Source organism: Vibrio gelatinilyticus, from assembly GCF_022836845.1.
In the GTDB taxonomy this organism is placed as follows: Bacteria; Pseudomonadota; Gammaproteobacteria; order Enterobacterales; family Vibrionaceae; genus Vibrio; species Vibrio gelatinilyticus.
In genome coordinates this window covers 1-115,343 of the sequence record NZ_JAJNNZ010000005.1, presented here as the reverse complement: position 1 = coordinate 115,343, position 115,343 = coordinate 1, and the positions used below count along the sequence as shown (strand labels likewise).

Sequence of the window (115,343 nt, the reverse complement as noted above, 5' to 3'; positions counted from 1 at the left end):
CAAAGACCAAAGCTGCGGTGAGACTTTGATGGCTTGTTGCTGTTTCGACACAGTAAGCATCTTACTCAATGGCTTTGATTGCCAATCATCGAAAACGGTGTGTGGTTTGTATGGCCCAAGCAATAACCAGTCAGGGTTTATCTTCAGTAGTTGTTCAAAGCTAACTTCAAGATAGGCTTTGTCGTGTTTTGGTAACGCAGGGCCATTGAGGCCTAAGGTTGTCAGTACACCACCGGCGTAGGAGTTAGGGCCATGTAGCCACATTCCCTTGTCAGTCACTACTGCAAATTGGACGGTATCCGTTTGCTTGAATGACTTGCTGTGAGCAGCCATGATTTCCTTATGTTGTTGAATTCGTGCTGCCATAGCTTCAGACCTATTGACAGCAACACCAATTTTCTGGCTAGACTCGAGGTTTTCCTGGTAGCTTTCTCCACGGCTCATAAGTAGCAAGGTTGGTGCAATACTGCTGAGATCTTGATAAACCGTTGCGTGTCTCTCAGCATCGGCAATAATAAGATCAGGCTTGAGCTCGGCGATAGCTTCTAAACTAGGTTGAGAGCGCATTCCGACAGACTGCCACGGTTTGATAAGAGCTCGAACTTGGGGAATAACCCTTTCAATATCTTTGTCGTCTGCCACGCCCACGGGCGAAACACCCACCGCGGCGAGGGCGTCAACAAATGAATATTCTAAGGCAACAATGCGTTTTGGTGTTGTATCAATATGAAAAAGCCCCTGCTCATCTTTGATAACACGAGTCTGAGATGCTTGAGCAAAACTGTAGGTGGAAAGAAGTACCGAAAAACACGTCACTGTTAGGGTGATAGCGCGAGTGAAACTTTGTAATGACATCATTCTGATCAGATTTATAATTGGCATTTTTCGCATGATAAGTTAATTGCGAATGGTTATCAATAAGATTTGGTATGAGTGTTTTGTATGGTAATCTGTGACAAATTGATGGCTTCAATGGGAAAAATCAACGCTGATCTTAATCGTGTGATGCATCTTCTCGTTTGTTTTTAGCATTGTTGCTGTGTTGTACCCCTTGATATCGCTCACACTCTTTCTGGAGTTGGCTTGCACTCTCGGTGAATGCATCAAGCGTCTCTTTTGTAGCAGATTTGGGAAGCCATTGATTAAGCAATACCGTTGCGACGGTTCCCGTTGTGATCCCCGAATGGAAAAAGTTCGCAAGCTCATGCGGTAGGTGTTGTAATAATGCGGGCTCAAAGGTTACTGCCAGTCCTAGACCAAGGCCAACACAAACGATTAGCGCATTGCGCTTTGTATCGGCAGCTTTAATTAACATTCGAACACCGGTATAGGCAATCATACCGAACATTACAATGCCCACCCCACCCAATACTGGTTTCGGAATAGTGACTGCTAGGGCAGCAAGCTTTGGAAAGGACCCTCCCAAAATCAACAAGCCTCCCGTAACAGCAACAACATATCGACTGGCGACACCGGTAATTCCGACGATACCGACGTTTTGACTGAACGAGGCCAAGGGCATGGCGGTCATGCAAGCCGCAAATGTGCTGCCAAGACCATCTGCAAGCAATCCTTTTTGAAGATCTTTTCCAGAAACGGACTTGTGACAATTTTCACCGAGCGCCATAAAGTCGCCCGTTGCTTCTGCGATGACAACGATATAAACCAGACTCATGCTGATGATGGCACCAGGGGAGAATGAAAACCCGTATTTGAAGGGCTCGGGCCCACTAAGCCAACTGGCGCTAGTGAGTTGACTGAGGTCAACACTGCCCATAAGAAGGGCCAACGCATAACCACCAATGAGTCCAATAACGATTGCAGATGCGGCGATCGCGCCTCGACAAAAAACACTCACAACAATGACGATGGCTAACGAGCTGAGGGCGAGAAATAATTTCGGTAAGCTGGCAAACTGCTCACTGCCAGCAGGAGCACCGCCAATCCAATGAAAGGCGACAGGTAAAATGGTTAATCCTATGAGGGTAACCACCACACCACTGACAAGAGGTGGAAACAGTTTACGGACTCGATCCATGAAAAAACTGGCGAACACGACAACAAATGAACTGACAAGTGACGCACCCAATATAGTGGCCATCCCCCCTTGCTTGCCAAAAGCGATGGCAATGCCAATAAATGCGAAGCTTGATCCCATTACGACGGGAAGCCGGATACCGACGGGGCCAAAACCAATGCATTGCACAATGGTCACCACACCGGATACGAAAAGTGCAGCATTAATAAGACCAACGATATCTTGAGCTGGAAGCCCGATTGAAGAGCCGACAATCAAAGGGACGGCGACGATTCCGCTAATGGAGGCAAGCATATGTTGTAGCGCGAGGAAAAAAGTGATGCTGGTTGATGGTAACTCGTTCAGTGTGTATAGCAGTTTCATCGGCTTATCCTATGATATTAATCACGGCGTCCTGTACCCCACTGTGAAAACCGATGAATCGAACCACTAGCAAATCGAGGAGTTAATAGTGCAGATTTGCTAGTGGATATCACTACTAAATATAAATCAGTTTGCCCACAAAGATGGCGGTTAGAACGTACATTGACAAGGAGACATCTTTTGACTTGCCTGTGCATACTTTGAGTACAGTATAGGTGATGAACCCAAGGGCTATTCCGTTTGCGATTGAAAATGTGAGTGGCATCATTAGCGCGGTTATGGCCGCAGGTGCAGCGTTAGTAAAGTCTTTCCAATCAACATGCTGCATACTACTCATCATGACAAAAGCAACGTAAATGAGAGCACCTGCTGTGGCATAAGCTGGGATCATTCCAGCAAGAGGTGAGAGGAAAATAGCCGCTAAAAACAGCAAGGCGACGACAATGGCAGAAAGTCCGGTTCTGGCACCAGCTGCCACACCTGCTGCACTTTCAACGTAACTGGTGACTGGTGGACAACCGATACAAGCGCCAGCAACACTAGAAATACTGTCAGCCTTGAGTGCTTTGCTAAGGCCTTCGATGCGGCCGGTGTCTTTATTAATGAGGTGCGCTCGTTCGGCAACCCCCATGAGCGTTCCTGCGGTATCGAACATGTTCACAAACAGGAATGCGAGAATAACGCTTACCATCGAGATGTTAAAAGCACCAGCGATATCCATAGCGAGGAAGGTTGGGGCGATGCTAGGTGGTGGGGCAAAAAAGCCGTTGTATTGCACTAAACCAAGCATCATACCGATCACCGTTACGCTTAGGATGCCAATTAAGACCGCACCAAACACGCGCCTTTCACTCAGCACAGCAATAATTAAAAACGCGACGGCAGCAAGTAATGCATCTGGTTTAGTGAAATCACCAAGTGACACCAATGTTGCTGGGTTTTCGACGACGATACCCGCGGTTTTGAGACCAATAAGACCAAGAAAAAGCCCGACACCAGCGGTCATCGCAAAACGTAAACTTTCGGGAATGCTTTCAATGATCCACTGTCGGATTTTGTAAAAACTCATTCCAACAAACAGGACACCAGAAATAAACACAGCACCAAGGGCGACTTCCCAGCTGTAACCCATCTCGCTGACAACAGTAAACGAGAAAAACGCGTTCAACCCCATGCCCGGTGCCAACCCGACAGGCCAGTTTGCGAACAGTCCCATCAACAAACACCCAATGGCCGCCCCAATACAGGTCGCGACAAAAACCGCTCCCGCATCCATGCCTGATGCTGCCATGATGTTTGGGTTGACGAAGATAATGTACGCCATTGTTGCAAAGGTGGTAACACCACCTAGCATTTCATTTTTGATACTGCTGCCATGGGCCTTAATTTTAAAAAGGCGTTCAAGGAATGAGTCATTTTGCGCTTCATTGAGCACTTCTGTTTTACTTTCATTCATGTTGAGCAAGTCCTTACCTGTCTGTGTGTCCTTGTGAGTAATCTATGGCTTCACGGTCTGTAAAGTAGATTGCATTGGTATAAACAGCTTTCAAAGAATACAAAAATAAACACTGTTGTGTTTTTGTTTTTGTATACAATTAATAGTGAGTTAAAAAAATAGCGCAACGGCAATTTGCCTGTAAACGCTAACGGTTAGAGCCTATGGGGCTCTTTTTGTGTATTAACTTCCTCTGTAGGTCGAGAAACTGTAGGGCGATACCAGTAGTGGTACGTGGTAGTGTTCGCGAGCTTCGGAAAGACCAAAGCGGATCACCACGTCATCCAGGAACGGCGTGTCATCAAGTTGTACATTATGTGCTTTAAAATACTCAGCAGTATGGAATACCAGTTGGTACTTCCCGGATTCAAATTCTTCGTCATTAAGAATGGGTGAGTCTGTTCTGCCATCGTGATTGGTCGTCACCGTTTTTATCAAGGTTTCGCCCGTATCATTAATGCGATAGAGCTCTACCCTGATATTTTTTCCCGGTGTGCCCCGTACAGTGTCGAGCACGTGTGTTGTTAGTTTGCCCATAGATTATTGGTGTAACACACCCCTCCTAAACCTTTTTTGAATATCTGTTCTCTATCATATGTACACAATATAGCCAAATAGTAAAGCAAGTTGTTACGCTTTTGTTATCTAAGGTTGTGCTAAATTGCTTGTGAGTTGACCGATTTTAAGTGAGCGCTATCGCTAGTGGGTGTTGCAACTAATTGTTTTAATAGTAAAAAATATTTTGTCAGTTTTTTGAAAACAAACTATTTACATTGCTCACAATGATTGTATACAATAATTTTAACAAAATAAGTGGTAGGTAATGAGTCAGCTATACTTGAAAGAGAAATGAGTGGCGTCCTGGCTATTAACTGCTGTTGCCGCGACTCAAAGTACCAAGAGCGAATTATAAAATAGTATTGTAAAGGAGTGTGGTAATGCGTAAGGAATATGCTAGGAACTTAGTCGGTTATGGCAGCCAGCCTCCTCATGCTAAGTGGCCGAAAAATGCGAGGATTGCCGTCTCTTTTGTCCTCAACTATGAAGAGGGTGGTGAGCGCTGCCTGTTGCATGGTGATGGCGAATCAGAGGCTTTCCTGTCTGAAATACCAGCGGCGCAACCCATACAAGGTGAGCGGCACATGAGTATGGAGTCCATTTACGAATATGGAAGTCGCGCTGGCGTTTGGCGTATTCTGAGATTGTTTGAGAAGTATGACATTCCATTGACTGTTTTCGCTGTTGCGATGGCTGTAGAGCGCTACCCTGAAGTGGCTCTGGCGATGAAAGAAGCGGGACATGAAATCTGCAGTCACGGTTATCGATGGATTGATTATCAGTATATGGATGAATCGCAAGAACGAGATCATATGATCAAAGCGATTGAGATCATCGAAGAGATAACCGGTGAGCGGCCTTTAGGTTGGTACACTGGGCGAACTGGACCAAACACTCGCCGATTAGTCGCACAAGAGGGGGGCTTTCTCTATGACTCCGATGCTTACGATGATGATCTGCCTTATTGGCACACGGAAGCGGGCAAGCCGCAGTTGGTGATCCCCTATACCCTGGACGTAAACGATATGCGCTTTTCTACTGCTCAGGGGTTCAACAGTGGAGAGCAATTCTACCAGTACCTAAAAGATACATTCGATACGCTCTACGAAGAAGGGCAACAGGCACCTAAGATGATGTCAGTTGGCTTACATTGTCGCCTGATAGGTCGCCCTGGCCGTATCGCATCACTGAAACGGTTTTTAGAATACATTAATCAGTTTGATGATGTTTGGTGTTGCCGACGAATTGATATCGCAAAACACTGGCATGAGCACCACCCGTATAAAGACCCAAGCGATAATCAAAATACATAGAAAGGAATCATAATGACAACGTTCAAATCTTGTACTCCCTTAAATATGACGAAACGTGATTTTGTTGCGACGTTTGCTGATGTTTATGAGCACAGTCCTTGGGTAGCAGAGCGGACGTACGAATTAGGGTTAGATGAACAAGACAATCAAGTTGAGCATCTACATCATAAGATGCAGACGGTCTTGTTAAAGGCTTCGAAAGAGCAGCAGTTGGCTCTGATCAATGCTCACCCGGATTTAGCCGGAAGAGCAGCAGTAAACGGCGAACTCACGGCAGCATCGACTGCTGAGCAAGCAGGTGCGGGGATTGACCAGTGCACCAGTGAAGAGTTCGAAACATTCACCAACTATAATAATAGCTACAAAAGTCGCTTCAATTTCCCTTTTATTATGGCGGTAAAAGGGGCCAATCGTTTTCAAATTCTCGAGTCCTTCGAGATGCGATTAGGCAATGATAGTGAGACTGAGTTTGCTACAGCGATCGAGGAGATCAACAAGATCGCCTTGTTTCGCTTAAGAGACATGTAAGTCACGAAATGACAACTGTTTCTTGGGTGTTTAGTACACCACTCATTCTTTTATTAATTGACTAATTGGAAGTAAATCAACATGTCCTTAGATTTTGAACAATACATTAACCTAGCGGATGAAAAACTTGGAGCAGAGGCAATATATGCCACCGATGACTTTTTTGCAGACAAGAGCCGCTTGTTACGTCGTGAAGATCCAGTATGGAAAGACGATTTGTACGACGACAATGGTAAGTGGATGGATGGCTGGGAAAGCCGACGTAAACGAGGAGAAGGCTACGACTATTGCGTGGTGCGATTGGCTTATCCCGGTACTATTTATGGTGTCGATATTGATACGTCCTTTTTTACTGGCAATTTTCCGCCTTCAGCTTCAATCGATGCTTGTTACTCTCCAGATGGTGAACCTGGTAGCGACACAGCGTGGCAAGAAATAGTGCCATCTATGGCGTTGGGTGGAGACCAGCATCATAAGGTCAGTGTCGCTTTTGGTGCAGTTTATACCCATGTTCGTCTCAATATTTACCCTGACGGCGGCGTCGCCAGGCTGCGTATTTATGGCAGACCGGAAGTTGACTGGGACAGCGTCGCCGCGAATCAGCCGCTGGACTTTGCTGCCGTTGAATTTGGTGGTCGCGCGTTAGCCTGCAGTGATGAACACTACGGAAAAATGGCCAATATTCTTGGTCCCGGCCGAGGGGAAAACATGGGCGATGGCTGGGAAACCGCTCGACGTCGAACCCCAGGAAACGATTGGGTTATTGTCGCGCTAGGCAACGCAGCTGAGATTGAAAAAATCATCATAGACACCGCCCATTTTAAAGGGAACTATCCCGATAGCTGCTCAGTACAAGCGGCTTTCGTTAAAGGTGGCACCGACAACCAGGTTGCGACGCAAAGTTTATACTGGCGTGAGCTTCTTCCATCACAAAAACTACAAGCTCATGCCCTTCATGAGTTTACTCGTGAGGTCGAGCAGCTGGGTGCCATTACTCATGTTCGTCTAAACATCTTTCCTGATGGCGGGGTTAGTCGCCTTCGCGTGATCGGTACGAAAGCGTAAATCAGGGAGTAACGGAACATGAAGCATTTGAAAATTGAACCCCTGACAAAAGATTCGTTCGCACCATTTGGTGATGTAATCGAAGTAGAGGATAGTGACTACTTCATGATCAACAATGGATCGACGCGCCGCTACCACCAGTTGGCTCAAACTGATGTTGCACAGCAAGGTGGCCAGGCAATCATCAGTATCTTTCAAGCAACGCCTTTAGTTTATCCACTGATGATTACCATGCTTGAACGTCATCCTTTGGGTTCACAAGCGTTTGTTCCGCTGCTCGGAAATCCGTATTTAGTGGTTGTAGCACCGATTGGGGATAGCCCCGATAGCGCTCAAATCAGAGTGTTCTACGCCACTGGTAAGCAAGGCGTTAATTATCACAAAGGCGTTTGGCATCACCCCGTTTTAGCTCTAACGGATCAAGACAGGTTTCTGGTCGTGGACAGAGCTGGTGAAGGCCAAAATTGTGACGAGTACTTTTTTAACGATCAACAGATGATGCTATCTCTTGAGACGTTACCAGAGGCGATATTACAGCTTTGCTAAAAAGTAGTGCGTGTATTACATGCATTTGAAAGGAGTTTATTATGGATCCACATATGACGGAATGGTTGAACTTGGTAATTCGCTGGGTTCACATGATTGTGGGTATCGCATGGATTGGTGCGTCATTCTATTTTGTTTGGTTAGAGAATAACTTAAATCGTGTCAATCCCAAAACGGGCCTGTCGGGCGATCTATGGGCTATACACGGTGGTGGTATTTACCATTTGGAGAAATACACACTAGCGCCACCACAGATGCCCGAAAACTTACACTGGTTTAAGTGGGAAGCGTACTTTACGTGGATAACAGGGGTGTGCTTACTGGCCGTCGTTTATTACCTAAACGCAGAAATCTATTTGATCGCACCTGGTTCGGGTATCAGCGCAGAAGCGGCGATTGGAATCGGTATTGCCTCACTGATCGCTGGTTGGTTTATTTATGATCTATTGTGCGACTCGCCGTTAGGCAAAGCACCTTTACTGCTTGGGGTGGTGCTGTTTGCAGCATTAGTGGCAGCGGCGTATGGGCTATCGCAGGTGTTTAGTGGACGTGGCGCTTATATCCATGTCGGGGCCATTATTGGCACCATCATGGTTGGTAATGTCTTTAGGGTGATCATGCCTGCTCAGCGTAATCTGGTAAAGGCCATCGAGGAGAATCGAGAGCCCGATCCAAGCTTGCCAGCAAAAGGACTTTTGCGTTCAAGACACAATAACTACCTGACCCTTCCCGTTCTGTTCATCATGATCAGTAATCACTTTCCTAGCACTTACGGCTCAGAGTACAACTGGTTAATATTGGCGGGATTAGCCATCTTTAGCATATTGGTCAGACACTACTTTAATACCCGTCATGGCAGTCAGAAGTTTGCCTGGACAATTCCTATTGCAGCATTGGGTATGATGACATTGGCATTTGTGACATCGCCATACGCTACTTCAAGGTCTACGGCCAGTCCAGCAACACAAGCCAATACAACCAATGTTTCTATTGCTCCCGATGATTTAGTGGCGCAAGTGGAGTCGGTACATTCTGAAAAAGCAACTAACACCGGGGTTGCATTTGAAGCGGTAAACGCCGTTATTAAAGAGCGCTGTGTTGTTTGTCACTCGGCTACACCAACTCACGCGGCTTTTCAGACCGCTCCGGGTGGTGTGGTGCTTGATACGCCACAAGAGATCAAGATAAATGCTCCTCGCATCGTAGCACAAACGGTGACTACTAAGGTGATGCCTTTAGGGAACCTTACCCAGATGACCGATGATGAAAGGGTATTGATTGGAGATTGGGTTAAACAAGGCGCGAGTATAGATTGACCTCTGCCAGTGTTTACTAAAAGCCCCAGTTAAACTTTGCGTTTTCTGGAGCTTTCTTATAATAAAAGGCACTATGGGAAAATCGAGTGCCTTTATTACATGTAAAGCTTGTTGCTGAGTGGTTCACTGAATGCGTAGGAATACTTAAAAAATACAATGTTTGGCGTAATCGCTCGCTTCGTTTGCCGTCCAATCGCCTTTAGGCGTTTCTTCCATGTTTTTGCACCATTTCTCGCTACCCACTTCAGCACATGCCATCAATTGGGTGGCTAAAAATACTACTAATGCAATTCTCTTCATACGGTCCTCTGTAGTTACTCGTGTCTCTGGCCAGCATGGTTAGTTCTATATCGAATACTAACCGGTCGAAGATATGTTACATAATTTTACACTGAAATGTTATCTCTACATGTGTGAATAATTGCCCAAAGTGAACTGTTTCCCATAAACCTAACAACGATAGAGTTTTCATCGCAACTTTAGCCATTTTCTGACTGTTAAGTTGGTGTCAGTTCGCAGGCTTCGACTTGACACAGCAAGCTTTTGAGACTTTGCTCATAGTAAATGTCGGTATGTGTTTTAAGCTTGCGAAGCGGATTGAGAAGGATATGTTCGATCATCTCTAACTGTCTGACTTTGCGAAAAATAAACGGAAGACAGGCGATGGAAATGTTGATAAGAGCTGCAAATATTCTGATGGTTATTACTGTTGCTTCGCTATTTTCAGGATGCGCAAGTTATAGCATTACAGAGAAAGACATGACGGATTATCTGCAAGAAACGGTTGAACTTGATCAGTCTGTTGGCATTGAAGACGTGATGTATGCAAGAGTGTCTGTTGACGATCTCAGTGTAAAAATAGGGCGTACAGAGCAAGACAGAGTGTCGGTGTTTGCCAATACACAAGCTGAGGTTAAAGTCGCTACGCTTGATAAGATGGGCGTCGAGCTCGATCTGGAGTTTAGTGCTATTCCCTCTTATGATCCGGAAAGTGGAGAGATATTTCTAAAATCACTAAGATTAGAGCGATTTGATGAACAGGGTTATCAACTAACGCCCGAAGTTAAGCAGCTCATCAAGCCTGCCGTGTCCATGATAGGTTATGCGCTATCACAGCAACCCGTCTATAAGCTAGACAGTGCCAAGGTTCAACAAGCCTTGTTAAAATCGGCGGAGCCTAATCTGGTTATCAAAGACAACAAACTGGTGATCGAACTGTTTGACTAGGCGCTGTTGACCTTTCGCGACAACATCGAATCTATTCACCCAGCCAACAACATGTGGTGACTGGGTGATTTTGAGCGAATCACATTTTTAACTAGCTGACGAGCTGAGCTTTGAGGTGCGCTTGATGGCTATCGTACTGTTTTTCGCCCATGATGAAGGTCTGGGTGACGGTTCTATCATCTCCTAAACTCATCAAAACAAACAGCTTTTCTTCAAGCGTTCTGGCTTGGTTCATTCTAAACCGCATTAGCTGTGTTGCGTGCAAGTCGATCACAACAAAATCGGCTTCTTTTCCTACTTCCAAGTTTCCTATTTTGTCATCGAGATCCAGTGCTTTGGCGCCACCTAGTGTGGCTAAGTACAAAGATTTGAGAGGATGCAGTTTTAGTTGCTGTAACTGCTGAACTTTGTAGGCTTCGCTCATGGTCTGTAAGATGGAAAAGCTTGTGCCCGCACCGACATCGGTGCCCATTCCCACTTTGACCCCAAAACTCTCAAGGCGAGGAAGGTTGAACAATCCGGAGCCTAAAAACAGATTGGATGTCGGGCAAAATGCGATGGAGGAGTTCGTATCTGACAAGCGCTGGCATTCACAGTCAGAAAGATGGATCCCGTGTGCAAACACCGAACGTTTATGCAGCAAGCCATAGTGGTCATATACATCTAAATAACTGGCGCGCTCGGGAAAGAGGTCGAGCACCCATTCAATTTCTTTTTTATTTTCTGACAGGTGCGTATGCAGGTAAACATCTGGGTATTCCTCTAGAAGCTTTCCAACCATAGCGAGTTGCTCAGGTGTACTAGTAGGTGCAAATCTGGGGGTTACGGCATAAAGCAGTCGATCTTTCCCATGCCAGCGTTCAATGAGTTCTTTCGATGCGGAGTACCCTGATTGCGGAGTGTCAGTGAGATAGTCTGGCGCATTCCTATCCATTAATACTTTGCCCGCGATCATGCGCAAATTCCGTTTCTCCGCTTCCGAGAAAAATACATCTACAGACTCTTTATGAACGGTACCGAATACCAGAGCCGTCGTCGTACCGTTACTGGCTAATTCATCGAGAAAGAGTTTGGCAACTTGAAGCGCGTAGGTAGGGTTCTTGAATCTTAGCTCTTCGGGGAATGTATAATTTTCGAGCCAATCGAGCAGTTGTTCACCGTAGGAGGCAATCATGCCGGTTTGTGGGTAGTGAATGTGAGTGTCAATAAAGCCCGCCGTGATGAGCTTGTCCTTGTAAACGGTAACGGGCAGCCCCTTAGGTTGACGGGCAAAGACCTCTTTTGCTGCACCAATATCTTGAACCAAGCCATTTTCGATGACCAAAAGGCCATCTTCATAATATTGATAAGAGTCTTCGAGGCTGACATCTTTTGGATCTGCAATACTGTGTAAGATTGAAGCACGAAATGCTTTTCGTTGAGCAGTCATAATGTAAGTCTTCCTTTTACTAAGCCATTTTATGTTCAATACCGCTTAGTGTTGTGTTGCTTTCATCCAAAGGCCTCTTTTGTTCTAGTGGGTGGCCTTGGTAAAGAGAAATCAATTCTCCCGCAACTGAAACAGCGATTTCAGCAGGGTGCTTACCTGTTACACAGGCAAGCCCTATTGGGCAGATCATGGTGTTGATTTGAGTCTGAGAAAAGCCTCTTTGTTCGAGCCTACGGTCGAATTTTTTTCGCTTAGTCAGAGAGCCAATTAAGCCAAAATAGCGACTGTCGCCACGCTTTATGATGGCTTTTGCGAGTTCAAAATCCAACTGATGATTGTGTGTCATGACCAAAATATAGCTATTTGGTGGCAAAGATCGCACTTCACCTAACGGATCATCGCTGACTAACTTGGTGACGCCAGCGGGTAAGTGATCGGGAAATTCGTTTTCACGTTCATCGATCCATGTTATGCGAAACGGAAGCGTTGCCACGATGTTGACTAAGGCCTTTGCGACATGGCCTGCGCCAAATAGCACCAAGTGGTTTTGTGCTGCGCCAATGGGTTCGAAACTTAGCGTCGCCATACCGCCACAACACTGGCCCAGGCGCGGGCCAAGATTGAAGCGTTCAACTTTCAATTGTTGCTCTCCGGCGAGTAGCATTTCTCTGGCCATTTTGGCCGCAATATGTTCCAGATGGCCGCCGCCAATCGTGGCGACTAATCGCTCACGAGTGACGAGCATTTTGGTGCCGGCATCGCGGGGCACGGAGCCCCTATCTTCAAGCACCGTCACCATCACGCAAGGCTCACCCGTTTGTTCCAGCCTGGCAAGTTCATGTATCCAGTTATCTTTAAACATGTTTGCTCCTTAGCGCTATGGCCTAGTTGGCCTGCTGCTTACCTGCATCGGTTGGCGTTTTATGAGTGGTGCTCGGCGCTGTGACACGCTCAATCTCTTTGAGTACTCGCTCTGGCGTAGCTGGAGTGTCGAGTTTTGGAATTGCTCCCTTGATGGCGACATAGGAAATCGCGTCTTTAAGGGCGCTCCACACCGACATGCCGAGCATAAATGGCGGCTCACCAACGGCCTTGGAATTAAACACCGTATCTTCAGGGTTGCTACGGTTTTGAAGCAATTCAACCCGAAAATCGATAGGCATATCCGCAATGGCAGGGATCTTGTAACTGGCTGGGCCATTGGTTAGTAAGCGGCCTTGTTCGTTCCATACCAGTTCTTCGGTGGTGAGCCAGCCAGCGCCCTGTACAAAACCACCTTCAATCTGGCCAATATCGATGGCTGGGTTAAGAGATGCACCAACGTCATGGAGAATATCCACGCGAAGGATCTTGTATTCCCCGGTGAGTGTGTCGATGATGACTTCCGAGCAGGAAGCACCGTAAGCGTAATAATAAAACGGTCGACCTCTTGCTTTTTCGTGATCGTAAAAGATCTTCGGAGTGCGGTAAAAACCCGTGCTCGAAAGAGAGATTTGGTTGACGTACGCCAATTGAATGAACTCATCAAAGCACATCAATTGTTCTCGGATCTGTACCACGCCGTTTTTGAAAACCACTTCTTCTGGAGAGACCTTAAAATGGGCCACCGCAAATTCGATTAAGCGCTGCTTTATTGTGATGGCGGCGTTTTGCGCGGCTTTACCATTGAGGTCGGCCCCCGATGAGGCTGCCGTTGGTGATGTATTCGGCACCTTGTCTGTGTTGGTTGCGGTGATTTGTATACGCTCGACATCGACTTGAAACTCCTCTGCTACAATCTGGGCAACCTTGATATTGAGCCCTTGTCCCATTTCGGTACCACCGTGATTTAGGTGAATACTACCGTCGGTATAAATATGAACCAAAGCACCCGCTTGATTCAAAAAGGTCGCTGTAAACGATATGCCAAACTTAACTGGAGTAATGGCGATGCCTTTTTTCAGAATAGGGCTCTTTTCATTAAACGCGGTGATTTCGGCTTGGCGCTGGTGATAGTTACTACTTTGTTCAAGCCTCTCTGTTATCTCAGGAAGGAAATTATCTTCAACGGTCTGGTAGTAATGAGTGACATTGCGACCCTCCTCTCCGTAGTAATTTGCTTTACGCACTTCGAGTGGATCTTTATTTAGGTAACGCGCAATTTCGTCGACAATATGTTCAATAGTCATCATGCCCTGTGGGCCACCAAAGCCTCGATAGGCGGTGTTTGACGCGGTGTTGGTTTTGCATCGGTGACCGGTAACGGTAGCGTCGCCAAGGTAATATGCGTTGTCAGAGTGGAACATCGCTCTGTCGACGATGGAGCTGGACAAGTCTGGAGAGTAACCGCAATTGCCCGCTACCGTAATGTCGATTCCCTGAATGACCCCGTTATCGTCGAATCCGACTTTATACTGGTTATAAAAAGGGTGCCTTTTGCCCGTCGTACACATATCCTCATTTCGATATAGACGCATTTTGGTCGGGCGCTTAGTCAGGTGTGCAATCACTGCAGCCATACATGCAGGCCCAGCCGCCTGAGTTTCTTTACCGCCGAATCCTCCGCCCATGCGTCGCATATCTATAACGACCTTGTGCATGGCAACGCCGAGAACTTCAGACACCAGCTTTTGAACTTCCGTTGGGTTTTGAGTTGAGGTGTAGACAATCATGCCACCATCTTCAGTTGGCATGACGCTGCTAACTTGTGTTTCAAGGTAAAAGTGCTCTTGCCCGCCGATTTCTAGCTCACCCTCAAGAATGTGCGTGGCGGCCTGTAGCGCTTTGTTTGAATCACCACGTTTTTGCCGATGGCTTTCGGTCACGAAATGTTTTTTTCGTAATGCTTCTTTGACATCTAACACTGGTGTCAGTGCTTCGTACTCTATGATTGCGGCCATTGCGGCCTTACGAGCGGTTTCGAGATCATCCGCAGCAACAGCGATGACGGGCTGGCCATGATATTCAACGACACCATCAGCAAGTAGAGGATCACCAGGTAAGATCGCCCCAATGTCGAGCTGACCTGGCACATCTTCACTGGTAATTGCAATGGCTACACCCTCGAATTCATAGCAAGGCGTCACATCTATCTTCGTGATTTTTGCATGGGCGTGGGTGCTCAGGCGAGCATAGACGTGCAGCTGATTTGGAAACTCCAGGCGATCATCAATGTAGATCGCTTCTCCGGTGACTTGCTTTGCCGCACTGTCATGTTTGACGCTTTTGCCAACGCCTGTAGTAAGATCGTGCTTAACGATGGCCACCATCTCCTCGTGACTTTTCGTATTGTGGTGGCTTGCGTTAGACATAGCTGGTCACCCTCGTTTCGATTTTATTTGATTGATTCTGTTGTTCGATAAAAAAACGGCGAAGCATATTGGTAGCGATTGATGAGCGGTACTCCTTACTCGCTCTGAAGTCACTCAGGGGCTCAAAGTCCTCTTCTAGGGCAATCATGGCTTGTTCTATAGTGTTTAAGTTCCATTCCTGGCCAAGTAAAGCGTGTTCACAGGTGCTTGCCCGCTTAGGCACAGCAGCCATACCGCCAAACGCGATTTTTGCATCACTCACATGATTGTTGTTTAAAGTAATGCTGAACGCGCCGCACACGGCAGAGATATCGTCATCCAAGCGTTTTGACACTTTGTAGGCTTTAAAAGTCTGCTCAGGCTTAAGCTTTGGAATAATGATTTGTTCAATAAATTCCGCGTCCTTTTGAGCCGTGACTTTGTAGCTAATGAAGTAATCTTTTAGTGCAATGATTCGTGATTGCTTGCCCTGACGTAGCTTTATTTGAGCACCTAGGGCAATTAAAAGTGGAGGCGTATCGCCAATGGGAGACGCGTTGGCAATGTTGCCGCCGATAGTGCCTTGGTTGCGAACCTGAAGTGAAGCGAAGCGATGAAGTAGCTCACCAAAATCAGCATAGTTTTCAGCAAGGATGGAATACGCATCGCTAAGTACAACGTTTGCCCCAATGGTGATGTGATGCTTTGTTTCCACAATGCTCTTCATATCATCGACGAGATTAACACTAATGAGTGTGTCGACTTCTCTGTGAAGTTGAGTGACTTCCAAGGCTAAGTCTGTGCCACCGGCGACCAGTTTTGCTTGGGGATTTGACTCAAAGATAGAGGCGAGCTCCTCAATGGTGCGTGGTGAGTGAGCGGTTAAATGCCCGTGTGTCAAAGAGGCCGGCAGGTGTTCAATTTGGCGTAACGTCTCAATCGTTTTTGATTCTAATTGACTGAATTGATCGAGTATTGGCTGTGAAGCTGCAATTGAAAGTGCGGCATCTATAATGGGGCGATAGCCTGTACAGCGACACAGATTTCCGGCCAAAGATTCAAGGATCTGTTGTTTATTCGCCTGTGGTTCATTTTTGCTTAGGGAGAACATCGACATGATAAACCCAGGTGTGCAATACCCGCATTGAGAGCCATGAAAATCAACGATGGCTTGCTGCACTGGGTGCAGGCTTTGATCTTTTGCTTGTAAATCTTCAACAGTTATCAGCTGTTTGCCGTGCAGTGATGACAAAAATGTAAGGCAAGAATTCACCGAGCGGTACTGAAGTTGCCCTTTGTTTAACTCCCCCAAAACCACGGTACACGCACCGCAGTCACCGGAGCCACAGCCTTCTTTAGTTCCGGTTTTATGAGTATGGTTACGTAGATACTGCAACACCGTGGTGTTCGGTGAAACATTATCGACTTGCATCACTTTCTGATTGAGTAGAAACGTAATCAAGCGCTCCCTCCTTGTCTCTATATCCTTGTCGGTAGTACTGCACAGCTACCAAATTGTGTATGTGGTCGCCCAAAAGCTGACCTGAGGGTCAATAATTAGCGATCTTGACCAAATGGTCAACTTGTTTTTCACAATTTCGCAACCTTTTTTGTCGTTGGAAGAGACCTCTTTTAAGTTTAGTACGTTGTTTTGAGATGTGACTAAACGGCTTTGCTGGGGATTAATGAGATAATCACTGCTCTTACTAATAGATGGGTGAATGAGCATGACAGACAAGCAGGCATTGATTGATGATCTTTTTGCACTCGGGATCGAGCCAACAGGGACTTTGTTGGTGCATTCATCAATGAAAGCGATAGGGGATGTTGAAGGTCGGGCTGACACTGTACTTGACGCATTGTCTGACGTTATGCAGGACGGTTTGCTGCTTTTACCGACCCATAGTTGGGCTGATGACAACCTTACTAGCGGCGTCTTTGATCCCGATAAGGAACCTTCGTGTGTTGGTGTCCTCACTAATTTGTTTCGTCAAAGAACTGGTGTTGTCAGATCGCTGCACCCAACACATTCGGTAGCGGCTTTAGGGCGCAATGCTGCAGAGTTTATTGAAGGGGAAGAGACTTGCACAACACCATGCCCCCGAGATGGTGTCTGGGGAAGATTATATGACGTGGATGCTCAAATTTTACTTTTGGGGTGCGATCTAACAAGCAATACGTTTATACACGGGGTGGAGGAGTGGCACCCTGTAAAGAATCGTATTGCACGTAAATCACAAGTTATTCGAATTAAGAAAGGCCATCAGATTATTGAAAGCGAGCTACATCGTCACCAAAGCCCAAACCGTAGTATTCACAAAAACTATGATAAGTTGGAACAGCCGTTTTTGAAAACGGGAGTAGGCCATTGGGGAATGGTCGCTCAGGCGCCTTCCTTTATTGCCAGTGCAAAAGGAATGGCCGACCTGACCGAGTCTTTTTTAAAGAGAAACCCAGATATTTTTCTCGATCGAACGCCCATCCCATCTCAATGGTATGAGAAACGGATTTAAGCGAGAAAATGACGATCAGTTTGCCGAGCGCTTTTTTATAATATCCGAAAAAACAACATGAAGATCCTGAGACACCCCGTCTTCCGTTAGGTTGAGTTTGGCACGAATGTGCTGCAAGTGCTCTTTCATGAGTTGCAACGCTTGCTCCTTGTTCTGCGCTTCAAGGGCATCGAGTAGCGCGCTATGTTCATCTAAAGAACAGTTGGACTGGCCGCGAGTTTCATATTGAGCAATAAGCAATGAGGTTTGCGACACTAAGCTACGTTGAAACGCAAGTAGCGGAGCATTGTTGGCCATTTCGGCAAGCTTAATATGGAATTCGCCAGAGAGTCTCAATCCACTACCGTAATCGCCTTGGTCAAAGGCTGTATTCTCTTTTGATACCATCTCACGGCATTGGGCGATTTGCTCGGCGCTGGCGTTTTCTACAGCCAGTTCGGTAATTGCAAGCTCTAACACCTCACGAGCTTTGAAAATCTGTTGAGCTTCTTCAACGGTCGGTGCTGCGACGACGGCGCCTCGATTCGGCCTAATGACAACGACTTGCTCTAAAGATAGGCGGAGCAAAGCGCGTCGGATGATGGTTCGGCTTACATCAAAAATGTCAGCCAGCGCTTCTTCACTGAGCTTGGTTGCTGGTGGCAGGCGCTGCTCCAATATCGCGTCAAAGATATGGCAATAGACCTGTTCGTCCTGGGTTTGACCTGTTGACTTCGCTTTATTGGCCTTACCTACAGAGTGTTTTAAATTGGTCATATCAGGCTACTGCTCCTTATCTATATGGCTTATTTTTTGTGCATGCATGCTACCGATGGCCTCAGTTTACTTTATGCCCATGCAATAAAGCTATCTTTTGTATACAAAAACCGTAACTTTTGTCTGCATTTTTAGCGAAACTTTGGTGTAAACGAGTGAAGAGCGGGCTAGACATGATTCTTATTGGAAATTAAGACAAAAAAAAGCCCCGCTTAGTAAGCGGGGCTCTATCGATTCAGTTAGCTGTGATTATTGTGGAACAACGTTCGCAGCTTGAAGACCTTTTTGACCTTCTTCAACGTTGTAAGAAACCTTTTGGCCTTCTTTCAGCGTTTTGAAACCGTCACCAGAGATCGCACGGAAGTGTACGAATACGTCTGCTTGGCCGTTGTCTTGAGAAATGAAGCCGAAGCCTTTCTCTTCGTTAAACCATTTTACTGTACCAGTATTTGTGTTAGACATAGTATGTCCCTTAATATCAATTGGTTAAAATTTATTACCCTAAGGCAACTTGCTGAGCAGTTCGATTATTTAATCAAGTGGTAAACAGGGAAAAACTATTGGCAAATACTCGCACACGAGATAATTGTCAATTTTACTCTTACTCTTTACGTTAAATAACTCTGAACAACAGAGCGAAAAGAAGTCTAGCATAGTTACAGCCTTTGTAAACGAATACCTGTAACTTTTAGGTTATTTTTTAACCGGTCGGATGTGTGTGGAATCTTTCTGTTAGTTAGATGACTAGAAATTTATAAATAAAAAAGAGTTAGTTATGTATCTTCGCTCATTATTATTTGAAGAGCTTGCTTAGCGTTTGAAACTCCCACTATCGACGCAATCCGATCTCATTTGCGTGCTTTTTCTGAGTTTTGGTAGCTCAATATGAGTAACAAATTGAGCTGCGCATATTCTGTGAACTGAAAGGTATGCAACCCGATGTAAAAAACTTGCAACATACTGGCTGTGATTAAAGCTACCAAGCGTCGAATACGTCATCATCAAACCCCTTTGTTAGTCTCACAATTGGCACTAGTAGATCTTGAGCCTTTGGGTAACAAAAACAGCAAGAAGATAATGATAGCGTAAAGCATGGACCACTTTAGAAATAGAAGGACAATAACGCACAACATTAATGAGACAATCGCAAGTCCTTTACTTAGCCCGTCGAGTAAGTGACATCCTGCCCACATGGCAAGTAAGTAGACCAGTACAAATACGCCATTGGCAAGTTTCAAAAACTCTTCAAGATCGATACCCGATAGTTCGCCAATCACAGAAGAGATAACTAGAACAACCCCAATGAGAAGAGTCGCATAAGCAGGAACACCACGAGCAGATAAAGTGGCTAGTTTACCATTTGGATAATATTGCTGCGCTTGCGCCCATAACATCCGTGATAATCCTTGGGTGTATAAATTGATACTGGCAAAACAGGCGAGCAATCCCATTAAGCTGATCAGCCAATTGACACTACTTCCAAATAACGCAGTTGTAATGTACGGGACAGATGATTTATCCATCGCGGGCGTTCCGTAGGCGCCTAACTTAAGTACGACAATCGAAAATGCCCAATAGACCATCCCTGCAATGATGCAACCCACAATGATGGCGATAGGGAAATCACGCTGTGGATTCTTAAATTCTTCGCCCATGTGGGCAAATGCTTCAATACCGACAAAGCACCAGAACATCACCGCTAAAGCGGAAGAAATAGGTATTGCACTCTCTTGGGTCAGCGGTGGTAAAGACATGTCTGATAATGCAATGTTTGCCTCATACCAACAGCAAATAACTAGCACTACAATGCCCACGGCAATAGCGGACTGCAATCGCCCAGATGATTTACTGCCGATCAGGTTGACCGCCATCAACATGACAACGACAAAGAGTTGCGAGGCAATGCTACCACTAAGAGGGGCAGGTAAGATTTGTTGTGCAAACCCTCCCGCTAATGCGATCGCAGCGGGCACGCCTACGGGTATGACGCTTAAAAATAACCACGCAACGGCTTTCTCTAAGCGGCGACCAAAAGCTTTCTTTACAAAGTAGGAAGTGCCCCCAGCACTGGGAAAGTGTTTACCTAGCGTGGCAAAGGTGAGCGCGATGGGACTAACGGCCACCAAGAGAATTAACCAAGCCCATGGAAGAGACTGTCCCGCTATGCCTGCTGCGATAGCGGGTACCATGAATAATCCAGTGCCCAAAAGGGTCGTGGACATTTGGGCAATCCCGTAGGAAAGGGTAATTTCTTTCTTCAGCCGATTCATTTCGCATTCCGTTGCTTTCATGATTTGGCTATAGGTTATCCCGAACCGATCAATTTGTATGTAACACGTTTAACTTAATTGTTGATATAAACAGGATTACTAGTGGTGTGCTACTTAGGTCTGCTATTTAAAAGTGACGAAATAGGCGCTTTGCACGTGACTATGATGAATGCTTGGGAGGCACGCGTTGAAATTCACCTTCAATAATTTTACCGTGACTACAATCACTTTGGTGAAAATCACCAGATGCCATTTTCTTTTGTAGCTGCTTACCCTTAAACAGCGCGATTAACGTTAAAGGGATAGCTAATACCAGGCTGAACATCAAAGCAAACATACCGGTAAATAATGCGGCGACGGTGAGTAGTGCTCTTTTCATTGTGACTCTCTTTGTTGGAAGCGGACAATGCAATTTATAGCACTGAGCATGAATAGAAGATGAACAAAGAGGATAGGGAGGTAAGCCCAAATAACACAAAGGAAAGCACTGTGATAACTATTGGTTATTACCGCTATAACGTCAAATCAATTCCGTATCCTCTGTTCTTTACTTAATCTACGGATGTCTTTACAAAACATAGAGAGCAACCAAATGACAAATCAACGTAATAACTTAAAAGCACTATTGGCAGCATCAACACTTGTTGTTCTCGCAGGATGCGCGTCGCCAGCTTTTGATGCCGACAATGAGAATGCTGCCCGCAATCGAGGTGCAGCAGGAGGAGCGTTAGTTGGTGTAACACTGGGTGCACTCACTGGTGACGCAAGCCTTGCAGCCAAGGGGGCCGTTGCTGGTGGTGTTGCCGGGGGCGTATCTGGTTCTATGAAAGATCTCGATGACTCACGTGAAAATGACAGGACGAAAATCTTGGCTGATGGTATTTCTCAAGATCATCGCAGTGATTCAGAAAAGCGCGTGGCAGAGTTAGAAGCGGAAATCCGTATCCGTGAACTAGAACAAAAGATAGCGGATATGGAAAACGAAAAAACTGAGTCTAAGAGCGAAGACAGTTAACGACTTAGCAGCCTAATAAATTGACACACGCAGCAAAGAAAAAAGCCGACTGAAGAATCAATCGGCCTAAAAACAGTGTGAACAAGTAGGTTCACTAACAACGTCAGTTGGCTAGGTGACTCCGAACTAGGAGTCACTCTAGATAAAGCATTAAATGTGCCAATAATTTGAATGACATTTATGTGAATACGGCCCACCTTTCTTCTATCTCTCGTCTCTTTTGTTGTATTATGGGTTGCAAATTGCAACCCAATTGCTTTTTGCAATTATTTTTGTGGTCAATAAGAGTGTTAGTGCGTAACCACTGTGAATTTGTATGCCTCATAAATTGACATGGTCGATTAAATTTCCTTTCCTTAGCATAAGGTAAACGAAATAGTAAAAGGTAAGTGATGCAGTCTCCTGGCTGGCCAAGTAACGAAAAATCCCGTTTGATAAAACTTCACACTACAAAGTTACTCGATACTGTAGGTGAGGAGCGCTTTGACCGGGTTACACGTCTTGCCAAAAGAATCTTTGGTGTCGAGATGGCCTTGATAAGTCTAATTGATGAAAATAGGCAATGGTTTAAATCTTGCGCTGGTACTACATTAACCGAAACGCCAAGAGATATCTCTTTTTGTGCCCATACCATACTCGGTGAAGAGCCCTTTATTATTCCAGATGCCTCGACAGACCAAAGATTTAACGATAACCCACTGGTGACCAGTTCACCCAATATCCGTTTCTATGCAGGTGTCCCTCTTATGTTGGACAGTGAGTTTAGGCTGGGAACCTTGTGCATTATCGATGATAAACCAAGACATTTGACCAAAGAAGAGATCAATGACTTGATAGATCTGGCTAAGCTCGCAGAAAGAGAGCTTGTAACGACTTACCAAGCGACGTTAGATGAATTGACGTCCATATCTAACCGACGTGGCTTTAAAGAATTCGCAGCGCAATCCGTCAGGCATTGCAGCTTTGCAAATGTCGATTACGCCTTGATCTATCTAGATCTCAATCAATTTAAAGAGATTAATGACAGGCTAGGGCATAGTACAGGTGATCAGGCGCTAAGAGATTTTGCAGAACTTTTAAGGCACAGTTTTCGGGAGTCAGACGTCGTCGCCAGAGTTGGTGGCGACGAGTTTGTCGTGTTGATGTCTGATTGTAATCAGCGGGAGGCAGAATTAGCCGTTGAGCGTTTTAACCAGACTCTGAGCGATTACAATAAACAAACTGCATACGAATTTACGCTGAGTATGACTGCTGGAGTGGTGGTTTGTAAGCCAACGTCTAAGTTTTGCTTCGAGGAATTGCTGGATCTTGCTGACCAAGCGATGTACCGCAATCGTGCTTTGCAAAAAGCATAACGGACTCTAGCGGCTCGCGATAATTTGATCGAACAAGCTATGAAGATCTGTTAATTCATCAAAGTAAAGTGACGGTTTGACTTGTGGCTCAGTTGCATTGGCATGAGCGATGTAGCAACTCAATGAACCGGCATTATGTGCGGTCTTGATATCATAAAGGTGATCACCAACATAGAGCAGTTGATCTGGCCTTAGATTCCATTGCTGGCACAGTGACATGAGTGATGCAGGATTCGGTTTCGCTGGATAGTCTTCTCGAGAAATGATCCTGTCAACTCGAATATTGTTTACCGATGTTTTCTTTAAGGTAGCTTTGCGGCAATTACGCGTGACAATAGCTAGGTGAAACTCTGCTTCTCTTAGCCTTGATAGTAAATCAAGAGCGCCTAGCATTGGAGCACTGCGTTGTGCATCTCTCATTTCATGCTCAAGGATGGTTTTTTCCATATCACTTTTTATCGTATCACATGACTGGTTTTCGACGTACAAAAGCAAATCTTGATCAGCAGGACAATACAGCTCCGCGCGTAGAGCGACAAAGTCGAGATCGGAAGAAACCAACGTATTGTCAAGATCAAATGCTACAGCCTTAACTTGAGTGAGCTGTTTCACCAACTTTCGTGAAACTACCAATTCGGTCATGCCGCCTACCTCCGTTGTAGAGCTATCAAGAAAACCAATATTTCAAGACTATTTTATCTGCTTAAATTGTAAATGCCATGTATCTTAAAGCCTACATTGGCTATGCTTTTTGTTGAACTTATTTTTCTCTGCAATGCTTCAAATAAATTTGTCGAAAAACAGTGAACTTATTAACACAATATTGTTCTATAAACCTTATTGTCGATTCTTTCCTTGTTTACACGTTCGCAGTAACGACTTAGAAATCGTTAATTTGTATCGTATTTGTTGCTTTTTACTAAGCTTAATGTAATTTATGTCTTATGTGTTGTGTTTGCTTTGTTAACCTATAATTGGTCTTGTATTTATAAATATTTTTGTTGGGTGGTTGTTATGAAATCTCAATTTCGCGTTCTCAGTTTGACAGCGTTAATTGGCGTTGCTTTGGTCGGTTGTAGCCCCGAACCTGAGCAAAAAGCTGAAGCGCCAACAGTTCGGCCTGTTAAAACCATGGTCATTGGCCTAGAAAATCAAAATTCAATTCGTGAATTTCCGGCACGAGTGCTTGCCTCAAAACGTGCTGAAATGGCGTTTAGAGTTCCAGGAAAAGTGAACAGTATCCAAGTGAAAGAAGGTGAGGAAATTAAACAAGGAGCAGTCTTAGCAACTTTAGACGATACTCAGTTTAAACTTGCCGTTCAGGAAAACAAAGCAACTTACAATCGTTTACAAGCTGACTTTAAACGAGCGAAAGAGCTGATTAAAGACAATTTCATCTCTAAAAAAGATTATGAACAAATTCGCGCAGACTTAACACGAGCTAAAGCGAATTACGACAGTGCTAAAGCTGATTTGAGCTATACCAAGCTGTTAGCGCCGTTTGATGGGTACATCGCTCAACGTAACATCCAAAATTTTGAAGAGGTGCAAGAAAAACAAGTCGTCTTTTCTTTCCAAAATTTAAGCCAGCTTGAGCTTAAGATAAATATCCCAGAGAAATTGGTTCGTCAGATCCGTGAGGATAGTGACGGCGAAGAGACGGATATTCCGGTTTTTGCGTACTTCGATACAGCACGCGAAAAGCCTTACCCAGTGGTTGTGAGCGAGATTTCATCTAAAGCTGATTCTGATACACAGACCTTCGAAGTCACAATGCAGATGGATGCGCCAACGGATCAAAATATCTTACCGGGTATGACTGGCTACGTGAGCGCCGATTTCTCGAAAATCGAGGGCGAGCGTACTGCCATATTAGTACCAACGACAGCGGTGGTAAGCGACAATTCGCTTAAATCTACTGTTTGGGTCGTAGCTGATGATAAGACAGTGTCTCCCAAGCAAGTTGAAGTCTCTACGATGTCTGGCGATAAAATCACGATATTGTCCGGTTTAGAAATGGGGGAACGGATTGTAACCGTCGGTGTACCTTTCCTGATTGAGGGAATGGAAGTGAGCTTGATGCCAGAAATAGACCAAGCTCAATAACTGTTGGCTCAGCGAGAAGAGATGTTTTATGAATTTAGGTGAGTATTCAGTAAAAAATAAGGTCAACAGTTGGTTGTTGGTCTTGCTTATGTCTATTGGTGGTGTGCTAGCTTATTTTGAAATGGGTAAGTTAGAGGATCCCGCTTTTACGATTAAAGAAGCAAAAATCATCACTCAGTATCCAGGCGCGTCACCTCAGGAAGTCTATGATGAGGTGACCTACCACATAGAGGACGCTGTCCGACTACTCGGTCAGGTGAAGCGTATCAAACGCTCGGTCACACGTGAGGGCTTGTCTGACATTACCATCGAGTTTAAAGATGAGTACACCTCAGCCGAAATGCCGGGAATTTACGACGAGCTTCGCCGTAAAATAGCTGACAATAAACATAAGCTACCTCCGGGCGCAGGTGAACCGCAAATCATCGATGATTTTGCCGATGTTTATGGTGGATTTCTAGCACTCAATGGTGAAGGCTATACCTATCGCGAGTTGAAAGATGTCGCCGACAACCTAAAGAAGCAGCTAGTGCTGGTTCCTGGTGTTCGAAAAGTGGCCATTGATGGTGATCAAAAAGAAATCGTATATGTTCAGATGTCACGTACTAAGATGGCTGAATTAGGCATCGATATGGCGACGATTTCCAATCTGCTTGCATCACAAAACCTGGTCGCCGATTCTGGTCGTGTTCGGGTTGGACCAGAGTACATCCGAATTGAACCCACTGGGAACTTCAAACGCGTCAGCGAAATTGAAGAGCTGCTGATTTCAAGCGACGATAAGAAGCTGATTCGATTAGGAGACATTGCAAACGTAACTCGTGAGTACGTAGATGAGCCAAACAAACTGATCTACTTCAACGGAAAACCATCCTTGACGGTGGGGATCTCGATGCTCAGCGGGAAAAACGTGGTAGAAGTCGGTGAGCTTATCAGCGACAAAATCATGAGCTTGCAAAATCAGATCCCTCTAGGGATGAATATCGATATCATTTATGACCAACCTACCGAGGTTGATCAGTCCGTTGCAGGATTTGTCACTAATACGGTTGAAGCACTTATTATCGTAGTCGTTGTATTGTTAGCCTTTATGGGGCTGCGCGTGGGACTAATCATCGGTGCCGTTCTATTGATTACGGTAGCGGGTACATTGGCATTAATGCACCTATATGGCATCGAACTGCAGCGTATCTCGTTAGGGGCACTTATCATCGCACTCGGAATGCTGGTGGACAACGCCATCGTAGTCGCTGAAGGTATGATGATCCGTATTAAGCGGGGTATGCCTGCCATGAAGGCGGCTGGAGAAGTGGTTGGTGCCAATGGTTGGGCTCTTTTAGGTGGTACGGCTGTGGGTATCTTGGCATTTGCGGCTATCGGTATGTCGCAAAGCAATACTGGTGAGTTCACCCGTTCACTGTTCTATGTAATTCTAATTTCACTGTCATTAAGTTGGATTACAGCGGTATCTACCACGCCGCTATTGTGCGCACTTTTACTAAAGAAAGAAGACCGCAAGGAAGGTGAAGCAGAGGCTGACCCGTATGCGGGTGCCGGTTTTGTTCTTTACAAGAATGTCCTTAAATTTGCTCTTAAGCAACGAATGTTAACGATCGCTGTTATCGTATCGATGTTCCTAGCATCGGTTTGGGGCTTTGGCTTTGTGAAAAATGCCTTCTTCCCAAATGCAAATACCCCTATGTTCTTCGTTGACGTTTGGGAAGTGGAAGGAACTGACATACGTCAAACTCGAGATGACACGTTGAAGATTGCGGAGTTCATTCGTGAACAAGAAGGTGTGGAGTGGACGGCGAGCTTTATTGGCGGTGGCGCTTCACGTTTCTCATTGGTGTATACGCCACAAGATAGTACCAAGGCGTATGGACAAGTAATTGTTCGTACAGAAAATCGTGAAATGATTGCCGCATTGCAGGTCAAGATAGACCAATTCATGCGCGAGAATATCGACAACATTGAGCCTAAGATTAAGAGCCTTCGTATCGGCCCAGGACGTGACTCGAAAATTGAAGCCCGTTTTGCTGGACCGGATCCTAAAGTTCTAAGGGATCTTGCTTCACAAGCTGAAGCCATCATGCACGCTGACCCTGAAACTAAAGAGGTTCGTAACGACTGGCGTCAGCCTGTAAAATTAATCAAGCCTATTTTTAACGAGCAGGTAGGGCGTCAACTTGGTGTTACTCGTCAAGAGCTAACGGCATCTTTGCGAGCGGCGAGTGAAGGTAAGCAAGTGGGTATTTATCGCGATGGTGTGCGCTTATTGCCTATTTCCTTTAGAAGCGATGCATCAGAACGTCAAGATGTTGCTCAGCTAATGGATGCGCAGGTTTATAGCCCGGTTCTTGGTAAAACAATTCCAATCGCTCAGGTGGTTGTAGGATTTGAAACTGTCTGGGAAGATGCCATGATACGTGGTCGAGATCGTTTGACGACTATTATTGCCTCTGCCAACCCGACTGGCGAACTGGCTGCACCACTATTCGATAGATTAAAGCCTAAGATCGAAGCTATTGATCTTCCGCCTGGCTATTCAATGGACTGGGGTGGCGAGTACGAAGATTCAGCAGAGGCACAAGGTGCATTGTTTAGCGCAATCCCAGTCTCTTTTATCATGATGATTATTGTGGTGGTATTGCTGTTTGGTAAAGTAAGACAGCCGTTAATTATTTGGATTACCGTACCGTTGGCAATTATTGGTATTACAGCTGGTCTTCTTCTATTCGATGGCGCATTTGACTTTATGGCATTGTTGGGCGCACTGAGCCTGATTGGTTTGCTTATCAAAAATGCCATAGTGTTACTCGAAGAAATTGATATGCAAGCAGAAGAAAAACCTCTTTATGACGCTATTATCGACTCGTCAATTTCTCGTATGAGACCGGTTATGTTGGCAGCGTGTACCACCATATTAGGTATGATCCCGTTGCTAGGTGATGTGTTCTTTGTGAACATGTCTATTACAGTAATGTTTGGTTTAGGTTTTGCAACCATACTGACTTTGGTGTTTATCCCGGTTATGTATGCTGTCTTGTTTAAAGCGAAAAATCCAGCTTGACGACATAGTTCGGTTAACTGACATTCAAAAAAGCCAAGTTCCTTGAACTTGGCTTTTTTATGTCTCCCGTATAAAGAGGAAGCTTTTAGTCACTACTTACCAGTGGTTGCGACAAGAAATTCGGAGAAAGCAAGCCAAGATTTTTGATCGGCATCCTCGCGATAATTTTTTGAGCCAAAAACAGTGAATGCATGAGGAGCGCCACTGTAAGTCACCATTTGATGAGGCACTTTGTTCTCTTCCAGTTCACTGGCAAGCTGTGCAAATTGACTCATAGGTATCGCAGAATCGGCAGTCCCATGTAACACTAAAATCGGAGCTATTGTTTGGCTATAGTCTTGCCCTTTTGGCGTTTGTAAACCGCCATGAAAGGTGACGAAACCGCGAGCGTTCATACCTGCGCGTGCTGACTCCAAAACAGCCGCTCCGCCAAAGCAGTAGCCCATTACGACCATATTATCTAGATTTCCGCCAAGCATCCCCGCTTTGTCCAGACCACCTTGCATCAACGTCCTTAGCTTTTCACGGTTTTTATACAGTTCGCCTGTGTGTTGCTTTTTGTCTTCAATTTTAGTTGGTCTGACGTTCTGGCCAAACAAATCGACGGCAAACACGTTGTAACCCATCTGGTTTAGCATTTCCGATCGGCGCTCTTCGTATTCTGTTAGGCCGTCCCAATCATGGACTAAAAGCACCATAGGTGCAGTGTTGTTGATTTTAGACCAATAACCCTCATAATCTTGACCGTCGACTTTGTAGATTATGTGTTGCCCAGCCATTGATAGCGGTGCAATTAACGCTAACCCAAGTACTGACATTTTCATTCTTTCACCTTTGAACATTTGCCCAGGATTAATAGAAATAGTAGTACGTAAATCTCACAATGGTAGTTCAGGCAAAAGACAGCGAGTGTCGAAGAATGACATTGTGTTGAGGGAGCCTTAACCTCGCTGCCTGAGAGCGTATCTTTTAAGCAATCTCGACGAGCTTTTTCACCAATTTTTCGATGCCTGACGCTGCGTCAATGATACTCTGCGCAAGCATATACGCAGGCGTTGACAGTACTTTATTCTTTTCGTCAAAGACAATATCGTCGACAGAACAAGAAATATGTTTACCACCTAGGGCGTTAAATCCGTTAGCCGTATCCTGATCGTCTCCAATAGTGCCCTTAACATCTTTTTCATAGATCATTGGCATAATTGTTGGGGCGATGCAGAGATAGCCAGCAGGTTTACCAGCACGGGCAAATGCACGACACGCGGCAGCAACGTGAGTATTGATTGAGCAGTCAGCTCCCTGAATTGCAAAATCGGTGAGGTTTTTTGCTGCCCCAAAGCCACCGGGTAAAAGTAGTGCGTCGTAATCTTCAACATGCAGTTTGGCAACGTCTTCGATGTTACCCCTGGCAATTCTGGCGGCTTCAACTAACACATTACGCTTGTCGTCGGTTTCTTCGCCGGTCAAGTGATTGATGACGTGCATCTGTTCTATATCGGGTGCGAAGCAATGCCACGCGGCGCCTTCCTTTTCTATGGCATAAAGTGCCAAGACTGTTTCATGTATTTCAGCGCCGTCATAAACACCGCAGCCGCTTAAGATAACCGCAATCTTTTTCATAGGTTGTTCCTTGTTTACATTGCATTAAATAAAACTAGTTCAGATACACGAATAACTCATTGACCAACATCACAGGCAGCAGTAATTGATTCTTTTCCAAACAACAAGACTTGTTAGAAAGTAGTGATGTAGATTTTGTTACCTAAGGGATATACTAGTCGCGATACTAACAAGGGATGAATAATGAAGTACGACTGGATACTATTTGACGCGGATGAAACCTTATTTCATTTCGACGCTTACACAGGAATGAAGTTGATGTTCGAGCGTTTTGGCGTAGATTTTACTCGCGATGACTACCGAGAGTATCAACAGGTAAATTTGCCCCTTTGGGTTGATTATCAAGAGGGCAAGATCAGTGCTGATCAACTTAAGCATATTCGTTTTGAAGGTTGGGCTAAAAAGCTTGATACCACACCACTGACTCTCAACAGTGCTTTTTTAGAAGCTATGGCAGACATCTGTACATTGCTACCGGGTGCAAAAGAGCTGATTCAATCGCTTTCCGGTAAGGCAAAGCTTGGCATCATCACTAATGGCTTTACTGAATTACAAGCTATTCGTTTAGAACGAACGGGAATGAGCGAGTACTTTGAACATGTGGTCATTTCTGAAGAAGTGGGTATTGCTAAGCCAGATTTGGGTATTTTTGATCATGCTCTAGAGTTGATGGGACACCCATGTAAGTCAAAAGTCCTGATGGTGGGTGATAATCCCCACTCAGATGTTTTAGGGGGCCTAAATTTCGGTATTGAGACCTGTTGGTTAAATCCGAAGGGCAAAGACAAACCGGACAACATTGAACCTCATTACGAAGTTGCTTCTCTGTATGAGCTGCAAACCAAGTTATTAGCATAAAAAAAGAGGAACAGTGGTTCCTCTTTTCATCATATCTTGTCTTAGGTTAGTTAAGCTTACCTTCGTCTAGCGCCGAGGTTACCCAGACAAGGGGGGCATTCCAGTTAATAGTGATTTCGTTGAGAGACCAGGCTCCAATATGGTCTCGATAACATGTCTGTCCGATACAATTGCCTTTCATCGTTGCCGCAACTGGGTCCGAGAAGCTAATAGAGTTTGGCCCACCAATTAGAGCGCCTGGTGCTGGTGCTGGTGATTTATCGTCTGCTGCCTTCGCCCAGAAGCGATGGTGAGGGTTTTCTGCAGCTCGAGTGCCATAGCCTGTAATGTAAGAAATACTCATTGGGTTGGCACCAAGAATGTAGTCCATGGCACTTGCGGCCGATTTCAGAAAGCCAATCTCACCGCTAAAGTCATTTGCGTAGATGAGAAACAGGCTACGATTAACTAGGTTTGAATTTGAACCCCACGGATACTCTTCTACCGTGTACGGGATGTGATAGCCTTCATTGCTCATTTGTTGTTGGTATTTGGTCGCTGTTTTGATGATCTCTTGTCGAGCCTTATCGACAGGATTATTACCCAAATCATTAGGAACCACTGCAATACTGATTGTGCCTAAAGGTGCAGTATATTGCCAAAAAATGTCGCCATCGGATGCGATATTGCCAACAGGTGTTTCAAGGTGGTGTTGTGACGATTCAATGAAACTTCGATATTGTTTCTTGCCTGTTGTGACAAATAATTCAGCGGCAGCCCAATAGAAGTCATCACTAAGCGATACATCGTCATAGGGACCTGAACCGACGAAGTTATCGTAGGCGTAGATTTCGGGATGAACATTGGCCGCCTGCCACGCGTTCTCTGCAGCTGTTAGGCAGCGTTGTGAGAACTCTGCGTCTATTCCTTTCCATATACGAGCACATTGTGCGCCAACAGCGGCAAGGTTTAGCGTTGCTGCTGTACTTGGCTGACCTACGTAGCGCTTTTTGTCATCCATGTGTGGCGGGAGAGGCATTCCAGTCCAAACTTCATCAGCGATTTTGTGGAATGCTAAATGTGAACCATCGATTTGAATAAGTTGCAGTGACTTGCTTGAGGATTGATCACCGATAGGAGCATGGACTTTCTTACCTGAAGGGATTTGCATAGACAGCATGAACTCGACATTCCAACGTGCTTCGGATAGAACAGGATTGACCTTAGACGCTGATTCGGGAATGATCGTTTTTCCTTCGTTAAAGGGCTTACTGGCTCCGTCTAACCATTTCCCTCGTTCATAAAGATTAAGAAGCGTCCATGTCGTAATACCACTGTTTACTGTGTACTTACCATGATCTCCGGCATCGTACCAACCACCAGTGACATCGACACTAAAGTCACATCCAGGCCATTGGTTACCCCAGGCATCTACTTTATCAAAGCAAGTGACTACATCATTGGTGTGGCCCGCAGGGCGGGCAAGATCCGGCCTTTGTACGAATTTCTCTTCGATTTCTATACCACTTCTATTTTGGTAGAAGTAAGAGAAGGCGTCGTATTTCAGCGTGCTATATAAAGATGAGCTGATTTCAAACGGAGTACTTTTCTCGCCATCGACGATAACGGTTAGGCCTTTTTGCTCTGCCGTCAAACCTGATAAATCGATTCGATGTAAGTGTTCTCCAGATGCTTTATTCAAACCAAATACTGTGGTTCGGCCAAGATCAACATTGATCCCCTGACTGTTTTGCAAGGTCCAGCGCAGTGGTGTTTCTGATTCTGACGCGACAAATACAAACTTATCGGCAGCGGGTAGAAAACCCAGTTGGTTAAGGCGAACAGGTGAGTTCTCCAACACTTCAATATAAGGTTTGCCTTCAATTGAAACATTGCTCACGCATATGGTTGATTTCTTTTGTGCGCCCATTTGAAATTGAAACTCACCACCTGCGTCACTAGCTTCAGTTTGGGTAAATTCGTAGGTAAAAGATTGTTTTTTCGGTGTAAGCTTAGTCTCAGAGGCAAAATAATGAGTATAAGGGGGACCTTCGTGTTGAATGAGTGTTTTGACCTGAGTATCAACGTCGGAGTAGGCGTCAAAGGAGATAATGTAGCTTTCGCCTTGCTCTAACCCAACACCGGCATGGCCAAAGATCACACTCCATGGATTAGCACCAGGGTTTGAGATATTCATACAGGCGTTATTGTCTTCCGCCTTTATCGAGCCACCAGCCGTCCACCAACCGTCAATGCCGCTGGCAAAGTTTCCGTTACGAATCATTTCATCTGCAACAATAGCTGGAGATTGGGTTAATAAGCCCGCTAATAAAGCGATCTTTATATTTCGGTTAATCATAATTCCTCCTTGTGTTAATTGAAAAACTAAAGATATCGAAGGAAAATTTGAAATGTAATTAAATAAAATTGTGAGGGAAAATAATAATTAGTATCAATTTGTGAGCGTAATATCGGTCGGCTAGAAACCAATGAATTTGTTTCATAACATTGAAAAAATAAGCATGCTTAATGAAGGAATGTCTCAGATTCACCGCGAGAAAGAGACAGAAATTATTATTTCATGAAATTGTTTCATGAGAGCTTATTAAATTGCAAAACCTCTCAATTTTTGCTGATCTTAAAAAAAAATATCCAATTTAGTGTGAAGTGACTCACTAAATTGCGGCCCCATATCCTAAATACTCAGTCTGTAAGCGGTTTCAAGTATCAACAAGTTAAACGGGGTTCCTTTTGGCAACGATTAAGGATGTATCAGAGCTAGCTGGCGTATCGCAGGCAACAGTTTCCAGAGTTATTAATGGAACCAGCCGCGTTAGCCACGATAAAAAACTTAAGGTAGAAAAAGCAATCAAGGAACTGGGTTATCGCCCTAATTCTATTGCTCAAGCCTTGGCGTTTAGTCGCACTGGTAGTGTAGGAATCATGGTGCCAGAACTCGGCGGTCCATTCTACTCGGGGATTTTACATAGTGTAGAAGAACAACTTCGTCGCTTTGGCTATCACGTAGTTGTGAGTGCTGGCTCGCTATCTGAATCAAGCCAAAGAGAGTCGATTGAGTTTCTACTAAGTCGCAGAGTGGATGCGTTGATCATGCATGCACAGCAGTTGTCAGATGATTACCTGATTGCTCTTGAAGACTCAGGTATTCCAATTGTTCTGCTCAATCGTTTCATTCCAGAAATGAGCGACAGTTGTATCACCATCGACAATGAACTCGGTGGCAAGATCGCGACACAGTATCTTTTAAAGTTGGGGCACAAACACGTTGCCTGTATTACCGGACCGTTAGATAAAGCAGACGCACGGGGCAGGTTGCAAGGCTATCGCAACGCACTGATTGATGCTGGACTGCACTATGATGAGGTGTTGGTATCTGAAGCAGGTTTCACTGAAGAAAGTGGTGCATCTGCCATGCAAAAAATATTGAGACGCAAGTGCAAGTTTACAGCGGTATTTGCGTCGAATGATCACATGGCACTGGGTGCCTGTGAGGTGTTAACTGATGAGGGATATTCTGTCCCTGATGAAATTTCGTTAATAGGTTTCGACGATATTATTTTCGCACGTTATTTAACACCAAAATTAACAACAATGAATTTTCCAATTGAGCAGATGAGCTTGGAAGCTGTTCAGCTCATTATTCAAAAGCTAGGTAAAAACAAATGTGATGTAAATTTTAAGTTGTTACCTTCACTAGTGGTTAGAAATTCAGTCAAGGATCTACTCACTACCCTATAAGTATATTAAGGATAAAAAATGAAATTGAAAAACATTGTATTTTATAGCGCACTTGCGCTTGGGGTTGCTGCTTCAGCTAACGCTGCACAGTCTGAAATCCGTTTCGACGGCTTCCCAGACTTTGATAGTAGTTTAAAGGTATTGCTGCCTGAGTTTGAAAAAGAAAGTAACATCAAAGTTGATTACTTGATGAACAACCACGGTGATCACCACACTAAGCTAACGACTAACCTTGCAACGGGTTCTGGTGCGGGTGACGTTATCGTAGTTGACGTTGAAAAAATTGGTCCTTTTGTCGCTTCTGGCGGCCTAGTAAACCTCTCTGAAAAATATGGCGCTGACAAGTACGCAGATCGCTTCGCTCCTTATGCTTGGACTCAAGGTAAGGGCGGTGACGGTAACATGTACGGTATCCCTGTGGATCTAGGTCCAGGTGTTATGTACTACAGAACCGATATCTTTGAAAAAGCAGGCATCGATGTAAACGACGCAATCAAAGACTGGGATTCTTACATCGCTGCAGGTGAAAAACTTAAGAAGCAAAACGTTCAGCTTATCGCTTCAGCAGCTGACGTAGCGCAAGCGATCATTTTCACAACGGTTCCTGAAGGTGAAGGTCTTTACTTTGACAAAGATGGTAACCCTGTAGTCACTTCTGAGCGTTTTGTTCATGCCTTTGAAGTTGCGAAAGAAATTCGTGAAAAAGGTCTTGATGGCCGCATTTTGGCTTGGTCTAACGAATGGTATGAAGGTTTCCGTAACGGTACGTTTGCAACTCAACAATCGGGTGCATGGCTACTTGGTCACCTAAACAACTGGATTGCTCCAGAAACGAAAGGTAAGTGGGCGGTATCTAACCTTCCTGATGGTATCTACGGGAGCTGGGGTGGTTCATTCCTATCAATCCCAACTCAGTCTGAGAACCAAGATGAAGCTTGGAAGCTAATCGAGTTCATGACAACTGACCGTGAAAACCAGCTACAACACTTTGAAACTATCGCGGCATTCCCAGCCAACGTTACGACTTATGATGATGAGTTGTTTAACGAAGGCGTTGAATTCCTTGGCGGTCAAAAAGCTCGTCAACTGTTCGCTGAAGTTGCAAAAAACATCAAACCTGTTGCTCCAGCTAAAGGCGACCACGTAGCTCGCTCTATCATTCTCGAGAACGCATTAATGGAAGTTCTAGACGAAGGTAAAGACATCAAAACGGCTCTAGCAGAAGCTGAGCGTTTGATTAAGCGTAGAACTCGCAACCTTTAATTTTCTATTTTTTGAAGTATTTGGAGGCGTGTTTTCACGCCTCCTTTGTAAGAGGTCGTTACTATGAGCCAATCAGCGAGCAACGTCATGGAAACATCATCAAGACAGAGTATTTTTGCTCGTGTCAACTTTAAGGGGCTGGCTCCTTATGGGTTTCTTTTGCCTTTTTTGATTATTTTCTCTGTTTTTGGGATTTTCCCTTTATTATTTTCGGTATATTTGTCTTTCCACGAGTGGAATCCTGTGGAAGGTTTGGCGGCGATGAGATTCGTTGCTTTTGAAAACTACGAAATCGCCCTAACTGACCCGTGGTTGTGGCGCTCGTTAAAAAATACATTCTGGCTAGCGATTACATCAGGTGTTGCTCAACACTTAGTGGCTATTCCAGTTGCTTATATTCTTGTTTCCCAGGGTGACAGATTGCGTCACTGGTTGACATCGGCATACTTTCTACCGTTCATCACATCAACGGTTGCAGCATCACTGATTTTCTTCAACATGTACTCGCCAAGCTCGGGCATTATTAACCAAACTTTAATGTACCTGGCTGACACTAAGGTACTGGGTTGGGCTTTTGCCTGGGTTAATGAGTATCAACCTATCCGTTGGTTAGACGATGCGACTTTGATTAAACCGTCTATTGCCATCATGGTGTTTTGGAAATACACCGGTTTTAACATCGTTTTGTATACCACTGGATTGATGACGATTCCTAAAGACATCTTAGAAGCTGCGCGTATGGATGGTGCCAATGCTTTCCGCCGTTTCTGGAACATCTCTCTGCCAATGATTCGTCCATTCATCTTCTTCGCGGTAACGATGACCATCATCGGTAACTTACAGTTATTTGAAGAACCGTTCGTACTGACACGTGGTGGAGGTGGGACTGGCCAAGCTGGTCTTACTATTTCAATGTACCTCTACAAAGTCGGTTGGGAATGGCTAGAAATGGGTACAGCATCCGCTATCTCTTGGTTATTATTCGCTCTGATTGCTGGTTGTACAACGATTCAATTCTTATTCTTTGGTAAAAAAGGACTGGGAGAGCATTAATATGTCGATTCAATCAATCCCCCAAAACTCTCCTATGGCACGTTTTAAGCCTAGTGATAGAGCAGTAGAGCTCACTGTTAAAGTGTTAATGGTCTTATTGGCGGCGATACTTATAATCTCAGCCATCATTACGATCTTCCCATTTTTCTGGTCAGCGTTACTTTCAACTCGTGACCGCAGTGAGATCTTTGGTACGGGTATCAGCTTTGCAATAGGTGATAGCCTCGCGATCAACTATGCCAAACTGCAAGAAATCATGCCTTTCTGGCAGGCGATGTTTAATTCAATTTATGTCGCTTTTCTGGGTACGACGATTTCACTGCTGTTCTGCAGCATGGGTGGCTATGCGTTCGCTGTTTTTAAGTTCAAGGGCAAAAACATTCTATTTGGTATGTTGGTAGGCTCAATGATGATCCCTCCGGTACTTAGCTTGATCCCGTACTTCATGATCGTTAAGTTCCTAGGGCTGATGGACAATCATATGGCGGTATGGCTACCGTTTACGACGACACCGTTTGGCATCTTCTTAATGCGCCAGCACGTGGTGGCATCGATACCTAAAGAGCTGCTAGAAGCGGCAAAACTTGATGGTGCCGGTGAGCTGAGAACATACTGGAGCGTCGTACTGCCGTTGATGAAGCCAGCACTAGCAACACTCGCGATCGTTCAATTTGTCTTTTTCTGGAATATGTTCATGCAACCGCTCGTTGTATTAACAACGCCAGATAACTACGTGATCACACAAGCATTGAGAAGTGTACAAGGCATTCCAAATACCCCATGGGGCGCGGTAATGCTGGGTACGACTATCTCTATCTTACCGCTCGTTGTAACTTATCTGTTCGCATCTAAACAGATGATTAGCGGTCTGACTTCTGGTGCGGTTAAGGGTTAAGACGATGATATTGAATCAATACCGATTACCAAGTGATTCGAAAATGCTTGATAGCGATTTTGTGTTCGGTGTTGCCACGTCTTCTTATCAAATTGAAGGGGCGGTCACTGAGGGTGGCCGAACTCCTTCTATTTGGGACACGTTCTGTAAAGTCGAAGGAAAGGTAGATAACGGCGACAACGGTGATATTGCCTGTGACCACTATCATTTGTGGGAGCAGGACATCGAGATGATTCACTCTCTTGGTGTCGATGCGTATCGCTTGTCTATTGCCTGGCCACGGATCTTTCCTAAAGAAGATTGTGTTAACCCTGAAGGCTTGGCGTTTTACGACAAGCTTATCGACAAGTGCCATGAATTGGGCATGAAAGTCTACGTGACTCTCTATCATTGGGATCTCCCTCAATACCTGGAAGATCGTGGTGGCTGGCTAAATCGAGAAACTGCCTACAAGTTTGCGAATTACGCTGATGTAGTCAGTGATTACTTTGGTGACAAGATCGATGTGTATACCACATTGAACGAACCGTTTGTTTCTGCATTTTTAGGTTATCGCTGGGGCTATCATGCACCGGGTGTTGAAGGGGACGCCGAGGGCTTTTTGGCGGCGCACCATTTGATGCTTGGACATGGATTGGCAATGCCAATTCTTCGCCAGAATGCACCACAATCGAAGCACGGTATCGTGTTTAACGCCTCTCCTGCTTATCCAAATACGGACCAAGACCAGAGCGCGGCAAATTACAGCGAAGCCGAAAATTATCAATGGTTTATTGATCCTGTGCTAAAGGGTGAGTATCCATCTTTGGTGTGGGAGCACCAGGTGAGTAACAGGCCAATGGTGTTGCAAGGTGATCTGGACATTATCAGCGCACCAGTGGACTACATAGGCATTAACTATTACTCACGCAATGTGGTGAGCTATGACGAAAATGGTGACATCAAAACCGTTAAACAAGAGGGTGCCGACCACACGCACATAGGTTGGGAAATCTATCCGCAAGGGCTTACTGACTTACTCGTGCGTCTTAAAGCACGTTATAGCAATTTTCCACCTCTTTACATTACAGAAAATGGCGCCGCCGGTGACGACCACTGTGTCGATGGCGAAGTCTTAGATGAACAACGAGTGAACTACTTCCAGGAGCACCTTAATGCTGTGGACACCGCAATGAGAGCGGGCGTTCAAGTAAATGGATATTTTGCCTGGAGTTTAATGGACAACTTCGAATGGGCATTCGGTTATGCCCAACGCTTCGGCATGGTACATGTCGATTATCAGACTCAAAAAAGAACATTAAAGCAGAGTGCCATTGCCTACCGCAATATGTTAGTGACGCGCTCTGAGGAGAAGAAAAATGGCTAAAGTAGAATTTCGCAATATTAAAAAGTCTTTCGGTGATGTGGACGTTGTAAAGCAGTTTGACTTTACGGTTAACGACGGTGAATTTGTTGTATTTCTTGGTCCATCTGGCTGTGGTAAGTCGACCACACTTCGTATGCTAGCAGGGCTGGAAAGCATCAGTGCTGGTGATATATACGTTGGCGACAAGCTAATGAATAACATCGACGCAAAAGATCGTGACTTGGCGATGGTGTTCCAAAGTTACGCGCTTTACCCGCATATGTCAGTTTACGAAAACATCGCATTTGCTCTGAAACTGAAAGGCTTGCCAAAGAAAGAGATTGACGAAGAAGTGCGCAAAGCAGCAACCATGCTAGAGCTAATGCCTTTGCTTGACCGTAAACCTAAAGAGCTATCAGGTGGTCAAAGACAACGTGTGGCGATGGGACGCGCGATGGTCCGTACTCCTAAGGTGTTCTTATTTGATGAACCACTATCGAACCTGGACGCTAAACTGCGTGGCACGATGCGTGAAGAAATCAAACAGCTGCACAGAAACTTGAGCACGACGACAATCTATGTAACGCATGACCAGATCGAAGCGATGACGCTTGCTGACCGCATCGTAATCCTAAAAGATGGATATGTGGCTCAGGTAGGAACGCCAACAGATGTGTTCCAGCGTCCTGCGAACAAATTCGTTGCTCAGTTTATCGGTAACCCATCAATGAATATGCTTGATGCACAATTGGTAGAGCAAAACGGTGAGTTCTTTGTGCAATTGGGCGAAACTTTGATTCCGCTACCAGAGCGTTTTAAAGCTCACGCGTCGAAAAATGTTGCACTTCACTTTGGTGTAAGACCAACCGACATCCACTTGCGTGCAGAGCAAGTTGATCATGATCGTGTACTTCCAGTTCCAGTAAAAATCAAAGATAAGGAATTGTTAGGCGCAAGCATCCTTCTCAAAACAGAAATTGCTGGTCAGCCATTGATGGTAGAGACGCAAGCTGCTGAGCTCGATGTTGATGAAGTGACGCTGTATCTGGATCTAGATGCCATCCACTTATTTGATGCGCTGAGTGAAAAAACACTAGCAAGCTACGACAACGCATAAGAATTATTTTTGAATTACGCTCCTATCGTGAGGTAGGAGCGAGGGGAACTAATGATGAAATTTGGATATTTTGACGACCAAAATAAGGAATACGTAACGACCACGCCATGCACACCGATTAAATGGTGTAACTATGTTGGCACACTGGAATTTGGTGGCCTCGTTGACAGCAATGGTGGTGTCCTGATTTGTAAAGGTGACCCGGCACTAAACCGTATTACCAAGTACATTGCACAATTGCCGAATGCTGACTTTAAGGGCTCTACAACGTACTTGAAAGTTCAGGACGCTGACGGAAATGTTGAGGTGTTTTCGCCGTTTTATACTCCGACACTGAAACCGTTAGACAAGTTTGAGAATCACACTGGTCTTTCTTATACCAAAATTGTATCGGAAGCATTTGGTGTTCGTTGTGAAGCGACCTTTTTTGTACCAAAAAATGACGCTGTATTACTGCAAGATATTACCGTCACAAACATCTCCGGAAAAGAACTTCATGTTGATGTGGTTCCAGTTTACGAGTTTACTCACTTTGATGCGCTCAAACAGCTTCTTAACGCTGACTGGGTACCTCAAACGATGACTCTAAAAGCGCATCAACAGCCATCAGGTCATACGGTTTTAGAACAGTATGCCTTTATGAAGCGCGACAACGCGGTGAACTTAATGACGGCGGACCGACCAGCGACATCGTTCGAAGGTGACCGCCAAACATTTTTGGGTAACATGGGCTACGGAAGCTGGGCAGCACCCGAAGCGCTGAACAATGACGAACTGGGTAACAGTGAATGTGTGCGTGGTGATAACATTGGCGCGTTAAACTTACGTTTAGGTTGGATTGCACCTTCAAAGGCCGAGCGTACTGTCGTGCAGTTGACGCAAATGGAAAGCCTAACTCAAGCTGAGGCAATGCTAAACAAATACCGCGATCACGCCGTGGTAGATGAAGCATTTGCACAACTTGCAAATCAGTGGGATGAGTACCTAGACACTGTTCAGGTCGAAACGCCTGATGCTGCTATGAACTCAATGTTAAACGTTCATAACCCGCGCCAATGCCACACCACCAAAAACTGGTCTCGTTACCTGTCTCTTTACCAGCTAGGTTTCGGCGCTCGCGGTATCGGTTTCCGTGACTCTTCTCAGGACACATTGGGCGTTATTACTCATATGCCTGAAGAAGCGAGAGAATTTATCGAGCGCTTACTGTCGGTTCAAAATACCAATGGCTCTGCGATGCACCAGTTCTTCCCTTCAACAATGGAAGCTAATGCAGGTGATTCACGCGAAGAAGAAGACCGCCCGGACTACTACGGTGACGATCATCTATGGATCATTTACGCTGTTACTCAATATGTGAAAGAAACAGGTAACGCAGCTTTCTTGGATAAGACCATCCCATTTTATCAAAAAGATAAAGATGGTAACCCAGTTGAGTCAGGAAGCGTGTGGGAGCACTTGTGTCGTGCGATAGCGTTTACTCATGGCAACACAGGCGCACATGGCCTGCCACTATTAGGCTTTGCAGACTGGAATGATACGGTCAACCTGCCAACCGGTGCTGAGTCGCTGATGGTTGCCAATATGTACGGTAAAGCTCTACTCGACATGCTTGATCTGTGTGAATTGCGTCGAGAGTCTACGTTGGCCGAGCAGTTTCAGAGTCAATACAACGAAATGAAAGACGTTGTAAATGCGTGTGGTTGGGATGGTGACTGGTTCATTCGTTACTTTGATGAGCAAGGCCAGCCTATCGGTTCACACACCAATGAACAGGGACAAATCTACACTAACGGTCAAAGCTGGCCGGTGATTTCTGGATTTGCGACAGAAGAGCGAGCAAACTGCGCGCTTAACTCAGTGTATGACAAGTTAAATACGGCGAACGGTATTAAGCTTTCGACGCCAGGATACAACGGATTTGATCCAAACCTGGGTGGTGTATCAACTTACCCACCAGGTGCGAAAGAAAATGGCGGTATCTTCTTGCATTCAAACCCGTGGGTGATGATTGCGGAAGCGAAGCAAGGGAACGGTGATCGTGCTTACGAGTACTACCGTCAAATCAACCCAGCGTCTAAGAATGATGACATTGATACGTTCGAATCTGAACCTTACTGTTACCCTCAAAACATTTTGGGTGATGAGCATCAACAGTTTGGTTTAGGTCGAAATGCATGGTTGTCTGGTACTTCTTCTTGGACTTACGTTGCTGGTACACAGTGGATCCTAGGTGTTCGCCCAGAAGTCGACGGCCTCATTGTAGATCCTTGTATCCCGACCTCATGGCCTGAGTTTAAAGTTCGACGCAAGTTCCGTGGCGCGGTTTACCACATTCATGTTCGCAATCCTAAGGGTGTGAGCAAAGGTGTCGTTAGCATGACGGTCAACGGTGATTTGATCGACGCCAATAAAGCGCCGGTATTTACTTCAGGCGAACATACGGTTGAAGTGGTACTAGGATAAGCAAATAAGGGCGCTTAGCGCCCTTTTCTTTTTTATTGCGCAGTATACTTTGCATGACACTCCCAACTGAATGTAGAACTTTGGGTTGGTTGAAGAGTCAGCAGGCCAATTTGGTTGTTAAAGGCGTCAGTCGGGCAGGTCATGGGCTCGACAGCGAGGCTGGGCTCCGATGGTGGAGTATAAAGCTGCATAAATCGATAGCTAGGATCTTGCTGATACTCAAGTGTCGCAGTTCGATCGCTTCGCTCTAACAATAATCGAATGGGTTCTTTAGAGTTAAACTCAAAGCAATGATTTAGAGTTTGGTAAGCAAGTGAAGTCGGCTTTGCAAATTCATCAAACGCATGAGATTGACCGGTAGGAAAGTCATTGACAAGCTCAAGCTGTTGACAGCGTGGCATGGTGATGAACATGTCTTCTAACGGGCAGCCCAATGTGAAGTAGGGGTGCCAGGCATCACCAAAGGGTAATGGGTGAGAACCCAAGTTGGTTAACGTAGTAGAACAGCTTAAAACACCCTTTAGGTCGATCAGATAAGCAACATCGATTTGAAAAGCGAAAGGATAACCAGAATGTAATGACTCGGTCGAAAATCGCAGTGTCACACCTGCCGAATCGTCATTTACTTGAGTACTGATGACATCAAACGCTTGATTGTAGAGTAATCCATGCACAGCGTGTTCAGACCAGGGGAAATTGGCGGGTAGTTGGTAGTCTGTGCCCAAAAATGAGTACTGCCCTTGCTCTAAACGGTTAGGGAAAGGAAACAATTTAGCGCTGCGAGAGAAAAAAGGATGCTGTTCAATAAGATCGTTATAATCTTTGTATCCAGATATGAATGAAAAAGGACTGTGGTTAACGGATAGTTTGTTTATTAATGCACCAAAACTTTGTATTATTTGAACTTCTATTCCTAAAATGTCATTTTTTATTTCTATAGCATCCAAGTTTCCGAGTTTTTCTTTATTTATGTGAAACATTTATATCTCCTTTTTTATTTACTTTAACAGGGATATAACTATTTTCAATAGAGGATTTAGAGATGGAAAATATTATGAATTACACAAGCTACACTGGCCAGGCTAGTAAGCTTTGTACTAAGGGCGACGCGGCAGAGTTCATTCAGCCGTGGTACACGCCGATCTCAACAACCCCAGAAAATACGGGAATGGCAGTGGGTGGTGTCGGTAGTACCTTCACTCTAACCCCAGAAGGTCACACGCCTAACTTTAGTTTTATTCCGGGCATTTTTATTGATTGTTCTCATCAAGATATAAACTTCAATGACTTTTTTATATCTTCAATGGATTTGCCAACGTTAGACAATATTCAATTAAAGTGCATTACTGATACTTGCAATCATTTAAATTATTACCCTGCACTATTTTGTGGTAAGACACTTGATCTCAATGATACGTGTAACTTGTTAGATAATATAAAGTTAGCGATTGAGAGCTTAAATTTCTACGAAGAAAATAAAGAAAACTTCCAGCGTTGGAATATCGATCTATCGGACAAAACTAAGTTCCATTTAGAACAAGCGCCAAAAGCAGTGTTTACCCAACTTCTTGTGGCTATAGACTTTTTTGATGGCTTGTTGATCAATGGCTCGGCCATCGCATGCTCGCTAACGGCTAATCGTCAGGGCGAAGTTGCCTCGATTAACAGCGAAAACATCCAATATCAAGCGTTGTACCCGATTGCTCACTACCAGTACTCAGGAATTGATGATGTTCAGGTAGAGAGAAAGGTCATCTCACCTATCGTTAAAGACGATAAAAAATTATGCTCATTGCCGATGCATTGGAACCACTTTGAGTTCAAAAATACCAGCGATAAAGTAAAGATAGTGACACTCGTCCAGCCATTGGAGAACTTGATTGGTTCTACTTATCGTAAAGGGCGCGATGGCATTCAGGATTCTTTTTGTACGCTAACACAAAACCCAATTGATCAGCATCACGAAAGTGTACTGCTATCGCAAGCGAATTCGGTCTTTAAAGGGATCAGATTAAGCAGCGCAACCCCTTATGCTTCTGATATTAAAGGCGAGGTCAATTTTGGCGCTCAGGTTGAGAAATCACTTGTTACCTCTGGCCAGGTTTGTGTTTCCGTTAAGCCATCAGTCTACAGTACAGATACAGAAGAGCAACTGATCAATGCACTTAATACGGGTAGAACCAGTAAGCACTTTGACAAAGGCATTTACAGTGGCCGTGAAAGCTTAAAAGGTCTGGTGTGTGTGCAGGTCGAACTTGCTCCTAATGAACAGGTAGAGTTTCGCGTCGCTCAGATCATGGACCATAGTAAGATCGCATTAAATGGTTGGCACAGTCACAAAGCTTATGCGCAGTTTTACTCAAAGAGCAATCGCAGCCAAACGATCTTAGCTGAGGTACTACCTCAACTTGCTCAAATAGAGCAAAAGATAGTATCTCAACAAGACGAGTTTTATGCTCAAGCGAATCAGCAATTCGGTGACGCTAATACGGCATTACAGTTCTCGACGATGGCAATGAATACACTGTCTTTTCTGGCGGAATCCACCGTTTGGGACTACAAGGACAAATTCCTTGTTAAAGAGTGCGTAGACTATCCATTCTTCAACTCACTAGATGTGTATTTCTACGGCTCATTCTCTTTATTGTATCTGTTGCCTGAACTTGATGGCTGCGTCATGAAAGAGTTTTCTAAGGCGATATTGGCGTCTGACGATACTAAGCGACGTTACTGGGAATACGAAGATAAGCCATACGCTGAACTTGTAGACAAAAAATTCGAGGGAATAAGAGCCGTGCGTGGTGCGGTAATTCATGACTTGGGTAGCCCATACGACATTCAGCCAGATGCGTACAGCTGGCACAATGTAAAAGAGTGGAAAGATCTCGCGCCTAAGTACATCTTGATGGTTTATCGTCACTACCAACATTCAGGTGATGCCTCGGTGGTCAAAGAGTGTTGGCCAGCCATAGAGGAAAGCATCGAGTTCTTATCGTCACTGATTGAAGAGGGCGATACTTTACCGTTGACGCGCGGCACTGATGATACCTTTGATAACCTTTCTTCTCATGGCATATCGATCTACTGTGCAAGTTTGTGGTCGGCAGGCTTAAAAGCCGCGGCACAGTTGGCTAAGTTGATGGGCGAAAATGAATTGTCCGAGAGCTACAAAGTTCGTTCTGACGAGGCACTGCAGACGTTAGAGAAGGGCTTATGGGACGAGGAGAAAGGCTACTACCACTTCTTTGTAACGCCTATTCAACAAAAACACCTGACAGGACAGGGCTTCGAGAAACTTGCTTCACTTGGTGTCGAGCTTTCAGGCGAACCACTGAAAGACAAAGTAATCTTAAATGCTTACCTGGATGATGTTGAGCGGTCGAGCAAATTGAGTAAGCTAGAGCAGCGCATCGCGAAGAAGAAGCTACTGGTTGAAACTGCGCCACAAGCGTTTACAGCCGCATACTCAGAGATGGTGCTCGACTCTGATAACAGCTTTGGTGATGCACTTCTTGCAGACAGTTACTTGAAGTTGATCGGTCTGGAAGGTCTGTTTACTGATGAACGCATCGCTCGCTCATTAGATTATATCTACCAGACGAACTTTGTTGAAAACAGTCCTAAGCTTGGTGTGGCAAATATGACATTGGCAGATGGTAAACCGCATGAGGCTTTTCAGGCTCAGGATGTATGGATCGGTGTTCAGTTTAGTGTGGCGACAGCGCTTCGTTTGGCTGGAAAAACCGCGCAAAGCGAGCAGTTAATCGCGACGGTTTATAATGCTCTATACCATTACGCTAAGATCCCATTTGCCGCGCCGGAAGGTTTTAACTGTTCAGTGGAAGTGACAGTAGAGGAACTCGCTAAGGAATTCAAACTCGACAGTGAAGGAGCGCGTCAATGGTTGGATATGCTTAAAGAGCAACAGTGTTTGTTGGCCGATGGGCGCGTAAATCCGAATTTGACCAAGCAGTTTGCTGAGTTTGAATCTCAAGTTAAAGGCTTTGTTGATGAATCACAGCGCAGCAGTTTGCATTCGTGGTTGTTAACGACTGGACTTAAATATACGGCGGGACGTTACTTCAGACCAGGAATGATATTTGCCTATATGTATCAATCTAATAGAGACATCATAGGCTAAGTTAGTGATCGTTAACAGTCGCTGGGAAGCATCACAGGCTTTCCAGCGATTCTTGCCCAATCGCAAGACAAGATTCCCTCACAATGAGACTCACACTTTCTGAACCGCATTCTTGACCAAGCTTATCGCAGTAGATATTAAGTTGATTGGCAACCTTCAATGCCGCTGCTCGGCCAATTGATTCAGAGGGCTGCTTTATAGTGGTGAGTGCTGGTGAAAAAGCATTGGACACTTCATGGTCGTCAAAGCCAACAACGGAGACTTGTTCCGGTACGTCAATACCGGCTTTACTCAGTGCTGTAATTGCCCCAAAGGCCATTTGGTCGTTGGCAACAAACACCGCCGTGAAATGTATTTTGCTGGAAAGCAGTTTTTCCATGGCTCTTTCGCCACCAGCGACATCAAATTGACCAGAAGCGATTAAGTCGGGTGAAATGGTTAGACCCGCTTTTTTCATGGCTTCTTGAAATCCTAGCTGTCGCTGTTTGCTATCGGATTGAAAACTGATCCCGGTAATGTGGGCAATCTGGCTATGGCCTAGGCGCAACAAGTGGTTTGTCGCCATGTAACCACCGACGAAATTATTGGTTTTAATGTTAATGATGTTGGCATGTTCAATATCATAATTTCCGATGGTTACGATGGGGATATCAACGGCTAAGCTTTGCAACTGAATGGGCGTTAGACTGCCACCGATGATAACCATTGCGGCAACATTTTGTTTTTGAAGCGTTTCAAAACGAGAGTTTTCGGTAAGGTTGTTCCAATTGCCAATAGTCACAAGAGGAACGAGATTGAACTGACTAAGTTCGCTCTCAAGCCCGGCAAGGATAGCGTTGCTATGGGGACACAAAGCATAAGGAATGATGATGCCAATCAGAGAACTGCGTTCTTTTTTCTGCGACGATGCTTTATAACGAGGCTGATAGTTTAACGACTTCATTGCCTCCTGAATTCGTTTTTGTTTGTCTTTACTGACATAGCCCCGCCTATTGAGATAGCGACTGAGTGTGGAAATTGAAACAGTGGCGGCTTTAGCAATATCTTCTAGTGTAGATTTATTCGTGTTCATAAAGAGACTCTAAGATAACCAGTTGTTTATTAAAGGAATGATAGCACTGTTAATGGCTTGTTAATAAGTTAGAGCTCACATCTTGAGCGAATGGTTGGATGGTGGTGTGGTGTTAAAAGGTCAATACCACGGATGGTAATGACCTTGATGTTGGCGATTCGAAAAACGGATATTCGATGTTAAGAGCAGCTACCGACTAATGTCCAAGTTTCGTCACTGCCAGGCACAGAGTTGGTGTACCAGTTGGCGCGATACTTGTTCCCTTGGTATTGCATCTCATCCCCACCGAGTAAGTGAGTATTTGGACCGCCTTCATAATCAGCATGCAGCCAATTTGGATATTCAGTCACGCCATCACAGTTGCCTTGCGGTGGATCAATCACGTCACCTTTTGGTTTCAGCTCTAGCCAGTTAAGGTTCCAACCGCCCGTTTTCACAGCAAGCGCTATAGTCTGTGCACCTGCGTTGGGTAACGTGATGGTGTGAGTGATATCTTGCCAATTTTGCCAGCCACCCGTACCCAAAACGTCAATTTCGCCGAAGCTATTAGCACCGCCACCTTGCTCGATCTGGATCGTACCGCCATTTTGATACCCAGATGAAACTCGATATGTGACATCGTACTCACCGGCAGTTGGCACAACTACGTCAAAGGTTATCCAGTCGCCATCGTCTGTCCAACCAAGGTTTTGACCACCACCAGTATCGGTTGTGTCTTCAAATTGAATCCCCGATGCGACACAGTAATTTTCAGCTTCAATGCGCGCAGGCAGTGTCGCCACGGCGCAAGGTCCAAAGGTGAGTTCGTCGTTATTGCCTCCGCCTCCCCAGTTTTGAATAATGTCTTTCACATAGCTGCCTGACTCAGTATAACTACCCCAGCTCCCCCCCGGAGTGAACATCGATGCGCCTTCTGCCTTATCATTAACAGACCAGTTTGCATGGCTGATGTGATTTTCTTTAAAAAGGGTCATCCAGGCATCAGTTTCGGCGCGATTAACCGGGCCATCACCGTCGGCATTAACAGTTCCCCATTCTGTTGCAAATAGTGCGATACCGTTATTTAGAGCCGTTCCCACTTTGTCACGTAGTGATTGACCATGGGTCCCGGCATAAAAATGAATGGTATAGGCAATGTTAGGGCGATTGATTGGATCAAACGAAGCAATATCAACGTCTTGTGACCAGTTTGGTGTACCGACAACGATGATACCCGTTGGGTCAATGGCGCGAATTTTGTCGATAATGAACTCGGCATAGGGTTTGATATCGTGGCTCCAACTGACTTGCAAAGGCTCGTTGTAGACTTCGTAAATAATGTTATCGTGGTGACCATATTTAGTAGCAACATGGGTAAAGAAGGCTTCTGCTGTTGCCCAATCGGTATGCGCGTAGTGGCTATGGAAATCGACGATGACATACATATCTTCGGCAATGGCCGCTTCAATGACGGTTTCAAGACGCCCCATGTTACCCTGCCAGTCATCCTCTAGTCCGCCTGTTGCTCCGTGTCCAATAGCGGCTCGAATCAAGGTGGCACCAAGTTCGCTTTTAGCCGCTTTGACGTCAGCGGCTGTGTAGAATCGCTCTGCACCCCAGTTGGTATTACTCCAGAACAGACTAGGGCCGGCAAAGCTTGCTGGTACGCCTCCGGCATGGACTTTATTGCCGGAAACCGTTAGAGGCTCTACGGCATACGCAAGTTGAGTTGAAGCGGCTAACAGGCTCAACGATGTCAAAAGAGGTTTAAGAAGACTCTTTTGGTTACTTCTAATTGCCATATTCTCAATATCCTTATAATGATGTTCTAATGAATTTCAATATAAAAATAGCAACTGAAATCATGGCTTCCAATATAAAATGTTGTGGTTTTTATTTATAGTTTTACAGTTCGTGATCTATCGGGTAGATATAAATTATCCATGAATGTTTATATGAATAGTCTAATAACGCAACTTTGATCGATATCACAACTGTTAATAATGTTTATATTTACTGCGTGAAGAAAAGAAAGGGCCTCAGAGAGGCCTTTGATTAATGAGATGTGGTTTCCAGAAATAGCACGTCTAGAATTAGTGTTATTCTGAGATCAATGGTCCTTTCCGTATATCGAACTCGTTGACTGCCTGATGACAAGGTCAATAGGGGGCATTCGAGCCTCGTAATCCCCCTTTACTACCAGGTTAAGAATCGAATTGGCACAGACGGTACCAATTTCACCGATGGGTTGACGAAGGGTTGTAAGGGCAGGGGTAAAATAAAGAGACGTGGCAATATCATCAAAACCTACGACAGAAACGTCTTCTGGCACTCTAAGCCCACGGTCATGTAGAGCTTTTATCGCACCGTAAGCGGTCAGATCATTGGCAGCGAATATTGCCGAAAAATAGATGTTAGAGTCAATGAGTTCGATTGTCTGTTGGTAGCCCTTTTCCATACCGAAGTCGCCTTGCTTGATGAGCTTTCGATTGACTTTAATATTGGCCTCTAACAGTGCTTTTTTGTAGCCTTCATAACGCGAACCCGCGTCAGGCTGGGTTGATAATCCCTTGATATGGGCGATGTTTTTATGGCCTTGCTGCAATAGGTGGAGCGTGGCTATATAACCTCCCATTACGTTATCGAGTTGTAATGAGCAAATGTTTTCATCTTGGATATCGTAGCAACCGACGGTCACAATCGGCACACTTTTTGCCGCATTGCGTATGAGTTCAATGTCCAAATTACCGGTGATAATAATGATTCCGTCTACCTTACTTTTTAGTAGGTATTCAAGAGCATGCATTTCTAGTTTGCTTTGCCAATGGCCAGACGCCATGACCAATGAATACCCTTTGGCCATGAGTGTCTTTTCCATGTCATTGAGGATAGTACTTGTATACGGACTATCGGGGTGTTGCACTAAAACACCAATGGTCATTGAACGGCGATTATCGCCTTGTTGCATTTGGAAGTTTGGCTTATATCCTGTTGTTTTTATGGCACTTTCTATGCTTTTACTTTTGCTGTTTGATACAAAGGTAGTACGATTGAGGAAACGAGAAACGGTACTAGGTGATACACCGGCTAACTTTGCAACATCGTAGACCGTCGCTGATTTTTTCTTCTTATTCATACTATGCATCTCGACTACAAGTAAAGGAGTAACTAATGATTATATTGTTTATATGTAATTATGCTTTGATTAACTTAGCATGACAACAAAAACAATATAAATCATAGTTCTGTCACAACCATTAAGTTGTTTTTAATGTAACTAAAGGTGACAGATTTTTATTACCCTTAGCCATAAAATGAACAATAAATCCTACTGTTGAGAGGGGTTGATATTCATTTTACTATAGTGGAAGTAGGTACTAATCCCACATTAATTATATTCATAAATATGCTAGAAAACTTCTTTTTGGTTATGCTGTGAGCTTAATTTAAAACCTGCAGTTAATTCCAGTTGTTGCTCGGCCATTATTTCAAGTTGTTGCCCCTGTTTGGTTAATATATCAAATCGCTTGGCACTATTTTCTGCAAGAGTATGTATATGACTAACGTGCTTCGTAACTTCAGAAGCAACGGTTTGATGCTCAGTGGTCGCAGAAGCAATTTGTGTGCTGCGATCTTCTATTTGGTTTAAAAGGCGATGCATTTCCTGGAGGTTTTGGTTAACGCTATCGGCCTGGGTTACGCATTGCCCCATGTCTCCGACGCACTGGTTTATTTGTGATACTGCAAAGCTAGTGCTGCTTTGCAATTGTTCAATTTTGGATTGGATTTGTGTTGTAGACTGGGTGGTTTTAGCCGCGAGTACTCTTACTTCATCGGCGACAACCGAAAATCCTCTTCCTTGCTCTCCAGCTCGAGCCGCCTCAATGGCAGCGTTTAACGCGAGTAAGTTAGTTTGTTCAGATATGCTTGAAATGACGTCGAGAATTGATTCTATGCTCGTGACGTCTTGTTCAAGAACTTGAATGGTTTCTGTTGACTGCTCTAGCCTTCCAGATAGGGTATCCAACAGCGTGACATTGTCCTGCATCATTGTTTGACCGTTATTCGATATGGTTACAGCATCAGTCACAATGGTTAACGTCTCATTCGAGCTTTGCGCTATTTCATTCACAGAGCATTCGATTTGCTTCATCGCCGTTGCTACTTGTGTTGTTTGCGCAGTTTGCTCTGTGATGCTTGCTTTTAGGCCCTCACTTGTTTGCTGATTTTCGATTGAAGCCTGGTTTAGCTCTCTCGCCGATGAACGCATCTTCAAGATGACTTTCGAAAGGTGCTCCAACACCAGATTGACTTTTGAGGCCACATAACCAAATTCATTGTCTGCTTTATATGCGACTTTGGAAGTGAGGTCTTTGTCGGCCAGTCGCTCGAGTGACCGCTGAACTTGCTTACTCGGGCGCTTGATTAGGTGTGCGATGCTGATACCGATAATAGTCGCAATGAGAATTGACAGAGCAGAGATAGCAGCAAGCGCAATGATGGTATTTTCTGAGCTGGCCGCTGCCTGGTTATGCATATCACTCGCAAGACTGTCAGCGTAAGAAGATAGCTCATTGATATAAATAAGTTCTTCGTCAATCAGTGCGTCCAGTGATGTTTGTTGGTCTATGAGTTTTTCGTAAATCGCATACGCGTTAATGTGTTTGGCAATGGCTCCTTCGTCCGTGAAAACGTGCGTGGAAAACAGTTCTATGGCTTGCTTACTGCGACTAAATATCTTTTGCGCGTCGCTTTGCAGTGCCGTGACCGCTTCATCAAAGCGTTCTTTTCTTGAAAAATAGCTTCTTTTTACCGCACGAAGCTCAGCCATGTCTTGCATAGAGAACGCTTTGTTTGCATCTGATCCCAATACGGTGATTTGGGATAAAAGGGTTTCTATCGTCGTTTGCTGGTGTTCGCTGGTCGCTTTAGATAAACCGGTGACTAGGTTGCTGTTTAGTTGAGTGATAAGGGGCTGCAGTTTTGCTTGAAAATAAGCATCGGAGTCCTTGGCATCAAGAAAATCATATTGAAGTTGAGTGACCGCCTGAATTTTTTCTAGTACCTGATTACTGACCGCTTCAATTCGATTTAAGCTTTCAGAGAGCTGGATATTACCTTTTGCGAGTTGACTGAGTAAATGAAGTTGCTGTTGATAATGTGCAATGTTTTCATCGATGTTTGTTTGCAGTGGCTCTAACTCATCAACATATTGAGCCGCAAAGTAAGGGCTTAGGCTGCGATTGATGTCAAGAAAAGCAATAGTGAGCTCAGACGAGCCTGTCATTAGTGGTGTGGATTCAGAGGTAATAGACTCAATGCGAGTGGTCATTTGAGTGGTTGCTTGTATGGAATACCATGCAGAACCGAGCATAATGCAAATGAGAGCGAAAAAACCTAAATAAACTCTAGATACGATGGACGATAGCGGCATATTAGCTCCAATATGATTGTTGTTTTATTTGAGCTGCTCAGCAAAGGCTGAGTAAGACTGATATACAGAGAGGGAGAGGCGTTGTTAAAAAAGGGCCTGAATGTTCAGGCCCAAAGGCAGTAATTTAGTGACTTATTACCACCACGCCTCAAACATTAAACCACCAGCTAGAGTATCGACGTTAGTTGTTTCAACATCACCCGTTGTTTTCACATCACCCGCAGTGACGTATGCACGTAGCATTGGACGGCTCCAAGGTAGACCACCTAGAGAGATGTTTTGAGATAGCGTAACTTTCCAGCCCTGCTTGTCGCCACCATCAGAATAGTCTTCCATCGCGTAACCCGCTTCTAACCATGTAGAGTGCGTGTCATCCCAGTTGTACATAGGGCGCACGATAGCTGAATACTCGTTTCTATCGGTTGTGTCTTCACCTTTAGCATTGTAAAAAGACGCTAGGTAATCAATAAATAGGTTGTCAGTTGGTTTAATACCACCTTCCAAGCTCACGTAAGTGATCTTCTTGTCAGCTGCTAGGTCGAAGACCGTCGTATCCGCACCGTCACCGTATTTCGCGACAAGTTTGTTAGATGCTCCTAACCCAAGAACCGCGCCAACTTGCCATGCTTTTTCTTCGCTCACATCTTCATTCGCGAAACCATAGTTTGCATAGAGGTCTAAGTTACCAATACCTAAATCAATCGCGTGCAGTTTTGATGTGAGTGCGTACTTGCCGCTATCGTTACCAAGAGAGTTGCCTGCAGCTGAATCTACCTGACCGACAAAACCCATATCCAGTTTCACGCCACCAAGATTTAAGTTATTGAAACCGCCACCTTGACCATCGTGCATCATCCAGAAATAGTCGTTTAGACCTTGTTGTGGGCGTTGGTGGAAATCACGACCCGCCCACATGTATAGTTCAGGCTGGCTTTCAAATACATTGGTTACGCCAGCGTACATTTTCTTAAGGTTGATACCACTCTCTGAACCCCAGTTAGCGTGGTTCCAGTTATCTAGCATTACAACCACATCCCAAACTGCGCCGTTGTCTGCTTTTGCAGCGCGGGCAAATTGGATTTCACCACCGTTAACTTCGTTACCTAGGCGACCAACTGCACGACCAGTACTACCCACATCAACGTATTGGTTGTCGCTGTCAGAGTAGTGTGCGCCGTAACGAGCATAGCCCGAGAAAATGATGCCTGCAGGCGGCTCAAAGTCTGGTGTCAAAACGGCGGGTTGTTGGTCGTAGATATAATCAGCTTCTTGAACTTTAGTTTCTAACTCTTGAAGTCGCTTACTCAACTCTTCCAATGATTCTGTTTCAGCAAAAACAGATACAGAACTTAGTGTGGCAGCCACCGCTAAACTAAGAGGAAGGTACTTGAATGTTTTCATGTTATTTCCTTATATATTTTTGATTTTTTGCTTTCGAGATAAATAATAAGTAATGAAATAAATGAAAATTTAGATTCCACTCACAAACGAAAACGGGTCAAATGTTCATGAAACAAATTAAACTTATCGCTTGCTAAGTATATTTCTGTTTTTAAAGGATTTTTTGTGGCCCAGTTGCACTTGAAAAGTTTATGAATGCGCTTTCGTTTCATGGTTATAGAAGCATCTAATCACAAATTGTTGGTGCGTTTTTAGGCATATATTTGGCACGATTTTGAAATATTTCATAATTATGAAAACTTGATATGGGAAATAGGGTATTCAGTGTTGATTAGTGATGATTTACCGTATTTCTACTATTGACGAAGTGTGATTTTAGACAAGTACTGATATGATGATCGCAGGCTATTATGCTGTTTTAATGGTAGCGGTTTCATTCCCGTTATCGATAAAGAGGAGTGTGATTTTTATGGCTAATAAAAGGAAACAGCGTGCATTACGTTAAGATTAAAGATGCTTTGGTAGAACAAATCGAATCAGGGTTACTGTTACCAGGGAAAAAACTTCCGCCTGAACGTAAGTTGGCCGAGGCTTTTGATACGACGAGAGTCACTTTACGAGAAGCGCTATCAATACTCGAAGCGCAAGGTGTGATCTTTCGCGAGGACCGACGAGGGTGGTTTATCTCACCGCCTAGGCTAAAGTATGATCCAGCCCAACCATTGCCGTTTAATGAACTCGCATTGAGTCAAAATCGAAAGCCAACAGTTGAGGTGTTAAGCGCAACGACAGCGATGGCGAGTAAGCAAGCGACATCGTCATTGAAACTTGCCCCTTTTAGCGATGTGCATTGTTTAAATAGAGTGCGTTACCTTGAGCAGCGTCCGATCGCCTATGTAACCAGTTATATCAAAACAGACATGTTTCCTGAACTGCTAAGTCATGACCTTTCTTCGTCTTTAACGAGCATTTTACGAACGAACTACGCGACGCGATATGCAAATGTACAATATCGAATCGTGACAACATCTTTAATTGGGGAAGTGTCTCAGGCCTTAAGGACAACCTCTGGTGTGCCCGCTATTTTAGTAGAGCGTGTTCATCGCAATGCACAAGGTGACTTAGTTGACTGCCATTTTGAATACTGGCGTCACGATGCTATCAGCATAGAATCCATGGCTCAACGTAACCAGTAGTGAAGTCGTCAGCGGCTTTGCTATGGTACTGTTTTGCTATGGGACTGTTTTGCTATGGTACTAAGAGATGGCCCGTTTTCACCCAGATGATGGTTTCTTTCTCTACGTAAGGGTGGTGCTCGCTTAAATGAGGACTGCGAAGCCAGGTCCCTTTTGGATAAGTGCCGTATTCATCGCGAAACTCTCCGGAGATAACCAGTATTTCCTCGCCACCGAAATGGCTGTGAGGCTTAAACCGCTCCCCAGCCGGCCACTTCACTAAAGCTATATGCTCATGTTCAAATTGATGCAGTGGCATGACCATTAAACCACCAATGCCGGACTGCCATGGCTCTGAATGGGTGTTAACACGTACTGTGGCCAAATCGTCTTGAGCAAATTGGTTGAGCTTTACAAAAAGGGTACAACCTTGCTGGCTAAAAGGTGTATGAGAGCTGCCTGGGGGGTTACGAATATAAGTTCCCGCTGGGTAGTCACCAGCTTCGTCAGAAAAAACGCCCTCCAATACGAAAATTTCCTCACCAAATGGGTGGTTGTGGGATTTAAAGGCGCTACCGGACTGATATTTAACGATACTGGTGGTATGGCCAGATTCTGCTTCCTGACGCTCTAAGGGTTTACGCTCAACCCCAGCGGCGGGGCTTGGTAGCCATGGTTGTTTATGAGTCTCAATAACGACCCTTTGCACGAAGTTCATATTGATCATGAGTCGTCGCTTCTCCAAGTAATTTTATGAGTTTGCATGCTAGTCAGTATAGTGATGTTGATGGTGTGTTACTGCTTCTTTTCGTTGGGAAGTAATCAATCGATATAAAAAAACCTTGTCACAGCAAAGACAAGGCTCTTAACGGCAGGTGACACACTATAGATGGTCTTCTATGGGCAATATGCCGCTAAACCATGCGCCCATTCGACGCCAGATACTGGCGTCGGGTTCAGAGGTGAGCGTTTCTTGGTTCACGTGATCAAACCAAACGAGCTTGTCATTTTCAAGTTTCAATTCGTAAGAGTTTTTTCGGACTTCCTCGAGGACACCAATATGAGACTCTTTTGCAAACTCAGGGTGTCTGACTAACACTCCAAGTTCTGTATTGAGATAAGCTGATCGAGGATCCCAATTCATAGATCCGACAAAAACTTTTCGCTTATCAATGATCAAGGCCTTGGTATGCAGACTTGAGCGGCTGCTGCCTGTCCAGCTCCAGTTCCGCTTGATTTCAGCGTGGTGTTTTACTTCCCAAAGTTTTACGCCGCCGCGAACCAAATCTGTGCGGTATTTGGCGTACCAACCATGAACCGCGAAAACATCATTCGAGGCTAGGGAGTTGGTAACGATAATGACCTCGATTCCAGACTTGACCGCATCAACCAGTTGCTTAGTTCCTTCTTTTGTTGGTACAAAGTACGGCGATATGATGACGAGCGACTTTTCAGTTTCTTGGATGATGGCCCCTAAGTCGTCGATAAGTGTCGTGGCCTTACTGTCGAGTTTATCTGGGAGATCATAGAGTAGGGTTGCCTCGCTCCAATAGAACGTCAATTCGCCAGCCACGAACTTTTTGTACAGTGGAAGCTGGGAAAAATCGTAAATACCACCGTTAAATTTAGCTTCCAAATCAAAACGTTGTATCCAAGCATCGACATCGTATTCAGTATAAGACTCTTTAATTTCAGTCAGCCACTCTGCAGGTACGGCGTAAATACTATTCCAATAAAGATCGAACTGAGTGCTAATTTCGTCGACAGTGTTGCCAAGAAGTAATAAGTCTAGATCGGCGAACTCTACATTGGATTGGATAGAAAAATATTCGTTCCCAATGTTTCGTCCACCTATAATGGAGGCAACACCGTCAACCGTCAGCGACTTATTATGCATTCTATGATTCAATCGCTCAAAGTCGCTCATCATGGCAAGGCCGCGAGCCACTCTAAAATGATGGGGGTTGAACATGCGAACTTGAATATTGGGGTGGCTGCTAAAACGAACTAAGTCGTTGTCGTCGTACTTTTGCATGTCGTCGAGAAGTACTCGTACACGGACTCCACGCTCTGCCGCTTCAAAAAGTCGCCAAGTTAATAAGTTCCCTGCTTCGTCATCTCGAAAAATATAATATTGTACATCAATGCTGGACTGAGCTGATTCTATGATAGCTAAGCGCGCAAGAAGAGCGTCGTGTCCTTTGGATAAAGGACGAAAGCCAGTTTTGTAGCCAGTAGCTTGCGCTGCGAACTGAGGTTGGAAATACTCACTAAGCTTGGTTGGTTCCTCGTTAATAATGGTATAGGATTTCGTCTTCTCATAACGAGTTGCATCAATGCTTGAACTTACGCAACCTGTGAGTAATGACGCAAACAAGAGTAGGGTGAGTGTTCTAATTGTTCCTGGCAGTCTCATAAGTAATCTATATGCATTCTTCTAAGAATTAACGGCAGCGCGAAGTCTAAGGCAATTTACATTGATAGGTAAGCCACAAAAACCAACTTTAGCGCAAACTAAGTCAAGATATTGAAAAATTATTTTCTTTATATCAATTATTTATAATAACCCACGTAACAATGTTTTCAACTTAAAGGTTGATGAATTGCATTAAGTGGCAAGAGGATTTATGCCCAGTCGATACACAATGTTTGGCATCGCAGCGATTTTATTGTGGAGCTGTTTAATGGCGTTAACGCGCAATGTTTCTGAACTATTCGGCCCCATAGGCGGCGCTGCCCTCATGTATACCGTCAGTTCAGTCGCGCTGGTGATAGTGATGGGAATACCGAAAGTGTCACTGTTTAGCAAACGTTACTTAGTGATTGGCGGAGCCTTGTTTGTTTGCTACGAGATCTTCCTGGCATTATCTTTAGGACTTGCAAACAGTCGACATCAGGCCATGGAAATGGCGGTGATTAACTACTTGTGGCCAGCTCTTACAGTGCTTTTGACCGTGATTCTGGCTAAACGTAAAGTCCATATGTTGGTTTACCCGAGTGTATTGGTTGCTTTTATTGGTGTGGCCTGGTGCATCTCGGGAGATAATTCACTTTCGTTGGTAGAGTTAGCGAGCAATGTTCACTCCAACCCCATTTCGTACTTCATGGCACTTTCGGCCGCGTTTATTTGGGCCATATATTGCAATGTCACTCAAAAAATGAGTGGCGGCAAAAATGCAATAACGTTGTTTTTCATCGCAACGGCCATTACGCTTTGGGTGCAATACGCATTCAGTGGTGAGTCACAAATGGTGTTCACATCTTCTTCCACGAGCACGCTACTTATAGCTGGAGTTATTATGGGTGCGGGCTATGCTCTTTGGAATCAAGCGCTTATTGGTGGCAACATGATGCTATTGGCTACGATATCCTATTTTACACCGATATTTTCAACCTTGTTTTCTTCAGTGTATTTGTCGGTGGTGCTGGGGTGGTCTTTTTGGCAAGGGGTCGTTTTGGTCACCCTTGGTTCGTTAGTTTGCTACTGGGCAACAAAAAACAAAAAAGAGAGCGAAACTAGCGCGTTGAATTCAGCACAAGGCTAACTGTGTATGCGCGAAAGGAGAATAAGATAAATGATTCGGCTTATTTTGATGAGTTTCTGCTTACTTTCCGTTAGTTTGGTGTCTTTTGCTGGTCACAATATTGATCCGAAAGACTGGTTGGTTGTTGACAGTATCGAAGGGATAACTCTTTATCAGCGAGAACACCAAGATGGCTTGGTAGAAATAAGAGTGGACGCCCGGATTAGGACCAGTTTCAGTGCTTTTATGTTGATGTTAGAAGATACCAAACGTGTACCGCGCTGGCTTCATAACGTTAACAGCACGCAGGTGTTGGCACAATTATCACCCACGGAAAACATCGTTTATACCACCTTCTTTGCACCATGGCCCGCTACCAATCGAGATATGGTCACCTATTCGAGTTATCGTAGTAATGACGCCCAATTAATATTGGACATCCAAGATGCGTCGACTTATTTGCCCACTCAACCGGGTTACATACGAATTACAAACGTTCGCTCTAAGTGGGTACTCACCAAGCTTAGTGGCAATGAGACGTTGATTGTGTATACCGCTTTTGCAAACCCAAACGGTGCGCTACCGACATGGTTGGTAAATGATCTTGCACGAGATGGGGCGATAAAAACATTTCAGGGCCTAAAAAAAGAGATTGGTCATTACCAATCTCTTAAACATCCTATTATTAATCACTAGGCCAACTAGAGGGAGTTATTAGCGACTTTACGGATGGGCATCGACGGAAAATCGCTGAGCGCTTCCTTTAACATCACCAGCGGCACTTTGATAAAGTACCCAGACATAATGATCATCATAACCGGATCGGCGTAGCGACTGTACTGTGCCCAAGGCGTGATCTCCAGCCCCCAAGCCGTGATGAATCCTACTGTCACCGCAACACTTAACATGGTATCCATTTGCCATTGTTTACACTCTGCCTTTGCTAGCGGAGAGCCTAACGTTTTGGTATGCGTTTGCATATACCACCAGGCGAAACCACATCCCACAACATTGACGATACCAAAGACGGTCGCAATGGATGTACTAACGGGCCTACCGCCTTCGAGCAGTGACATGATCGCCGAGTATAATGAAAACCCGACAATAATGAGAATAACGCTAGCTTTAATTGCAATCACAATAGGTTCGACGATTTCTCTACCGTACTGGGAAAGATAACTTTCGGGTTTGTGTAAATGCTTCGCTGCAACCAGTGACAACAAAGTTAACAGCAAGCTAACCAAAGAATAGACGCCGTCGAAAGCAATCACAATCGAGCCCATTAATAGGCCTACCAGAAGGCCGCCAACTGCAAACGCAGTAGCAATAAGGGCTGATATTGTGAGAACTCGCGTTTCTCTTTGGCTTGTTTGTAGAGACATGATGCTTACCTGTTTTCATTTCCTATGATCATTGTTCAATTTGGCTGCTTGGTTTTCAAACAATAAAATAGGACGTTACAGGGGAAAAACATTACTCGTGAAGTTATTTGTTACTTATCAATGGATTACGTCTTATTCCTGCTGTCAGTAAATTTGGCAGCGGCTGATTGAACTTACGTTTATTTTGAGGTTCTCATTCTTGTTAGGCATGAATGAAACGATGATTCTTGCAATCAACTACAGCCAGTGTCTATCGACTAGGACAGCCAAGGAGGGAGGTTTCCTAATATCGTTAAAGTGTTTAACTAATTGTGAGGATGATGCAATCTGCCGCGATCTTAGACTGACAAGGTTTCATAATGAACCCATTATCGAGAGTTGAAATATCGACGCCTAAAACTCGAACAAATAGTCGCTGATTTGATCGGCAATCCAAGCCATGGCTGGATGTTCAGCCATGCCGGCAGAGGTAAACATACAATAGTCTTCTTGAGTAAGGCCGTATGTGTGTTTAATGACAGATAGCTCCTGGCTTCTTAGGAGTTGGCGAATTAATGGCTCAGGTAACACGCCCCAAGCGCCTTCGGTTAATATGGTTCTGAGCATGTAGTCAAAACTTGAGAAGCCAATGTATTTTAATGAAAAAGGCTGTAATTCGGGGTTATTCTTTTCGTTTAGGTAAGCGAGCGATACTTGCATTGCATTGCGCAGTACGTCGTCAGACACTCTTTGCAGCTTACTGAGTTTATGATCAGCGCGACACACCGACATCATGCGCATTTTACCCAGTGGCTGATACCGTACTCGCGGATCTTCAACTCGTTCGTAGTCGACACCAAAAGCGAAGTCGACTTGCCCTTTTTCAACTAGATTAGAGAGATCACCACTTGAGGCGAGCACGACATTGAACGAGATAGCGGCAAAACGATTGTTAAGCTCGAAAGTGAAGTTCTGCCACAGATCGTCAGGCAGTGCGTCGTCATGAGCGATCCACACTTCAGTTTTATAGTCACCAGTCACTTGGGTGCAGGTTCGCCTTATACGTTCAATTGTTACTAGAACATTCTCACAATCCTTGTAGATTGCCTTTCCAGCCTCAGACAGTTCGAGGTTATTTCCGGTTCTGACAAACAGATCTGTGACAAGATCTTTTTCAAGGGCCTTAATGGCCATGCTGAGCTTGGTTCGGTTGCAACCAAGCACACGGGCAGCTTCCGACACTGAACCGCTATCAGCAACGGCGCAAAAAGCTTCTACCTGAGAGAAATTCATATGTGATTATTCGCTTTTGTTTCACTAGCCATTTCAAGAATGACGACCATGGTACAGTAAAGTCAAAAACCTGGGTAGATTTGCAAGATAACACTAGGAATCTAAGAAGGTTCTGGTTAATCTTATGGCTGTCATTAAGGATTAAACATTACCCTTTACCGTGATAGACACAAGCAGGTGAGTGGTTTTTTGTGAATGGAGTTAACTATGTCAAACGAGTGGGATGATTACGCGGCTAAGTGGGAGCAAGATGACACCACAGCAGTATTCGCGCAATCAGTATTTGAACAGCTCAGCGAAATTACATCACTAAAACGAAAATCCGTACTCGACTTTGGGTGTGGGACAGGGTTATTGGCTCAGCTAATGTCACCGGTCACCAAAGAAATTGTGGCATTAGACGGCTCTGAGGCCATGATTGAAGAGCTAGACAAAAAGGCGCTACCGAATGTTGAGCCTGTTGTCGATCTTTTAACTCGAGGCTTGGTCGCCCAGCACCCAGCGTTTCGCAGTCAATTTGATTTGGTCGTGGCCTCGTCTGTATGCGGGTTTCTTACAAATCAACAAGAAACGGTCAATATTATCTATACTTTACTCGATGAATACGGGCTTTTTGTACATTGGGATTGGTTGGTGGATTCTGATTCATCAGATTATGGCATGACACGAGAAAAAGCAGAGCAGATTCTGCTTAATGCTGGTTTCCAACAGGTTGATGTTTCTGTTCCTTTTGAGATTGAGACAAAACATGGTATGCAACCTGTTTTGATGGGAGTTGGCCGAAAGTAATCCTAGTAGTCTTTGACGTCTCTATTGCCCTTCCAGTGAGTATTCTTCAGAGAAATAGGCTAAACGCACCTAGCCTATTTTCTCATGTTCGTTTTTCCTGCAACATACCGTTATTATAAGGAAACCCACGTGTTTTTATTTAAGCGCTCTATGACCGCTACACTATTGCTGGTTTTGAGCTGGGGAGTGATCGCTGGCGACCTAAAAATCGAGTGCGCTTCAGACGACTTAAAATCGTGTGACCAAGCCGCTCAGATCCTCAAAGATTCAGCGATGAAAATCGAGCAGTTTGATTCGACCCCACATTGGAATTCGGTTAAACGTCTCACTGGCGTTGCCAAAGCCATCGTCATTTTCCCTGAAGGCGGCCAGGCGGGATTTCTGTTCGGTTTCCAATGGGGCAATGGCATATTGATGATGAGAGATAAGCACCAATGGAGCCAACCAGTATTCATCCGTTTTAATAGCGTCATGTTTGGCTTATTAGCGGGTGCTCAATTCTCGGGTGGTATTGGTGTGATCTTATCTGATGATGCGTTGGAACAACTGGTTGCCGCTTCCATTTTAGTGGGCGGAACCGCAGACACGACGATTGGAAAAGGGATCAGTGGTAAAGTGGTTGGCGGACCGTCGGGCATTTCGACTATGATGGTTTCGGAAAATCGAGGGCTGTATTTTGGTGGCAGTATCGATGCGTTCCAACTTCGTCTCGACCAGAAGATGAATCAGGCCGTATACGGTGATGTCTTTGATCCGCAACAAACTCTCATGCAATTCGATGAAAATCACGGTGTGGCTGCGAACTTAAGAAGAAGGCTTGAAGGCATTGGCTTTCGCGCGATATATCATTAGACATCGGCTAACTTGACCTTGTGTGCTGAGTAAATTGAAGCTTAACGAGGCGAAACTGATTGTCCCAAGGAATGGGTGACATTATGCAAAAATCTTTATGGATATTTTTACTAGCGATATTGGCAGGCTGTACAACACAAACCACAGCACCCTCATACTCATATGGCGTGGTGACAACGGGGGATTTTTCATTTCTGGCCCGAAACCATAATTACACATACGCTTGGCAGCCAGGTGAAGCTGTTGCTAAGGTCCCGGACACTATTGATGCGGATGTCTATCGCGCTGCGATTCGCCAAGCCATAGACGAAGTGATGCGTGTCAAAGGCTATTCATTGACTCATTGGGAGACTGGCCCTGCAATGCTAATTGATTTTGGCATCGCAACAGAATCGGGTATGACTGACCAAGAGATATTTGATAAAACACAGATCTCAACGGGTATTCAGGTCTCAGCTGAACCCGGGGAGCGAGGGGAAAAGGGAACTCTCTACGTCGCAGTTTTTGATCCAATTTATGAGCTTCCCCGTTGGCGAGTGCTAGCACAAGGGCCAACGGAGAGTGATAACTTGTCAAGGCCAGAGGATAAAAAGGAGTTACAGCAGATCATATCTTCGATGTTAAGACCAATCCCAACCAATAACTCGAGCACGATAGTTCTACCTTGATTGAATATCGCACCATACTATTTCACATATTTAAAAAGGTATACTCGGCAGTATGATAGCGGTTTCAGGCCAACGTTGGTTTTGAAGAGGGGCGACCATAACTGATATTGGTGTATATTGCTGTGAGCCCTGATGATAATCGGGGCAGAGCGACACATTGGCAACGCGCACATAGCCGCTAGAGCGGTATATTTCGTCACTCCCAAACAGCATTGAGAATTCAAACCGTTGTTGCTTCATCCATTTATGAGCACTTTCAACTAATTGATTAACATAACCGAGCCCGCGATAGTCAGGGTGAACACAGACTTCAGCGACACCACCAATTGGATAAGCGGTGTCACCTTCTATTACGATTTTTTCATGTATAGCGAGATGCGCCACTAAAATGCCTTGCTCAATGTCTTCAATAAACCATCGATGTTTCGGCATCTCATTGTAGTAGCGCTGAGTCTTAAAGCGAGCTTCTTCAGGTTTAGTAAAGCATTGACTTAGTAAGGCTTTTAACTGGCTATCGAGGGTCTCGTCAACGTCTGAATCTTTGATGTATTTAACGCTCATAAATTTCCTTTGACTAATTACGAATGCACTTTTCAGTGACCACATTGTGCAGGCCCTTATCTGGCCCTTTTGCGATCTCAATTTGACTGCGAATCGAGTAGCAAGTTGAGTTATCTTTGTTACTCATAGATTGAATCGTAACCGTTCCTTTATTACTGGAACGTGAGTTGGTCCACTCTTCAACATTGCCTTTTTTTGGGCGTTTCATAAGTGCCGTAATGGCATTTTTGTGCAGTTGCTGGTCTTCTTTTGTGAAGCTCTTAGATTCACTAAGGCCAAGGGTTTCTGCTGTAGCATCACCAATGCGATCGATCAATTGTATTGGTGAAGTAAAAATACCACTAATAACGCCAGTCACTGCTCCTTTGCTGGCTTCACGTCCAGCTTGCTCTGCTTTTAAAACAAGTTCTTCTGCCTGAGAAATGATGATAGGTACGTCTTTTCTCAAATTTTCACTTTCCTTGAGAATACTCGGCACCTGAGCAGATATTTGCGCGATGTTCTGGTTACTCTCTCTCACTGTTTTGTTAGTCGAGTCAATGCGTTTGAGTAGTGTCGGTACGGTTTTTCGCCACTCTTCAGATTGGTGAACAAGTGGCGGGAGAGCATTGCGAACCTGTTCTATTTCGGCAAGCAATGTTGGGATCTGAGTATTTATATCATCGACTCGGCTTAGTACTTGCGGAACCAAATCCTGATAGCCCTTACTTTGTTCCAGGATGGGTGGAATGAGCTGTTGAATTTTATTAATTTCGTCAATGACGGGCGCGACTCTTTGTGCCGTTTGGTCAACTTGAGCAAGCAGCTGAGGCAACTCAGTACGCAGTTGTTTGAGTTCTAATGTAAATAAAGTCAGCGCAATCGCCAGTGCAATTAACCCAAGACCACTGAGTAACTTGATCGCTTTTATTAAGGATGTCATGCCGTTATCTCCGCCAACACAATGATCACTTCAAATAACAATAGTATCGATTCTGACGGTGTATTTGTAGAGGTAATTCTGTCAATAAAGAGGCAATGACTGAATTGGTGATTGAGTTCGAAGTTTGTCGTAAAAAAAATAAGTAGGACAATCGATTAGCCCGGATTATCGCCGGGCTAAGTTCGATCACACTTTAAAGTAGGCTAGCATTTGGTTTAGCTCATCAGACGCTGTTGCCATGACTTGAGACTGTTTCGCCAAGTATTGACTTGCCTGACGAATTTCACCCGCGGACGAATGTATGGTGGTAACGTTCTCGTTAACTTCGTTGGATACAACACCTTGTTGGTCTGCGGCTGCCGCTATTTCGGCTATCATGTCGTTGGCTCTCAATAGGTTCTCAACGATTGAGTCCAATTGTTGCTTAGCCTCACTTGCCACCTCGGAGCTGACGATGATTTTTTGCTGGTTGTTACTCATCATCGAGAGCACGTTATTGGTTTTCTCTGTGAGTTTATCGATGGTGATTTGTACCTGAGCGGTTGACTCCTGAGTGCGGCTTGCGAGGTTTCTGACTTCATCGGCAACCACGGCAAAGCCTCGGCCTTGTTCGCCAGCACGCGCGGCTTCAATAGCAGCATTGAGCGCCAACAAATTGGTTTGCTCCGATACTTCGTGAATCACAGTCACTACGTTACTGATATCACTGACGCCTTGCTTGAGCTCTTCAAGTGAATGATGGGTTTGGGTAATATCGTCAGAAATTGATGAGATGTCCGATGCTGTTGTGTCCATGCTGACACTGCCTGCTTGTGCCAACTCGCTGACTTGCGAGGCTGCTTGAGCGGTACGTTCAGAACTAGAGGCGATATCTCTGATGGTGCTCGACATCTCGCTCATCGCCGTGGAAAGTTGTTCTAGCTGACCATTTTGAGATTCAATGCTGGAGGAGGTTTCTTCACTAGATACAGCAATACTATTGGATAGTTGGCTAGATTGCTGAGAAGAGGTTTTCGCTGTGGAAAGTGTTTGGCGCATTACGGTGAGCATACGATCAACTTCATTGCTCAAAACACCAATCTCATCTTGTCGAGATTGCTGCATATCGATAGTGAGGTCGCCATCTGCGACATGATGTATTTTTGAGACCAGAGTTTCTAGTGGTTTTACGATATTACGCGCGATAACAATGCATACAGTGATGAGAATGAGTGCAGCGATGGAGTCCAAGACAATTTCTTCGATCAGTTGTTCTTTAAACGCTTTGTCAATATCGGAAACCTGAACGCCAGAACCAATGATCCAGTTCCACTTAGGGATGTATACCACATAGGAGATTTTTTCAGACTCTATATTGTCATTACCTACCCAGTAATAGGTAACGAAGCCACTGCCATCTTTGACAGCAACGTCGGACATTTCACGCCAAAACAGGTTGCCACGAGCATCGGTGAGGTGGTCTGCGTTGGTTCCATTTAGAGAAGGCACCATTGGATGCATAATTACATCATTTGTTGAGCTCGCTATCCAGAAGTAATTGCCATTGTCATAACGCAACTCAGCGATAGAGGCTTTAGCGTGTTCTATTGCGGCTTCTCGGCCCAATTTTTTCTCTTGGCTTATATAATGCCGCGCCAATGTTTCGGCGAGTTCGACGGCAGAGCGAACTCGCTCTTGCCTTTGTTGATAGCTCGATTCCTTTTGAATGAACAATGTCATTATACCCAGACTAAATAGTAGTAATGTTGCCACGGCTACTATTAGTTGAATTTTGGTTTTAATCGACAAGTTACTTAATGTCACGATGTATTCCTATGCCATTCTGATTTTAATTAATAAAGCGCAATGTATTCACTGTATGTATAATTAATAGTTATATTCATTAGATTTACAGGAAAAGAAAGTAATATATTTATCTCCGTTTGTATATAGTAATATGATGGGAAATTAGATGTACAAAGAGAGAACCTGTTTATTATATGAACAATAATGAAAAGAGATGATAATATGTCACCCAGACGGGGTATTTTCCGTTTATATCGATATCTAAATATAGGTAAAGTTAATATCTAGCTTGCTCTTCTATTTGATCGTGCCTTAAATCTTTCAGCAAATCTTGAAATTGCTTCTGTAATGGTTTGTTCAAAACTTGATCTGCTCCAGCGTCGATAAATGCCTTTTTAGACTCAGCGAACACATCAGCGGTCCAGCCGAATAAAACGGTCTTGAGTTTTAAGATTCTGCGTATCATCTGGCTAGCTTCTATGCAATCCATAATTGGCATGTGATTGTCCATTAAAATAAGGTCAAAGTTATCATTATCTAACAAGTCGATAGCTTGAGAACCACCATGTTAAATTTGTACCTTATGCCCTTATTTTCCTCACTTTTAACCGTAAGTTCGCCTCCCATTTTTACAACAAACTGTTTTACGATAGCCAGGCCAAGACCTGTTCCGCAAAATTTGCGGGTTGTCGATGCATCTGCCTGAACAAATGGGTCAAAGATTTTATCTAACTTTTCAGGAGCTATTCCTATCCCACTGTCAGAAAGAGTAAAAGTAACAGTATTAGTCTGATACGAATAAGGATAAATAGACACTGAAATTTCCCCTTTATGGGTAAACTTAATAGCATTATTTATCAGGTTATAGAGTATTTGCCGTACTCATTTCTGATCACCGATAAAATAACTATTTCTATGGAATGGGTTGTTTATAGTTAAAGATATTCCTTTTTCTCTGCAAATAGGGGCGTAGGTGGAATCTAGAGGTGTGATCATTTGATCGATAGAAAAGGAGCAGACTCAAACTCAATTAATCCTTCATTATTAGTGAGCACTATTGCATCACGAGTATGACGCTCAAAATCGGCATGTAACCAGGCCTTTTACTGTGTTTCCTCGAGTCTTTGAGTTTACGTTTTTATCTGGTTTTGCGATTTATTGAGCCGGGATTAAGAGACAACCCGAAATAAGATGGAACTTATGAAGGTCCTTAAAGACGTCATCATCGTCCGCCTCGGGATGTTTCAGCCAGCAAATGTTCATGTTGTTTATGCCTATGTGATTATGAATTCGATGCCGTGTGTTTGCCACCACTCTTACTTATGAGAAGTCTTTTCAATCTCATTTACGATGTGTTGTTGTTGCTATTTTGCCTATTAAATCCAACAATCTAATTATCTTTTTGGGCTGGAACCGCTATGAATCAAGATATTAACCTTGCTGATGTTCGTGCGTTTGTGTTTGTTGCTAACTTAGGCAGTTTTACTAAAGCAGCACAAGCGTTAAACGTATCTCGCTCCCACGTATCTCGACAAATTCAGTCGCTTGAAAAATCGATGAAAGTTAGCCTAATCGTGCGTTCAACACGAACAATGAAACTCACCGAAACGGGACGGCGGTTCTTGTCCGCCTGCGATGGAGCACTTTATTCGATTGATTTGGCTGTGACCAAAGCCGTCAATGAGGTTGAAGCCGTGCAAGGAAATATCAAGGTGAATTGCGTGGGTGGCGTTATCGGTGAGGAGCTTATCGCAGGGAAACTGGTACAATTCCTACAGCAACATCCAGACGTAACGATTGAATTGGATTTCTCGAGTCACCGTGTTGATTTACTAGAAGATGATTTTGACCTAGCGATCAGAATGGGATCTTTGCCCGATGCCAGTTATGTGGCGCGACATTTACGTGATGTCGATATGGCAACATTAGCCAGTAATGATTATCTAATGAATAACCCCAAGATCAATCACCCAAGAGATTTGCTGAATCATCGCTGCTTAACTGGTTCGGTTTCAAAGTGGAAATTTAAACGCTCAAAGAGTGATGAAGAATATGAGGTGAGTATTTTGGGCGGACTAAAATGTAAGAATGGTCGTGTCCTTGTTGAGGGAGCAAAAAAAGGCATAGGGATAATTAGAGTGCCTACGATGTATTGTGTTAAAGAACTGGAATCAGGAACGCTTTGCTCAGTGATGTCTAATTGGCATGTGCCTTCAGTGCCCTTGTCCGTGATATATCACAAAGACCGATACCAACCAAGAAGGTTACGAGAGTGCATTGAGTTTTTAGTTAATTCAATGCGAGTATAGATTTGTAATATCGGTCAACAGCCTGTTTTAAAGTATGATTTTGTGCATTCTTGGCATACAAATAGGAAGCGAAAGTATGTTGCAAAAACCGTGAATAAATCATTGTTTTATCGTAGTTTGTGTTAACTATTCTGGCTTAAACGTAATTGTTTTCCTAGACTGAAACAGGCAGTTTAAGCTAGGTAGTGATATTGTTTTATTTTTAGTGTGATGTAGCTAGGGACGTGTTTTATGCTGTTTTTCGCTAGGTGGGTAATAAAAAAAACGAAATCTAATGGTTTTTTTTCGTATTTATTCGGCTTAATAACAATCGCCTCATTGGCATTTCAGACCATAGAAGCATCTGATAATTCGATCATAAATAATAGCTATGGAAGAGAACACTCCACCTCTCAGTTGAAAAGTATCATCACCGAGCTTAAGTATGTAGAAGCAGTGTTAACGTCTTCAGTATCTAATTACGTTTTGTCACAGGATACGAAATGGTTGCAACGATATAACGAATCTGAATCCAAGCGAACAGAGCTAGTTAAGGTATTACTAACAAGTGAGGTTGAAAGCGAACGTGAGTTAGCATCGAAGCTAGAATATTTATACCATCAAAACTTTAAGTTGGAGATGAATACCTTCCAATTAGTCAGCGAGGGGAATATTAATACTGCTCGAGATTTAATAACTGGTAATAAATATCAAGCTTATAAGAGTGAATACAATAGTGTGCTGTTGGAATTTACTAGCCAGGTTGAAAATAGAGTTGACAGCTTTGAACAGCAGGGACAATTAGGACTCACCGCCCAAGAGCAAAAGTGGATTCAAGATAATACAGTTACTTTTGGTATTGAAAACTGGCCACCTATATTGTTTCAAAAGCAAGACAATCAAATTGGCGGCATTACTGGCGAAATTGTGAGTCAAATTGTTGATAGGACGGGACTCAAAGTCGAGCTTGTTGGTGGCAAGTGGGATGACTTGCTAGTTAAGTTCAAAGATGGAGCGCTTGACGTAATGCCAAATGCACATATGACCCAAGAAAGGAAAGCGTATGGAAGCTTTACTACTCCATACTTTTTAGTAAGAGAGATGTTTTTTGTAAGGGAAGATGACTTTAGATTTGCGGTGGCTGCCGATTTAGCAAACGCAACAGTCGCTGTGACAAAGGGTTACAGCACAATCAATAGACTTAAAAATCTTTACCCTGAGATACGCATACTCGAAGTAACAGGAATAGAACAGTCTATAGAAGCGGTGCTTAGTGGAAAGGCGGATGCGCTAGTAGATGCAGGCAGCGTGGTTCGTCATCGGTTATCACTTAAAGAGATCGACAGTCTGCGGGCCATCGAAGATGTTGTATCATCTACCACTATTCATTTCTGGTCGACTTCGAGTAAGCCAATATTGCATTCGATTCTACAGAAGGGGTTGGATTCTTTAAAACTCAGAGATTTGGTTCTAACAAAAAATGAGTGGCATCAAGAACAGGACAATAAAGTAGAGGAGTCGTTTGATACAGCGATTTCAAGTACTTTTAAATATGTGGTTACTTTTTCTGGGTTAGTATTCCTTATCCTTATCGTTATTGTGTCACGAGTTTTTGGGATTAGCGATGGTGAACTAGCCATCAAGCTTGGAAATAGGAGATTTAGGCGTTCAATAATATTGACTCAGTTTATGCTCTCCTTCGCTATACTATCGGGAGTTACGATGGTGATTAGGTATGCGGAGCAACAGAGTATGGCATCTATCAGCTATAGCTTGGATATGTTGTTAAATTCGACACATAAACGCTTGATTGGATGGGTGAATCTCGAGCTCCACACCTTAGCCAAATTGGGAAAGGACCCTGAGCTCGTGAGTTTAGTTGAAGAACTGCTTATCGTTGAACGGACACAAGCTGACCTCCTAACCTCTCCTGTACAACAACAACTGAGAAATTTTATAGAAGACAACAAAGGGGTATCTGATTCTTTTGGCTTTTTTGTCATTTCACCCGACAGGATAAGTTTAGCATCCAAACGCGATTCCAATGTTGGTACGTTAAACTATATTCAACAGCAGCGACCAGATTTATTAGAGCAAGTCTTGAATGGTCGAAGTGTCTTTGTTCCACCAATCCGATCAGATATAGTTTTATCAGCCAACGATATGAAGCCAACAATGTTTTTTGCGGCTCCTGTGTTTAATCAAAATCAAGATGTTATAGCAATACTGACAAAGCGTCTTGATTTTGAAGGAGAATTTTCAACGATATTGTCGTCTGGTTTTATTGGTAAAACGGGTGAAACGTATGCTGTAGACCGTTCGGGTTTGTTATTGTCAAATGTTCGCTTTGAGAGTCAGTTGCAATCGATTGGATTGTTAGATTCGGGTCAGCACTCCTCTTTAAATGTACGAGTAGCGAACCCTGGGGAAAGTTTAGTTGCCAAGCCACGCAATGCCCAATCTAGTTGGCCTTTAACTGTCATGGCGCAAAGTATAAGCAATGGACAATCAAGTAGTAACATTGCTGGGTACAACGACTATCGAGGTATCCCTGTTGTCGGGACGTGGATTTGGGATGATCTTCTTAATATAGGTATTACAGCAGAAGTCGACGTTGCAGAGGCATTTGATCTGCTTAATACCTTTAAATTCACAATATGGTCGTTACTTGTTATTTCTCTCACGTTAATGTTAGGTTCGAGTATTTTCACGCTAAAGATTGGTTCACGTGCGACGCGAGCCTTATCGAGAACACAAGAAGAATTAGAAACACTGGTGTTACAGCGTACAGCGGAACTTCAGGTTAACACAGAAAGAACGCGTACGATTATTGAAAATGCTTCGGATGGTATCGTCGTTGTTAATGAGCAAGGGTTGATTTTGGAATTTAGCCCATCAGCACAACGCATATTTGGATATAAGGCAGATGAAGTTATTGACAAGAAAAATGCGTTCCCTCGACTCATTCATCAACCGTTTTCAGAATTTCACACAAGTTATATTCAGAAAAAAGCACAAAACCGTTCGTTAATTGAATTAAAAGGGTACAAACGAAGTGGCGAAACAATAGACCTTGAGGTCGCCATTAATAAAATGGTCGTTTCTGGAGAAACGCTGTTCACAGGCGTTTTTCGTGATACGACAGAAAGAAAAGAAGCTGAACGAGAGCTCCGGATTGCAAAGCAGAAAGCAGAGGAAGCAACGAAAGCCAAAAGTGATTTTTTGGCTAACATGAGCCATGAAATACGAACACCGATGAATGGGATAATTGGCATGAGTTACTTAGCCTTACAAACCGACCTGAACCGGAGACAATCTGACTATATCTCTAAAATTCAAAGTTCAGCGGAGTCTTTGCTCCGTATTATTAATGACATATTGGATTTCTCGAAAATAGAAGCGGGAAAAATGGATTTAGAAAATACTGAATTCCTATTAGATGATACCTTGGGCAGCTTGCTACATATCATTGCTCACAAAAGCCGGGAAAAAGGGGTCGAGTTACTTTTAGATGTTGATCAGAACCTACCAAGTAGATTAGTGGGTGATCCTTTGAGACTCAGTCAAGTCTTGCTGAACCTAACAAATAATGCGTTGAAGTTTACCGATACAGGAGAAATCGTAGTAAGGGTCAGCTTGGTAGAATCCAAAAGTAATCAGGTCAAAATTGAATTCTCGGTAAAAGATACGGGTATTGGTATGAGTAAAGAACAAGTTGCAAAGCTATTTCGTTCATTTAGTCAAGCTGACCCATCAACAACTCGAAAATATGGTGGAACGGGTTTGGGCCTGACCATTAGTAAAACACTAAGTAAGATGATGGGAGGTGATATTTGGGTGGAAAGCGAACCAGATGTTGGAAGTACTTTTTATTTTACAGCTTGGTTTGGCATTGCAAAGGAAATAATTGAGGATGAAAAAAATTCGGGATTAAACCTGGCAGGGTTACGGGTACTTATTGTTGATGATAGTGAGTCAGCGCGACAAATCCTGTTCAATTTGTGTCGGAGTTTTGATTTTGAAGCAGACATCGCACCTTCTGGTCCTGAAGCATTGGAAAAAATGGCTCTTGCCGAAAGCTTTAATAAGCCGTACGAAGTCGTTTTAGCCGATTGGAAAATGCCGAATATGGATGGCATTCAATTAGCTGTAGAAATAGAAAAAAATGATAAGGTAGTGTCAAATCCTAAGTACATTATAGTTTCTGCTTATGAAAAGGGCGAGGTGTTAGCGGAGACCAAAGATGTCAGGATAGATCAATTTTTAACTAAACCCGTAAGTGCATCAACACTACTCGATGCGATATTCGCCGCTATGAACAAGATGGGACCGGCTACTCTATCCGAAAATAAAGGGCAATTAGACATTTCTGAACTTTCCATTCTTAAAGGTACCCGAATCCTTGTTGTAGAAGACAATAAAATCAACCAGGAAATAGCAGTTGAACTCCTTACCTTTGCAGGCTTTGATGTGTCTACTGCAAGTAATGGGCAAGAAGCGGTTGAAAAAATAAATAGTATGGATTTTGAACTAGTATTGATGGATATTCAAATGCCAGTGAAAGATGGTTATGAAGCGACTCAAGAAATTCGGTCGACTGGTTTACATGACGATTTGCCAATCATTGCAATGAGCGCTAACGCAATGGCTGCCGATAAAGAACGGTGCCTGTCAGTTGGAATGAATGACCATTTGGCAAAGCCTATCAATCCAGAGCTTGTCTTTAAGACGATTGCTCACTGGATTAATCCAAAAGAGAACGTGACTACGGTGGAAATGGCACCGTTACCAGATAACCAGCCATTTCATGTGGAAGGCTTCGAAACTGAAGCCGCGGTTTTGCGCATGGCTGGTAACCTCAAGGCCTACAAAAAAACACTCTCACATGTTATTGATTCGGAATATGATGTTGTGGAGCGTATTCAAAGAGCAATGAACGAAAACGATATTAAGAGTGCCATTATAGCAGCACATAGCTTAAAGGGGATTGCAGGCAATATAGGCGCTACGTACTTAGTAAAGCCCTTGGCGTTGCTAGAAAGTACACTTATCAAACAACAACAAAGTGGGGCGTGCGACCTTATCAGTCTGCGAACGGTGCTCGAGGATCTTTCGCTCTTAGTCGATAGAATGGTAGTAGCGATTGAAAAGGCGCTGGCACATAATGCCCCTGTTACGGAGAGTAATGCTATTGATAGAAACTTGTTTTTAAAACTGTCCGCGAAAATTCTTGAGCAATTAGATAACTTCGATAGTTCCGCCGTTGACACATTTGATGCCTTGATTATTGCGATTGGTGCAAATGAAGAGGAGTGTTTAGCGAAGGAGATACTAGGTAAACTATCGAATTTTGACTTTGAAGGAGCACAGCCTCTAGTACAAAAATTTATTGATCAATACGCGCAGTGAAAAAGCTTTTTCTAAACAAAATATACGAATGGAAGGTTGTCATACTAGAATAAAGCGAAGCCATTTTTAAACGTCAGTTAAACCGATTGCTTTAGGAGTACCTCAGAGATATGGGATGTACTTGGTTAGACTACAGGTAATTTGGAAAGCTAGAGGGGGGATGATGGGCAAAGAGGAAAAAGCAATAGTTTTAGCAGTGGATGACACTGTTACCAATATCGAAGTGGTAAAAGGTGTCCTATCGGGTGAGTATTTGGTTCAAGCTGCTCTTAACGGCGAAACCGCTTTGAAAATTATTGAAAAAAAGAAACCGGATCTGATTTTGTTGGATATTATGATGCCAGGCCTCGATGGCTATGATGTTTGTCGTATCCTCAAAACCTCCGAGCATACTAAAGATATACCTATTATCTTTTTAACTGCAAAATCTCAAGAAGAAGATGAAACTAAGGGGCTGTCACTAGGGGCGGTAGACTATATTATTAAGCCAATCAGTCCTCCTATCCTTAAAGCAAGAGTTAAGACCCATCTACTGCTGAAAAGCTTTCGTGACCAACTTGCTAGACAAAATGAAATACTTGAAGAGAAAATTCAAGACCGAACTAAGCAACTCAATAATCTTCAGGATGTGACGATAGTGGCCATGGGAGCTCTAGCTGAATCAAGGGATCCCGAAACCGGCAACCATATCCGTAGAACACAAGCCTATGTGAAGACCCTTGCGAAAGCGCTGGCCAAAACACCGAAGTATCAAGCTGTTCTTCAACCCGATATCATTACTGCTATGTATAAGTCTGCACCGTTGCATGATATTGGCAAAGTAGGTATTAGTGATGACATATTATTTAAACCGGGGCGCCTGACGGAAGAAGAGTTTGAAGAGATGAAAAAGCACACGGTTTATGGCCGCGATGCAATAGCTGCAGCAGAAAGAGCGTTGGGGGTTGCGGATAACTTTCTGATTTTTGCAAAAGAGATTGCTTATTCTCATCAAGAAAAATGGGATGGTTCTGGTTATCCATTAGGACTATCAGGGGAAGACATCCCTTTGTCAGCGCGTATTATGGCGCTTTCTGATGTATATGATGCGCTGATTTCGAAACGTGTTTATAAGCCCGCATTTAGCCATGAGAAGGCTAAGAATATCATATGTGAAGGTCGCGGCTCTCATTTCGAACCACTCTTAGTTGATACATTTCTCACTATCGCCGAGGATTTTAAAAACATAGCTAACCAGCATAAAGATTAACTATTGCACCGAGCTTAGATGAATCTTCTTTGAGATGTACTGATATAGCTAAGCCTATACGATCTATTAACTGGCAAGTTGGACTTCTGAACCGACAACCTCATGACTACTAAGAAGTTCGACGATGGATCCGACCTGATATTTATCGAGTATGCGTGATTTGTATGTGCTTATGGTTTTGGCACTCAATCCGAGAAACTCTGAGATTTGCTTGTTGCTGTAGCCTTTTTTCAAATAGTTATAAACTACAGTTTCTCTTTGTGATAAGACGAGATTACGTTTTGAGCATCGATAGTCTGTTTTAAATAGATTATGACCACGTGATACACCACAAATGGCATCTTTGATGAGAGATGGCTCTTCCGATTTACTAATATAGCCATTAGCTCCGAGCTTGTAGGCGGTTTCGGAGTAGATTGGGTAGCCATAGCTAGAAACGTAAATAGCTTTACCTGAATACCCCATTGCGTAGGCTTTACGCAACAGTTCATATCCATCGGCCTGATCAAGGTTAACATCAAGAACAATGAGACCAATATTATTGGTTTCAATGAGCTTTAGAGCTGTTTCGACTCGACCAGTCTGGTGTACAAGGTTGTAGTTGCCAAGATCTGACAGTATACGAGAAAGACATTCTCGTATGAGTGGGAAACGGTCTACGACCAAACAATCTATATCATTTATATACGACATGATGATTTCACTTTGTTGAGCTATGCCTATATCTCTAATGGATAGACAGTTGCTTAAATAGCATTTAAAAACGACAGAAAAACCACACTTTTAGTGATAAGTGCAAGTCAAAGTATTGACGGGGTGGAGTATAAGGATAAACGCTTGGAAGGTCTGGAATATGGTGTATTCCATTTTGGAATTTTTGTAGGAAAAGAGAGTGGTGCCGTCACGAAAGCAACACCAGTTTGTGACGAAGATATGAATTCGCATTTTTGACTCTAGCGCCCGTATTAAGGCAAAAGGAACTCGTTTTGTGTAATAACGTGATCTTGCCGACTTCAAGGTAAGCACGTATGTGCTAAGAATATTAACTGCGTGATGATGATACAGATAAAGTACCGCAGCGAAATTCACTATCAAGTTTACGGTTTAAGGGAGCATAATGCGAAAATCAGCAGTCATCCGATTGGGAATTATATGGACGATTTTTGTCAGCATTTTTTATGCATCATTTGCCAAGGCCGAGCTGAGTTATACGGTGCAGACCCGGCTTTTCTATAAAGAGCGGCTATTCGTTGAACCTATCTGGAACTTAACCCCAGGGATCAGGCGTACCGTTCGCATCGATCCACAACATACACTTTCTGTGTTGTTAACCGAGTTGTCTAACAGAACGATTCAGCTAGAAACCGAACTTGAGGCCAATAACGTTGATTATGCGCCAGTGTTTGTCTTGTCACCAAACGATAGAGCAAAGCTGGATTTGGGGCTTTGGGATTTTTCAGTCAATGTCGTGGTTAATGCGATAAAGTAAATACATAAAAATACCAATAAAACACTGTCTTTGCGTCAAGCTTCTTGCTTTCAAACTTCGCGGTTTGCCCCTATCTGTTAAACTTACAAATGACGCTGATTAGCATATGGTAAGGCAATTTAACTGACCTAGAGGTGATCCCATGGAGAGCGCTTGGTACCAGAGCAGGCAAACAGTCAACCAGCAACGGTTTGGTTTGGGGGCTCGCACGGATTCTACAACCCAGGTTGCGGAGCCTCTACAGCAGCTAAAGCTGTCACATTTTGTTCACTCTTCCATCGCTCATCTACCCTCGAGTGCTGCAGTGCTAGCCGTTTTTTTTGAACTGACTGAAAAACGTAAGCAAGCAACGTCAGACAGTGAAAAACGCGCGATCAGCAAATCGATTAACCAACAAATTCAAGGCCACTTCCGCAATTTAATTCATGCTCGAAATTTGCAAACCTTATACACACCCTATGGCTTTCAAGAGCGCATAGTGCAATTTTGGAGCAATCATTTCGCGATCTCAGCAGACGTTCGTCGAGTTAAGCCTATCGCTTCATCGCTCGAGAACGAAGTGATACGTGCTCATTGGGATCGTGACTTTCTATCGATGTTATTGGCCGTCAATCAGCATCCTGCGATGTTACTTTATCTGGATAACCATCAATCAATTGGACCGAATTCGAAAACTGGAAAAAAGAGAAATAAGGGGCTGAATGAAAATCTCGCAAGAGAGATATTAGAGCTTCATACTCTGGGTGTGAATGGGGGGTATACTCAAGAGGATGTGTTGGCGCTCGCTAAGGCCATTACAGGGTGGAGCCTGAGTAACAAAACCTTTGAGTTTCAATTTAAAGATCAGCTCCACGAACCGGGCGGTGTGAATATCCTTGGTAAGGAGTACACCCAGCCGGGATTGATTCAGGGTGAAACGGTAATCTCTGATTTAGCGAATAATCCGAATACCGCTAAACACATCGTCGACAAGCTGGCGTACCATTTTCTGGGCACTGAGAGTGAAAAGGTGGCGCAATCTATGTTATCAGCTTGGTTAGAGAGCGAAGGTTCGTTACTGGCCGTCTACCAAGCCTTACTGACTCATCCTTCTGCCTATGAGCCATTTAAGCGAAGGTTTCGTACCCCAAATGAATGGTTTTTTGCCGTGTTAAGAAGTGCGGCGATTGAACCAAGCGCAAAGCAAATGCAGGGGATGTTGCGTCAGCTCGGTCAAGAACCTTTTATGGCCTTGTCTCCCGCAGGTTGGCCTGATAGCGATGCCGATTTCAACAGCCCTTCGGCATTAACACAGCGCTGGCAAGTGGCAAACCAGGTGGCTCAGCTTCTAATGAATTCATTGAAAGCGGGTGAAATAAGTGCAAGCGACAAACTGACAGCTATGATAGAGATGCTCTACGGCAGCACTCTTGAACAACACACGCAGGTTGCTATTGAAAATGCACCTGATCCTCTTTCAAAATTTGTTTTACTTTGGATGAGTCCTCAGTTTCAGTATCGTTAACAGGTGGGACTAATGATTACCAGAAGAGAAGTTTTACAAGGTCTGGCTTTTGGATCTTTAATTTCAGTTTTCCCATCGTTGTCACTGGCTCGCTCCTCGTTATCAAGCAAGCCTCTGGTCTGGATCACTTTAAGAGGCGCGATGGATGGATTGAATGTCGTGGTTCCTTATGGGGACAAAGATTATGCCGGTTTGCGGCCAAATATAGGTTTATCTTTGGCTGAGGTGAATCAACTGGACGAGTTCTTTGGACTTCACCCCGCGTTACAACATGGCTATGAACTCTATAAAAAAGGCCAGGCCAGCTTTATTCACGCTTGCGCGACCGGCTATCGAGAAAGGTCTCATTTTGATGGGCAAAAAGTATTAGAGAATGGGACGCTGGATCCCATGGCAATGGAAGGTTGGCTAAATCGCTATCTGTCACTGAGTCAACACAACCAGGCAATAGCAATAGATTCAGGGATCCCGTTAATTGTGAGAGGGCAGCAAGGTGTGAGCAGTTGGTATCCTCACAAGTTGAGAGCTAAGCAAAAACAAGCGGAGTTACTTCGCGAGTTGTTTCAGTCGGATGCTGAATTGGGCGAAAATTTTGACTCCGCCATGGCAGTCGATGCGATGGCGAGTTCATCCTCCCAAAGCAAACATTTTAATAATCTAATGTCGCAGGCCGGGAAGTTTCTCAGTACCCCAGAGGGACCAAATGTGGCGGTTCTAGAGTTAAGTGGCTTCGATACTCACTCGGGGCAAGGCAGTGTGCAGGGGCGTTTAGCCAGTAAATTGCGCCAGTTAGACAAGGGCCTGTTAGCTTTGCAACAATCTCTTGGTGAGCGCTGGAGCGAGACTATAGTGATTGCTGCCAGTGAGTTTGGTCGAACGGCAAAAGAAAATGGCACAAAAGGAACCGACCACGGCACGGGCAATGCGCTTTTATTGTTTGGCGGTGCACTCAATCAGTCGAAAGTCACAGCAAATTGGCCCGGCTTGTCTAAAGAGTCCTTGTATCAAGAGCGAGATCTCGCCGCAACGATGGATATTAGGTCGATATTGAAAGGTGTCCTTATTGAGCATATGGGCGCGACCCAGCCACAGGTCGAAGCCGTATTCCCCGATAGTGTGGATTTGAAACCTTTAGCCGGAGTGGTGTAATCATGTCAACACCACTGTCAACACCACTGTCATCATTAACATTAGAGCAAGCCAAACTCATCTGTAATAATTACGCACGCCTTTTTGATCGTAAGTTGGTGGAAAACACCCAGGGCGATGAAACACTCGTAGAGAAACTGTGGCATGCGCCATTTGTATTGCTGTCTCACGGCAATGAACAGGAGCCAATATTTAACTTTGCCAACCAGAATGCAATCACACTCTTTGAATTCCCTATCGATGAATTATTAAGACTACCTTCCAAATTGTCGGCTGAACCAGCTGAACAACTACAACGTGAGCAGTTGTTAAAGCAAGTCAGTGAACACGGGTATATCGATAACTATTCTGGTGTCAGGATTTCATCCACGGGCCGCCGCTTTCGCATTGACAATGCGATAATTTGGGATCTATTTGACGAGCAAGGGCAATATCAGGGGCAAGCGGCGATGTTTGAGAAGTGGGTATATTTGCCATGAAACACGTCATTTTTGCACTGATGTTGCTGGTGGTTGCTTGCGCTCATGCATCATCACCTGAAGCATGGGAGGAGTTTCGCAATGATGTGGAAAGTAAGTGCCTAACAGCGGCTGAAAGCTACGTGCGCGCTGCAAATGTGACTGTCGATCCTTTTGGCAGTGAGAAGTATGGCGTAGCGATTGTTTTCGGTGAATCCAACGATTCCGGTTCATCGGTCGCGCTCGTATGTCTTTACGACAAGCAGACGAAAGACGTCGCGCTATACGCGAAAAGCCCTATAGAACCACCAGAAACGATTAAAGTGAAGCGAAACGGTGATTCCAGGTGCAATGAGGCAGTACCACTCAAGTCACGGCCTCATTAGTATGTTTTGACTTGGTTGATCATTCACCAGCCATAAGCTGTTTATGACCTTTAATGCTAGATAGCAACATGTAGATTGCCGTTGCCATTAAAGTCGCAAATAAGTAGCTCATAAGGCCCTGACTATCAGTCATGAAGTTATCAGCTAGGATCGGACCAGAGACTGAACCTAGGCTGTAGCAAAGTAACATCACTTGAGTTGCAGAAATGATGTAACTTTCGTCGAGTTTTTCACATCCCAAATTAATCGCAATCGGGTATAAGGCAAATGTCGCCATTCCAATCAGAAATAAACTCCCAGCGAGAACGGTTAATTCGTTGCTCAGAATAATCAAACCAATGGCAAAGACACCCAGCAAACAAAAGAGCCCCATTAGTAGTGTTCTGCCGGCATACTTGGCGAAAACCGGCACTATGGGTTGAACCGCCATACCACCCAAAATAACTAACGCCATCAACGCGCTTAACTGCGATTGGGAAATGTTTCGGTTTTGCAGTTCAACTGGCAGCAGGCCATATATAGCACCCAATGTTAGACCCGAAACGATGCAGCCGATGATCGCAGCGTGACTGAGCTTAGAAATTTGCTTTAGTGACAATGCCTGTGAGTGCGCACTTTCAGGTTGACGAGTCGGAATAAAGGCCAACACCGCTATGGCTGAAAATAGCATCAATAAAATCGTCAAAAATGGTAGGTGACCTTCTGTACCGACAACCCCAATAAAAAGTTGCCCAAGCGCAGCCCCGCCATACAGTGCACCCATATATAGACCTAGTCTTTTTGCACGGCCCTTCTCGTCGCCGGTCATCAGCCAGGATTCAACGATGACAAAAACGCCCGCAACAGCAATACCTGCTATGAAACGTGCCACTAACCAAAACCATGCATGGGTGAAAAGTGGAAGTACAACGATGGTAACAACAAATAGCGAAAGACAAAGGATAAACGCGAAACGATGACCAATATGTTTGACTAGTGATTCAATAAAAAACGCCCCAAACAAAAGTCCGGCATAAAACGCGCTTGCTAACCAGCTAGCATAGCGACTTTCAATCCCATACTCACTAAGCACTAAGGGAATTAGGCTCATTAAATAGCCGGATGCTATAGCATAGAGTGCCAAAGCCACAACAGGCACTTTAAAACCAGCTTGAGTTGGGTGTTGAATAGCGTTTTCCACGACGAAGCCTCCGGTTGTGAAAGGAAAAGCAAAACAAGTGAGTATGCAAATTTCGGCGCAAATATGAGGCTTGGCCACCAAAGAGTAAAATGAAAAATAATTGTCCTAATGACAAAGAATTTTTATTGAATAGCAACCAAATTGGTAGGCAAGGGGGAGTGATGATTTAAGGCGAAGATAGGACAATTTTTTGATGCACTAGAGTCAGCAATGAAAAGGGAATATGAGCTTATATGTCAGTGGTATTAGTGAACTTATTGGCAAATTAAGTTTGATGTCTCAGCATGGCAAGATAACGCTCCCTTGCTGGGTTTTTAATTTTAGGATTCCAAGTCAAACCAACTTGCCAATGACAGTGTTTTCCCTCTAGAGGGAGGAAAAGCGTATTTTCGTCACCAAGGCTGCGAGCGCTTAATGGTACAATGGTGAACCCCATATTTGCTCTTACCTGTGACAGCAAGGTCAAAAGGTCATCGGCATACTGGCTTGCTTTTGGTTGCAATTTGAGTTCGAGTGCGGCTTTGTCGATTTGACGTTGGAAACCTTGCCCTCTGTCAGGGTTCAGAGCCAAATATGGCAATGAGCGTACAATAATATCTGGCGACTTACCTAAATGCTCCTTGTGTACGGCGATACATAAGGTTTCTTCTTTAATGGGTATAGAAGTCAATGGTGGTGGTACAGGTAGGGGTATGTAAGCGAGGTGCAAATCTCCGGACACAAGTTGCTCTATTTGGGTCTGTGTAGGAAGATCGTTGAGAGTGATGTGGACGTCTTCGGTGCTTTGTTTAAACCTTGCAATGTGGCTTGGGGCAACCCCGAAGGTAGATACCCCAAATCCGATATGTAGATAACCGGATAGACCAGCGGCGACCTGTTCGGACAATTGATGGAATTGCTGGGAACTTTCTAGAACCCGTTTGGCTTCGGGCAATAAACACTCACCGACGATCGACAGTTTTGCACCAGTACGATTGCGATCAAATAGTGTTGCTCCGACATCGCTTTCTAATCGATAAATTTGCTCTGTCAGCGTTGATTGAGTGACCGCGAGAGCATCAGCGGCTTCTCGGTAGTTTTGATATTTTGCTAGCGTGACAAATGCGTTGAGCAATTCGATATTCATGATCCCCATGTGGTATCAGATAACAAGAAAGAAGAAACCTGCAGAATCAGTATAGTTACGGCATAAGGTCTCATTCAATTGAAGCCTACCACTAATGTAAATAGTACACCTTTTCCAATGGATCGTTTTTCAAGGAAAAAACCAAGATCATCAAGTTTAACAATGCCAGCGACTTTCGACAGTATAGCGACGTCATCTATCACTGTAGTGATATCATCTAATAAGGTAAGTAGGCTCAATCCAGCATAGCACGACCATTTCATGCAATGAATGTGTTATTAACTGTAGCACCGAGTCGTTCGCTGGATCGGACAAGGTTTGTTTTTTATTCAAATCATAATGAATTGACGTGCCTGAAATAATGATTGGCAGTCTCGAGTATGGAATGCTGCTCTGCTTCATCCATATTATCCCATGAACCGTAGATCATTCTCACGCGAGGGTTTTGCCATAGCCTTTCTCTATGTTTAACCATGAAACGCCAATATAAACTATTAAAGGGGCACGCATTTTCGCCTGTTCTTTTCTTGTGGTCGTAGTGGCAACCCTTACAATAGTCGCTCATTTTGTTCACATAAGAAGCGCTGGCCGCATACGGTTTTGTGCCGACAATACCGCCATCTGCGAAAAGCGCCATTCCTCGTGTGTTTGGCATTTCTACCCATTCAATGGCGTCGATATAGATACCCAAGTACCACTGTTCCACCTGTTGAGGGTCTAACTCGGTAAGCAAGCTGAAGTTCCCGGTTATCATTAAGCGTTGTATGTGGTGGGCATAAGCATGATCGAGGGATTGGGAGATGGCCTGATTTAAACATGTCATCTTGGACTTACCAGTCCAGAAAAAGTCGGGCATGTTTTGGTTCGCCTTCAGTACGTTGAGATCTTGATAATGGGGCATGTTCGCCCAATAAACACCACGAATATACTCGCGCCAACCAAGTAGTTGCCTGACAAAGCCCTCTAACTGCGCAATATCGATGCTTGAGTTTGACTTAAAGGCAGCAATTGCTGCGTCGATAACTTCTCGTGGATGCAGCATCTTGGTGTTGAGCGAAAAGGAAAGCCTGCAATGGTATAAGCTCCACTTGGCTAGATGCTCTTTAGTCATAGCATCTTGAAAACGACCGAAATTGGGTAAACAAACTTGGCAAAAATGGGCAAGCAGAGCCAGACTCTGAGAGCGGTTAGTAGGCCAAATAAGAGGCTCGTTAAGATGACCAATGGTCTTTATGTTATGTCGCTCAAGACGAGCACAGATCTCTGAAGTATCGAAAGAAAACAGTAAGGGTGAGGGCAACTGCTCAATGTCGTCAGGTTTCAGTTTCTGTCGGTTATTTTTGTCGAAGTTCCATTTCCCTCCTTCAGGTTTGTCTCCTTGCATCAATATGTTGTGTAAGCGGCGCATCTTACGATAGAAATGCTCCATAACAACGTGTTTCTTGGCGACGAAATAGTCAGGGATGTCTTGAAAGGGGAGAAGAAAGTGCTCTGTTTCTGCCATGCTCGTTGTTGCGTTGGTCAGCTCTAAGTCTGCCAGCTGTTGAGCGAGTCTAAATTCATCTGGCCTTTGATATTCGAAGTGCGATGCTTGATGGGCGTTTATTAGGTGCTGAATAAGCTCGGAGAGCTCAGAAAATGGCTCGGTCTCGTTGAGTGTCAGGTGAAGAACCTGATGCCCCTGACTTGTTAGTGTGTCAGCAAATGCTTTCATCGCTGCGAAAAAGGCACAGATTTTTTGGATGTGATGACGAACGTACGTTGATTCTTGTTGTAACTCCGCAATGACATAGAGAACCGATTTGTCAGGTTGTTGAAACCAAGAATGATTGCCATCAAGTTGGTCTCCTAAAATGAGCCGAATGGTGGTGTACTTCATGACTGTCCACCTTGTGTGTCATTACTATTTATAGATTTAGGCGAGCGAGTTACGCATTCCGACGAGCGAGACAAATTGTGATGACCTTCGTTAAGTGCTCCGCCGTTTCCTTGCCACTTGGTGATAAAGGTCAAATCCGGATCATAGAGTTGCGTTTGTTTAGCCAAATCGAATTGTCGTCCACCTCTGGGATCAGGGCCAACACCGGCGATGTACTGCCAGTTTCCCCAGTTTGAGGCAGTGTCGTAGTCGATGAGTTGAGATTCAAAATATGCCGCACCATAGCCAATCTGTAGAGAGTTCGTTGACAAGGCAGCTGGCGACCAGTTGTCTGCCTCGGTTGCTGATGTAACCCGTTTGTCTCAACTGTTTCATGCAGGCGTTAACAATCGGATAAGCAGTTGTACCGTGAACCCATTGCTTAAAATGTTGCGCATAAAAACTGGTTAAAGGTGGTGAGTGATTAACGCCACGCAATTGGAAAAGTTTGTAACCAACTTTTCTTGCATACCAGTAAAAATATTCGCGCCATAAGAGTTCAAAATAAATCCAATAGGTAGAGTCGTTGGCACCATGTTGATTTTCATAGTTTTTGAGTAGTGAGAGAATGCGCTGTGGCGAAACCGAGCCCAATGCCAGCCAGGGAGAAAATCTGGTTGTGGCGCTGAGATCATCGAGAGCATTGCGTGTCTGTTTGTAATGACTGGCAAAACGATGGGAAAAATAGTCCTTACAGTGTGCATTACCAGAATGCTCACCGCCTACAAAGACGTTGCTTCCAGAAGATGTCGCGCCATGAAAAGGTGCGTGAATACGAGCGATAGAGGGTGTTGGAGGGAGTTGGTTTACTAAGGCAAACTGATGCTCAAGCTTCAATTCTTCAACTTTTTTTCTGAACTGGGTAAATGTCGCAGGCAGCTGGTGAATATCAAAGGGAAGCTGTTCTTCGTTAAACAGCATTCGCGTATTCATTTGTATCACATGTAGTTCACTGTAGCGTTTGGTGAGACACTCTACAGTTGATTGTTCGTCGTAACCGGCAAACGCATCACAGTACAAATGAGTGATATTTTGACGAGATATTAGCTCTTTCAAAACCTCAAAAGGCGTTCCTTCGATAACAAAAAGACGTTGTCCAAACTTAGCAAGAGAGTTGGAGACATCTGCTAGTGATTGTTGTAGAAATTGAATTCTAGCCTGACTAAATTGACTTTCCTGGGAGTAGTGTTTTAGATAGCGACTGAATGAAGGCACAACATAAACACACAGCAAAGCATCGACTTCAAGCGACGCTTTAGCAAGTAGCGGATTATCCTGTACGCGTAAGTCACAGGTAAACCACAAAAGGCCTGTTTTCGTTCCCGACATAAAAGTAATGCACCATGCTTGTAGGAGTTACTTAGTGCTTACGTAGACCATCGATAAAACGTTCAACTTTGACTGAAGCTGTATCTTGGAAAGGTGGATATTGTGTGTTTTTTACTTGTTAACACGTTTTATCAGAGAATTTTCTTAATGTCGCAGCGACCGAAGCTTTAGGCGTCTTGGCGATTTTTTTCATAAGTGCAAAATCGGGTTCAGTAATACCAAAATCTCGCGCTAGCGTATTTAGTAACACAAGCCATAAAGAAGCGGTGACTTCAGCATCGGCTAACGCACGGTGAAAAACACCGTCGTTATCGATGTTATGGTATTGCACTAATTCACCAAGCTTGTGAGAGGGAGCGTCTTGGGTTAGGCGGCGTGAAACTAACAAAGAACAGGCGAAGCTGCCATCATAATTGCGACTAATCTTTTCGAGTTCTGCGTCAAGGAAGCGTTGATCGAAAGACGCATTATGAGCGACCAGGTTACTGCCCTGGATAAAGTCTGAAAATTCGGACATTACCGTTTCGCAATCATCAGCGTCAGCTAGCATTGAATTAGATATTCCGGTGTAGCTTTCAATGAAGCCGCTAACACGAAAACCTGGATTCATCAGGCGTTGGAAACGATCCACGACAATACCGTTTTCAAGTTTAACAGCACCAATTTCAATGGCGCGGTCGCCTTGATTAGGAGATAGACCTGTAGTTTCGAAGTCGAGAACAATTACAGAGCGGGCAGTGAGGTTTGAAGACACGTAGAGTTTCCAGCTTTAGTCGATAAAGAGCGGCTAAGTCTAACGTGATTTGGAATGTGTGCGAAGCGATTCTTACAGATAGTAGGCTTCGAGCCTGGGTAGCAAAGTGGAAGGTTCTGCTACCCAGAATTGTACGTCTTACAGTTTGACGATCAACTTACCTTTGTTATCGCCAGTCAAAAACAAATTTAAGCCAGTCATCGCGCTTTCCAAACCGCTCAATATATGTGTACGGTATTGGATTTTTCCTTGCATAACGTAAGGTGTCAGTTTACCGAGTAATGCAGGTACATCACCAAAATGGTCAGGCATTGCAAAGCCCTGAACGGTAATACGTTTAGTGATCAGTCTGATCCAGTTTGGGCCAAGCGCTGGTGTTTCTGCTGTGTAATCAGCGATCATGCCACAAACCGCAATTCTGCCGAAGGTGTTCATGCGATTAAAGATATGATGCTGTATCGGACCGCCCGTGTTTTCAAAGAACACATCAATGCCATCTGGTGTTAATTCGGCAAGTTGTTGTTCAAGGTTGTCTGATTTATAGTTGATGGCGCCGTCAAAGCCCAATTCATTGACAATCCAATCGGCTTTCTCGTCACTGCCCACAATCCCAATGACGCGAAGACCATCGGCCTTTGCTAATTGACCAACGATAGACCCAACAGATCCCGCTGCGCCAGTCACTACGATCGTTTCGCCTGCTTTCGGTTTGCCGATATTGTACAGCCCTTGCGTGGCGGTCAATCCTGGAAGCGCAAATACTGCTAGAGCCGTTTCAGCGTCTACACCAGGTTGTACTTTGTTCAATCCCTGGCCATTGCTGACAAGGTACTCGGTCCAGCCCATCATTCCCATAACGTTGTCGCCCACGGAAAAATCAGGGTGATTAGATTCGATAATTTCGCCAAATCCACTAGAGCGCATAGTTTGGCCTAGTTCGACACGAGGAATGTAGCTGTTGGTGTCCGGGCTCATCCAGCCAATCATCGCTGGATCAAGAGACATGTGCGTTTGTTTTACCAAAATTTGCCCAGGGCCTGCGGCTGGGATCTCTTTTTGTACGGCTTTAAATAGGTGAGCACCAATTACGCCATTCTCTGGGCGTTGGTCTAGTAGAACTTCAGTGTAGAGCGCCATCTTTACTTCCTTAATCTTGGTTTTGTTATGTGTGTATCTAAATGATGTCTCCAATATTACCTATTTATTTAGTAAGATATAGACAGTTAAATGGTAATCTCTATTGTCTTTTTGACAATAATTAGGTGTGTATGGATCAATTAAGAGCGCTTAAGTACTTTGTAGCCACGGCTGAAGCCGGGAATTTTTCGGTAGCTGCCAAGCAGTTTGGCGTGCCTGCGTCTTCAATTTCGAGAAGGATCGCCGATCTTGAAGCAAGCCTTGGGGCACAACTGCTTACTAGAACCACCCGAACGGTATCGCTAACAGAAGTCGGCCAACAATACTTGCAGCAGGTAGCAGGGTTGTTAGATCAGTTAGAACAGTATAATCAATCAGTTAGGGACTACCAAACCGTGCCAACTGGGCGCCTGAAAATAAGCTCGATGGTGGGGTTCGGTGAACAGATTCTGATCCCGATATTGGATGAGTTTTCCACAGTATACCCCGATATTTTGCTGGATGTTTCTTTAAGTGATGAGCTTTCTAAATTGGGGCGAGACGACGTAGATATTGCAATTCGTGGTGGATTTGCTCCTGATGAGAGAGTGGTAGCCATTCATCTAATGGACAATCGGTTTGTAGCGGCAGCATCCGCCGGATATTTGCAAAGGCAAGGGCGGCCAACAAGCACCAGAGAGCTCGTTAATCATCAAGGACTGTATTTTAAAACGCCTGTTGGGCCCACGCCTTGGCTAAGTGAGATACAAGGACAGTGGCAGGAAGTATCAGGCCCAAGTGTACTAACGAGCAATAACGGGAAATGGCTAGCACGTAAAGCGGTTGAGGGGCATGGTATTGTCATGATGCCTCGCTGGGCACTACAGCCTTATTTTGAGAGTGGAGACCTGCAGATCCTCCACTTTGATGAGCCATTAAGTATTACTCAGAATCAGGATCTTGGTGTATACATGCTCTATCAAAAACTGGCTTATTCAACGCCTAAGGTGAAGGCCGCAGTTGATTTCATTACTGCTCGGGTTAAACAAAATGCGTGAGCGAACTAAGTTAAGCTTCTGAATGATGGTGTGTCCAGGACCCGGTTAAAGTCATCGTGGCTAATGTGCTTTGGCCCACCAGGTCAGATCTGTCGCCGACATAATCTGACCAAGTTACCTCTGAGGGGCTTTCGTCTTAAATTGCTTAATACTGCTCTTCTTACTTGTTCTTCGGTTTGCCTGTTTGTCTCTTTTTGGACGCTTACTCTGGCCTGTTGATGGTTGGTCGGTTACAGGGAAACCTTCAAGCTGCTTTAGAGAAAGAGTTCGTTGCGTTAGGTTTCTAATTGCTTGTAAGTAGTCACTTTCACCATGGCATACGAGTGAAATTGCCAGGCCTTCTTCACCAGCACGAGCGGTGCGGCCAACACGATGCACATAGATGGAAGGATCCGACGGCAGTTCCATATTAATGACCACAGGTAGCTTATCTACGTGAACTCCCCTGGCTAATACGTCCGTTGCCACCAGAACGCGAACTTTGTTTTGTTGAAAATCGGCGAGGGTCTGAGTTCGTTCTACCTGCTGTTTATTGCCATGAAGCGCCGCAGCAACAATACCCGCTTTATTGAGCTTTTTGCACAAAGCATCAGCGTTATCTTTCGCACTGATAAAGACTAAAGCTTGTGGCCAACGATTCAACTCTAACTGATGTATTAACGCTTTAACTTTACTGCCCTTGTTTACCAGATATAGTCGCTCTTCGATCTGTTCTACAACTGTGTTCTTGCTGTTAGTTTCAATCACAACGGGCTGTGTTAATAAGGTAGAAACCTGTGATCCCAGTTCGTCGGGTAGCGTTGCGGAAAACATTAAAGTTTGTCGCTTAGTTGGTAGTAACGACAGAATACTCTTAATGTCTGGCCAAAAGCCCATTCCTAATAAGCGGTCGGCTTCATCAAGTACCACAGTTTGGATTTGATCGGCTTGGATGAAGCCGCCTTTGAGAAGATCGAGTAACCGCCCCGGCGTAGCAACGATTAATTGAGGGTGCTTACTAAGTTCTAACAGCTGGGACTCTTTGTCCACGCCGCCGGTGAGTAGCGATAGAGACAGCCCATAGATGTCAGAAAAGCCTTTGATTGATTGATGTATCTGAGTTGCCAGTTCACGGGTAGGCGCGATAATCACCGCCTGTCTTGCTGAAGATGACTGGTAGAGCTGCTCTATGAGAGCCCAACCGAATGCCAGTGTTTTACCGCTGCCTGTTTGTGCAATGGCAACAATATCCTTATTGGCAAGTGCGATTGGCACAGTTTGAGCCTGTATCTTTGTCGGCTGCTTGAATTTGCTTGTGATGGCTTCAGTTAGCTCAGTGCTCAGATCTAAATCTTTAAATGGCATGATTTGTTTTATGATTTTCGGTGATTAAACAAAATAGTAGGTGTGGGCGATTCAAAAAGCCACGAAAAGTTATGTGCTAATAACGCCTGATATTTGACCAGGCGTTTTGCGACTTACTGTTATTCACTTTCTAGGTTTGGGTCGTCAGGTCGAAGTTGGTGTTGAACACCCATTAAAAAGTTACGCAAGATTTGGTCTTTACACTCGCGGTAATGTTTGTTGTCTGGTTTGCGGAAGAACGCACTCAGTTCATGTTTGCTAAGGCGGAAATCAACGAGCTTTAGGATGTCTAGAATATCTTCAGCTTTCAAGTTAAGTGCTATTCGCAGTTTCATAAAGATCATATTGTTGGTCAAACGACTTTCTGGCTTAGGCTGCTCTCCGTCACGCTTACCACGTTTGGTATTGATCAAGCCATTTAAAAAGATCGCCAACTCCGTGTCGCTAGGATCGCTATAGGCTTCATCGCCTTCTTTTTTTAACCAACAGCTGATTTGTTCTCGAGTTACCGTGTGGTCCGCTGCTGCAAAAATATCAATCATTGCGGCATCATTGAAATCAAAGGTATAGCGAATACGGCGTAAAATATCGTTGTTAGTCAAAATTAATCCTAGTGTTAGGTCAATCAGTATGGTGAGTACTGACGTAGAAATGATTGCGCGCAGCCTAACACACCACCTTTGCTATACCTATCTATTTCAGAAAAATGGCTTTTCGATCTCAGAGGTCATGCAACAGCAACGCTAGGCAGCCAGCGTAGTTCTTTTTATATCGTTTATGTCGCTACGAGAGTTACACACCAGTTCGATATAACTTGAGCGTTCTGGGGGACAATGATGAGTAATCAATTGATTAACACGAATATGGGCTACTCAATGATGAGCAATACTTTGTCTGGCGACTGTATTTGAAATTTCTCGAGCGGTAACTGCTTCGGGTACAGCGTGATCCTAGAACGATATGGGTAGCGTGTTTTATCAAAGGTGTACGTCTATAAGCACCAGTAACGTATTAAGCGATAAGAAAAAATTGGATGTGTGAGAAAACCTTACATACGGATAGCACGTAAATAGTTACAATGGTTACAGCTGAGCGAATATTCAAACACTGGGTTAGAAATTAAAGCAGCAAGGAAAAGAGATGTTGAAGCGACATTTAAAATGGATTCTGCCTATAGGGATCATTGGTCTAGGTGCTATTGGGTACAGTGTAGTTCAAATGACCAAACCTGAGACAATCAAAACTAAGGCGGTGGATGCGGCACCAAGCGTAAATATTGCTCTGCTTGAACCTATTACCCATCAAGTAGCCATAACCGGTTTTGGAGAAGTCGCACCTCTAGAAGTCACCGCATTATCGACGCAAGTCTCGGGTGAAGTGCTTAGTTGGCATCCAAACTTTGTTCCCGGTGGTGTCGTCAAACGTGGAGACATTCTATTTTCGATTGAAGACGACAATTACCAGGCTGCTGTCCTTCAAGCACAAGCTGAACTTGCTCAATCCAAAGCAGCATTAATCGAAGAACGTGCTAAAGCAAAAGTGGCGGAGCAGCAAGCCAAGAAAATCAAAGATAGACAAGTCTCTGAGCTGTATTTGCGTAAGCCGCAAGTTCTAAGTGCCGAAGCCAGAGTGAAATCTGCTCAAGCAGGTCTAAAGCGTGCCAAGCGAGACTTGGATAATTGTAAAGTGCTCTCCCCCTATGATGCTTTGGTTGTCTCGAGAACGATAGGCGTCGGTCAGTTTGTGACGTCCGGGACCCAAGTAGCGATGATCAATAGCATCGAGTCCGCGGAGATCATGTTGCCTATAGCGGGCTTTGATAGTCCTTTTTTACCTGTAAATATCATTGGAACGCGGGCCAAAGTGCTTTCTAAGGGGCGCATCGACGTAATGCGTGACGGAGTCATCGTTAGAGACCTAGGTATCGTCGACAGCGCAACTCGCATGGTCAATATGGTTGTGCGTGTTGCCGATCCTTACGCGGTCGATACTAAAGCGGCAGGCCTTCCGTTTGGATCGTATGTTGAAGTTCAATTTAACGGCGCGACCATTCCCAATGTATTTAAAGTTCCTCAAGAACTCGTCAAAGGAGATCGCGTTTGGCTTGTCGATGAAAATGACACTTTGTACTTTAAGCAAGTCAATGTAATACGACAAGAGCAGGCCTACTTCTACATTGATAGTGGCGTAGAAAGTGGCGATAGATTGGTGCTCACACCTCCAGAATTCCCCCAGGTAGGAATGAAAGTAAGCATTACCGGAATACGGCAACCAATCGGGGAGCCTGATGATGAATAAGCCCTTGCCCAAAGGCATTATTGCTCTATTCGCTAATAACTCGGTGGCTGCAAATTTGCTCATGGCGTTTATTTTGATTATGGGTACGGTGAGTTATTTTCTCATTCAACGGCAAATGTTCCCAAATTTCGAGATAAATTACATTCGCGTTTCCGCGTCTCACCCTGGTGTGTCGGCCCAAGAAATTGAAGAGAGTATTCTCATTAAGGTCGAGGAAGCTTTAAAAGATGTCACTGAGATCGAAAAAGCCGTCACCGAGGTCAACCGGGGGGGTGGGCAAATCATGCTGGAGATTGATACCAAAGCCGATTTGCTTGCTGTGTTGGACAAAGTGAAGCAACGGGTCGACTCAATTGCCAGTTTCCCGAAGGCCATGGAGCCGATCAAAGTAACTCAATTAGAGTTCAAGCAAAATGTGATAGGAATGGTGCTATCTGGCAATACGTCTCTTAACGAATTGAAAGTTCTTTCTAGGCAAATAGAGCGGGAACTTCTTCAACTTAGTGATGTGTCTTTGGTAGAAGTGAGTGCGCCACCCGATGAAATTGCTATTGAAGTTCATCCCGACGATCTTCGCAAGTACGATCTGACGTTGAATGATATTGTTAATGCGATTCAACGTTATTCTGCAAACTTCTCGGCAGGGCAAGTACGCACCAGCACCGGTTTGGTATCGATTCGAATCGAAAACCAGTATTACAATGGTTTTGAATTTCGGCAGATCCCAGTAAAAATTGGCGCCAATGGTGCAAAAGTGTTGGTTGGAGACATTGCCACGGTTAAAGACCAATTCACGGAAGGGCAACATTACTTTAAGTTCTCGGGTGAAAACGGCATCTATCTGTCGGTAAAAGCCACAAAATCTCAAAATATGGTGCCCGTAGCCAAGACGGTCAATCAGTACATTGAGGCGAGAAATGAAACATTGCCTCATGGAATTCAACTGCATACGTTAATGGATATGACGTACTACCTTAATGCCCGGCTAGATATGATGCTTAAAAATCTGCTCCAGGGCGCGATTTTAGTGGCTGTCTTGCTAAGCGTATTTTTGCGATTTAGGTTAGCGATGTGGGTGATGATTGGGCTGCCAGTATGTTTTCTTGGCGCAGTCATGATGATGCCACTATTTGATGTTAGTGTGAATATCATTACCTTATTCGCGTTTATTATGGTGCTAGGTATCGTTGTTGACGACGCTATCGTCATTGGTGAAAGCGCCTATACTGAAATAGAAAAAAATGGCGATGGCATAGAAAACGTGGTGCGAGGGGCTCAAAAAGTGGCGACCCCTGCTACCTTTGGTGTACTTACCACCATCGCTGTGTTTGTGCCATTTTTGTTCTCCTCGGGGCCAGAAAAAGCATTCTTCTTCGGATTGTCGCTGGTGGTCATTTTTTGTCTGATTTTTAGTTTGGTTGAGTCAAAGCTGATTTTGCCTGCGCACTTATCTCACACCAAGTTTCCACCGATCAAACCTAATAGTTTTCGAGCACGTTTTAATAAACGCTTTTTCGAGTTTGTTCATGGACCATATAAACGTACGGTAACTTTTTGTGTTGACTGGCGGTGGTCTGTATTAGCGGCTTTTTTGACTTTGCTTGTCGTGAGTGTGGCGATCGTTACGGCAGGGCATGTACGAATGATCCCTAGCCCTAAAGTGCCTTCGGATTTTCCAAGCATCAAGATAGTGATGAACAGCAATGCTTCTGATTCCCAAACGATCGATGCACTACTACTGTTGGAATCCGTGGTAAAGCAAGTGGATGCCGATATTACGGATGAGTTTGGGATGCCTGCTGTACGCGATATGATGACCTTGAACTTTAGCAGAACGGAAGGGCGATTGATCATCCCATTGGTCGAAGAGTCGGTGAGGCCCGTTAATGCATTTGAACTCTCGCGTCGGTGGCGAAATGAATTACCAGAAATAGCCGGATTAAAATCAATTGTTATCCTTGATAATGTGACCGGGGGTGAAGATGGTGATGAGTTTGGATATTTACTCTATGGTTCTGACATTAATACCCTCAATGAAGCGGGCAGGGCATTGATCGCGAAGTTACGACAACAGACGGGACTGTATGATGTTAGTTCATCAATGGATGCAGCGACTCAAGAGGTTCGATTGACTCTAAAGCCTGTCGCCTATGATCTTGGCTTGGACTTAGCCACTATTGCCGCTCAAGTGGGAGGGAGCTTTTACGGTGGTGAAGCTCAGCGATTGGTGCGTAATACCGAAGAAGTCCGGGTAATGGTTCGTTACCCTAAGCTTACACGAGAAGCGTTTTCTTCGTTACGGTACGCATTGATAACCACACCAACAGGCAAGAAAGTGATGCTTGGCGATGTGGTGAACATAGACAACCAGCCTGGTATCAATCAAATTCGTCGAGAAGGAGGATATAGAACGGTGTATATCTATGGTTCGATAGATGAATTGGTAGTAGAACCTGAGCAGGCAGTCAAGAACATTGAAGAAACGGTATTGCCTGAAATTGAAAGTGAATATCCCAATGTTAAAACAGAGCTAGGAGGCACCATAGAAGAACAGCAAAAACAAAAGGCTGAACAAATTGTGTTTTTCATTGCCGGTATGATTACCGTGTATATTCTACTAGCAGTGCCACTAAAAAGTTACGCCCAGCCATTTATCATTATGTCTGTGATTCCATTCAGCTTAACCGGTGCTATTTGGGGGCATTTCGCCTTCGGTCTTGATATGAGTATGATGTCGACTTTTGGGCTGATTGCGGCTGCGGGAGTGGTGATCAACGACTCTCTTGTTATGACCGACCATGTCAATCAAATTCGTGAACGGTGTGATGACGTTAAACAAGCCGTGATTGAAGCAGGGTGCGCGCGATTCAGGGCGATCACTTTAACGTCAATCACAACGTTTTTTGGTGTGTTACCAATTATGTTTGAGACAAGCCTACAGGCTGCTTTTGTTAAACCGATGGCTGTTGCGCTGGGTTTTGCGGTGATGTACGCGACCGTAATAACATTGATATTGGTGCCTTGTCTTTATGTGATATTACAAGATATTAAAAGGGTCGTGAGTAGAATTTTAGCGATGTTATCAAAAGGCGGACGACAAAAAACAGTATAAAGGAGTGAGTGATAGGAGCAAGAGGAGAGCCTTGCACCTATCACTAAAATTAAAATGGATGATCAACCATGATCCAGAAGTTGGTACTCTCAGGCGATTTTGCTAAATCGGTTCTGACGACCAAACCGGCTAGTAGTGCGCGCAGCGAGACACCATAGTCGTATTTGAGATCTGTGAGTAACTCACTCGCGGTATAAGCTTCCCCCACACGTCCCACTTCAGCAAACCCGACTAATTGTATCCAGTCAATTCTTAGAAAATCCAACCAGGGCAGGCTCTTCATCGGGTTGTAATCAAGAGTGTAGCGATATTCCGCTGCGCCGTATAATACGGCTTTGTCGTGGAAACGACTCATATCGTAGCCCCTCAGACGAGTGAAGCCACCTAGCGTAGCGCCTTCGTTATACGGAGCACCACCTTCTACCATGCGGTTTCCCTGACTATCAGTGACGACATTCCAGGTTGGAGAGTATCCTGTCCACATGTTAAGGGCGAGGATGCGTTGAGAGGCCCAATCAGATGCACCAAATGATAAGAATTTACTTGCATCGAATTCGTAGAAAGACCACTTATCCTGAGAGTCAAACCAAGCAGAGTCATGAGATACGCCGATAAACTGTCGACTACCGTAAGAGGGGTTGATTGCAAAGTCGGTGTTGTCGTATTTCAGCCCTAATTGAACAGCGTGAATCGTACCATCACCAGTTCGGTCTCCAGTATCAAAAGATTGATATCGATTAAACTGCCGCATCACAAAGATAGTAGAGCCGCTTGTCGCTGGATTCCACTCTTTACCACCACTGGGTGCAGACACGAGTAAGCCGTTACGTATGGTATAGTCGACCATACCTGCGTCACGTGTTGCGCCAATAGGCAAAACGTATTCCATTTTGAAGTCGAACCAGTTCGATGCACCATCACCTTGATAAAATTGTGAGCTCAAAGAATCGTTACTGCCAGGAAGGGGAACACCAGGAGGGATAGGTTCATAGCCGCCGCCTGCATAGGCTCGTTGCTGAGGGTAGTAGCCCAACATCCCGTAGGCACTAAAAAAAAGGCGCTCAGTTCCGGGGATTTTAAAGTTCCAAACACCCCCCGCGATCCCCTGACTGACCTCACCGGCAAAGGCGGTACCACCGATAGTCATTTGATCTTGATATAAACCTTTGACCATACCACCAACACCAACGTTAAGTCCCATTGTTTCAGTGCTAAATAAGTAGGGCAGAATCATTGATTCCTGTACTTGGTTTGGTGTTTCCACCCTGTCGACTCGTGACTTGACGCCAGTAGGGACGGCGTAGACACTCAAAGACGTGACAGCGAGCTGCAGTATACAGGCAATCCTAAAAAAGCGGGGTTGTATCATGAAAAGTCCTAATTCCGTTGGCGAACTTTGACGAAGCAAATTCATTGAGAGCATTGGACGTTGTTAATAGTAGATCTAACACGCCGCTCAATATTTCCATTAGAATTGATAGCGTAACTTGATTAAGGCGAAAGAGAAACATTTTTGCGTGTCAGATGAGAATTTGGAAGTGTACTGGTTGAAATTTCCACCGCATTTGGTGCAGGCAGGAAGTCTGCCAAGCAGCATGCGAACAAGCCAAAAAGAAAAAGGGCAACAATTGTTGCCCTTTGTATTCGAACTAGATGAAATGAAGTTATTCCGGGGCTAACCAAAAAACAGCGTCATTCACTTTGTCGCTACGAGGCGTGCCTTTAGCAAGCACAGTATATGTCGTCCCTTGCGCTAAACCAGCAAACTGAACTATCTCTGTTTGTGAATTACTACGGTCGAGTAACAGGTACTTGAATTCAGGATCTTTACCATCGAGTATCAACTGTGCTCGCTCTTTACTTACTCGCGGTACGGCCCAGTCGTGATAAAGGAAGAATATGGATGACATAGTTTCTGAAAACTTAAAGCTGGCAATTTTACCTCTTTCTTGTTCAGGGATCTGTTCGACGAAGGCATTTAAATCTGGCTTCATGTCTTTTGCTATATCGACAGCAGGGAACAGATAGGTAAATGCGCTAGAGAAAAATAGCCCTGTGATAATCGCCATCTTAGCCCATTGTGGCCACATTTTTTTCTCGACAATAATCATTAATACGATAGCAAATATCGGTATTAAGGCGACAAGGTGCCAGGTTTTCAACCATGCCATGAGTGAATCAGGAATTTTGTGTCCTGGCAACATGTCTGCCCATAGTGGAACGACGGCAAAAGCGAGCAGTATAAACGACATTAGCGTTAGCCACCCACGTCGATACCAGTCGAACCATTTGCCACTAAATCGCTGCGCAGCTTCGGCTATCATAAGAGCAAATAATGGCATCAATGGTGCGAGGTACATCGAGCGTTTCGTGGCTGAGTACGAAAGAATAAATATCGCCAGGGTAAACCAGAAAGCGAACATGCCTTGTGTCCATGAAATGCTCCTAGGGGATTTGAGTTTGACGACAAATGCCCCAAGCCACAAAACGATAAGTGGTGTCCAGGGTAAGCTGTACTCTAGTATGCCTTTAACATAGTAAAATGGCTTGCCGGCATTGTTATGACCCAGAGTACTGGTGGCTTCACCCGTTAAACGACCAACTTGATTGTCCCAAAACCATGCTTTCCACAGTTCTGGCGCGGCAGTTTGATAAAACGGGTAAATCCAGCTTGCAGCTACTAGACACATTACCGAAATGCCAACTAAATGCATGAGAATGAATTTGCCAGTACTTTGCGCCTCGTTAGGGAACTGTTTACGCAGATACAGGCCACGTAGTACTAACGGGATCCATGAAAGGCCTATGCAAAGAATGATGGCAACAGGACCTTTGCTCAGAAATGCTAGACCCGTAAAGGCTCCTGCGATGATGAGATAGCCAAGTTTTTGTCTCAAATAGGCTTCGGTAAATGCCCAAGTTGCCGCTATGGTTGTAAACATGAGTGCTGCATCGACGCGAAGCCAGTGGAAATTAAGTACAAACCCTTCTAGTGTTCCTACGACCGCTAAAGCGAGCCAGGCGTATTGCTCCCCTTTGAGCAAAAAGGCAATTCTGTACGTTGCTGCGAGCGAACCTAGGCAAAATAGAGCGAGTACTAAGCGGCCTGCCATTACAGCGTCTAAGCCTGTGGTGTGCATAGTAAGAGCTGAAGCAACAAAAAATACTGGTGGCTTTTCAACAAAGGCAATGTTAGCAAAGCGAGGAATAATATAGTCCCCAGTAAGATACATATTGTGAATGATGGCGGCTACGCGAGGTTCGTCTGGGGTCCATACATCGTGATCAAAAAGACCGCTAAATACAACCGCAAGAACTGCGAGTAATAGACATATTTTCCAAGTTCGACTGGAGTCTATAGCGGCTGGATTGGCTACTGACATTCTTTCTCCTTCAGCTAGAGGTGGGTATGAAACTCACATCTAATGAATATGGTAACAATTATGGTGACGTAAAAACCCGATTTTATGGTTCATTTAAGCTTTACACAATGCCGCATCTGACGGGTTTTCGCATACATACATACTTATATGAGGTGCTTCTCGTTTAGATTAACGATTCATTGACATTTTACTATCGATATTTTCAAACGCCATGTCAATATTGTGCCAATTTGCATCACATTCGGCTATCGATATGCACAACGTTTTTGGGTTTTTGCTTGTCGATCAGGCGACTCACAAATTTATCAACAGGCATGGGTTTGTCATAGTAAAATCCTTGGCCAATGTCGCATCCGAAAGAAGACACCAGCTCAGCTTGTTCTGCGGTTTCGATACCTTCAGCCACAACCAGTAAATCAAGGTTATTGGCCATTGCAATCATTGCCTGGATCAACTGTTGATCTTTAGGGTCACTTGTTATGTCGCGTACGAAAGATCGGTCGATCTTGATGCCATCAACGGTAAAGCGACGCAAGTAGCTTAATGAGGAATAACCTGTGCCGAAGTCATCAAGCCAGACCTGAATACCGGCGTTTCGAATAAGTTTGAGTTGTTTCTCCGCTTCCTCTTCATCTTGTAACAGAAGGCTTTCGGTGATTTCCATACGGATACAGCGAGTCGGCACCTGGAACTTTTCCATGTAAAATGAAAATATCTCTACCAAGTTTTGGCGGTAGAGTTGTTTTGAAGAAATATTAATCGAAACATGGAAGCCATCATCAAAATAGGGCGACCATTGTTGAAGCTGATGACACAACTTTTCTATGAGCCATTGTCCCAGAGGCAAGATCATTGCGGTCTCTTCAGCAATAGATATAAAGTCCCCCGGTGGTACAAGCCCTAATCGAGGGTGCCTCCAACGGACCAGTGATTCTGCGCCAATGATGCGGTTGGTTTTCAGATCGATCAGCGGTTGGAACCATAGCTCAAATTGTGATAAGTCAGTTAAAGAACGCCTTAACTCTCGCTCTATATTGGCTCTCTTTACGACGGATTTAAACATGGTTGGTGTAAAGAGTTTGTGGGTGTTTTTACCATCAGCTTTTGCGCGATACATGGCGATATCAGCATGCTTTATGAGCTCATCCGCTGTTTTGCCATTATAGGGGTAACGTGCAACACCGATACTGCCCCCAACGACGAGTTCTTCATTTTCCATGAGTATCGGAGAGCGAATCCCAGAAAAGATTTTTTTCACAACACTATCAACGTCTTGCAGGGCTTTGAGGTGTGGGATAAGCATCAAAAACTCGTCGCCGCCGATTCGAGATATCATGGTGAGTGGATGGTCATTAGTGATTTCGTTGGCGCAGTCAGTGAGCCTTTCTGCAAGACGAATGAGTAGAAAGTCACCGCTGCTGTGTCCATAGTTATCATTAACGACTTTGAACTCATCTAAGTCTAAAAACAACACCGAAAAAGAAGTGGCGGGGTAAGACTTAATTGTATTTTGTAAGTGTTGAATAAAACGTGTTCGATTAGGTAGCTCAGTGAGAGCATCATGGTACGCGAGGTGAGTGATTTTCTTAGTGCGTTGTTCAAGCTTTGTTGCCATAGAGCGTACGGCCTCACTCAGTTCTCCGATTTCGTCGTTCCTTGCCTCTGCGGCAATGTCCTTAGCAACGTTGAAATTACCGCGACCAATAGCGTCGGTCTGAATGGTCAACTTTTGCAATGGTCTTGACCATGAGCGTGCAATAATCGATGCCAGTAAAGCCGAACATAAAAGCATAATTGCGGCTGCGATCGCGACGCCGAGATGGAGTCTTTTGGTGGTTTTATTTTCGATTTCTAGAATGAGCTGAGACATATCTTCGATGTCTTTATTGACTCGTGCTAATGACGTTTTCAGGTAAACGCCACCAATGATTTGATCCGCTGCTGAAATGGGTTTCACTACCGTTAGCGTGGTGTTTGAAAATGAATGTAAGGTGGCACCATATTGCAGGGTTGGCTGTATCTTTTTGTTACTTTTGAATGAACTTCCTAGGAGAGTTAGTGCTTCATTGCCGTCATAAAACACATTACCATGAATATCGAAAACAGTGAGCTCTAGGATTTCTGAAGATTGCAATACTGGCTCTACCAGGATCTGTGCCTCTTCGATATTGTATGTGTATAGAGGATTAAACAGGGCTTTGGCTAAATATGAAGAGATCTGATCAGCGCGCTTACTCAATTCTTGCTTAAAGGTTTTTTGGTTTTGAAAACTTAATTCTTGAATAAGGTGTTCTGATTGCGTTTTAGATAGCCATAAGTGCGCGGCAGCTCCCATCAACGTCATAGTGACAGCGAGCATAAATGTCACCAACATATATTGCCCTTGAAGGCGTAATTTCCAACGCATTAATGAGATGCCCATTTAGCCTGTATTTGTTGTTTAAAGTAATTTACTTGTTCCAAGTTATACTCCTGATCTTCAGGTAAGTTATCAAAACGAGTCGTTGCTTGATAATTCTGTAGTACGGAGATGCCCCTTGTGCTCTTGTGAGCGTGCAATAGTTCTTTCTTAAGAGCATCTTTAACTTCATTGGGCAAATTTGCTCTAACGACTACAATACTACGAGGGTAGCTTTCAGTCGAATGGATGATTTTCATTTCGTCTTGTATATGCAAAGGCATATCTTTAACGTCGTTCCAATTGGTATTAGAAAATGCTGCAGCATCGACTTTCTTACGGTGTACCCACATAGTCAAAGAAATCTCATTCGCCCGTTTTAAAACATCGTCGACATGAACAAAACCAATACGATCTTGAGAGACTGATGTCGATAAAGAGTCGAGTTTCTCTAACTGTAAGCCTTGATCAAGAATAGCGTGAACAGGGAGGTAGAAACCGGATGTAGAACTGTTGTTTTCCAAAACAAGTTTCTTATTCTTTAAATCTTGCAGCGTGTTAATTTCAGAATCTTTTCTAACGAAAATGACAGAATGATAATCAGCGTGGCCTTTTTTCCAACGTCGAAGTAGAAACTCTCCATTGTACCTGTCTCTTAATTCCAGTGCTGAAAAAGGCGTTTCTGATATAAGGTCAACCTCGCCGGTTGTAAGCCACTCACCCAACTCTTGAAGATCGCTTGAAACCACCACATTTGCGTGACGATAACCCAAATGAACGAGTTTAGATTGTAAGTACTGGGCTAGAGGCTTAGTAAACTCTATGTGTTTACGCGCTTTTTTGGTATGAACACCAATTGTCAGAGTTTTAAACTCTATGTCTTGCTCATTGCCTGCATAAGTGAGCTGAATCGAGAATGGAATGAATAGCAACAAACTAATGATTAACTTACTAACTAACGGCATTGAGTATGCTTCCTTTGCATTGATTGATTAATATTTTTAGGCTAATTGAAACTCGGTACGAGAGTTTTAGGTGCGAATGTTAATACTAGTTAGGCATTGATACTAAGACAGCATTTATCGAATCAAATACAGTATGCGAAATTATTTACTGGCTTACTACTGATTTAAATATGAATCACACACATATTGAATAGTTTGTGATAGATAATCCCCCAAAGCGTCACCGATTGGTTAATGATAATTTTGATAAACTATATCAAATTGGCTCAAAGTAACATAACTTATAGTAGCGTAACTGACGTCACTCGGTATAGTCGGTAAATAAGGCTAATTCAAGGAAAAGGGTATTTGAGTTTGAAAAAGATCTTTGTGCTGTCCGCGTTCATTATTTGTGCTGGGCTTGCTGTAGCTTACTATTGGTTCAAGCAAGCCGACAAACCCGAACAAGATTTGGTGCAGCAGACCTTACTTAATGCTAATGATTCTAATGAAGCTGAGAATCTAGCGCTTGAGAGCGAAGTTGTTGAACCCACATCCAGCTCGACCCCACAACCAAAAGATTATTACGTGTCAGTGGATTCTGCAGAAATACGAGTGCAGCCAAGTCCAACAGCACCGTCTGAAGGGACAGCCTATTTGGGGGAGCATATTGAAGCGCTCGGTCATCAAGATGATTGGATACGCATAGCACCTATTTATCAACTTGAGGATGATGGAGAGCAGACTTCTCAGTGGTTACCATTAGACGTGGTTGATGATGAGCCTGTCAGTATGAAGAGCGAGCAGTGGGCACAAGCGATTATCTCATATATCGAAAAGTCCGATGATTTTTCACAGCATGATGAAGCTTTTATCAAAGCCACGCAATTGCTTCTTGCTGAAAAACAATGCAGAGCGCACGACTTCGTTGAGATCGGGGGGTGGGTCAAGTCAATTAATTATGAAGACGATGTGTATTTTACTTACTGTGGTGGTTTAGAAACGAGTGATAAGATCTACTTAGATGTTAAAACGGGTAAAATATTTCGCTAACCCTTATTGTCTGACCTTCATTATGGAACGGTGTTTCTCGCATGGTTAAAGTTTGATGCGAAACATTAATAACCCGAAGAAGTCGATATGACGCCATCAAATGTAGACAAAAAAACAGACGCTAAAAGCGTCTGTTTTTTCAAGTAGCATGGAACAGCTGTTACACTTCTTTGTCTTTTCCTAATGATAAAAACCAAAGCGATACAATGGCAACAGCGGCAAAACCCGAAAGGATAATAACTGGCATCGCTGCATACCCAAGAACATGCCAAATTACAGACTCTAATGTACTCATTTATTGCTCCTTATTGCCAGCCTTCAACACCGTGCATGTCAGGTAGCTTGTGAGCAATACCTTTATGACAGTCAACACAGGTTTTATCGCCACTTGCCAGTGCAGTCGAGTGCTGTTTAACACTGCGAGATCCCTGTTCTGAGAAGTCCATGAATTCGAACTCATGACAATTACGACATTCTAGTGAATCATTGCCTTTTAAGCGGGCCCATTCGCGTTCAGCAAGGTGTGCTCGACGTTCTTGGAATTTCTCAGGTGTATCAATAGTTTTGGTGACAAAATGTGCGAACAGCTCTTTCGATGCTTGTACTTTACGCACAATCTTATCAGTCCATTCGTGCGGTACGTGACAATCTGAACAAATTGCTCGTACACCAGAGCGGTTAGAGTAGTGAATTGTTTCTTGAATTTCAGCTACGATTGGAGCGTGACAACCGGAACAAAACTCTTCCGTATTCGTTGCTTCCATACCGGTGTTAAATGCGCCCCAGAATAGAAGACCACCAGCAAAACCCATGAACAACACAACACCAGCTGCTGCTTTACTTGGACTTGTTAGTCTCTTCCAAAACGCTTTCAATAATTTCATAAATAGCCTCTTATTTGTGACAATTCACTTACTTGAGTGCGTCAACACTTTTGAACTTGTTGTCGACAAGTGGCTGAGCGTTGGCTTGTGGAACGTGACACTGCAAACAGAAGTAACGACGTGGTGAGACATCAGCAAGTACGGCGTCTTCACGATTAACATAGTGTGTTACGCTGATTTTGGTTGCGCCCATTTCTTTGGCGTTTTTCCAGCTGTGGCACGCAAGACACTTGTTCGCATTCAGAGAGACTTCATAGCTGCGAATATTGTGAGGAACCAATGGTGGCTGATAAACATAGCTACTTTCTAAAACTTGCTCACGAGGGTACTTTTTGAAAGCATCTGCTGGGCGTGTTTCTTCAAGCTGTGAAGATCCGCGCAGTGACTCTACACCGCCGATGCCACCAGGGTTATTCGATTCTGCTTGTACTACGCTGGCAAGCAATGCACTTACAGAAAGAATAGCGACTAACAGTTTTTTCATTTTTTATTCTCCGCCATTTGGCTAATTCTTTGAGAGGCTGCCTGGAGAACCAGGCGGCCATAAGACTTACACTTGTTTCAATTAAGCAACTTTTGTGATCTTAACCGGACACTTCTTAAAGTCTGTCTGTTTAGACAGCGGATCAGTGGCGTCAAGAATCAGTTTGTTGATTAGGATCCGTGCATCAAAGAAAGGGACGAATACTAAGCCTTGAGGTGGACGGTTACGGCCTCTAGTCTCTACTCTAACGCGTACTTCACCACGTTTGTTCGCGATAAGAACCTCATCCCCACGACGAAGGTCGCGCTTCTTAGCGTCTTCTGGGTGGATATAACACACAGCATCTGGAACTGCTTTATACAGTTCAGGAACACGGCGTGTCATTGTACCTGTATGCCAGTGTTCAAGAACACGGCCTGTACATAGCCACATGTCAAACTCCGCATCTGGAGACTCTGGTGGCGCTTCATATGGAGCAGAGATGATCAGTGCTTTGCCATCAGGTTTGCCGTAGAAATCCCAACCTGAACCTGCTTTAGCATAAGGATCTGAGCCTTCTTTGAAACGCCATTTGGTCTCTTTACCATCGACAACAGGCCAGCGCAGGCCGCGCACTGTGTGGTAAACATCGTAAGGTGCTAGGTCATGACCGTGACCGCGACCAAATTCAGCGTATTCTTCGAACAGGCCTTTTTGCACATAGAAACCTTGCGCTTTAGCATCATCGTTAAGATCACGAGCTTCAGTGATCGGGAATTTGTCGACTTGACCGTTTTTGAACAACATGTCGTACATGGTTTTGCCACGGTATTGAGGAGCCTTAGCAAGCAGCTCTTCGCCCCAAACTTCTTCAATAGTGAAGCGCTTAGAGAATTCCATGATTTGCCATAAGTCAGACTTAGCTTCACCGACCGTTTCAACTTGTTGGTACCAGGCTTGAGTACGACGCTCGGCATTACCATAAGCACCTTCTTTCTCAATCCACATTGCAGTAGGTAGAATCAGGTCCGCAGCTTGCGCTGTAGCGGTTGGGTATGGGTCAGAACACACGATAAAGTTTTCTGGGTTACGGTAACCAGGAAGACGTTCAGTGTTAATGTTTGGACCAGCTTGCATGTTGTTGTTACACATAACCCAGTAGGCGTTGATCTTACCATCTTTTAAAAGACGGTCTTGGGCAACGGCGTGGGCGCCCGGTTTGGCAGGAATAGTGCCGTCAGGTAATTGCCAAATTTTCTCTGCAATCTTACGGTGTTTCGGATTAGCCACAACCATGTCTGCAGGTAGACGGTGCGAGAACGTGCCCACTTCACGAGCGGTACCACACGCGGAAGGCTGACCGGTTAGCGAGAATGGGCTGTTACCAGGGGTTGAGATTTTACCCGTGAGCAAGTGGATATTATACACTAGGCTATTCATCCATACGCCACGAGTATGTTGGTTCATACCCATAGTCCAAAGCGACATTACTTTAGTATTCGGATCGGCGTATTGTTTCGCTAATTGGACAAGTTTTTCTGGTGCGACACCTGAAATCTCAGAGGCCTTCTCAACGGTGTAAGGGGCTACAGAGGCTTTGTATTCTTCAAAAGTAATCGAAGACATCTTACCTGAGTTAGGATTGGCGGCCGCTTTTTGTAGAGGGTCAGTATCACGCAAGCCGTAACCAATGTCGGTGGTGGCTTGCTTAAAGTTGGTGTGCTTGTTGACGAAGTCCCAGTTTACAGCGTCATTTTCGATGATGTAGTTGGCGACAAAGTTTGCAATGGCAAGGTCAGATTGAGGGGCAAAAATGTAGCCTTCATCAGCAAGCTCAAAAGAACGGTGGTAGTAGGTTGATAGAACGTTCACTTTTACATGCGGGTGGCTTAAACGGCGGTCAGTAATTCGGGTCCAAAGCACCGGGTGCATCTCTGCCATGTTCGAACCCCACAAAACGAAAGAGTCCGCATTTTCGAAATCGTCATAACAGCCCATCGGTTCGTCAATGCCAAAAGTACGCATGAACGCACCTACGGCGGAAGCCATACAGTGACGAGCATTCGGGTCAATATTGTTAGAACGGAAACCGGCTTTCATCATTTTAGCCGCGGCATAACCTTCCATCACCGTCCATTGCCCAGAACCGAACATACCAACGCCTGTAGGACCGTGTTTCTCTAGTGCTTTCTTCCACTTCTCGGCCATCACGTCAAACGCTACGTCCCAAGAAACGGGAGTGAACTCACCGTCTTTATGATATTGACCATCTTTCATACGAAGAAGCGGTTGCTCTAGACGATCTTTCCCGTACATGATTTTTGAAAGGAAGTAACCTTTGATACAGTTTAGGCCTTTGTTCACAGGAGCTTCAGGGTCGCCTTGTGTCGCCACAACTTTACCGTTTTGAGTCCCTACAAGTACCGAACAACCAGTACCACAGAAACGACAAGGTGCCTTGTCCCATGTGATTTTTGTTTGATCAGAGCTCGCAATTAGATTGGTTGCCGAAGCAGGAAGCGTAACTCCAGCTACTGCTGCTGCTGAAGCCGCTGCGTTCGCTTTTACGAACGCTCGTCTTGTCATTTTCATACTTCACCCTCAATATGGGAATGGTCTGTTCTAGTGTCTTCGTCCATGTCGTCTAGATCTTTCTCAATTTGATGGAAAATGAGAGCTACGTTTAGGACTTTCGGTAGATTATTGATTGCATCAATGGTGTCGGTCACAAAACCTTGGTTTTCAGTTTCAAGAACGACGACGATCTTGCCCTCAGGGCTGTCGCCATAAATTTCCGCATTTTCAAACTTTTCAATTTCTGTCTTAGTTTCGGTCAGGTGCTCGGGTAAGCAATGAACGACTAAGCTAGAAATATGCACTTCATTTAGTGCCATATGATTTTCTCATTGTGGTATCAGGTATTTATTACGTTTATCGATGAAGTAGGGCAGACCGAAACACATGCGCCACACCCTGTGCAATCGCTTAGCTTTATCTTTGGTTTGGCAACACCGCCAGCTTGTAGCGAGAACGTGATGGCCATAGGCTCACATAGGTCACCACAACTTCGACACTCTACATTTTTGTATGCCAAACAGGAGTCATTTATCTTTGCTTTTGCTGTCCAAGGTTTTTCATCCATACCTTTAAATATAGGCTCTGGACAGATTTCTGCACATCGATAACAGAAAGTACATTCATCAATATTAAAGTTAACGAGAGGAAAACCACCATCCCCAGCAACAATAATGTTGTTTTCGCATGAATCGATGCATTTATTGCAACGAGTGCACAGTTCAGTAAAAGTGGCGAGATTCGCAACCCAGGGCAGTCTAGCGACTTCCTTGTCGAGTGCTTTGCGTGTAAAAAATCGTCGTCTACTTTGATCTATCATTTATCGCGCCAATGATTTGATTCTGCGAAACATCGATAACCGTTGATTCGAGAATTGCCCCGTTAATATTCTTTAATTTTACTATACATAAATTGTAATTTTGGTAACAATTCCATAAATACCTCTTTGTAGGTAATTGAAGTGCAACATTGTTTTGGATCAATAAATTAGCAGCGATACTTCACCATAGTGTGAACTGGCAACCTTCTGGTATGATTAGAATAAAAGGGATTACGAGATAAATAGCATATGAACAGGGCCACAAAATCGGTAACCGGGACTATCGCGAAAGCGATGATGCTCATATTAACCCTCTCAATTGCAACAACCAGCTTTGCGATTTTCACATTAGCCTCTAGTTTGACGGATGCGGAAGCTGTGAATGTATCTGGTTCGATGCGGATGCAAAGTTACCGATTGGCTCATGATATGCAGTCTCAGTCGTCTTTGTATTTGGTTCATGTGGACCAGTTTGAACGTTCGCTATATTCACCTTCGATGAAAGCGCTCCAATCCTGGGATGTTCCCAAAGAGATCACTCAAGATTACTATGAATTGATTACTCGCTGGCACCAGTTAAAGAAAGTACTGAGCAGTGATGAGAAAGAGCAGTATCTATTGCTTGTGGCTGATTTTGTTGATCGTATCGATCATTTCGTATTTAAGCTCCAAAGACATTCAGAGAAAAAACAGATACGTTTGGCATGGGCTGGTGGTCTTGGTCTTGGTGGCATTCTTTTCGTTGCCGTTTATGTGGTGCTTTTTGTACGTCGCGAAGTCGTAATACCACTTAATATGCTGGTATCTGCTAGTGAGCAAATTCAAAATCGCTCTTTTGATGTCAACTTGGACTTCAAGTCTGAAAATGAAATGGGCATTTTGGGTGATGCTTTTCAAGACATGGCAACCGATTTAGGCAAACTTTATCGAGGGCTAGAAGATGCCGTAAATGAGAAAACGCATAAACTCCAGCATGCCCACCAGTCACTGAAAGTGCTTTATCAGTCATCACAAGAGTTGTCGGGTACACGAATATCTAAAGAGAATTTTGAAGCAATATTACGCTATATTATAAGTATTGAAGGCATAGAATGTGTTGAACTAAAGGTTTATGAGGAAGAAGGTAAGCCTTGGGTTGCCAGTGAAGGTCACTTTGTGTGCGATGCTAACGAGAAAAATAAATCCCTAGAGTTAGCTGGCCAAAGTTTGGGCAATTTGAGGTTCCAATATTCGTTGCCCTGCCCAGATGATAAATTAATGGATAATTTTGTTCGAATACTGTCTAGAGCTGTTTATTATAATAAAGCTCAAATGCAAAGCGAGCAGCTCATTTTGATGGAAGAGAGAGCCACCATAGCGCGAGAGTTGCATGATTCGTTGGCACAATCTTTATCGTATTTAAAAATACAAGTGACCTTACTTAATCGCTCACTTTCTAAAGATATTGAAGATGCAAACAACAGTCGTTCATCAAAGGTGGTTGGGGAAATAAAAAACGCCCTAGACAATGCTTATACGCAATTACGAGAGTTACTGACGACCTTCAGGCTTTCGATCAAAGAGGGCACCTTTGGTGAAGCGTTAACAGAAATGCTTAGTCAGTTGAATCAACAGACAGATGCACGAATAAAAGTTGAAAATGAGTTTTCATCTTTAGAGTTGAGTGCTAATCACCAAGTACATTTATTACAGCTAATTAGAGAAGCAGTACTTAATGCAATGAAACATGCCAATGCGACGAGTATTGCGGTTAGATGTAGTGAAAATTTAGAAGGTCTGGTTACTGTCAGTGTCATTGATGATGGGGTGGGCTTTGATAAAGATATCCAAAAGCATGACCACTATGGCATGAGTATCATGCAAGAACGTGCGGCTAGGCTAAATGCTAAGCTTAATGTTAATACCTCAGTAGATTCTGGTTGTGAAGTTATTTTGACTTTTCAAAGAAGTAAGGAGCTTTTAAGTGAATAAATTTAGCGTCATGCTCGTTGATGACCACCCATTAATGCGTCGTGGAATTGGCCAGTTATTGAGCTTCGAAGAGGAATTTGAAGTCGTAGGGGAGGCCAGTAATGGTGCGGACGCAGTCGCGATAGCCAAAGAGCAAGAGCCAGATTTAATTCTTCTTGATCTCAATATGAAAGGCATGTCGGGTCTCGATACACTAAAAGCATTACGAGAAGATGATTTTCAAGGCTATATTGTTATTCTAACGGTTTCTGATAGCCCTGCCGATATTGACTCGTTAATTAAGGCTGGTGCCGACGGTTATCTTTTGAAAGACACTGAACCTGATGAATTGGTTGGCCTGTTGCTGAGCTTAGATAAAGGCAACAAAGTGTTTAGTCATGCCGTAAAGGAATACTTAGAGCAGCGTTCAAATGCAGATGATGTATTTACAACCCTGACAGAACGTGAAATGCAAATCCTTCAAGAAGTCGCTAAAGGATTCCGTAACAGGCAGATCGCCGACCGTTTGTTTATTTCGGAGTCAACGGTAAAAGTTCACATGAAAAGTTTGCTAAGAAAGCTACAGGTTCCGTCTCGAACGGCAGCGACAGTTCTCTATTTGGAAAACTTTGGTGATAGTATTAGCTAACTCAGTCATTGAACGTAAAAGGGAGCCAATTGGCTCTCTTTTTCGTTCAATGCAGTTCATGCTACAAAAAACGTGATGATCTAGAGCGAACTTTGTTAAGGCGAGTCGTGGGCAAAAGTGCTTTGTTCGACAAGTATTTATGCTGAGACTGGCCTTTTTCGAGTTATTATGCACTGATATTGGTTATTATCTCTCATTGTTGAATAGCATAGTTTGCAAAGTTGCCTAATTTTATTAGTATAGAATTTGAATAAGGAAGCAATATAAAGCAGTAGGCACTATTAAATGGAATTTAAACTAGCAGAATATTCTGATTACCAGCGCATTGCAGAGTTGCATGCAGTCAGTTGGCAAGCCGCATACCAGGGAATGATGAGGCAGAATTACCTAGATGAGCACGTTCTTAATGACAAGACGGTGATTTGGCAAACACGACTACTTAACCCTCCTTTTAGTCAACATTGTGTGATCGCTGAGGATAAAGGACAGTTACTTGGTTTTGTGTGTTTATTTGGCAACCACAGCGCCGAATTTGGCACCATCATAGACAACCTACATATTAGCCGCTCGGCACAGCAGCAAGGCCTGGCAAAGGCGCTACTGGCCCACTCTTTGCAGTGGGTACAGAACTATTATCCAGACAATGGCATTTTTTTAGAAGTCTTGCAAAAGAACACTTCTGCCGTTCGATTCTATGAGTCTATTGGTGGAGTGAAAGTAAGAGCTCAGAAAGGGGACTCTCCTTGTGGCCGAAGAATTGACGAGTTTGTGTATTGCTGGGAGTCGCCTGATGAATTACTCGATCATCTTGTGGTAACCGGCTAGTAGATCAAAATAAACGTTTAAAGCCTAGTTGATACTAGGTTTTTTTTTTGCCAGGCACTCCGCTAGCTATTTTCCACGCTATGTTTTTATTTTAGCCAGCCTCCTTTACACCAAAAACTACAGACCTACTTAAAACTGATCTTGTTACCGCAACAAGAATGCGACTTAGGCAAGAAAGGTAACGCGCTTTACTTTAACGCCACACTAACAAGTCTCCCCATTGAAGATAATTGTTGTATACCCTCCGTAATTGTTAATAAATCGCACACCAGTTTGCATTATTGTAACCATTAGTTTGTGTGACAAACCTCACTAAAAGGTAGCAATTTCCCTTAAAGTTCAATCTAAAAATATAATAAAAGGTTTTTAAAGATAAATACATATTTATTTATGCTTTAGTTATTGATTTTATTGTGTTTTTTGGTTTTTATAAAAGTGTGATTTAGATAGGCATTTTCAATTTATTAGGATTGATGAACAATGTTTTATTGGCGAGAATTTGTCTCGTTCACTAAAACATGATTTCCAATTTTTGATTGATATGACGAGTGAATGATTTAATTGCTTCATTCACTGTAAATCGAAAATTAAAGATAAGAATTAAATAACAATCCTTGGGGTTAATAATGAAAAATGTATTTAAGCTATCGCTAGCTGCTTCGCTGATCTCTGTCGCTATGGGTGCAAACGCTGGTATCAGCATTGCGGACAACGAAAAAGGCAACTTCTCTATCGGTGGTGATGTTGAATTTGATTTCAACTTCCAAGACCGTGAGTCTGTAGAGAGTAATGAATTCAACCAAACAGGTCGTATTTTACTTGAGTTTGCTGGTGAGCGTTACACCACTAACGGCCACGTATTCCAATTGAAAGCTCAGCCACTAATGGGCAGTGACGGCAACGTTAATCTTGATGATGCGTGGTTTGCATTTGGCGCCCAAGATGGTTGGAACGTACGTATGGGTCGCTTTGAAGCGTTCGACATGTTCCCTGTGGGTCAAGATACTTTCCTAGAGTACTCTGGTGATACCTCGAATGATCTTCTTGTATCTGGTGAAGCTTACGTTTACCAAATGAAAGAAGCGCGTGGTCGTGGCGCAGATGGTCAAATTATGTACAGTCAATCGTTTAACAACCTATACCTAGAGCTAGCTTCTATGATTGGTGACCGTTCGAACCTGTTTGCTGATGGTAAATACCACGGGCAAACAATCGAAGATAGCAAAGACAACATCTTGCTACGTCCAGTAGTGGGTTACCAAATGGGTAACTTTGGCATTGCAGCGTCTTTAGAAACAAGCCTTGTTAAAGATGCTGTTACAGTAAAAGGTGCAAACGGTGAGCTTGTCGACATCGCAGACCGTACAGGTTATGGCGTTACAACGAACTACAATGCTGGTGACTGGAATCTAATCGCTAACTTTGCGTACATGGACGCAGTTGATGAGAACAACATGTCTGTAGGCGTAAACGCATTGTTTAAAGGTTTCGGTCTTGGTTATGTTTGGGCAGAGAACGAATATGAATCAAACAAACTTGGCACATACGCGGACGGTAAAGTAAATGTTGATACGCTTTACGCATCGTATGAGTTCGCTGATGTACTTGCTGTGGACGATTTCTCTATCTACCTAGGTGCATACCACACGAAAGTGGACGACAAGACAGTACAACAAAATTTTGCTGAAGATAAAGACACTGGCGTACGTGTACGTTTCAAATACTTCTTCTAAGCGCATAGTCGTATAGAACACGAATACCACTGCCTTAACTAAAGCGAAGCCAATCGGCTTCGCTTTTTCTGTGTTTAGCGAGCAGTGCTCTTAAACATCAGAGAACGCTTGTTAGCTTCCGTTTCTCTGTATTGAGATACTGCAATACTTGCGCTCCCTCCATTGCTCTGCTTAAGTTACCCATCAAGTCTAAATGTGTTTTCAAAATATGCGGGAGGCTAAATGAAAACTATTGGTATGCTTGGGGGTATGAGTTGGGAATCAACTGCCCACTATTATCAAGCGCTTAATCAAGGAGTCAAAAAGAGACTTGGCGGCCATCACTCGGCAGAGGTTCTGATGCGAAGTGTTGATTTTTCATCTATCGCTGAAAAACAAGAACAAGGAGATTGGCTCGGGTTAGCTGAAACCCTTGCAAAAGAGGCTAAGAAGCTTGAGGTCGGAGGGGCTGACTTTCTCCTGATTTGCACGAATACAATGCACAAAGTTGCACCAGAAATAGAGCAATCCTTGAATATCCCACTCCTTCATATTGCAGATGTGACAGCAAAGGCACTTGCTCAGTCTGGCGTTACTAAAGTGGGTTTATTGGGCACGGCTTTCACGATGGAACAAGACTTTTACAAAAAACGATTGATAGACGATTTTAGTATAGAGGTCGTTGTACCCAACGGCGTCCAACGCAAACTAATCCATGATGTGATCTATCAAGAGTTGGTCCATGGTATAGTCAATTCAGTGTCCAAAAGTGATTTTTTGGTCGTAATTGATGATTTAAGAGAGCGGGGTGTAGAAGCTGTGATATTAGGCTGTACGGAAATTGCAATGCTTGTTCAGCCGCAAGACACAGTTGTGCCTTTGTTTGATACCACAGAACTGCATGCCCAAGCAGCTATAGAGTTGGCACTCGCTTAGATATCATCCATTACGTTACGTTTTTGAAAACGTTAAAC

General features: G+C 44.1%; 92 protein-coding genes and 3 pseudogenes (1 of these 95 running past the window's edge). 44 read left to right on the top strand and 51 right to left on the bottom strand.

All coding sequences use genetic code 11. The features are described from left to right. From LNL84_RS08320 to uraH, 4 genes are all read right to left on the bottom strand, one after another. Positions 1–858 carry the 5' portion of a Fe(3+) dicitrate ABC transporter substrate-binding protein gene (locus tag LNL84_RS08320; protein WP_425244294.1) on the bottom strand. It extends 66 nt beyond the left edge of the window, so only the first 858 of its 924 coding nucleotides appear in the window; the start codon lies at positions 856–858; the stop codon falls past the left edge of the window. Between the two features lie 136 nt (positions 859–994). Then, on the bottom strand, positions 995–2,401 hold the full coding sequence (locus LNL84_RS08315; RefSeq protein WP_244356762.1) for a nucleobase:cation symporter-2 family protein: 1,407 nt from the start codon (positions 2,399–2,401) through the stop codon (positions 995–997). A 115-nt stretch (positions 2,402–2,516) separates the two neighbouring features. Beyond that, the gene (locus tag LNL84_RS08310; RefSeq protein ID WP_244356761.1) at positions 2,517–3,857 is read right to left on the bottom strand and encodes an NCS2 family permease; all 1,341 of its coding nucleotides are present in this window, start codon (positions 3,855–3,857) and stop codon (positions 2,517–2,519) included. 222 nt (positions 3,858–4,079) lie between these two features. After that, positions 4,080–4,433: a hydroxyisourate hydrolase gene (uraH, locus tag LNL84_RS08305; protein ID WP_244356760.1), complete on the bottom strand. Its 354-nt coding sequence runs from the start codon at positions 4,431–4,433 to the stop codon at positions 4,080–4,082. A 401-nt stretch (positions 4,434–4,834) separates the two neighbouring features. Between uraH and puuE the strand changes: the two genes are divergently transcribed. From puuE to LNL84_RS19810, 6 genes and pseudogenes are all read left to right on the top strand, one after another. Next, a complete protein-coding gene (gene puuE, locus LNL84_RS08300; RefSeq protein WP_244356759.1) occupies positions 4,835–5,767 on the top strand; it encodes an allantoinase PuuE in 933 nt (310 codons plus the stop codon). A 12-nt stretch (positions 5,768–5,779) separates the two neighbouring features. Then, the gene (gene uraD, locus LNL84_RS08295) at positions 5,780–6,295 is read left to right on the top strand and encodes a 2-oxo-4-hydroxy-4-carboxy-5-ureidoimidazoline decarboxylase (RefSeq protein ID WP_244356758.1); all 516 of its coding nucleotides are present in this window, start codon (positions 5,780–5,782) and stop codon (positions 6,293–6,295) included. An 81-nt stretch (positions 6,296–6,376) separates the two neighbouring features. Next, complete coding sequence (gene alc, locus LNL84_RS08290) at positions 6,377–7,360, top strand: allantoicase (protein WP_244356757.1); 984 nt, start codon at positions 6,377–6,379, stop codon at positions 7,358–7,360. A gap of 18 nt (positions 7,361–7,378) precedes the next feature. Next, positions 7,379–7,906, top strand: coding sequence for an ureidoglycolate lyase (locus tag LNL84_RS08285; RefSeq protein WP_244356756.1), 528 nt, complete (start codon positions 7,379–7,381; stop codon positions 7,904–7,906). A gap of 41 nt (positions 7,907–7,947) precedes the next feature. Further along, positions 7,948–8,848: pseudogene (locus LNL84_RS08280) on the top strand (urate hydroxylase PuuD); the annotation flags it as partial. Positions 8,849–8,958: 110 nt separating this feature from the next. Then, positions 8,959–9,222 (top strand): annotated as a pseudogene (locus LNL84_RS19810) (urate hydroxylase PuuD); the annotation flags it as partial. 144 nt (positions 9,223–9,366) lie between these two features. Here LNL84_RS19810 and LNL84_RS08275 read toward each other — a convergent pair. Continuing rightward, entirely contained in the window at positions 9,367–9,522 is a 156-nt protein-coding gene (locus tag LNL84_RS08275; protein ID WP_244356754.1) for a DUF3012 domain-containing protein, read from the bottom strand. Between the two features lie 369 nt (positions 9,523–9,891). Here LNL84_RS08275 and LNL84_RS08270 point away from each other — a divergent pair, with 369 nt between their 5' ends. Then, positions 9,892–10,449, top strand: a complete 558-nt coding sequence (locus tag LNL84_RS08270) for a YceB family lipoprotein (RefSeq protein WP_244356937.1) — start codon at positions 9,892–9,894, stop codon at positions 10,447–10,449. Between the two features lie 91 nt (positions 10,450–10,540). On the opposite strand, the gene guaD is transcribed toward LNL84_RS08270, so the two are convergent. Genes guaD through xdhA form a run of 4 tightly spaced genes read right to left on the bottom strand, consistent with a single transcriptional unit; the run spans position 10,541 to position 16,609 of the window. After that, positions 10,541–11,878, bottom strand: a complete 1,338-nt coding sequence (gene guaD / locus LNL84_RS08265) for a guanine deaminase (protein WP_244356753.1) — start codon at positions 11,876–11,878, stop codon at positions 10,541–10,543. 19 nt (positions 11,879–11,897) lie between these two features. After that, positions 11,898–12,740: a xanthine dehydrogenase accessory protein XdhC gene (gene xdhC, locus LNL84_RS08260; RefSeq protein ID WP_244356752.1), complete on the bottom strand. Its 843-nt coding sequence runs from the start codon at positions 12,738–12,740 to the stop codon at positions 11,898–11,900. A 22-nt stretch (positions 12,741–12,762) separates the two neighbouring features. Beyond that, complete coding sequence (gene xdhB / locus LNL84_RS08255) at positions 12,763–15,168, bottom strand: xanthine dehydrogenase molybdopterin binding subunit (RefSeq protein WP_244356751.1); 2,406 nt, start codon at positions 15,166–15,168, stop codon at positions 12,763–12,765. After that, the gene (gene xdhA, locus LNL84_RS08250; protein ID WP_279610980.1) at positions 15,161–16,609 is read right to left on the bottom strand and encodes a xanthine dehydrogenase small subunit; all 1,449 of its coding nucleotides are present in this window, start codon (positions 16,607–16,609) and stop codon (positions 15,161–15,163) included. Before xdhA ends, xdhB begins: the two co-directional genes overlap by 8 nt. Before the next feature lie 259 nt (positions 16,610–16,868). On the opposite strand from xdhA, the gene LNL84_RS08245 reads away from it, so the two are divergent. Then, the gene (locus LNL84_RS08245; protein ID WP_244356750.1) at positions 16,869–17,660 is read left to right on the top strand and encodes an AAC(3) family N-acetyltransferase; all 792 of its coding nucleotides are present in this window, start codon (positions 16,869–16,871) and stop codon (positions 17,658–17,660) included. A 15-nt stretch (positions 17,661–17,675) separates the two neighbouring features. Here LNL84_RS08245 and LNL84_RS08240 read toward each other — a convergent pair whose 3' ends face one another. The 4 genes from LNL84_RS08240 to LNL84_RS08225 form a co-directional block, all read right to left on the bottom strand. Continuing rightward, positions 17,676–18,416: a GntR family transcriptional regulator gene (locus LNL84_RS08240; RefSeq protein ID WP_244356749.1), complete on the bottom strand. Its 741-nt coding sequence runs from the start codon at positions 18,414–18,416 to the stop codon at positions 17,676–17,678. Between the two features lie 249 nt (positions 18,417–18,665). Beyond that, a complete protein-coding gene (gene cspE, locus LNL84_RS08235; protein ID WP_244356748.1) occupies positions 18,666–18,878 on the bottom strand; it encodes a transcription antiterminator/RNA stability regulator CspE in 213 nt (70 codons plus the stop codon). Between the two features lie 539 nt (positions 18,879–19,417). After that, complete coding sequence (gene yjeH, locus LNL84_RS08230; protein WP_244356747.1) at positions 19,418–20,686, bottom strand: L-methionine/branched-chain amino acid transporter; 1,269 nt, start codon at positions 20,684–20,686, stop codon at positions 19,418–19,420. Between the two features lie 160 nt (positions 20,687–20,846). Next, a complete protein-coding gene (locus LNL84_RS08225; RefSeq protein ID WP_244356746.1) occupies positions 20,847–21,065 on the bottom strand; it encodes a hypothetical protein in 219 nt (72 codons plus the stop codon). A 213-nt stretch (positions 21,066–21,278) separates the two neighbouring features. Here LNL84_RS08225 and LNL84_RS08220 point away from each other — a divergent pair, with 213 nt between their 5' ends. Next, positions 21,279–21,701, top strand: a complete 423-nt coding sequence (locus LNL84_RS08220) for a glycine zipper domain-containing protein (protein ID WP_244356745.1) — start codon at positions 21,279–21,281, stop codon at positions 21,699–21,701. A gap of 392 nt (positions 21,702–22,093) precedes the next feature. Beyond that, a complete protein-coding gene (locus LNL84_RS08215) occupies positions 22,094–23,056 on the top strand; it encodes a sensor domain-containing diguanylate cyclase (protein ID WP_244356744.1) in 963 nt (320 codons plus the stop codon). Between the two features lie 6 nt (positions 23,057–23,062). On the opposite strand, the gene LNL84_RS08210 is transcribed toward LNL84_RS08215, so the two are convergent. Beyond that, positions 23,063–23,698 (bottom strand): HAD family hydrolase, encoded by a 636-nt coding sequence (locus LNL84_RS08210; protein ID WP_244356743.1) that lies wholly within the window; start codon positions 23,696–23,698, stop codon positions 23,063–23,065. Positions 23,699–24,070: 372 nt separating this feature from the next. Here LNL84_RS08210 and LNL84_RS08205 point away from each other — a divergent pair, with 372 nt between their 5' ends. Both LNL84_RS08205 and LNL84_RS08200 read left to right on the top strand, forming a co-directional pair. Next, positions 24,071–25,162 (top strand): efflux RND transporter periplasmic adaptor subunit, encoded by a 1,092-nt coding sequence (locus tag LNL84_RS08205; protein ID WP_244356742.1) that lies wholly within the window; start codon positions 24,071–24,073, stop codon positions 25,160–25,162. Between the two features lie 28 nt (positions 25,163–25,190). Next, positions 25,191–28,235, top strand: coding sequence for an efflux RND transporter permease subunit (locus LNL84_RS08200; RefSeq protein WP_244356741.1), 3,045 nt, complete (start codon positions 25,191–25,193; stop codon positions 28,233–28,235). A gap of 92 nt (positions 28,236–28,327) precedes the next feature. On the opposite strand, the gene LNL84_RS08195 is transcribed toward LNL84_RS08200, so the two are convergent. Together LNL84_RS08195 and elbB are read right to left on the bottom strand one after the other, a co-directional pair. Further along, on the bottom strand, positions 28,328–29,059 hold the full coding sequence (locus LNL84_RS08195; protein ID WP_244356740.1) for a dienelactone hydrolase family protein: 732 nt from the start codon (positions 29,057–29,059) through the stop codon (positions 28,328–28,330). A gap of 145 nt (positions 29,060–29,204) precedes the next feature. Then, entirely contained in the window at positions 29,205–29,855 is a 651-nt protein-coding gene (gene elbB / locus LNL84_RS08190) for an isoprenoid biosynthesis glyoxalase ElbB (RefSeq protein ID WP_244356739.1), read from the bottom strand. Positions 29,856–30,038: 183 nt separating this feature from the next. Between elbB and yjjG the strand changes: the two genes are divergently transcribed. Then, entirely contained in the window at positions 30,039–30,713 is a 675-nt protein-coding gene (yjjG, locus tag LNL84_RS08185) for a pyrimidine 5'-nucleotidase (protein ID WP_244356738.1), read from the top strand. A 46-nt stretch (positions 30,714–30,759) separates the two neighbouring features. Here yjjG and LNL84_RS08180 read toward each other — a convergent pair whose 3' ends face one another. Next, complete coding sequence (locus LNL84_RS08180) at positions 30,760–33,051, bottom strand: glycoside hydrolase family 9 protein (RefSeq protein ID WP_244356737.1); 2,292 nt, start codon at positions 33,049–33,051, stop codon at positions 30,760–30,762. A 392-nt stretch (positions 33,052–33,443) separates the two neighbouring features. On the opposite strand from LNL84_RS08180, the gene LNL84_RS08175 reads away from it, so the two are divergent. The 7 genes from LNL84_RS08175 to LNL84_RS08145 all read left to right on the top strand — a co-directional run bounded on the left by LNL84_RS08175 (position 33,444) and on the right by LNL84_RS08145 (position 42,590). Further along, a complete protein-coding gene (locus tag LNL84_RS08175; RefSeq protein ID WP_244356736.1) occupies positions 33,444–34,451 on the top strand; it encodes a LacI family DNA-binding transcriptional regulator in 1,008 nt (335 codons plus the stop codon). Between the two features lie 18 nt (positions 34,452–34,469). Then, positions 34,470–35,714, top strand: a complete 1,245-nt coding sequence (locus LNL84_RS08170) for an extracellular solute-binding protein (protein WP_244356735.1) — start codon at positions 34,470–34,472, stop codon at positions 35,712–35,714. 87 nt (positions 35,715–35,801) lie between these two features. Beyond that, positions 35,802–36,767 carry a carbohydrate ABC transporter permease gene (locus LNL84_RS08165; protein WP_425244297.1) on the top strand — a complete coding sequence of 322 codons (966 nt, stop codon included), beginning with the start codon at positions 35,802–35,804 and terminating at the stop codon, positions 36,765–36,767. A 34-nt stretch (positions 36,768–36,801) separates the two neighbouring features. Then, complete coding sequence (locus LNL84_RS08160; RefSeq protein ID WP_425244296.1) at positions 36,802–37,662, top strand: carbohydrate ABC transporter permease; 861 nt, start codon at positions 36,802–36,804, stop codon at positions 37,660–37,662. A 10-nt stretch (positions 37,663–37,672) separates the two neighbouring features. Next, a complete protein-coding gene (locus tag LNL84_RS08155; protein WP_244356935.1) occupies positions 37,673–39,028 on the top strand; it encodes a GH1 family beta-glucosidase in 1,356 nt (451 codons plus the stop codon). Next, on the top strand, positions 39,021–40,124 hold the full coding sequence (locus LNL84_RS08150) for an ABC transporter ATP-binding protein (RefSeq protein WP_244356732.1): 1,104 nt from the start codon (positions 39,021–39,023) through the stop codon (positions 40,122–40,124). Before LNL84_RS08155 ends, LNL84_RS08150 begins: the two co-directional genes overlap by 8 nt. A 51-nt stretch (positions 40,125–40,175) precedes the next feature. Further along, positions 40,176–42,590 carry a glycoside hydrolase family 94 protein gene (locus LNL84_RS08145; protein WP_244356731.1) on the top strand — a complete coding sequence of 805 codons (2,415 nt, stop codon included), beginning with the start codon at positions 40,176–40,178 and terminating at the stop codon, positions 42,588–42,590. Between the two features lie 32 nt (positions 42,591–42,622). On the opposite strand, the gene LNL84_RS08140 is transcribed toward LNL84_RS08145, so the two are convergent. Next, positions 42,623–43,570 (bottom strand): aldose 1-epimerase, encoded by a 948-nt coding sequence (locus LNL84_RS08140; RefSeq protein WP_244356730.1) that lies wholly within the window; start codon positions 43,568–43,570, stop codon positions 42,623–42,625. Between the two features lie 62 nt (positions 43,571–43,632). Between LNL84_RS08140 and LNL84_RS08135 the strand changes: the two genes are divergently transcribed. Further along, positions 43,633–46,731 (top strand): GH116 family glycosyl hydrolase, encoded by a 3,099-nt coding sequence (locus tag LNL84_RS08135; protein WP_244356729.1) that lies wholly within the window; start codon positions 43,633–43,635, stop codon positions 46,729–46,731. Between the two features lie 31 nt (positions 46,732–46,762). Here LNL84_RS08135 and LNL84_RS08130 read toward each other — a convergent pair whose 3' ends face one another. From LNL84_RS08130 to LNL84_RS08110, 5 genes are all read right to left on the bottom strand, one after another. Further along, entirely contained in the window at positions 46,763–47,803 is a 1,041-nt protein-coding gene (locus tag LNL84_RS08130; RefSeq protein ID WP_244356728.1) for a LacI family DNA-binding transcriptional regulator, read from the bottom strand. Between the two features lie 179 nt (positions 47,804–47,982). Continuing rightward, positions 47,983–49,584, bottom strand: coding sequence for a cellulase family glycosylhydrolase (locus LNL84_RS08125; RefSeq protein WP_244356727.1), 1,602 nt, complete (start codon positions 49,582–49,584; stop codon positions 47,983–47,985). Between the two features lie 308 nt (positions 49,585–49,892). Next, entirely contained in the window at positions 49,893–50,918 is a 1,026-nt protein-coding gene (locus LNL84_RS08120; protein ID WP_244356726.1) for a LacI family DNA-binding transcriptional regulator, read from the bottom strand. Between the two features lie 273 nt (positions 50,919–51,191). Further along, a complete protein-coding gene (locus LNL84_RS08115; RefSeq protein ID WP_244356725.1) occupies positions 51,192–53,216 on the bottom strand; it encodes a methyl-accepting chemotaxis protein in 2,025 nt (674 codons plus the stop codon). Between the two features lie 135 nt (positions 53,217–53,351). After that, the gene (locus tag LNL84_RS08110; protein ID WP_244356724.1) at positions 53,352–54,617 is read right to left on the bottom strand and encodes a carbohydrate porin; all 1,266 of its coding nucleotides are present in this window, start codon (positions 54,615–54,617) and stop codon (positions 53,352–53,354) included. A gap of 491 nt (positions 54,618–55,108) precedes the next feature. Here LNL84_RS08110 and phnR point away from each other — a divergent pair, with 491 nt between their 5' ends. Further along, the gene (gene phnR / locus LNL84_RS08105) at positions 55,109–55,813 is read left to right on the top strand and encodes a phosphonate utilization transcriptional regulator PhnR (RefSeq protein WP_244356723.1); all 705 of its coding nucleotides are present in this window, start codon (positions 55,109–55,111) and stop codon (positions 55,811–55,813) included. A 52-nt stretch (positions 55,814–55,865) separates the two neighbouring features. Here the strand turns inward: phnR and LNL84_RS08100 are convergent, their stop codons facing one another. Continuing rightward, positions 55,866–56,519, bottom strand: a complete 654-nt coding sequence (locus LNL84_RS08100) for a cupin domain-containing protein (protein WP_244356722.1) — start codon at positions 56,517–56,519, stop codon at positions 55,866–55,868. Between the two features lie 156 nt (positions 56,520–56,675). Beyond that, entirely contained in the window at positions 56,676–58,208 is a 1,533-nt protein-coding gene (locus LNL84_RS08095; RefSeq protein WP_244356721.1) for a phospholipase D family protein, read from the bottom strand. Between the two features lie 211 nt (positions 58,209–58,419). Between LNL84_RS08095 and yddG the strand changes: the two genes are divergently transcribed. Together yddG and LNL84_RS08085 are read left to right on the top strand one after the other, a co-directional pair. Further along, positions 58,420–59,337 carry an aromatic amino acid DMT transporter YddG gene (gene yddG, locus LNL84_RS08090; protein WP_244356720.1) on the top strand — a complete coding sequence of 306 codons (918 nt, stop codon included), beginning with the start codon at positions 58,420–58,422 and terminating at the stop codon, positions 59,335–59,337. Between the two features lie 30 nt (positions 59,338–59,367). Next, entirely contained in the window at positions 59,368–60,012 is a 645-nt protein-coding gene (locus LNL84_RS08085; RefSeq protein WP_244356719.1) for an START domain-containing protein, read from the top strand. 5 nt (positions 60,013–60,017) lie between these two features. Here the strand turns inward: LNL84_RS08085 and LNL84_RS08080 are convergent, their stop codons facing one another. Both LNL84_RS08080 and LNL84_RS08075 read right to left on the bottom strand, forming a co-directional pair. Continuing rightward, a complete protein-coding gene (locus tag LNL84_RS08080) occupies positions 60,018–60,698 on the bottom strand; it encodes a cation efflux transmembrane domain-containing protein (RefSeq protein ID WP_244356718.1) in 681 nt (226 codons plus the stop codon). Positions 60,699–61,091: 393 nt separating this feature from the next. Beyond that, positions 61,092–61,970 (bottom strand): LysR family transcriptional regulator, encoded by an 879-nt coding sequence (locus LNL84_RS08075; RefSeq protein ID WP_244356717.1) that lies wholly within the window; start codon positions 61,968–61,970, stop codon positions 61,092–61,094. 207 nt (positions 61,971–62,177) lie between these two features. Between LNL84_RS08075 and LNL84_RS08070 the strand changes: the two genes are divergently transcribed. The 3 genes from LNL84_RS08070 to LNL84_RS08060 all read left to right on the top strand — a co-directional run bounded on the left by LNL84_RS08070 (position 62,178) and on the right by LNL84_RS08060 (position 64,279). Further along, on the top strand, positions 62,178–62,759 hold the full coding sequence (locus LNL84_RS08070) for a class I SAM-dependent DNA methyltransferase (RefSeq protein ID WP_244356716.1): 582 nt from the start codon (positions 62,178–62,180) through the stop codon (positions 62,757–62,759). Positions 62,760–62,888: 129 nt separating this feature from the next. Next, a complete protein-coding gene (locus LNL84_RS19775) occupies positions 62,889–63,611 on the top strand; it encodes a lipid-binding SYLF domain-containing protein (RefSeq protein WP_244356714.1) in 723 nt (240 codons plus the stop codon). Between the two features lie 83 nt (positions 63,612–63,694). After that, on the top strand, positions 63,695–64,279 hold the full coding sequence (locus LNL84_RS08060; RefSeq protein WP_244356712.1) for a hypothetical protein: 585 nt from the start codon (positions 63,695–63,697) through the stop codon (positions 64,277–64,279). Between the two features lie 30 nt (positions 64,280–64,309). Here LNL84_RS08060 and LNL84_RS08055 read toward each other — a convergent pair whose 3' ends face one another. The 5 genes from LNL84_RS08055 to LNL84_RS08035 all read right to left on the bottom strand — a co-directional run bounded on the left by LNL84_RS08055 (position 64,310) and on the right by LNL84_RS08035 (position 68,420). Continuing rightward, positions 64,310–64,840 (bottom strand): GNAT family N-acetyltransferase, encoded by a 531-nt coding sequence (locus LNL84_RS08055; protein WP_244356710.1) that lies wholly within the window; start codon positions 64,838–64,840, stop codon positions 64,310–64,312. A 13-nt stretch (positions 64,841–64,853) separates the two neighbouring features. Next, complete coding sequence (locus tag LNL84_RS08050) at positions 64,854–65,762, bottom strand: hypothetical protein (protein WP_244356708.1); 909 nt, start codon at positions 65,760–65,762, stop codon at positions 64,854–64,856. Between the two features lie 186 nt (positions 65,763–65,948). After that, positions 65,949–67,565: a methyl-accepting chemotaxis protein gene (locus tag LNL84_RS08045; protein ID WP_244356706.1), complete on the bottom strand. Its 1,617-nt coding sequence runs from the start codon at positions 67,563–67,565 to the stop codon at positions 65,949–65,951. A gap of 259 nt (positions 67,566–67,824) precedes the next feature. Beyond that, positions 67,825–68,058: a response regulator gene (locus tag LNL84_RS08040; protein ID WP_244356934.1), complete on the bottom strand. Its 234-nt coding sequence runs from the start codon at positions 68,056–68,058 to the stop codon at positions 67,825–67,827. A 26-nt stretch (positions 68,059–68,084) separates the two neighbouring features. After that, complete coding sequence (locus LNL84_RS08035) at positions 68,085–68,420, bottom strand: ATP-binding protein (protein ID WP_341829453.1); 336 nt, start codon at positions 68,418–68,420, stop codon at positions 68,085–68,087. A 545-nt stretch (positions 68,421–68,965) separates the two neighbouring features. On the opposite strand from LNL84_RS08035, the gene LNL84_RS08030 reads away from it, so the two are divergent. From LNL84_RS08030 to LNL84_RS08020, 3 genes are all read left to right on the top strand, one after another. Further along, the gene (locus tag LNL84_RS08030; protein WP_244356704.1) at positions 68,966–69,856 is read left to right on the top strand and encodes a LysR family transcriptional regulator; all 891 of its coding nucleotides are present in this window, start codon (positions 68,966–68,968) and stop codon (positions 69,854–69,856) included. A 231-nt stretch (positions 69,857–70,087) separates the two neighbouring features. Further along, entirely contained in the window at positions 70,088–75,244 is a 5,157-nt protein-coding gene (locus LNL84_RS08025; RefSeq protein WP_244356702.1) for a response regulator, read from the top strand. Positions 75,245–75,407: 163 nt separating this feature from the next. Beyond that, the gene (locus LNL84_RS08020) at positions 75,408–76,493 is read left to right on the top strand and encodes a response regulator (RefSeq protein WP_244356932.1); all 1,086 of its coding nucleotides are present in this window, start codon (positions 75,408–75,410) and stop codon (positions 76,491–76,493) included. Between the two features lie 66 nt (positions 76,494–76,559). Here LNL84_RS08020 and LNL84_RS08015 read toward each other — a convergent pair whose 3' ends face one another. Beyond that, entirely contained in the window at positions 76,560–77,186 is a 627-nt protein-coding gene (locus tag LNL84_RS08015; protein WP_244356700.1) for a response regulator transcription factor, read from the bottom strand. A gap of 424 nt (positions 77,187–77,610) precedes the next feature. On the opposite strand from LNL84_RS08015, the gene LNL84_RS08010 reads away from it, so the two are divergent. From LNL84_RS08010 to LNL84_RS07990, 5 genes are all read left to right on the top strand, one after another. Continuing rightward, positions 77,611–77,982, top strand: a complete 372-nt coding sequence (locus LNL84_RS08010; protein WP_244356698.1) for a hypothetical protein — start codon at positions 77,611–77,613, stop codon at positions 77,980–77,982. A 142-nt stretch (positions 77,983–78,124) separates the two neighbouring features. After that, complete coding sequence (locus LNL84_RS08005; RefSeq protein WP_244356696.1) at positions 78,125–79,486, top strand: DUF1800 domain-containing protein; 1,362 nt, start codon at positions 78,125–78,127, stop codon at positions 79,484–79,486. A 12-nt stretch (positions 79,487–79,498) separates the two neighbouring features. Next, positions 79,499–80,635 carry a DUF1501 domain-containing protein gene (locus LNL84_RS08000; RefSeq protein WP_244356694.1) on the top strand — a complete coding sequence of 379 codons (1,137 nt, stop codon included), beginning with the start codon at positions 79,499–79,501 and terminating at the stop codon, positions 80,633–80,635. Positions 80,636–80,637: 2 nt separating this feature from the next. Next, complete coding sequence (locus LNL84_RS07995) at positions 80,638–81,114, top strand: MEKHLA domain-containing protein (protein WP_244356692.1); 477 nt, start codon at positions 80,638–80,640, stop codon at positions 81,112–81,114. After that, the gene (locus LNL84_RS07990) at positions 81,111–81,479 is read left to right on the top strand and encodes a hypothetical protein (protein ID WP_244356690.1); all 369 of its coding nucleotides are present in this window, start codon (positions 81,111–81,113) and stop codon (positions 81,477–81,479) included. Before LNL84_RS07995 ends, LNL84_RS07990 begins: the two co-directional genes overlap by 4 nt. Positions 81,480–81,498: 19 nt before the next feature. On the opposite strand, the gene LNL84_RS07985 is transcribed toward LNL84_RS07990, so the two are convergent. The 6 genes and pseudogenes from LNL84_RS07985 to LNL84_RS07960 all read right to left on the bottom strand — a co-directional run bounded on the left by LNL84_RS07985 (position 81,499) and on the right by LNL84_RS07960 (position 88,923). Beyond that, positions 81,499–82,659: an MFS transporter gene (locus LNL84_RS07985; RefSeq protein WP_244356688.1), complete on the bottom strand. Its 1,161-nt coding sequence runs from the start codon at positions 82,657–82,659 to the stop codon at positions 81,499–81,501. 265 nt (positions 82,660–82,924) lie between these two features. Next, on the bottom strand, positions 82,925–83,785 hold the full coding sequence (locus LNL84_RS07980) for a LysR family transcriptional regulator (RefSeq protein ID WP_244356686.1): 861 nt from the start codon (positions 83,783–83,785) through the stop codon (positions 82,925–82,927). 334 nt (positions 83,786–84,119) lie between these two features. Then, the gene (locus tag LNL84_RS07975; protein WP_244356684.1) at positions 84,120–85,664 is read right to left on the bottom strand and encodes a cryptochrome/photolyase family protein; all 1,545 of its coding nucleotides are present in this window, start codon (positions 85,662–85,664) and stop codon (positions 84,120–84,122) included. Beyond that, positions 85,661–87,032, bottom strand: a pseudogene (locus LNL84_RS07970) (DASH family cryptochrome). Before LNL84_RS07970 ends, LNL84_RS07975 begins: the two are co-directional and overlap by 4 nt. Positions 87,033–87,150: 118 nt before the next feature. Continuing rightward, a complete protein-coding gene (locus tag LNL84_RS07965; protein ID WP_244356682.1) occupies positions 87,151–87,786 on the bottom strand; it encodes a 3'-5' exonuclease in 636 nt (211 codons plus the stop codon). A gap of 138 nt (positions 87,787–87,924) precedes the next feature. After that, a complete protein-coding gene (locus LNL84_RS07960) occupies positions 87,925–88,923 on the bottom strand; it encodes an NADP-dependent oxidoreductase (protein ID WP_244356680.1) in 999 nt (332 codons plus the stop codon). 131 nt (positions 88,924–89,054) lie between these two features. Here LNL84_RS07960 and LNL84_RS07955 point away from each other — a divergent pair, with 131 nt between their 5' ends. Then, complete coding sequence (locus tag LNL84_RS07955) at positions 89,055–89,960, top strand: LysR family transcriptional regulator (protein WP_244356678.1); 906 nt, start codon at positions 89,055–89,057, stop codon at positions 89,958–89,960. A gap of 114 nt (positions 89,961–90,074) precedes the next feature. On the opposite strand, the gene LNL84_RS07950 is transcribed toward LNL84_RS07955, so the two are convergent. After that, complete coding sequence (locus LNL84_RS07950; RefSeq protein WP_244356676.1) at positions 90,075–91,304, bottom strand: DEAD/DEAH box helicase; 1,230 nt, start codon at positions 91,302–91,304, stop codon at positions 90,075–90,077. Between the two features lie 119 nt (positions 91,305–91,423). Continuing rightward, positions 91,424–91,906, bottom strand: a complete 483-nt coding sequence (locus LNL84_RS07945) for a YehS family protein (RefSeq protein WP_244356674.1) — start codon at positions 91,904–91,906, stop codon at positions 91,424–91,426. Positions 91,907–92,444: 538 nt separating this feature from the next. On the opposite strand from LNL84_RS07945, the gene LNL84_RS07940 reads away from it, so the two are divergent. Then, the gene (locus LNL84_RS07940; protein ID WP_244356672.1) at positions 92,445–93,602 is read left to right on the top strand and encodes an efflux RND transporter periplasmic adaptor subunit; all 1,158 of its coding nucleotides are present in this window, start codon (positions 92,445–92,447) and stop codon (positions 93,600–93,602) included. Further along, positions 93,595–96,714, top strand: coding sequence for an efflux RND transporter permease subunit (locus LNL84_RS07935; protein ID WP_244356931.1), 3,120 nt, complete (start codon positions 93,595–93,597; stop codon positions 96,712–96,714). The genes LNL84_RS07940 and LNL84_RS07935 overlap by 8 nt, the downstream gene beginning before the upstream one ends. Before the next feature lie 49 nt (positions 96,715–96,763). On the opposite strand, the gene LNL84_RS07930 is transcribed toward LNL84_RS07935, so the two are convergent. The 4 genes from LNL84_RS07930 to LNL84_RS07915 all read right to left on the bottom strand — a co-directional run bounded on the left by LNL84_RS07930 (position 96,764) and on the right by LNL84_RS07915 (position 103,460). Continuing rightward, entirely contained in the window at positions 96,764–98,083 is a 1,320-nt protein-coding gene (locus tag LNL84_RS07930) for a BamA/TamA family outer membrane protein (protein WP_244356670.1), read from the bottom strand. A 295-nt stretch (positions 98,084–98,378) separates the two neighbouring features. Beyond that, positions 98,379–100,097 carry an ArnT family glycosyltransferase gene (locus LNL84_RS07925; protein ID WP_244356668.1) on the bottom strand — a complete coding sequence of 573 codons (1,719 nt, stop codon included), beginning with the start codon at positions 100,095–100,097 and terminating at the stop codon, positions 98,379–98,381. 235 nt (positions 100,098–100,332) lie between these two features. After that, a complete protein-coding gene (locus tag LNL84_RS07920) occupies positions 100,333–102,504 on the bottom strand; it encodes an EAL domain-containing protein (RefSeq protein WP_244356666.1) in 2,172 nt (723 codons plus the stop codon). Further along, complete coding sequence (locus LNL84_RS07915; protein ID WP_244356665.1) at positions 102,504–103,460, bottom strand: phosphate/phosphite/phosphonate ABC transporter substrate-binding protein; 957 nt, start codon at positions 103,458–103,460, stop codon at positions 102,504–102,506. The genes LNL84_RS07920 and LNL84_RS07915 overlap by 1 nt, the downstream gene beginning before the upstream one ends. A gap of 348 nt (positions 103,461–103,808) precedes the next feature. Here LNL84_RS07915 and LNL84_RS07910 point away from each other — a divergent pair, with 348 nt between their 5' ends. After that, positions 103,809–104,492, top strand: a complete 684-nt coding sequence (locus LNL84_RS07910; protein ID WP_244356663.1) for an SH3 domain-containing protein — start codon at positions 103,809–103,811, stop codon at positions 104,490–104,492. Positions 104,493–104,652: 160 nt separating this feature from the next. Here the strand turns inward: LNL84_RS07910 and LNL84_RS07905 are convergent, their stop codons facing one another. The 6 genes from LNL84_RS07905 to napF form a co-directional block, all read right to left on the bottom strand. Next, positions 104,653–104,787, bottom strand: a complete 135-nt coding sequence (locus LNL84_RS07905) for a TIGR02808 family protein (protein ID WP_244356661.1) — start codon at positions 104,785–104,787, stop codon at positions 104,653–104,655. A gap of 10 nt (positions 104,788–104,797) precedes the next feature. Beyond that, the gene (locus tag LNL84_RS07900) at positions 104,798–105,376 is read right to left on the bottom strand and encodes a NapC/NirT family cytochrome c (protein ID WP_244356659.1); all 579 of its coding nucleotides are present in this window, start codon (positions 105,374–105,376) and stop codon (positions 104,798–104,800) included. A gap of 28 nt (positions 105,377–105,404) precedes the next feature. After that, on the bottom strand, positions 105,405–105,860 hold the full coding sequence (locus tag LNL84_RS07895) for a nitrate reductase cytochrome c-type subunit (RefSeq protein WP_244356655.1): 456 nt from the start codon (positions 105,858–105,860) through the stop codon (positions 105,405–105,407). Positions 105,861–105,941: 81 nt separating this feature from the next. Beyond that, a complete protein-coding gene (gene napA / locus LNL84_RS07890; protein ID WP_244356653.1) occupies positions 105,942–108,431 on the bottom strand; it encodes a periplasmic nitrate reductase subunit alpha in 2,490 nt (829 codons plus the stop codon). Beyond that, a complete protein-coding gene (locus LNL84_RS07885) occupies positions 108,428–108,733 on the bottom strand; it encodes a chaperone NapD (RefSeq protein WP_244356650.1) in 306 nt (101 codons plus the stop codon). Before LNL84_RS07885 ends, napA begins: the two co-directional genes overlap by 4 nt. A 20-nt stretch (positions 108,734–108,753) precedes the next feature. Further along, complete coding sequence (napF, locus tag LNL84_RS07880; protein ID WP_244356648.1) at positions 108,754–109,233, bottom strand: ferredoxin-type protein NapF; 480 nt, start codon at positions 109,231–109,233, stop codon at positions 108,754–108,756. 249 nt (positions 109,234–109,482) lie between these two features. On the opposite strand from napF, the gene narQ reads away from it, so the two are divergent. The 5 genes from narQ (at position 109,483) to LNL84_RS07855 (ending at position 115,305) form a co-directional block, all read left to right on the top strand. Then, positions 109,483–111,204, top strand: coding sequence for a nitrate/nitrite two-component system sensor histidine kinase NarQ (gene narQ, locus LNL84_RS07875; RefSeq protein WP_244356646.1), 1,722 nt, complete (start codon positions 109,483–109,485; stop codon positions 111,202–111,204). A 10-nt stretch (positions 111,205–111,214) separates the two neighbouring features. After that, the gene (locus tag LNL84_RS07870; protein ID WP_244356930.1) at positions 111,215–111,832 is read left to right on the top strand and encodes a response regulator; all 618 of its coding nucleotides are present in this window, start codon (positions 111,215–111,217) and stop codon (positions 111,830–111,832) included. A 285-nt stretch (positions 111,833–112,117) separates the two neighbouring features. Next, entirely contained in the window at positions 112,118–112,657 is a 540-nt protein-coding gene (locus LNL84_RS07865) for a GNAT family N-acetyltransferase (RefSeq protein ID WP_244356644.1), read from the top strand. Between the two features lie 626 nt (positions 112,658–113,283). Beyond that, the gene (locus tag LNL84_RS07860; protein WP_244356642.1) at positions 113,284–114,390 is read left to right on the top strand and encodes a carbohydrate porin; all 1,107 of its coding nucleotides are present in this window, start codon (positions 113,284–113,286) and stop codon (positions 114,388–114,390) included. Between the two features lie 222 nt (positions 114,391–114,612). Then, positions 114,613–115,305, top strand: a complete 693-nt coding sequence (locus LNL84_RS07855) for an aspartate/glutamate racemase family protein (RefSeq protein WP_244356640.1) — start codon at positions 114,613–114,615, stop codon at positions 115,303–115,305. Positions 115,306–115,343: the final 38 nt, after the last annotated feature.

Excerpts from the sequence above, each read along its gene's own strand:
- LNL84_RS07865 (WP_244356644.1), top strand. The coding sequence starts at position 112,118 with ATGGAATTTAAACTAGCAGAATATTCTGATTACCAGCGCATTGCAGAG.
- LNL84_RS08085 (WP_244356719.1), top strand. The coding sequence starts at position 59,368 with ATGATTCGGCTTATTTTGATGAGTTTCTGCTTACTTTCCGTTAGTTTG.
- LNL84_RS08060 (WP_244356712.1), top strand. The coding sequence starts at position 63,695 with ATGCAAAAATCTTTATGGATATTTTTACTAGCGATATTGGCAGGCTGT.
- LNL84_RS07895 (WP_244356655.1), bottom strand. The coding sequence starts at position 105,860 with ATGAAAAAACTGTTAGTCGCTATTCTTTCTGTAAGTGCATTGCTTGCC.
- LNL84_RS07990 (WP_244356690.1), top strand. The coding sequence starts at position 81,111 with ATGAAACACGTCATTTTTGCACTGATGTTGCTGGTGGTTGCTTGCGCT.
- LNL84_RS07960 (WP_244356680.1), bottom strand. The coding sequence starts at position 88,923 with ATGGCGCTCTACACTGAAGTTCTACTAGACCAACGCCCAGAGAATGGC.
- LNL84_RS08245 (WP_244356750.1), top strand. The coding sequence starts at position 16,869 with ATGAGCATGACAGACAAGCAGGCATTGATTGATGATCTTTTTGCACTC.
- xdhB (WP_244356751.1), bottom strand. The coding sequence starts at position 15,168 with ATGTCTAACGCAAGCCACCACAATACGAAAAGTCACGAGGAGATGGTG.
- alc (WP_244356757.1), top strand. The coding sequence starts at position 6,377 with ATGTCCTTAGATTTTGAACAATACATTAACCTAGCGGATGAAAAACTT.
- LNL84_RS08270 (WP_244356937.1), top strand. The coding sequence starts at position 9,892 with ATGTTGATAAGAGCTGCAAATATTCTGATGGTTATTACTGTTGCTTCG.
- LNL84_RS08285 (WP_244356756.1), top strand. The coding sequence starts at position 7,379 with ATGAAGCATTTGAAAATTGAACCCCTGACAAAAGATTCGTTCGCACCA.
- LNL84_RS08030 (WP_244356704.1), top strand. The coding sequence starts at position 68,966 with ATGAATCAAGATATTAACCTTGCTGATGTTCGTGCGTTTGTGTTTGTT.
- LNL84_RS08100 (WP_244356722.1), bottom strand. The coding sequence starts at position 56,519 with ATGATCAATATGAACTTCGTGCAAAGGGTCGTTATTGAGACTCATAAA.
- LNL84_RS07860 (WP_244356642.1), top strand. The coding sequence starts at position 113,284 with ATGAAAAATGTATTTAAGCTATCGCTAGCTGCTTCGCTGATCTCTGTC.
- elbB (WP_244356739.1), bottom strand. The coding sequence starts at position 29,855 with ATGAAAAAGATTGCGGTTATCTTAAGCGGCTGCGGTGTTTATGACGGC.
- LNL84_RS08050 (WP_244356708.1), bottom strand. The coding sequence starts at position 65,762 with ATGACATCCTTAATAAAAGCGATCAAGTTACTCAGTGGTCTTGGGTTA.
- LNL84_RS07930 (WP_244356670.1), bottom strand. The coding sequence starts at position 98,083 with ATGATACAACCCCGCTTTTTTAGGATTGCCTGTATACTGCAGCTCGCT.
- napA (WP_244356653.1), bottom strand. The coding sequence starts at position 108,431 with ATGAAAATGACAAGACGAGCGTTCGTAAAAGCGAACGCAGCGGCTTCA.
- guaD (WP_244356753.1), bottom strand. The coding sequence starts at position 11,878 with ATGACTGCTCAACGAAAAGCATTTCGTGCTTCAATCTTACACAGTATT.
- LNL84_RS08110 (WP_244356724.1), bottom strand. The coding sequence starts at position 54,617 with ATGAAAACATTCAAGTACCTTCCTCTTAGTTTAGCGGTGGCTGCCACA.
- LNL84_RS08220 (WP_244356745.1), top strand. The coding sequence starts at position 21,279 with ATGACAAATCAACGTAATAACTTAAAAGCACTATTGGCAGCATCAACA.
- LNL84_RS07885 (WP_244356650.1), bottom strand. The coding sequence starts at position 108,733 with ATGGCACTAAATGAAGTGCATATTTCTAGCTTAGTCGTTCATTGCTTA.
- puuE (WP_244356759.1), top strand. The coding sequence starts at position 4,835 with ATGCGTAAGGAATATGCTAGGAACTTAGTCGGTTATGGCAGCCAGCCT.
- yjjG (WP_244356738.1), top strand. The coding sequence starts at position 30,039 with ATGAAGTACGACTGGATACTATTTGACGCGGATGAAACCTTATTTCAT.
- LNL84_RS08150 (WP_244356732.1), top strand. The coding sequence starts at position 39,021 with ATGGCTAAAGTAGAATTTCGCAATATTAAAAAGTCTTTCGGTGATGTG.
- LNL84_RS08205 (WP_244356742.1), top strand. The coding sequence starts at position 24,071 with ATGAAATCTCAATTTCGCGTTCTCAGTTTGACAGCGTTAATTGGCGTT.
- LNL84_RS08025 (WP_244356702.1), top strand. The coding sequence starts at position 70,088 with ATGCTGTTTTTCGCTAGGTGGGTAATAAAAAAAACGAAATCTAATGGT.
- LNL84_RS08225 (WP_244356746.1), bottom strand. The coding sequence starts at position 21,065 with ATGAAAAGAGCACTACTCACCGTCGCCGCATTATTTACCGGTATGTTT.
- LNL84_RS07940 (WP_244356672.1), top strand. The coding sequence starts at position 92,445 with ATGTTGAAGCGACATTTAAAATGGATTCTGCCTATAGGGATCATTGGT.
- LNL84_RS07955 (WP_244356678.1), top strand. The coding sequence starts at position 89,055 with ATGGATCAATTAAGAGCGCTTAAGTACTTTGTAGCCACGGCTGAAGCC.
- LNL84_RS08115 (WP_244356725.1), bottom strand. The coding sequence starts at position 53,216 with ATGCCGCTATCGTCCATCGTATCTAGAGTTTATTTAGGTTTTTTCGCT.
- LNL84_RS08315 (WP_244356762.1), bottom strand. The coding sequence starts at position 2,401 with ATGAAACTGCTATACACACTGAACGAGTTACCATCAACCAGCATCACT.
- uraH (WP_244356760.1), bottom strand. The coding sequence starts at position 4,433 with ATGGGCAAACTAACAACACACGTGCTCGACACTGTACGGGGCACACCG.
- LNL84_RS08020 (WP_244356932.1), top strand. The coding sequence starts at position 75,408 with ATGGGCAAAGAGGAAAAAGCAATAGTTTTAGCAGTGGATGACACTGTT.
- LNL84_RS07915 (WP_244356665.1), bottom strand. The coding sequence starts at position 103,460 with ATGCCGTTAGTTAGTAAGTTAATCATTAGTTTGTTGCTATTCATTCCA.
- LNL84_RS08000 (WP_244356694.1), top strand. The coding sequence starts at position 79,499 with ATGATTACCAGAAGAGAAGTTTTACAAGGTCTGGCTTTTGGATCTTTA.
- xdhC (WP_244356752.1), bottom strand. The coding sequence starts at position 12,740 with ATGTTTAAAGATAACTGGATACATGAACTTGCCAGGCTGGAACAAACG.
- LNL84_RS07980 (WP_244356686.1), bottom strand. The coding sequence starts at position 83,785 with ATGAATATCGAATTGCTCAACGCATTTGTCACGCTAGCAAAATATCAA.
- LNL84_RS08070 (WP_244356716.1), top strand. The coding sequence starts at position 62,178 with ATGTCAAACGAGTGGGATGATTACGCGGCTAAGTGGGAGCAAGATGAC.
- LNL84_RS08130 (WP_244356728.1), bottom strand. The coding sequence starts at position 47,803 with ATGAACACGAATAAATCTACACTAGAAGATATTGCTAAAGCCGCCACT.
- LNL84_RS08310 (WP_244356761.1), bottom strand. The coding sequence starts at position 3,857 with ATGAATGAAAGTAAAACAGAAGTGCTCAATGAAGCGCAAAATGACTCA.
- LNL84_RS08195 (WP_244356740.1), bottom strand. The coding sequence starts at position 29,059 with ATGAAAATGTCAGTACTTGGGTTAGCGTTAATTGCACCGCTATCAATG.
- LNL84_RS08180 (WP_244356737.1), bottom strand. The coding sequence starts at position 33,051 with ATGATTAACCGAAATATAAAGATCGCTTTATTAGCGGGCTTATTAACC.
- LNL84_RS08075 (WP_244356717.1), bottom strand. The coding sequence starts at position 61,970 with ATGAATTTCTCTCAGGTAGAAGCTTTTTGCGCCGTTGCTGATAGCGGT.
- LNL84_RS08200 (WP_244356741.1), top strand. The coding sequence starts at position 25,191 with ATGAATTTAGGTGAGTATTCAGTAAAAAATAAGGTCAACAGTTGGTTG.
- napF (WP_244356648.1), bottom strand. The coding sequence starts at position 109,233 with ATGATAGATCAAAGTAGACGACGATTTTTTACACGCAAAGCACTCGAC.
- LNL84_RS07995 (WP_244356692.1), top strand. The coding sequence starts at position 80,638 with ATGTCAACACCACTGTCAACACCACTGTCATCATTAACATTAGAGCAA.
- LNL84_RS07920 (WP_244356666.1), bottom strand. The coding sequence starts at position 102,504 with ATGCGTTGGAAATTACGCCTTCAAGGGCAATATATGTTGGTGACATTT.
- LNL84_RS08055 (WP_244356710.1), bottom strand. The coding sequence starts at position 64,840 with ATGAGCGTTAAATACATCAAAGATTCAGACGTTGACGAGACCCTCGAT.
- LNL84_RS08210 (WP_244356743.1), bottom strand. The coding sequence starts at position 23,698 with ATGACCGAATTGGTAGTTTCACGAAAGTTGGTGAAACAGCTCACTCAA.
- LNL84_RS07975 (WP_244356684.1), bottom strand. The coding sequence starts at position 85,664 with ATGAAGTACACCACCATTCGGCTCATTTTAGGAGACCAACTTGATGGC.
- LNL84_RS07935 (WP_244356931.1), top strand. The coding sequence starts at position 93,595 with ATGAATAAGCCCTTGCCCAAAGGCATTATTGCTCTATTCGCTAATAAC.
- LNL84_RS08140 (WP_244356730.1), bottom strand. The coding sequence starts at position 43,570 with ATGTTTCACATAAATAAAGAAAAACTCGGAAACTTGGATGCTATAGAA.
- LNL84_RS08160 (WP_425244296.1), top strand. The coding sequence starts at position 36,802 with ATGGCACGTTTTAAGCCTAGTGATAGAGCAGTAGAGCTCACTGTTAAA.
- LNL84_RS07950 (WP_244356676.1), bottom strand. The coding sequence starts at position 91,304 with ATGCCATTTAAAGATTTAGATCTGAGCACTGAGCTAACTGAAGCCATC.
- LNL84_RS08170 (WP_244356735.1), top strand. The coding sequence starts at position 34,470 with ATGAAATTGAAAAACATTGTATTTTATAGCGCACTTGCGCTTGGGGTT.
- LNL84_RS07925 (WP_244356668.1), bottom strand. The coding sequence starts at position 100,097 with ATGTCAGTAGCCAATCCAGCCGCTATAGACTCCAGTCGAACTTGGAAA.
- LNL84_RS08165 (WP_425244297.1), top strand. The coding sequence starts at position 35,802 with ATGGAAACATCATCAAGACAGAGTATTTTTGCTCGTGTCAACTTTAAG.
- LNL84_RS08240 (WP_244356749.1), bottom strand. The coding sequence starts at position 18,416 with ATGACCAATTTAAAACACTCTGTAGGTAAGGCCAATAAAGCGAAGTCA.
- LNL84_RS08120 (WP_244356726.1), bottom strand. The coding sequence starts at position 50,918 with ATGAATAAGAAGAAAAAATCAGCGACGGTCTACGATGTTGCAAAGTTA.
- yddG (WP_244356720.1), top strand. The coding sequence starts at position 58,420 with ATGCCCAGTCGATACACAATGTTTGGCATCGCAGCGATTTTATTGTGG.
- LNL84_RS08040 (WP_244356934.1), bottom strand. The coding sequence starts at position 68,058 with ATGGACAATCACATGCCAATTATGGATTGCATAGAAGCTAGCCAGATG.
- LNL84_RS07900 (WP_244356659.1), bottom strand. The coding sequence starts at position 105,376 with ATGAAATTATTGAAAGCGTTTTGGAAGAGACTAACAAGTCCAAGTAAA.
- LNL84_RS08215 (WP_244356744.1), top strand. The coding sequence starts at position 22,094 with ATGCAGTCTCCTGGCTGGCCAAGTAACGAAAAATCCCGTTTGATAAAA.
- narQ (WP_244356646.1), top strand. The coding sequence starts at position 109,483 with ATGAACAGGGCCACAAAATCGGTAACCGGGACTATCGCGAAAGCGATG.
- LNL84_RS08005 (WP_244356696.1), top strand. The coding sequence starts at position 78,125 with ATGGAGAGCGCTTGGTACCAGAGCAGGCAAACAGTCAACCAGCAACGG.
- LNL84_RS08080 (WP_244356718.1), bottom strand. The coding sequence starts at position 60,698 with ATGTCTCTACAAACAAGCCAAAGAGAAACGCGAGTTCTCACAATATCA.
- LNL84_RS07855 (WP_244356640.1), top strand. The coding sequence starts at position 114,613 with ATGAAAACTATTGGTATGCTTGGGGGTATGAGTTGGGAATCAACTGCC.
- LNL84_RS08010 (WP_244356698.1), top strand. The coding sequence starts at position 77,611 with ATGCGAAAATCAGCAGTCATCCGATTGGGAATTATATGGACGATTTTT.
- LNL84_RS07870 (WP_244356930.1), top strand. The coding sequence starts at position 111,215 with ATGCTCGTTGATGACCACCCATTAATGCGTCGTGGAATTGGCCAGTTA.
- LNL84_RS08135 (WP_244356729.1), top strand. The coding sequence starts at position 43,633 with ATGGAAAATATTATGAATTACACAAGCTACACTGGCCAGGCTAGTAAG.
- LNL84_RS08275 (WP_244356754.1), bottom strand. The coding sequence starts at position 9,522 with ATGAAGAGAATTGCATTAGTAGTATTTTTAGCCACCCAATTGATGGCA.
- cspE (WP_244356748.1), bottom strand. The coding sequence starts at position 18,878 with ATGTCTAACACAAATACTGGTACAGTAAAATGGTTTAACGAAGAGAAA.
- LNL84_RS08145 (WP_244356731.1), top strand. The coding sequence starts at position 40,176 with ATGATGAAATTTGGATATTTTGACGACCAAAATAAGGAATACGTAACG.
- LNL84_RS07905 (WP_244356661.1), bottom strand. The coding sequence starts at position 104,787 with ATGAGTACATTAGAGTCTGTAATTTGGCATGTTCTTGGGTATGCAGCG.
- yjeH (WP_244356747.1), bottom strand. The coding sequence starts at position 20,686 with ATGAATCGGCTGAAGAAAGAAATTACCCTTTCCTACGGGATTGCCCAA.
- LNL84_RS08095 (WP_244356721.1), bottom strand. The coding sequence starts at position 58,208 with ATGAGACTGCCAGGAACAATTAGAACACTCACCCTACTCTTGTTTGCG.
- uraD (WP_244356758.1), top strand. The coding sequence starts at position 5,780 with ATGACAACGTTCAAATCTTGTACTCCCTTAAATATGACGAAACGTGAT.
- LNL84_RS08125 (WP_244356727.1), bottom strand. The coding sequence starts at position 49,584 with ATGGCAATTAGAAGTAACCAAAAGAGTCTTCTTAAACCTCTTTTGACA.
- LNL84_RS08015 (WP_244356700.1), bottom strand. The coding sequence starts at position 77,186 with ATGTCGTATATAAATGATATAGATTGTTTGGTCGTAGACCGTTTCCCA.